Source organism: Chryseobacterium salivictor (assembly GCF_004359195.1).
Taxonomy (GTDB): domain Bacteria; phylum Bacteroidota; class Bacteroidia; order Flavobacteriales; family Weeksellaceae; genus Kaistella; species Kaistella salivictor.
Window position 1 is genome coordinate 2,941,243 of record NZ_CP037954.1, and the last position, 115,343, is coordinate 3,056,585.

General features: G+C 31.8%; 118 protein-coding genes, 1 tRNA gene and 2 pseudogenes (2 of these 121 only partly in view). 49 read left to right on the top strand and 72 right to left on the bottom strand.

Features of this window, described 5'->3' with window-relative positions; translation table 11 throughout:
- The 8 genes from NBC122_RS13350 to NBC122_RS13385 form a co-directional block, all read right to left on the bottom strand.
- Positions 1-1,142: the start of an RHS repeat-associated core domain-containing protein gene (locus NBC122_RS13350; protein WP_133440847.1), read on the bottom strand. It extends 5,563 nt beyond the left edge of the window; only the first 1,142 of its 6,705 coding nucleotides appear in the window; it begins with the start codon at positions 1,140-1,142; its stop codon lies beyond the left edge, outside the window.
- A 7-nt stretch (positions 1,143-1,149) separates the two neighbouring features.
- The gene (locus NBC122_RS13355) at positions 1,150-2,331 is read right to left on the bottom strand and encodes a lamin tail domain-containing protein (RefSeq protein ID WP_133440848.1); all 1,182 of its coding nucleotides are present in this window, start codon (positions 2,329-2,331) and stop codon (positions 1,150-1,152) included.
- On the bottom strand, positions 2,328-3,665 hold the full coding sequence (locus NBC122_RS13360) for a tetratricopeptide repeat protein (protein ID WP_133440849.1): 1,338 nt from the start codon (positions 3,663-3,665) through the stop codon (positions 2,328-2,330). Before NBC122_RS13360 ends, NBC122_RS13355 begins: the two co-directional genes overlap by 4 nt.
- Before the next feature lie 372 nt (positions 3,666-4,037).
- A complete protein-coding gene (locus tag NBC122_RS13365; protein ID WP_133440850.1) occupies positions 4,038-4,865 on the bottom strand; it encodes a GLPGLI family protein in 828 nt (275 codons plus the stop codon).
- A gap of 171 nt (positions 4,866-5,036) precedes the next feature.
- Positions 5,037-5,948, bottom strand: a complete 912-nt coding sequence (locus NBC122_RS13370) for an HTTM domain-containing protein (protein WP_133440851.1) — start codon at positions 5,946-5,948, stop codon at positions 5,037-5,039.
- Positions 5,914-6,501, bottom strand: a complete 588-nt coding sequence (locus tag NBC122_RS13375) for a hypothetical protein (RefSeq protein WP_133440852.1) — start codon at positions 6,499-6,501, stop codon at positions 5,914-5,916. The genes NBC122_RS13370 and NBC122_RS13375 overlap by 35 nt, the downstream gene beginning before the upstream one ends.
- A 168-nt stretch (positions 6,502-6,669) precedes the next feature.
- Positions 6,670-6,909 (bottom strand): hypothetical protein, encoded by a 240-nt coding sequence (locus NBC122_RS13380; RefSeq protein ID WP_133440853.1) that lies wholly within the window; start codon positions 6,907-6,909, stop codon positions 6,670-6,672.
- Positions 6,910-7,100: 191 nt separating this feature from the next.
- Positions 7,101-7,331: a hypothetical protein gene (locus NBC122_RS13385; RefSeq protein WP_133440854.1), complete on the bottom strand. Its 231-nt coding sequence runs from the start codon at positions 7,329-7,331 to the stop codon at positions 7,101-7,103.
- A 277-nt stretch (positions 7,332-7,608) separates the two neighbouring features.
- Here NBC122_RS13385 and NBC122_RS13390 point away from each other — a divergent pair, with 277 nt between their 5' ends.
- The gene (locus tag NBC122_RS13390) at positions 7,609-9,324 is read left to right on the top strand and encodes a helix-turn-helix domain-containing protein (protein ID WP_133440855.1); all 1,716 of its coding nucleotides are present in this window, start codon (positions 7,609-7,611) and stop codon (positions 9,322-9,324) included.
- Positions 9,325-9,468: 144 nt separating this feature from the next.
- Here the strand turns inward: NBC122_RS13390 and NBC122_RS13395 are convergent, their stop codons facing one another.
- The 23 genes from NBC122_RS13395 to NBC122_RS14460 all read right to left on the bottom strand — a co-directional run bounded on the left by NBC122_RS13395 (position 9,469) and on the right by NBC122_RS14460 (position 31,472).
- Positions 9,469-10,029 carry an integrase core domain-containing protein gene (locus tag NBC122_RS13395; RefSeq protein WP_133440856.1) on the bottom strand — a complete coding sequence of 187 codons (561 nt, stop codon included), beginning with the start codon at positions 10,027-10,029 and terminating at the stop codon, positions 9,469-9,471.
- 44 nt (positions 10,030-10,073) lie between these two features.
- Entirely contained in the window at positions 10,074-10,757 is a 684-nt protein-coding gene (locus NBC122_RS13400; protein WP_133440857.1) for a hypothetical protein, read from the bottom strand.
- A gap of 71 nt (positions 10,758-10,828) precedes the next feature.
- Positions 10,829-12,988, bottom strand: coding sequence for a JAB domain-containing protein (locus tag NBC122_RS13405; RefSeq protein WP_133440858.1), 2,160 nt, complete (start codon positions 12,986-12,988; stop codon positions 10,829-10,831).
- Between the two features lie 35 nt (positions 12,989-13,023).
- Complete coding sequence (locus NBC122_RS13410) at positions 13,024-13,749, bottom strand: hypothetical protein (protein WP_133440859.1); 726 nt, start codon at positions 13,747-13,749, stop codon at positions 13,024-13,026.
- Positions 13,750-13,789: 40 nt separating this feature from the next.
- Positions 13,790-14,638 carry a M23 family metallopeptidase gene (locus NBC122_RS13415; protein WP_133440860.1) on the bottom strand — a complete coding sequence of 283 codons (849 nt, stop codon included), beginning with the start codon at positions 14,636-14,638 and terminating at the stop codon, positions 13,790-13,792.
- A gap of 4 nt (positions 14,639-14,642) precedes the next feature.
- Positions 14,643-16,631 (bottom strand): type IV secretion system DNA-binding domain-containing protein, encoded by a 1,989-nt coding sequence (locus NBC122_RS13420; protein WP_133440861.1) that lies wholly within the window; start codon positions 16,629-16,631, stop codon positions 14,643-14,645.
- A gap of 53 nt (positions 16,632-16,684) precedes the next feature.
- A complete protein-coding gene (gene traN / locus NBC122_RS13425) occupies positions 16,685-17,539 on the bottom strand; it encodes a conjugative transposon protein TraN (RefSeq protein ID WP_246012386.1) in 855 nt (284 codons plus the stop codon).
- 49 nt (positions 17,540-17,588) lie between these two features.
- On the bottom strand, positions 17,589-18,797 hold the full coding sequence (locus tag NBC122_RS13430; RefSeq protein ID WP_317127511.1) for a conjugative transposon protein TraM: 1,209 nt from the start codon (positions 18,795-18,797) through the stop codon (positions 17,589-17,591).
- Positions 18,787-19,149, bottom strand: coding sequence for a hypothetical protein (locus NBC122_RS13435; protein ID WP_133440863.1), 363 nt, complete (start codon positions 19,147-19,149; stop codon positions 18,787-18,789). The genes NBC122_RS13430 and NBC122_RS13435 overlap by 11 nt, the downstream gene beginning before the upstream one ends.
- Before the next feature lie 2 nt (positions 19,150-19,151).
- Positions 19,152-19,763 (bottom strand): conjugative transposon protein TraK, encoded by a 612-nt coding sequence (gene traK / locus NBC122_RS13440; RefSeq protein ID WP_133440864.1) that lies wholly within the window; start codon positions 19,761-19,763, stop codon positions 19,152-19,154.
- Positions 19,764-19,781: 18 nt separating this feature from the next.
- Entirely contained in the window at positions 19,782-21,014 is a 1,233-nt protein-coding gene (locus NBC122_RS13445) for a hypothetical protein (RefSeq protein WP_133440865.1), read from the bottom strand.
- A gap of 3 nt (positions 21,015-21,017) precedes the next feature.
- Positions 21,018-21,839, bottom strand: a complete 822-nt coding sequence (locus tag NBC122_RS13450) for a hypothetical protein (protein WP_133440866.1) — start codon at positions 21,837-21,839, stop codon at positions 21,018-21,020.
- A 6-nt stretch (positions 21,840-21,845) separates the two neighbouring features.
- A complete protein-coding gene (locus NBC122_RS13455) occupies positions 21,846-22,514 on the bottom strand; it encodes a hypothetical protein (protein WP_133440867.1) in 669 nt (222 codons plus the stop codon).
- A gap of 10 nt (positions 22,515-22,524) precedes the next feature.
- The gene (locus NBC122_RS13460; protein ID WP_133440868.1) at positions 22,525-23,202 is read right to left on the bottom strand and encodes a hypothetical protein; all 678 of its coding nucleotides are present in this window, start codon (positions 23,200-23,202) and stop codon (positions 22,525-22,527) included.
- Between the two features lie 15 nt (positions 23,203-23,217).
- A complete protein-coding gene (locus NBC122_RS13465) occupies positions 23,218-23,877 on the bottom strand; it encodes a hypothetical protein (protein ID WP_133440869.1) in 660 nt (219 codons plus the stop codon).
- Positions 23,864-26,929, bottom strand: coding sequence for a TraG family conjugative transposon ATPase (locus NBC122_RS13470; protein WP_133440870.1), 3,066 nt, complete (start codon positions 26,927-26,929; stop codon positions 23,864-23,866). Before NBC122_RS13470 ends, NBC122_RS13465 begins: the two co-directional genes overlap by 14 nt.
- Positions 26,926-27,204: a DUF4133 domain-containing protein gene (locus NBC122_RS13475; protein ID WP_246012388.1), complete on the bottom strand. Its 279-nt coding sequence runs from the start codon at positions 27,202-27,204 to the stop codon at positions 26,926-26,928. Before NBC122_RS13475 ends, NBC122_RS13470 begins: the two co-directional genes overlap by 4 nt.
- Positions 27,205-27,227: 23 nt before the next feature.
- The gene (locus NBC122_RS13480) at positions 27,228-27,548 is read right to left on the bottom strand and encodes a DUF4134 domain-containing protein (protein ID WP_133440872.1); all 321 of its coding nucleotides are present in this window, start codon (positions 27,546-27,548) and stop codon (positions 27,228-27,230) included.
- 108 nt (positions 27,549-27,656) lie between these two features.
- Positions 27,657-28,136 carry a hypothetical protein gene (locus NBC122_RS13485; protein ID WP_133440873.1) on the bottom strand — a complete coding sequence of 160 codons (480 nt, stop codon included), beginning with the start codon at positions 28,134-28,136 and terminating at the stop codon, positions 27,657-27,659.
- A 41-nt stretch (positions 28,137-28,177) separates the two neighbouring features.
- Entirely contained in the window at positions 28,178-28,828 is a 651-nt protein-coding gene (locus NBC122_RS13490) for a ParA family protein (RefSeq protein WP_133440874.1), read from the bottom strand.
- An 11-nt stretch (positions 28,829-28,839) separates the two neighbouring features.
- On the bottom strand, positions 28,840-30,315 hold the full coding sequence (locus NBC122_RS13495) for a relaxase/mobilization nuclease domain-containing protein (protein WP_133440875.1): 1,476 nt from the start codon (positions 30,313-30,315) through the stop codon (positions 28,840-28,842).
- Positions 30,305-30,661: a hypothetical protein gene (locus tag NBC122_RS13500; protein WP_133440876.1), complete on the bottom strand. Its 357-nt coding sequence runs from the start codon at positions 30,659-30,661 to the stop codon at positions 30,305-30,307. The genes NBC122_RS13495 and NBC122_RS13500 overlap by 11 nt, the downstream gene beginning before the upstream one ends.
- 16 nt (positions 30,662-30,677) lie before the next feature.
- Positions 30,678-31,472 (bottom strand): hypothetical protein, encoded by a 795-nt coding sequence (locus tag NBC122_RS14460; RefSeq protein WP_185145767.1) that lies wholly within the window; start codon positions 31,470-31,472, stop codon positions 30,678-30,680.
- Between the two features lie 855 nt (positions 31,473-32,327).
- Between NBC122_RS14460 and NBC122_RS13510 the strand changes: the two genes are divergently transcribed.
- On the top strand, positions 32,328-34,184 hold the full coding sequence (locus NBC122_RS13510) for a caspase family protein (protein WP_133440877.1): 1,857 nt from the start codon (positions 32,328-32,330) through the stop codon (positions 34,182-34,184).
- Positions 34,181-35,056 carry a hypothetical protein gene (locus NBC122_RS13515; RefSeq protein WP_133440878.1) on the top strand — a complete coding sequence of 292 codons (876 nt, stop codon included), beginning with the start codon at positions 34,181-34,183 and terminating at the stop codon, positions 35,054-35,056. Before NBC122_RS13510 ends, NBC122_RS13515 begins: the two co-directional genes overlap by 4 nt.
- A gap of 114 nt (positions 35,057-35,170) precedes the next feature.
- Here NBC122_RS13515 and NBC122_RS13520 read toward each other — a convergent pair whose 3' ends face one another.
- The 3 genes from NBC122_RS13520 to NBC122_RS13530 form a co-directional block, all read right to left on the bottom strand.
- Complete coding sequence (locus NBC122_RS13520; RefSeq protein WP_133440879.1) at positions 35,171-36,457, bottom strand: helix-turn-helix domain-containing protein; 1,287 nt, start codon at positions 36,455-36,457, stop codon at positions 35,171-35,173.
- 217 nt (positions 36,458-36,674) lie between these two features.
- Entirely contained in the window at positions 36,675-39,014 is a 2,340-nt protein-coding gene (locus NBC122_RS13525) for an AAA family ATPase (RefSeq protein WP_133440880.1), read from the bottom strand.
- 21 nt (positions 39,015-39,035) lie between these two features.
- Entirely contained in the window at positions 39,036-39,404 is a 369-nt protein-coding gene (locus NBC122_RS13530; protein WP_133440881.1) for a hypothetical protein, read from the bottom strand.
- A gap of 307 nt (positions 39,405-39,711) precedes the next feature.
- On the opposite strand from NBC122_RS13530, the gene NBC122_RS13535 reads away from it, so the two are divergent.
- A complete protein-coding gene (locus tag NBC122_RS13535) occupies positions 39,712-39,954 on the top strand; it encodes a hypothetical protein (protein WP_165983167.1) in 243 nt (80 codons plus the stop codon).
- 4 nt (positions 39,955-39,958) lie between these two features.
- Here the strand turns inward: NBC122_RS13535 and NBC122_RS13540 are convergent, their stop codons facing one another.
- The 8 genes from NBC122_RS13540 to NBC122_RS13570 form a co-directional block, all read right to left on the bottom strand.
- The gene (locus NBC122_RS13540; RefSeq protein ID WP_133440883.1) at positions 39,959-42,253 is read right to left on the bottom strand and encodes a hypothetical protein; all 2,295 of its coding nucleotides are present in this window, start codon (positions 42,251-42,253) and stop codon (positions 39,959-39,961) included.
- Between the two features lie 1,198 nt (positions 42,254-43,451).
- Complete coding sequence (locus NBC122_RS13545; protein WP_133440884.1) at positions 43,452-43,676, bottom strand: cysteine peptidase family C39 domain-containing protein; 225 nt, start codon at positions 43,674-43,676, stop codon at positions 43,452-43,454.
- A complete protein-coding gene (locus tag NBC122_RS13550) occupies positions 43,673-44,071 on the bottom strand; it encodes a hypothetical protein (RefSeq protein ID WP_133440885.1) in 399 nt (132 codons plus the stop codon). The genes NBC122_RS13545 and NBC122_RS13550 overlap by 4 nt, the downstream gene beginning before the upstream one ends.
- 66 nt (positions 44,072-44,137) lie before the next feature.
- Positions 44,138-44,977 (bottom strand): thiopeptide-type bacteriocin biosynthesis protein, encoded by an 840-nt coding sequence (locus NBC122_RS13555; protein WP_133440886.1) that lies wholly within the window; start codon positions 44,975-44,977, stop codon positions 44,138-44,140.
- On the bottom strand, positions 44,977-47,175 hold the full coding sequence (locus NBC122_RS13560) for a lantibiotic dehydratase family protein (protein ID WP_133440887.1): 2,199 nt from the start codon (positions 47,173-47,175) through the stop codon (positions 44,977-44,979). The genes NBC122_RS13555 and NBC122_RS13560 overlap by 1 nt, the downstream gene beginning before the upstream one ends.
- Positions 47,176-49,431, bottom strand: coding sequence for a CocE/NonD family hydrolase (locus NBC122_RS13565; RefSeq protein ID WP_133440888.1), 2,256 nt, complete (start codon positions 49,429-49,431; stop codon positions 47,176-47,178).
- 81 nt (positions 49,432-49,512) lie between these two features.
- Positions 49,513-49,680, bottom strand: coding sequence for a hypothetical protein (locus tag NBC122_RS14420; protein ID WP_165983223.1), 168 nt, complete (start codon positions 49,678-49,680; stop codon positions 49,513-49,515).
- Positions 49,681-49,798: 118 nt separating this feature from the next.
- Complete coding sequence (locus NBC122_RS13570; RefSeq protein ID WP_133440889.1) at positions 49,799-51,529, bottom strand: helix-turn-helix domain-containing protein; 1,731 nt, start codon at positions 51,527-51,529, stop codon at positions 49,799-49,801.
- A gap of 263 nt (positions 51,530-51,792) precedes the next feature.
- On the opposite strand from NBC122_RS13570, the gene NBC122_RS13575 reads away from it, so the two are divergent.
- The 17 genes from NBC122_RS13575 (at position 51,793) to NBC122_RS14620 (ending at position 66,304) form a co-directional block, all read left to right on the top strand.
- Positions 51,793-52,008 carry a bacteriocin-like protein gene (locus NBC122_RS13575; RefSeq protein WP_133440890.1) on the top strand — a complete coding sequence of 72 codons (216 nt, stop codon included), beginning with the start codon at positions 51,793-51,795 and terminating at the stop codon, positions 52,006-52,008.
- A gap of 53 nt (positions 52,009-52,061) precedes the next feature.
- The gene (locus NBC122_RS13580; RefSeq protein WP_133440891.1) at positions 52,062-52,874 is read left to right on the top strand and encodes a GLPGLI family protein; all 813 of its coding nucleotides are present in this window, start codon (positions 52,062-52,064) and stop codon (positions 52,872-52,874) included.
- A 122-nt stretch (positions 52,875-52,996) separates the two neighbouring features.
- Positions 52,997-53,131 carry a hypothetical protein gene (locus NBC122_RS14675; protein ID WP_262709569.1) on the top strand — a complete coding sequence of 45 codons (135 nt, stop codon included), beginning with the start codon at positions 52,997-52,999 and terminating at the stop codon, positions 53,129-53,131.
- Positions 53,124-54,653, top strand: a complete 1,530-nt coding sequence (locus NBC122_RS13585; protein ID WP_246012390.1) for a vitamin K epoxide reductase family protein — start codon at positions 53,124-53,126, stop codon at positions 54,651-54,653. Before NBC122_RS14675 ends, NBC122_RS13585 begins: the two co-directional genes overlap by 8 nt.
- Positions 54,654-54,956: 303 nt before the next feature.
- Positions 54,957-55,142 (top strand): bacteriocin-like protein, encoded by a 186-nt coding sequence (locus NBC122_RS13590; protein WP_133440892.1) that lies wholly within the window; start codon positions 54,957-54,959, stop codon positions 55,140-55,142.
- A gap of 69 nt (positions 55,143-55,211) precedes the next feature.
- Positions 55,212-56,042 carry a GLPGLI family protein gene (locus tag NBC122_RS13595; protein WP_133440893.1) on the top strand — a complete coding sequence of 277 codons (831 nt, stop codon included), beginning with the start codon at positions 55,212-55,214 and terminating at the stop codon, positions 56,040-56,042.
- A gap of 52 nt (positions 56,043-56,094) precedes the next feature.
- Entirely contained in the window at positions 56,095-56,283 is a 189-nt protein-coding gene (locus tag NBC122_RS13600) for a bacteriocin-like protein (protein ID WP_133440894.1), read from the top strand.
- 94 nt (positions 56,284-56,377) lie between these two features.
- Positions 56,378-57,208, top strand: coding sequence for a GLPGLI family protein (locus NBC122_RS13605; protein WP_133440895.1), 831 nt, complete (start codon positions 56,378-56,380; stop codon positions 57,206-57,208).
- A gap of 337 nt (positions 57,209-57,545) precedes the next feature.
- The gene (locus tag NBC122_RS14425; protein ID WP_165983224.1) at positions 57,546-57,716 is read left to right on the top strand and encodes a bacteriocin-like protein; all 171 of its coding nucleotides are present in this window, start codon (positions 57,546-57,548) and stop codon (positions 57,714-57,716) included.
- Positions 57,717-57,794: 78 nt separating this feature from the next.
- Positions 57,795-58,628 (top strand): GLPGLI family protein, encoded by an 834-nt coding sequence (locus NBC122_RS13610; RefSeq protein WP_133440896.1) that lies wholly within the window; start codon positions 57,795-57,797, stop codon positions 58,626-58,628.
- 432 nt (positions 58,629-59,060) lie between these two features.
- On the top strand, positions 59,061-59,285 hold the full coding sequence (locus tag NBC122_RS13615; protein WP_133440897.1) for a TIGR04139 family peptide modification target: 225 nt from the start codon (positions 59,061-59,063) through the stop codon (positions 59,283-59,285).
- A gap of 89 nt (positions 59,286-59,374) precedes the next feature.
- On the top strand, positions 59,375-60,214 hold the full coding sequence (locus NBC122_RS13620) for a GLPGLI family protein (protein WP_133440898.1): 840 nt from the start codon (positions 59,375-59,377) through the stop codon (positions 60,212-60,214).
- A 23-nt stretch (positions 60,215-60,237) separates the two neighbouring features.
- Complete coding sequence (gwsG, locus tag NBC122_RS13625; protein WP_133440899.1) at positions 60,238-61,140, top strand: grasp-with-spasm system ATP-grasp peptide maturase; 903 nt, start codon at positions 60,238-60,240, stop codon at positions 61,138-61,140.
- Between the two features lie 172 nt (positions 61,141-61,312).
- Positions 61,313-62,398, top strand: a complete 1,086-nt coding sequence (gene gwsS / locus NBC122_RS13630) for a grasp-with-spasm system SPASM domain peptide maturase (protein ID WP_133440900.1) — start codon at positions 61,313-61,315, stop codon at positions 62,396-62,398.
- Between the two features lie 6 nt (positions 62,399-62,404).
- Positions 62,405-64,597: a peptidase domain-containing ABC transporter gene (locus tag NBC122_RS13635; protein ID WP_133441137.1), complete on the top strand. Its 2,193-nt coding sequence runs from the start codon at positions 62,405-62,407 to the stop codon at positions 64,595-64,597.
- A complete protein-coding gene (locus NBC122_RS13640) occupies positions 64,587-65,891 on the top strand; it encodes an HlyD family secretion protein (protein WP_133440901.1) in 1,305 nt (434 codons plus the stop codon). Before NBC122_RS13635 ends, NBC122_RS13640 begins: the two co-directional genes overlap by 11 nt.
- A gap of 152 nt (positions 65,892-66,043) precedes the next feature.
- Positions 66,044-66,304, top strand: coding sequence for a hypothetical protein (locus tag NBC122_RS14620; RefSeq protein ID WP_246012392.1), 261 nt, complete (start codon positions 66,044-66,046; stop codon positions 66,302-66,304).
- 474 nt (positions 66,305-66,778) lie between these two features.
- Here NBC122_RS14620 and NBC122_RS13650 read toward each other — a convergent pair whose 3' ends face one another.
- The 6 genes from NBC122_RS13650 to NBC122_RS13675 all read right to left on the bottom strand — a co-directional run bounded on the left by NBC122_RS13650 (position 66,779) and on the right by NBC122_RS13675 (position 70,879).
- The gene (locus NBC122_RS13650) at positions 66,779-67,585 is read right to left on the bottom strand and encodes a PRTRC system ThiF family protein (RefSeq protein WP_133441138.1); all 807 of its coding nucleotides are present in this window, start codon (positions 67,583-67,585) and stop codon (positions 66,779-66,781) included.
- Positions 67,585-68,328, bottom strand: coding sequence for a PRTRC system protein B (locus tag NBC122_RS13655; protein ID WP_185145768.1), 744 nt, complete (start codon positions 68,326-68,328; stop codon positions 67,585-67,587). The genes NBC122_RS13650 and NBC122_RS13655 overlap by 1 nt, the downstream gene beginning before the upstream one ends.
- A 58-nt stretch (positions 68,329-68,386) precedes the next feature.
- Complete coding sequence (locus NBC122_RS13660; protein WP_133440902.1) at positions 68,387-69,568, bottom strand: hypothetical protein; 1,182 nt, start codon at positions 69,566-69,568, stop codon at positions 68,387-68,389.
- 78 nt (positions 69,569-69,646) lie between these two features.
- On the bottom strand, positions 69,647-69,865 hold the full coding sequence (locus NBC122_RS13665) for a PRTRC system protein C (RefSeq protein WP_133440903.1): 219 nt from the start codon (positions 69,863-69,865) through the stop codon (positions 69,647-69,649).
- A 25-nt stretch (positions 69,866-69,890) separates the two neighbouring features.
- Entirely contained in the window at positions 69,891-70,418 is a 528-nt protein-coding gene (locus NBC122_RS13670) for a prtrc system protein e (RefSeq protein ID WP_133440904.1), read from the bottom strand.
- Between the two features lie 65 nt (positions 70,419-70,483).
- Positions 70,484-70,879 carry a single-stranded DNA-binding protein gene (locus tag NBC122_RS13675; protein ID WP_133440905.1) on the bottom strand — a complete coding sequence of 132 codons (396 nt, stop codon included), beginning with the start codon at positions 70,877-70,879 and terminating at the stop codon, positions 70,484-70,486.
- A 626-nt stretch (positions 70,880-71,505) separates the two neighbouring features.
- Here NBC122_RS13675 and NBC122_RS13680 point away from each other — a divergent pair.
- Positions 71,506-71,910 carry a hypothetical protein gene (locus tag NBC122_RS13680; RefSeq protein ID WP_133440906.1) on the top strand — a complete coding sequence of 135 codons (405 nt, stop codon included), beginning with the start codon at positions 71,506-71,508 and terminating at the stop codon, positions 71,908-71,910.
- Between the two features lie 32 nt (positions 71,911-71,942).
- The gene (locus NBC122_RS13685) at positions 71,943-72,560 is read left to right on the top strand and encodes a hypothetical protein (RefSeq protein WP_133440907.1); all 618 of its coding nucleotides are present in this window, start codon (positions 71,943-71,945) and stop codon (positions 72,558-72,560) included.
- Positions 72,561-72,566: 6 nt separating this feature from the next.
- Here NBC122_RS13685 and NBC122_RS13690 read toward each other — a convergent pair whose 3' ends face one another.
- The 4 genes from NBC122_RS13690 to NBC122_RS14430 form a co-directional block, all read right to left on the bottom strand.
- Entirely contained in the window at positions 72,567-73,019 is a 453-nt protein-coding gene (locus tag NBC122_RS13690; protein WP_133440908.1) for a hypothetical protein, read from the bottom strand.
- Positions 72,985-74,160 (bottom strand): nucleotidyltransferase domain-containing protein, encoded by a 1,176-nt coding sequence (locus tag NBC122_RS13695; protein WP_133440909.1) that lies wholly within the window; start codon positions 74,158-74,160, stop codon positions 72,985-72,987. The genes NBC122_RS13690 and NBC122_RS13695 overlap by 35 nt, the downstream gene beginning before the upstream one ends.
- A 1-nt stretch (position 74,161) precedes the next feature.
- Positions 74,162-74,926: an SMODS-associated NUDIX domain-containing protein gene (locus NBC122_RS13700; protein ID WP_133440910.1), complete on the bottom strand. Its 765-nt coding sequence runs from the start codon at positions 74,924-74,926 to the stop codon at positions 74,162-74,164.
- A 68-nt stretch (positions 74,927-74,994) separates the two neighbouring features.
- Entirely contained in the window at positions 74,995-75,171 is a 177-nt protein-coding gene (locus tag NBC122_RS14430) for a hypothetical protein (RefSeq protein ID WP_165983225.1), read from the bottom strand.
- A gap of 151 nt (positions 75,172-75,322) precedes the next feature.
- Here NBC122_RS14430 and NBC122_RS13705 point away from each other — a divergent pair, with 151 nt between their 5' ends.
- Genes NBC122_RS13705 through NBC122_RS13715 form a run of 3 tightly spaced genes read left to right on the top strand, consistent with a single transcriptional unit; the run spans position 75,323 to position 77,052 of the window.
- A complete protein-coding gene (locus tag NBC122_RS13705) occupies positions 75,323-75,967 on the top strand; it encodes a sigma-70 family RNA polymerase sigma factor (RefSeq protein ID WP_133440911.1) in 645 nt (214 codons plus the stop codon).
- A complete protein-coding gene (locus NBC122_RS13710; RefSeq protein WP_133440912.1) occupies positions 75,960-76,265 on the top strand; it encodes a hypothetical protein in 306 nt (101 codons plus the stop codon). Before NBC122_RS13705 ends, NBC122_RS13710 begins: the two co-directional genes overlap by 8 nt.
- Positions 76,255-77,052, top strand: coding sequence for an ImmA/IrrE family metallo-endopeptidase (locus tag NBC122_RS13715; RefSeq protein WP_133440913.1), 798 nt, complete (start codon positions 76,255-76,257; stop codon positions 77,050-77,052). The genes NBC122_RS13710 and NBC122_RS13715 overlap by 11 nt, the downstream gene beginning before the upstream one ends.
- Before the next feature lie 46 nt (positions 77,053-77,098).
- Here the strand turns inward: NBC122_RS13715 and NBC122_RS13720 are convergent, their stop codons facing one another.
- The 6 genes from NBC122_RS13720 to NBC122_RS13745 form a co-directional block, all read right to left on the bottom strand.
- Positions 77,099-77,941 (bottom strand): toprim domain-containing protein, encoded by an 843-nt coding sequence (locus NBC122_RS13720; RefSeq protein ID WP_133440914.1) that lies wholly within the window; start codon positions 77,939-77,941, stop codon positions 77,099-77,101.
- Between the two features lie 420 nt (positions 77,942-78,361).
- Positions 78,362-79,492 (bottom strand): hypothetical protein, encoded by a 1,131-nt coding sequence (locus NBC122_RS13725; RefSeq protein ID WP_133440915.1) that lies wholly within the window; start codon positions 79,490-79,492, stop codon positions 78,362-78,364.
- A 27-nt stretch (positions 79,493-79,519) separates the two neighbouring features.
- A complete protein-coding gene (locus NBC122_RS13730; protein WP_133440916.1) occupies positions 79,520-80,233 on the bottom strand; it encodes a hypothetical protein in 714 nt (237 codons plus the stop codon).
- The gene (locus NBC122_RS13735) at positions 80,223-80,471 is read right to left on the bottom strand and encodes a DUF3853 family protein (protein ID WP_133440917.1); all 249 of its coding nucleotides are present in this window, start codon (positions 80,469-80,471) and stop codon (positions 80,223-80,225) included. Before NBC122_RS13735 ends, NBC122_RS13730 begins: the two co-directional genes overlap by 11 nt.
- A gap of 41 nt (positions 80,472-80,512) precedes the next feature.
- A complete protein-coding gene (locus tag NBC122_RS13740) occupies positions 80,513-80,908 on the bottom strand; it encodes a hypothetical protein (protein WP_246012394.1) in 396 nt (131 codons plus the stop codon).
- 169 nt (positions 80,909-81,077) lie between these two features.
- A complete protein-coding gene (locus NBC122_RS13745) occupies positions 81,078-81,341 on the bottom strand; it encodes a helix-turn-helix domain-containing protein (protein ID WP_133440919.1) in 264 nt (87 codons plus the stop codon).
- Positions 81,342-81,413: 72 nt separating this feature from the next.
- Here NBC122_RS13745 and NBC122_RS13750 point away from each other — a divergent pair, with 72 nt between their 5' ends.
- Positions 81,414-81,608, top strand: coding sequence for a hypothetical protein (locus tag NBC122_RS13750; RefSeq protein WP_133440920.1), 195 nt, complete (start codon positions 81,414-81,416; stop codon positions 81,606-81,608).
- 15 nt (positions 81,609-81,623) lie between these two features.
- On the opposite strand, the gene NBC122_RS13755 is transcribed toward NBC122_RS13750, so the two are convergent.
- Positions 81,624-82,463: an RteC domain-containing protein gene (locus NBC122_RS13755; protein ID WP_133440921.1), complete on the bottom strand. Its 840-nt coding sequence runs from the start codon at positions 82,461-82,463 to the stop codon at positions 81,624-81,626.
- A gap of 129 nt (positions 82,464-82,592) precedes the next feature.
- Here NBC122_RS13755 and NBC122_RS13760 point away from each other — a divergent pair, with 129 nt between their 5' ends.
- The gene (locus tag NBC122_RS13760; protein ID WP_317127514.1) at positions 82,593-83,387 is read left to right on the top strand and encodes a ThiF family adenylyltransferase; all 795 of its coding nucleotides are present in this window, start codon (positions 82,593-82,595) and stop codon (positions 83,385-83,387) included.
- On the opposite strand, the gene NBC122_RS13765 is transcribed toward NBC122_RS13760, so the two are convergent.
- A complete protein-coding gene (locus NBC122_RS13765) occupies positions 83,379-84,134 on the bottom strand; it encodes a response regulator transcription factor (protein ID WP_133440922.1) in 756 nt (251 codons plus the stop codon). The two genes, NBC122_RS13760 and NBC122_RS13765, sit on opposite strands and share 9 nt — an antisense overlap.
- A gap of 128 nt (positions 84,135-84,262) precedes the next feature.
- Between NBC122_RS13765 and NBC122_RS13770 the strand changes: the two genes are divergently transcribed.
- From NBC122_RS13770 to NBC122_RS13785, 4 genes are all read left to right on the top strand, one after another.
- Positions 84,263-84,877 carry an N-acyl amino acid synthase FeeM domain-containing protein gene (locus tag NBC122_RS13770; RefSeq protein WP_133440923.1) on the top strand — a complete coding sequence of 205 codons (615 nt, stop codon included), beginning with the start codon at positions 84,263-84,265 and terminating at the stop codon, positions 84,875-84,877.
- 23 nt (positions 84,878-84,900) lie between these two features.
- On the top strand, positions 84,901-85,698 hold the full coding sequence (locus tag NBC122_RS13775; RefSeq protein ID WP_133440924.1) for a hypothetical protein: 798 nt from the start codon (positions 84,901-84,903) through the stop codon (positions 85,696-85,698).
- A gap of 176 nt (positions 85,699-85,874) precedes the next feature.
- A complete protein-coding gene (locus NBC122_RS13780) occupies positions 85,875-87,368 on the top strand; it encodes a MauE/DoxX family redox-associated membrane protein (protein ID WP_133440925.1) in 1,494 nt (497 codons plus the stop codon).
- A 46-nt stretch (positions 87,369-87,414) separates the two neighbouring features.
- Entirely contained in the window at positions 87,415-87,693 is a 279-nt protein-coding gene (locus NBC122_RS13785; RefSeq protein ID WP_133440926.1) for a DUF6520 family protein, read from the top strand.
- A gap of 34 nt (positions 87,694-87,727) precedes the next feature.
- On the opposite strand, the gene NBC122_RS13790 is transcribed toward NBC122_RS13785, so the two are convergent.
- The 3 genes from NBC122_RS13790 to NBC122_RS13800 all read right to left on the bottom strand — a co-directional run bounded on the left by NBC122_RS13790 (position 87,728) and on the right by NBC122_RS13800 (position 94,589).
- On the bottom strand, positions 87,728-90,121 hold the full coding sequence (locus NBC122_RS13790; RefSeq protein WP_165983226.1) for an alpha/beta hydrolase family protein: 2,394 nt from the start codon (positions 90,119-90,121) through the stop codon (positions 87,728-87,730).
- A gap of 61 nt (positions 90,122-90,182) precedes the next feature.
- Positions 90,183-91,565 carry a RagB/SusD family nutrient uptake outer membrane protein gene (locus NBC122_RS13795; protein ID WP_133440928.1) on the bottom strand — a complete coding sequence of 461 codons (1,383 nt, stop codon included), beginning with the start codon at positions 91,563-91,565 and terminating at the stop codon, positions 90,183-90,185.
- 12 nt (positions 91,566-91,577) lie between these two features.
- Positions 91,578-94,589 carry a SusC/RagA family TonB-linked outer membrane protein gene (locus tag NBC122_RS13800; RefSeq protein WP_133440929.1) on the bottom strand — a complete coding sequence of 1,004 codons (3,012 nt, stop codon included), beginning with the start codon at positions 94,587-94,589 and terminating at the stop codon, positions 91,578-91,580.
- Positions 94,590-95,260: 671 nt separating this feature from the next.
- On the opposite strand from NBC122_RS13800, the gene NBC122_RS13805 reads away from it, so the two are divergent.
- From NBC122_RS13805 to NBC122_RS13840, 8 genes are all read left to right on the top strand, one after another.
- Positions 95,261-95,641 carry a helix-turn-helix domain-containing protein gene (locus NBC122_RS13805; RefSeq protein WP_133440930.1) on the top strand — a complete coding sequence of 127 codons (381 nt, stop codon included), beginning with the start codon at positions 95,261-95,263 and terminating at the stop codon, positions 95,639-95,641.
- Positions 95,642-95,652: 11 nt separating this feature from the next.
- Positions 95,653-96,066 (top strand): helix-turn-helix domain-containing protein, encoded by a 414-nt coding sequence (locus tag NBC122_RS13810; RefSeq protein WP_133440931.1) that lies wholly within the window; start codon positions 95,653-95,655, stop codon positions 96,064-96,066.
- 284 nt (positions 96,067-96,350) lie between these two features.
- Positions 96,351-97,352 (top strand): DUF2971 domain-containing protein, encoded by a 1,002-nt coding sequence (locus tag NBC122_RS13815; protein WP_133440932.1) that lies wholly within the window; start codon positions 96,351-96,353, stop codon positions 97,350-97,352.
- A 218-nt stretch (positions 97,353-97,570) separates the two neighbouring features.
- Entirely contained in the window at positions 97,571-98,389 is an 819-nt protein-coding gene (locus tag NBC122_RS13820) for a hypothetical protein (RefSeq protein ID WP_133440933.1), read from the top strand.
- Positions 98,390-98,757: 368 nt separating this feature from the next.
- Positions 98,758-99,009, top strand: a complete 252-nt coding sequence (locus NBC122_RS13825) for a hypothetical protein (protein WP_133440934.1) — start codon at positions 98,758-98,760, stop codon at positions 99,007-99,009.
- Positions 99,010-99,088: 79 nt separating this feature from the next.
- Positions 99,089-99,478, top strand: coding sequence for a hypothetical protein (locus tag NBC122_RS13830; RefSeq protein WP_133440935.1), 390 nt, complete (start codon positions 99,089-99,091; stop codon positions 99,476-99,478).
- Positions 99,479-99,672: 194 nt separating this feature from the next.
- Positions 99,673-100,302 (top strand): hypothetical protein, encoded by a 630-nt coding sequence (locus NBC122_RS13835; protein ID WP_133440936.1) that lies wholly within the window; start codon positions 99,673-99,675, stop codon positions 100,300-100,302.
- Positions 100,289-101,110, top strand: coding sequence for a zinc chelation protein SecC (locus NBC122_RS13840; RefSeq protein ID WP_133440937.1), 822 nt, complete (start codon positions 100,289-100,291; stop codon positions 101,108-101,110). Before NBC122_RS13835 ends, NBC122_RS13840 begins: the two co-directional genes overlap by 14 nt.
- Positions 101,111-101,459: 349 nt before the next feature.
- Here NBC122_RS13840 and NBC122_RS14625 read toward each other — a convergent pair whose 3' ends face one another.
- Genes NBC122_RS14625 through NBC122_RS14635 form a run of 3 tightly spaced genes read right to left on the bottom strand, consistent with a single transcriptional unit; the run spans position 101,460 to position 102,998 of the window.
- Complete coding sequence (locus NBC122_RS14625) at positions 101,460-102,257, bottom strand: transposase (RefSeq protein ID WP_246012396.1); 798 nt, start codon at positions 102,255-102,257, stop codon at positions 101,460-101,462.
- Positions 102,191-102,805 carry a transposase gene (locus NBC122_RS14630; protein WP_246012500.1) on the bottom strand — a complete coding sequence of 205 codons (615 nt, stop codon included), beginning with the start codon at positions 102,803-102,805 and terminating at the stop codon, positions 102,191-102,193. Before NBC122_RS14630 ends, NBC122_RS14625 begins: the two co-directional genes overlap by 67 nt.
- On the bottom strand, positions 102,774-102,998 hold the full coding sequence (locus NBC122_RS14635; protein WP_246012397.1) for a hypothetical protein: 225 nt from the start codon (positions 102,996-102,998) through the stop codon (positions 102,774-102,776). The genes NBC122_RS14630 and NBC122_RS14635 overlap by 32 nt, the downstream gene beginning before the upstream one ends.
- 122 nt (positions 102,999-103,120) lie before the next feature.
- Here NBC122_RS14635 and NBC122_RS13850 point away from each other — a divergent pair, with 122 nt between their 5' ends.
- From NBC122_RS13850 to NBC122_RS13860, 3 genes are all read left to right on the top strand, one after another.
- Entirely contained in the window at positions 103,121-104,281 is a 1,161-nt protein-coding gene (locus tag NBC122_RS13850) for a hypothetical protein (protein ID WP_133440938.1), read from the top strand.
- Positions 104,282-104,569: 288 nt separating this feature from the next.
- Positions 104,570-105,640, top strand: a complete 1,071-nt coding sequence (locus NBC122_RS13855; protein WP_133440939.1) for an AAA family ATPase — start codon at positions 104,570-104,572, stop codon at positions 105,638-105,640.
- A 1-nt stretch (position 105,641) separates the two neighbouring features.
- Positions 105,642-106,298, top strand: a complete 657-nt coding sequence (locus tag NBC122_RS13860; protein ID WP_133440940.1) for a DUF4276 family protein — start codon at positions 105,642-105,644, stop codon at positions 106,296-106,298.
- A gap of 94 nt (positions 106,299-106,392) precedes the next feature.
- Here the strand turns inward: NBC122_RS13860 and NBC122_RS13865 are convergent, their stop codons facing one another.
- Positions 106,393-106,587 carry a hypothetical protein gene (locus tag NBC122_RS13865; protein WP_133440941.1) on the bottom strand — a complete coding sequence of 65 codons (195 nt, stop codon included), beginning with the start codon at positions 106,585-106,587 and terminating at the stop codon, positions 106,393-106,395.
- A 294-nt stretch (positions 106,588-106,881) separates the two neighbouring features.
- On the opposite strand from NBC122_RS13865, the gene NBC122_RS13870 reads away from it, so the two are divergent.
- The 4 genes from NBC122_RS13870 to NBC122_RS13885 all read left to right on the top strand — a co-directional run bounded on the left by NBC122_RS13870 (position 106,882) and on the right by NBC122_RS13885 (position 111,079).
- On the top strand, positions 106,882-107,973 hold the full coding sequence (locus NBC122_RS13870) for a hypothetical protein (RefSeq protein ID WP_133440942.1): 1,092 nt from the start codon (positions 106,882-106,884) through the stop codon (positions 107,971-107,973).
- Positions 107,970-109,703 (top strand): AAA family ATPase, encoded by a 1,734-nt coding sequence (locus tag NBC122_RS13875; RefSeq protein ID WP_133440943.1) that lies wholly within the window; start codon positions 107,970-107,972, stop codon positions 109,701-109,703. The genes NBC122_RS13870 and NBC122_RS13875 overlap by 4 nt, the downstream gene beginning before the upstream one ends.
- Positions 109,704-109,892: 189 nt before the next feature.
- On the top strand, positions 109,893-110,159 hold the full coding sequence (locus tag NBC122_RS13880) for a transposase (RefSeq protein WP_133439681.1): 267 nt from the start codon (positions 109,893-109,895) through the stop codon (positions 110,157-110,159).
- 23 nt (positions 110,160-110,182) lie between these two features.
- Positions 110,183-111,079: an IS3 family transposase gene (locus tag NBC122_RS13885; protein WP_246012384.1), complete on the top strand. Its 897-nt coding sequence runs from the start codon at positions 110,183-110,185 to the stop codon at positions 111,077-111,079.
- Between the two features lie 74 nt (positions 111,080-111,153).
- Here NBC122_RS13885 and NBC122_RS13890 read toward each other — a convergent pair whose 3' ends face one another.
- Complete coding sequence (locus NBC122_RS13890; protein WP_133440944.1) at positions 111,154-111,930, bottom strand: XRE family transcriptional regulator; 777 nt, start codon at positions 111,928-111,930, stop codon at positions 111,154-111,156.
- A gap of 61 nt (positions 111,931-111,991) precedes the next feature.
- Here NBC122_RS13890 and NBC122_RS13895 point away from each other — a divergent pair.
- Positions 111,992-112,281, top strand: a pseudogene (locus tag NBC122_RS13895) (Y-family DNA polymerase); the annotation flags it as partial.
- A pseudogene (locus NBC122_RS13900) lies at positions 112,272-112,623 on the top strand (DNA polymerase III subunit alpha); the annotation flags it as partial. The pseudogenes NBC122_RS13895 and NBC122_RS13900, both read left to right, overlap by 10 nt.
- A 106-nt stretch (positions 112,624-112,729) precedes the next feature.
- Here NBC122_RS13900 and NBC122_RS13905 read toward each other — a convergent pair.
- From NBC122_RS13905 to NBC122_RS13920, 4 genes are all read right to left on the bottom strand, one after another.
- Positions 112,730-113,980 carry a site-specific integrase gene (locus NBC122_RS13905; protein WP_133440945.1) on the bottom strand — a complete coding sequence of 417 codons (1,251 nt, stop codon included), beginning with the start codon at positions 113,978-113,980 and terminating at the stop codon, positions 112,730-112,732.
- A 247-nt stretch (positions 113,981-114,227) separates the two neighbouring features.
- A tRNA-Asp gene (locus NBC122_RS13910) sits at positions 114,228-114,301 on the bottom strand.
- Between the two features lie 223 nt (positions 114,302-114,524).
- Positions 114,525-114,842: a thioredoxin gene (gene trxA, locus NBC122_RS13915; RefSeq protein WP_133440946.1), complete on the bottom strand. Its 318-nt coding sequence runs from the start codon at positions 114,840-114,842 to the stop codon at positions 114,525-114,527.
- A 70-nt stretch (positions 114,843-114,912) separates the two neighbouring features.
- Positions 114,913-115,343, bottom strand: partial view of a cysteine desulfurase family protein gene (locus NBC122_RS13920; protein WP_133440947.1) — the end only. The gene runs 745 nt beyond the window's last position; 431 of the gene's 1,176 nt are visible here — the last part of the coding sequence; its start codon lies off the right edge, out of view; the stop codon is at positions 114,913-114,915.

The window sequence follows — 115,343 nt, forward strand, 5'->3', positions numbered from 1 at the left end:
TCATTTGTTGTTATAGAAACAGAACTACCATTATTAGTTAAATTATAACTACCGTCTGATTTTCTTGTTTGATAGATCGGTTGCATTTTTTCTGTCGAATTTGAAAACTTCCCCACCGTTACGCTTCCTAATCCTTTAATATAACCACCAAGGCCATTAAAAGCACTTGTAGAGACTTTAACAGTTCCTTGATTCAATACATTATAATTAAAGTTAAGTGGTTTTAAACTCTCGCCACTTTCATTTTTAACAGTTAGTGATATTAAACGCTCAATGCTATTGTCCTCAACAAAATCATAGGTTAAATTATATTTACGAAACAATGATAAATATGATGAACCTGAATTTATTTCCGATAAAACTTTTGAATTGGTATAAGCGACTCCATTTCTATAGATTTGAATATTTTTCTTGCGCGTTGTATATATAAAATCAATATAAAACTTATCATTTGCTACGCTCGTTCCACCATAAGATATTTTTGTAATGTTTGGCACATTGCTTTCAATTTCATAGGTATAATGAATTTCATTATTAAAAGAATCAATAAATATAGAAATATAGTTTTGTCCACTGATTAACTCTTTGTATTTAGCAATTCTACCATCTGTATATTGTACAATAAATGAAAACTCTCCAGATGCTGGCTTTGTAATTTTTATCTTCGAGAATTTTTCTGTTATAAAGTCAGATGCGTTATTTTTGATAAGTCTTTGGCCATCTAAATAAAATGGGTCTGTATCATCAAATTGAGAACCTATAGTAATGCCGTCAATATTTTTAGTTTTCCCTCCTCTTGTAATGGTTGAAAGACCTACAATATTCCAGCCCCATCCTGCTTGTCCATTACCGCTTTGACTATTATATGCCAATGATATATTTGGTTGAAAATTATTTATTCCTTTCAATATTTCAATCGGCAATGCATAGGTTAATGCTCCTGACTCGCTAACATTCATTTCTGCATTAACAGTTGGCACTAAGATATTATCGATAGGGGAATTTGCAATAGGACGTTTACTTGCAGGACTGTTTTCTGCATAACCTGAGGTGCTATAATTCAAAGGGATTTCTATCGTTTCTTGGGAAAGAAACAATGAAGAATTAACCAAAAAACAAAGAAATAGCAGCTTGTGTTTCATAAGAATATTACCATTTTAAAATGTTTTTAGAAACAACTTGCCCTGTATTCAATACAAAATTAGCTACGAATGTGCCAGGTAATTGTGATTGTAAATTAAAGGTAGTAGTATTAACTCCAGTAGTGGGATTATAATTATACACACTCATTCCTGCGGAACTATAAACCTGCAAATTGTATATTTTATTAAGTGCCACCCCTGACCAACTAATAGTCACATTATATTGATTAGATGCAGTGGTTGGATTGGGAAAAATAACAATATCGTTACTTATGATTGATAACTCATCTGGTGTATAGCCCGAAGCGGTATTTGTGCCCGTATTTGGAGCGCAATTATAAGCGGATGTTTCATTCCCAACACTGTCATAATTAAAACACTTACCAATATTAGTATAATTGCCCGCAGGTGTTTGTTCTACTTTCCCAATACTAATTGCACAAATTTTTTCTACTAATTCCTTAACATTCTCACTCCAATCTAAAAATGAATAGTATTGTTGGTAATCTTCTTTGACAATATTTTCATAATTTTCAATAGCAGGCTTATATGTAGCATCCAAAGGATTTGGATTATCTGTGTAATTATTGTAAAGATGGGGATTATCTTGGTATTGAGGATAATTGGGATGATATTGTATAGATTTAGTATCGTAAAAATTTGAAGGATACTTCCAAATATCACGTACGAAATTACTCCTTTCCGGCTGTGGAAAATGCCAACCTATACTACTCTTCTTGAGCATAATATTCTCCTGAATCTTGTATCCTAAAGTTATTATTTCCCTCTTATTCCTTAAAATAATTTTATTCTGGAGCATTATTTGATCTCCTTTACCGACGGTAGTGGCGAAATATTCTGTAAATGGAGTTGTATTATTTGGTAATGTACTATAAGCAACTACCATAAACTGTCCAGATTTAATTAATTTATCCGGAAACCAAAAAACACCTAGTAAATCTTTTAGATACCAATTTTTTAAACTGATATCTTTATCGCTATAATTATAAATTTCTACGAATTCTCCTCTATGATGTTTGTTCGCCTCTACAAAACCTTCATTAGCGTTACCAAAAAGTAATTTTTCATTATATGGAGTATCATAATAAACTTCTGTAATCACAATTTGGGCTGAAAATTTATTAAAAGTTGCAAAGACTACTACGAAAAAAATAAACTTCAGTCTCATAGGCTAGCTATTTTTTTTTGTAAATTTTGAATATGTATAGGATTCTCATATGATCGTTCCATATTCATTAATGCTAATGAATTTTTGATTTCATCATTATTCCCTATAAAAGATCTTGGATTTACTGCAATATTGATAACATTATTTTTATCATAATTATTTCCTGTCTTTTTATAATACTTTGCCACAATAATATTCATTCTATCTATATAATGACTTGCAGAAATCCCCATCATTTCTCCACATTGATTTATAATGTTTTCTTTCGCTTGTGATAAATTATTTTTTAATAATTCTATTTTTATTTTTCTAGTCGCAATTTCAAATTGTTGATTAGGATCATCAGCTTTTTCTGTCATGAATTGTAAAAGGATATCCATTACTGACGATGGGCTCTGATTTTGAACTTCTGCCTTCCTAAAATAAGCATCAAATAAAGATATTGCAGACCAAAAAGTGGTTTTTGAAGTATGATTTTTTATTTCAAATGTTAGTAATCTTTCATATTCATTGAGTTGTTTAGCTAAATCTCTAAACTGTTTGATAAAATAAGGGTCTATAGCATTATTTGTAGTTAAGAAAATTTCCGAAGCATTGAATGCTTCAGAATATCTTTTTTCAGACCTTAAAGCTTTTATGTTTACTCGTGCCATTTCCCTGATATGTTGCGCTCTATCATCTGAAACTGGTTTTGCTTCTAACTCAGTAAGCATTAAAGTTGTTTTTTGCGCACTTAATCCATCAAATCTTCGTTTATGTTTTTTTCTTTGCTCTTTACGGTAAAGTTTTAATGATATGTTATTATGTGGGTTTGTATTATCTACATTCAATTGAATATATTTTTCAAGTTTTTCAAGTTGTTTTTGTAAATTTTTTTTCTCAGGATAGGTTTCTATTATTTCTTCATACTTACCCTTTACATATGTTAACATCCTTCCGGAAATATTAATCTTGTTCAAAACTTTCCTATTACCTAGTGCTGCTTTAAAGTATTCATTGTAAAGACTTCGTTTTATTCTAAGATTATTGGGTAAATGAATTAAGGCTTGCTGATATAACTGGATAACTTCATATTCTTTATTTTTTTTGCTCAAAAGAATTTTACGTATACCATTATAAGCTCTTACTTCCGTTGGATCAATAACAAGTACTTCCTGATAGGTGGTTTGTGCTAATTTGAGTTTTCCTTGCTTACGATATTTCCTTGCATTTTTCAATAAAGTTAAGGTCTCAGGATTTGATTGTAAAGTTGTATTAGAAAAAAGAAAACAAGGAATAAGTGTAGATACAATACTTAATGATCCTAACAAAAGAAATCTTTTACGTGTAATCATACATTTGTTTTTAAATAAAAAGGGGAAGATCGGATTCAGCCGGTATCATTGCACTATAAAAGTTTTAAATATAATATTCAACTTCCCCTTACAGAACAAATATATAAATATTTTATGAAATACTAATAAAAAGTTAAAAAAAAATTAAATTATGTTAAATTTGGATGATGTTACGAAAGCATAGTCACTTTAATTGCTAAATTATTGATAATTTGAAATAATTCTTGAATATATGACTTAAATAATATATGAAATCTCTATGAATTAAAAAAGTACAAAGTTTATTTTATTATCGCACAAATCTTCCTTTTTGTAACAGTTTTTCAACAGTTCACAAAGTTCTATTTAGTCAGCACTTAACAAGATTATTTTTTATTTTTCTGGATAATGGATAGCTTTATCTATTTCGATAGGATTGTTATTTTCCCTAATATATCGTTGCCTTGATTCAGTCAATTCTTTAAATTGACTGATGTCTTTTACATCAACACCATTAATGCTAAAAGTCATATTAGGATTTTTCTTGAATTCATCACGAGTTTCGTGATATGGATCTTTATATTCGTTCATCAACAGCTTATCTATATTTTCCTGGGTTGTTTTTATTGGTTTTTGACCATAAAAACTTTCAATGAACGGAGTTTTATATGTAGAATTCAATTTAAGACTTTTCATTAAGGTGAAATCAAAATTATTTTTGTCATCATATATTTGAAAAATCATTCCGGGCAAACCACGAAATTTATATGGTCCTTCAGAAATATTTATTTCTTTACAAAACCAAGCTGTCCATTTTCTTCCGCCAAAAGTTGTTGTTGCTTTCTGCAAAGTATAGTTCTCAAATTTCTTGGTTTCTTTTTCGAGATTCCAATTTATTTTGTCTTCAGTGTTGTAAACAAATACATCATTGATTAAAGTGTAATTGCTATTTGTATTAGAATTTTTCACTCGAACAACAACAGGAGTAGAAGTATCCCAAAGTTGGCTATTTTGTCCTTTTGTAATATTAGTTGAGTCAATTGTAACGTAATGATAATTATAAAATTTGACATTTTCAGGATTTATATCCAGAGTCATATTTTCTTTTTTAAACTCAGTTTGCTTGGGGTTTTGCTTAAATTTAAATTCATAAATGAAGCGATGAGTCTGGGAATTGGCTAACCCAAAAATTACGGTAAAAATCAAAATAAATATTTTCATATTAAATTTATTAAATAGTAGTTGGTTGACATTATTGTAAAAAGTATATGTTAGGAGCAAAAAATTAAACCTTTCTATTAAATTTTAACGATGTGTTGAGGTTGAACTTTTTCGACATAATAAACTTACAAAAGATATATTAAAAATTAAAAAGGATAAAAAAATTATCTTTTATGCTATTTGATTCTGACGATTATTTTCTAATCTTTTCTCTTTTACCAAACTTAATTCTCCAAAAGCCGTAATATTCCAAACAATCATTATTATTGAAAATGCATATAACTGCATCGTCAATCCAATAAACAAGTGCATTAATATCATTGCTAATAAAATAATTTTTCTTGTTTTTTTTAAATTAACTAAAATTGGATAAGATAATTCAAATATTACAGTTAAAATACCACCAGCAATGTAGATAATAGGTATAGGATAAAAATTACTATCAAGTGATACTAAAGCATTCCAAACAGATTTACCATTCCACCAACCAGAATCTAATGCTTTTGCTAAGCCCGAAAAAAAATAAGCTATAGAAAGATGTATTTGTAATACAGACTGATAATTAAAAAATATCTCAACATTCTTCTTTTTAAAAATCGAATTATCACACGAATAGTATTTTCCAACGGGAAAAATAAAACAATAAAATAATGACATAGTCATAAATTGATCATAACCATAATTAAATTGAGCAAAACTCTTATAGATAATTAGTTGTAAGATTATTGCAAAAAATGCAGAAAAGCGAGTAAAAAATCCAATTACTAAAAATAATAAAGAAGCAAGATAAGCACATAAAATAAATTGATAAAAAAAATCAAATAAACCATTTTCTTTAAGAAATAAACTTATTGGATGCAGATATTTAAAAACACCCGTTTCCATATACATCAACTCTTGCGGAATCATAGTATTAGATGAGGAAAATAACAAAGTCAAATCGCCTTTCAATGACAATATTTCAATTATAGCTATTAAACCTATCATTATTCTAAAAAAAAGTAAAAAAGAAACTTCTGAATATTCTCGCTTAAAGTAACCAAATATTCTATTTTGCGTGGTATAAATTGCTTTGTAAAGCATATAATTTTAATTTTTTATTGACATCTTTATAATAATCTGGAACTATAGTTAGAAGTTCTACTCTATATGAGTTACAATTTGGAATTAAATAGGCCTTTTTCTTTCCCAACCATTTCATAGATTTTGTTATATATTGTCTCCTAAATTTAACTAAATCGGATAAACTATCTTCTTTTATTAATTTTTCTGTATCTGCTATGTAATTTGCCATATACGAAGAATACCCACCTAATCGTTGAATTCCATTTGTGCTATTTAGTCCAAAAAATCTATCAGTTAGAATAAGTTTATTATGATTATCATAATAACTAATTTTAAAATATTTCTTAGATGAAGTTTTTATGCCATAAAAACCATATCCAGTATTGATGCCAGTTAGAATATAGTACCATTCACTTTTTTTATTTTGTGTGAAAAATCTCGGTAAATTAGGTTTTGATTTATAATGATAACTCCAATAATTATCTATTGTAGTATTTGCTCCTTGAAAAAAAATTAATAACAAGTGTACTATAAAAAACAAGGTTAATAAAAACTGCTTTGATTTTTCCATATTATTTAACTTTTATTTTTATTAAAAAATTTCTATTTTATTTCTTTGCAAATAGCGATTGTATGTATTATTAAAAAGTTTTATTATATCTCAATTCATAAAATTCATAAATTAAAAATTGGGAATAAAAATGTCCTTCTTTCCAAAAGGACATTCTTTTTTTAATAACTACAAAGCTTTAAGAGCAGTATCTTGAGATTTTCCTGCTGTCGATGTCTCAGTCCATCTTGTATCACATTTACTAAATGTCTGATTTGTTTGAAACCTAGCATCACAAGCTCCTCCTTCTGGAATCTTCAATGTGGTAACTTCTGTCTTGTTAATAGTGTTATTCTTCTCAGCAGGAGCAAAAGAAAACACAACAAAAGTAGCTGCTATTGCTACTGTAGAAAAAATTGTTCTTTTCATAATAATTTATTTTATTGTTGCTCCATTTGGTCTTGAGCGTTAAAGCGACCTTATACTATGTTTTATTGTGTTCGCATAATCTCACTATTTTATTTTTTTTCTTTGAGTAATAAAAAAACTCGCAATTCGTAGCTACTGAATATTTTTGATTTATAAGTTTTGTTATGACAATATAAATTTTGAAGAATTTGTTATGGTTTAGTTTTCCAATGCTGTCCGGTTACAGGAGGGTCTTTTGTGTCATTTTCATCTGAGGATACAGTTGTAGAATCTTTTTTATTGGCGTTCTCTTTTGTTATTCTCGTTAACGTGTTTTTATTATCTACTGAGAGTGAAGTTTCTTCCATTTCATCACAAGTTCTACAAGAAGTTATACACAAGCCGGTAAGCACTGCAAGGGTGCAAATTATTTTTAGTTTCATTTTAATGTTTTTTTCTAAAAATTCCGGCCGGGAATTATCTGTTAATTTTGCTACTAAACTACATGGTAAAACGATATGCTGAAAAAGTAGTGGGTCCGATTTTTAAAATCATTACGTAACGATTTTAAAAATTGTTACATCATTTGGCTTCAACTACATTATTATCAGATATTTATATTTTTATTGTAAAATGGAAAAAAAGCTGTTTTGCATGTTTTTTGAAGTGAAAAAGATGTATTTTTAGACCTCAATTTTTTAATATTATCCACTAAATACAATGGCTAAAAGAATTTTACTATCATTATTTTTATTTGCTATCACTTTATTGAAATCTCAGGACATCTATTCTGAGTTTCGGAAGAAATATTGGGAGTATGAAGAGAATGATGAGAAGGCATTTGTCTATCTTAATCTATCTATTTCTTCTGCGAAGAAAGAAAAAAATTATGCGGAGCTTTCTCAGGCTTATAAAGATGCGGTACGGTTTTCTCAAAATAACAAATTGCAATATGCAGACAGTACGATCATCGCAGCAAAATTATCTAAAAGCAATAGCCTAATTGGCAATGCCTATACAGGAAAAGGGATTGTTTATTATTTTAATTACAGAAAATTCCAGCCCGCATTAAATGAATATCTTAAGGCTGATGAATATCTTGAAAATGCTGATGACCCATTTTTGAGGTATCAGAATCTTTACCATATAGGAGTGGTAAAAAGTTATTTAGGTTACCATAAAGAATCTTTGGAAATTTTTAAAGAATGTATTGCATATTTTGAGTCCAATACAAAAGCCAATATACATCCTAATCTTATAAAAAATAATCGAAAGGGTTATCTGAACTCTTTGCACCAAACCATTATTTGCTACCAGCATCTTGGGAATTATAAGGAAGCCGAAAAGCTTATAGATGAGGGATTTAAAAGGATACCGAAAGAGGCTTTTTTTGATTTAGAGAGAAGTTATTTTTACAAAAGTAAGGGAATAACTGAATTTAAAGATAAATCTTATCAAAAGGCAATAAATAACTTTGAATCGGCAATACCGGAATTGTTGAAAATTAACGATTTTACCTGGTCATCTGTTGTCTATTTTTATAGAGGAATGAGCTATGCAAAATTAGGAAACACTGAAAAAGCCCTTACAGATTACAAAAGAGTTGATTCTATTTTTAATAAGCATCATTTTATTTTACCAGAAATTCGTAAAAATTACGAAGAATTAATAGATTATTATAAAGACAATAAAAATGCTAAGAACGAATTATTCTATACGAAGCAACTTTTGAAAGCTGACAGCATTATCGCCAATGATTTTAAATATCTTTCAACCCGCATTCACAAAGATTATGACACAAAGACCTTATTAAAATCTAGAAATAATCTGGAAAAAACAAGTTCTGTAAGAAAATACCTGCTCATAGCGAGTTCTTTAATTATTATTCTTTTAGGAGGCGTTGTTTTATATTGGTTCCGTAGAAAAAAGGATCTTCAGAATAAGTATGATAAATTGCTTCTTAAAATGAAAAATACCGATTCGGAAAAAGAAAATGAATCTCTAGAAGAAGTTTTTGCGAAGAATTCTAAACTGGATGTAAAACTCATTCAGAATCTTAAAAAAGGTTTTTCAGAATTTGAGAAATCCAAAGGTTTTCTTGAAAAAAGCATCACTGCCGGGAAACTGGCAACCCAGCTTGATACTAATGCAACTTATCTTTCTCTTTTTGTTAAAGAATTTAAAGGAAATAATTTCAATACGTATATCAATAAATTGAGGGTTGAATATGCAATAGACAAAATTTATAATGAGAAAGACTGGCGAAAGTATTCTGTAGAAGATATAGCTAGTGCCTGCGGATTTAGCAACCGCCAGAATTTTTCAAATTTTTTCTTCGAACAGTACGGAATTCGCCCAACGGATTTTTTAAAGCAAAGAAAAAAAGAATTGGAAGACGGAAATATTTCAAGTGTTATATCTTCACTTGAATCTTAATCAATATTAACGTTTTAGCTAGGAAATATTTTTATCCAAGAACCAATTCGTGATAAATATTCTCCAATCTTTATTACTTCACGGGTTTTAAATAATTATAAATCGAACTTTTTTTATCAAAAACATCTTGTAGGCTCCCACTCTTTAGGCACAATCAAAAGTAGAGTTTTTTGTTAATATTTTATTGTTGTCGTTGTTAAAATTTTGTTGGAATGTGGGAAACTCATTTGCATTATTTTGATTGAGTTTTCCATATTTCAACAAAAAATCCCTTGGGGTGAGGTATTGCAAAGCACTGTGAGGTAGTTCGTTATTATACATCCACATCCATATTTCTGCATAATTTCTCATTTGTTTTACGTTTTCAAAGATATAAACATTTAAAAATTCCGTTCGGAATGTTCTGTTAAATCTTTCAATCAAAGAGTTTTGTGTGGGTTTTCCAGCTTGTATGAAACCCAGTTCAATATTGTTTTTATTGCAATAATCTTTCATCTTTTCTGCAATAAACTCTGGCCCGTTATCCACCCTTATTTTTTCTGGTTTTCCACGCCATTCAATTAATTGCGCCAATTGAGAAATCACTTTTGCTGAGGGCAAACTGGTGTCAATCGTGATATTCAAAATCTCTCTGTTAAAATCATCAATGATATTAAGGGTTCGAATTCTTTTACCATTTTCCAAACTGTCATGCATAAAATCCATGCTCCAAGTTCTATTTTCATTTTTTCAGAAAAAAATCTAATGTATTATTCACTTTTTCTGCTTTTCACGAAATGGTTAAACTCAAAAATTTCTTTCGCTTCATCGTCCCATTTTTTTCTCGGCATTAATTGAAGCGTAACAAAAACGTCATTCTTTTTATTGTAGGAATCAAGCCTTTCAAGCCTTCCACGATAATCTTTTTCTGTGTGTTTATAAAGAGAATACGGTAAAATGGTATCGGTTTCATAAATATAAAAGCGCGTGTAACTCCACGGTGAATTCACTTCAAATCTTTTGTATTTTTTGTCAAACAAAACCGTGTCGGTTAAGTTTCTTCGGTTTTTATAATTCGGAATCAAGTCTTTTGAAAAAAGTGCACCTTCTTTCTTTTTTTCTAACAAAAGAGGTTTTTGATTTTTAGAAATTTCTGAAAGAACGATTCCCTTACTATTTTCTACTCCAAGTTCGTAACATAAAGAATCCTTGATGTAATAAATGTTCTTGGTGATTTCAGGGAAAGTAAGGTTGGGAACTAATTCCACAAGCGTATCTCCAGAATAATTCAACTTTGATAAATGAAAATTCTTCATTTTGTCCAGACCCATAGATGCATCAAAATAAACGTTGGAGATGACGTCGATTCCTCCCTTTTCGGATTTGATTTCTTTGTTGCACGAACTGATTACAAAAAGGAAACACAGATTGGATAGTAATAATAATTTTTTCATAAAATTAGAGTTTAAAAAAGCGGAAAATCATCATTAGATTTACCGCTTATAGATGGAATTGGCAAATAAGCTTAACGTTTAATACTTTGCTCTTTTACGTTATTTTTTTCGTGTTTATTTTCATTCTCCAAGCTTTCTAATGGTTTGTTGGTATTGATTCGGTTCAAATCTTGATCATATAAATTCAGGTTTTTATATTGAGGGTTAAGAACAGCTTTTCCTTCTACGATGTTTTCCCCCATTTCAAATTTCACCTTTACGACATTTCCTTTTTCCAGAGATTTTATAGTGTTTTCCCGATATTCGGGTTTATCAAATATCAAGTTGGATTTTTCTACAATTTGAGCGGTATCAACTCCATAATTTTGATGAAAAGATTGAAAATTATAATTTCCCTTTTCAGTTTTAGGTTCTTCAAAATTAATCTTGACAAAAGCAGTTTCGCTTTGTTCTGTCTTAGGATTAAGAAATTCAGTTTTCACTGAACGACCTTCCAATAGATTTACTGCTTCTTTTGCGGTAAATGTATTTTCCCTGTTTACCTGAAAATTATGAGAGATTTCATCTTCTGTTCCCTTGCTCAGCGCTGCATTATAAGAATTGAGAAAAACTCCTCCATTTTCAGTTTTATTAAATTTCAAAATAAAATCAACTTTATTTCCGGGCAAAGTTTTGTCGGAAATTGTTTTAATTTCAAACTGTTTTTTGACTGATTTAATTCCTTTTTCTAAATCTTTGTGAAGTTTTTCATCCTCTCCAAAACCAAGGTATTTTAATTGGTTTTTTAAATAGTCTACTTGGTTAAATTCTTTTTGTGTTTCCATAATTTCTGATTTTTGATTTTGTTTATAATTATTAAGGTTTGAATCTTCGCTAACTTCACTGTTTATTTCTTTTTGATTTCTAAGTACTCCACTGTCCGCAAATGATTCATACAATTTCCTTCCATTTTCACTATTGAATAGAATAGCATCTAAAATTTCAATTCCCGAAAAATGAAGTTTTTTATTGTAGGTATTAATTTGCTCCGGAGTGATATTATTTCCATATAAAATACACTTTGACCCGCCGAACTTTGCAACCTTTCCAATGATAAAATCAAGTTGATTATCTGGCGGCATAATGAATTTCCCAACAATATTCAACTGATTATTCAGCACCAGTAATTCTGTCTTATCGGATATCCCGAATTTTTGTGACGTTAAAAATTTTGCAATATCTGTTGAACTTGTAATTTTAACTGGTTGATAATTTTCAACTAAAACCTGCTTACTGAAAGAGTACGGCTGTATTTCTTTAAAAGATTGTGGGTTTGATTTCATATCAATATTTTCAGTTTCATTCTCATCAAATACGACATACTTTCCACTTCGCAAATTGATAATGACCCCATTATTGACCTTTATATTTGAATCTTCCAATGCTTTTTTTAATTTTATGATACAATCCTTATCAGCTTTTGATACATTCAAATTTCCGCTCGGATGGTTATGAACAAGAGTTATTGATAATGGTTTAACCTCCAAAACATTACCAATTAAAAGCCTATTATCTACAAATGCTGCATCAAAAGTTCCGGTAGATATATGCTGAACAAAATATCCTTTATCCTCAAAATCATAGACTAAAAAAGCATGTTCTACGGCTTCATCTTCTAGTGCTTTAAATAACCATGCAACATCATCGATACTTCCTATTTTCTCATTTCCAAATAGTTGAAGTGATTTATTTTCAGCAAAACGCCGTTCTACTAACGCAAAATCGTTGGATTGCAAAGAATCTTTCGGTTCCCGTAGTAAATTGGATGCGGCACCAGTTTCGCTGGGGTTAAACAATTTAAAGGGTAATTTTTCGCCGGACGAAGTTGTTGCATACCTTGTTGTTTCATCTTCATCAAAAACAAAATTTGAGTTTGCAGATATTTTCGTTTTTGCTTCTGTTGCCATCGATTGGACTTCTTTTTCATTAGGAGTTAAATTTGGCTTATATTTTTCTTCGAGTTCTTTTCTGATTTCATGAATCGGAATAACTGTATCGTAATCAACGAGATGTTGTTTTTCCCCTTCTTCTAATCTCACGACCAAAGATTCTCCGGTTTTAAAATAATTGAATCCCATTTTCATAAATTCGAGATTAGCTATAGCTTCATCTATGTCGGAAAATTCTATTTTTTGAAAACCTGCGGTTTCAATTTGTTCGTTGTACTTCCCTATTTCTAATGTTACACTCATATTTAATTATTAAGAATGGTAGAATTTTTAATCAATTACCTTCTAAATCCTCTTGATTTCGGATTTTCCTTGTCCTCTTCTTGTTTTTCTTCTTCTCTCCTACGATTAGCATCTTCATATAAATCAGAATCATTTACATTGAGCTGAATATCATTTTTCCCTTCTTTATTGATTTGTTTAGAATCAGGAGAAATTGCATTTACTGTATTGATTTCTTTCGAAACAATATTTATATCGTTGGTGATTTCCTTTGCTATTTCGGGATATTTATCAATTTTTTCCTGCAGGAATTCTTTTAACTTGAACAACTCCGTTTTATAGCGACTTGATTCAATTATATCTTTTTTGTCAGCAATAATTGCAGTTAATTGGGTTGCATTTTTGATTAAATCAAACTCAACCACTTTATTAGTTTCTTTGTCGAAAACAAATGCTGATTTTATCCAATTTAATTGCGCACTGTTTTTTCCATCATTAACATCATATTTTGATTCTATATCAGAGTATTGAACTTGATCTTTACTACTATCAATAATTTCAGAAATCTTTTTGTCTCTTTCTAAAAAAATTACTTTAAGTCGGGTATTATCATCAACGAGTTGAAAAGTCGCCCGCTTCTTATCGTTATCAGCAACGATGGTATAACCTTTCATAAATTTTGTTACATCATCTGCAGTTAATTTTTTTGAGAAAGTATTATCCTCATTAATAATTCCGTATTTTTTCAGATCATCAGTTGGTAGTAAGGTTTCATTTTTCATAAGTAGATATTTTTTGGTTTTTTAAATTGGAATTAACTTATTAATAAGTTTCCATTAAGTTATTTGCTTTTACGAGGTCGTTTAAAAAATATATTGGATTGATAAAATTTCCGTATTCTTTCACTCCGAAATGTAAATGTGGACCGGTTGAGTTTCCAGAGTTTCCACTTTTTGCTATAATAAATCCAGCTTTTACATATTCCCCCACTTTATAATAAATTTGAGATAAATGCAGATATGATGTTTCAAATCTGTTGAAATGCTTTATTTTAATATAATTTCCACCGCCTTTGGAATCCCAACCAGATTCTGTCACAATTCCGTCTAATACAGAATATACATTCTCATAATTTGCTTTGAAATCTGCTCCGTTATGCATCTTTCTATTTCCGAAAATGGGGTGAGTCCGTCTTCCGAAAGAAGATGAAATACTAATCTGTTTTTTTACAGGCATGAAAATTTTATAGTTTCTTCCTGGTTCTTCTTCAATGAAATCCAATTTCTGAAATGTATTTGATGAACGGTTTTGGGTTGTATTCACCATATTTTCTTTAGTTATTTGTAACAATGAATCTTCAAATTTTTTAAAATTTATTTTCAATTTTTCATTTTTAGATAAACCGAAACGGATCATCATATTTTTAAGTGAATCAATTTCATTTTTTAAGTCAGCTTTAGTAGTGGTATTTCTAAAATTTTTTTTAGTTTGTTTTCTTTCTGCATTTTCTTCTTTTTCATTTTTACCAATTTTTAATTCTTCGTTTTTAGTAAGAATTTCTTTTGTTTTTATGGAAGAATGGGCAAGCGTATTGAATTGTGCTAAAACTGGTGAGCTGAATCCTATTATTGCTACAAAGAATATTTTTTTTAGAGTAAATTTTACTTTCATATTGTTAAGCTTTTATCATTTCATTTACGATGAGTTCCACTTCTTTGTTGATTTTCCGGTAATTGGTCATCAGAACTTCCTCCTTGCGATCATCTCCTTTTTTATCAACAAAAGAATAGTAGATGGGCATTTTCACATAATTTTGTTCTTCTTCTTTGATTTTTGCCATATCAAGATTAATTTTTCCATTGATCGACGAAGTTTTAAATTCTTCAGTATCGTTTTCTTCACCTTGAGCAATAATCCCTACCATTTCCCCAGTTCTTAGAGCTGCTATTTTTCCTGCGGGAATCATAAAATCCATCTTTTCATTGATACTGGTTGTAGTTCCTTGTTGTGAAATGGATTGAGAGAATGTTTTTTGTTTGATTTTTCCAAACATTTTTTCTAACCAATCCAAAGTGTTTTTATCTCTCGCAGAACCGGAAAAAATATTCCCGACAATGGCAGAAATGGTATCTGCAATTTCTTTTTTATAAAATTGTCTCAGCTGTGGCAATTCTTGCAAACCAAGCATTACCGCAACTCTGTTACTTCGAGCGGTTGCTACTACATTATCAATTTTATGAATGTAGATGGTCGGAAATTCGTCCGCAATAATTGCTCCTGGTAAATTGTGTTTGGAATTAACCAAACGTAATGTCCTGTTCAAAACAGCTGAATACAAAGCAGAATTAATATCTTGAGTTCCCGGATCAGAAGCCAAAATCATGATGGATGGATTTTCTTTGTCTGTAATTTTCATTTCAACTTCATCACCAGAGAAAACCCAAAAACTTTCTTTAGTCGCCAATCGGGAAAGAAAAATCTTCAACGTTCCAATTTGTCCTTCTAATTGGTCAAATGCTTTGTTGTCATAAGCTGTTTTAAAAGGAGATAACAAAGATTCCAATTCCTCATGCGTAAAAAGGGTATCGAAAATTTCTTTGTAGCTTTTATTCATAAAAGCCAAAATATGCGGTAAATCAGAATATTTTCCGTTTTCAAATGTTGCAAAGAAATAAATGCAAGACGAAAGGAAGTTGATTGCAGATTGGGTAAAGAATGCTTCGGATCCGCCACCGCCACTTGAACCTCCTTTTTGCAATGACGAAACCATTGCTTCTGCCATTTCCTGTGCTTCCGCTAAGGTTTTAACATATTCCTTTTTAAAAGGGTTTACTCTTTTCGATTTTTCAACATCATTAAGGTTGATAACATGAAAATCATGCGTGTATTCAGAATCATTTTTCTTTTTTATAAGATGATGATAGTAAGCAATTTGCCCTAAGTCGGGAAATTTAAAATCATAAATACAAAGGCAAAATCCTTTAGCAATCATTTGGCGGATTGCCGGATTAATCACCCCAAATGATTTTCCGGAACCAGGAGTTCCAATAATCATTGTTCCGCGAAACGGATTAATATTTATCCAACCTTTATTGATTCTTTTATTGAATCTGAATAAATAAGGAATGTTAATCGAGGTATCGGTTTCCACCAATTCTTGATTTTGCGCAAAACTTTCTTCTTCAATATTCCAACGGTCTTTACCCATCTTTTGCTGCATTAGTTTTGAAATACTATCCGCACCTACTTGTGCTATTAATGCTCCTATAAATGACAAAAGAGTATATAGAACTTGATATAAATTCAAATGAGGGAGAATGTTTGGAAGAGTATTATTTCCAGCTTTAGAAGTTAAAAGCAAAGAGCCAAACATCATTGCAAGTCCAACAAGAATTGGCAAAATGATATTTTCTGCAATATTCAAATCTATTTTTTTCTTCGCTTTAGTTCCTACCGCAACCAGTGCAATCAAAATCACTGTTGCAAACTTTGCATTTAGTGGTGGGTAGAAAATTCCCATTTTTGAGAAATTTCCCAAAAGTTCTGATACCACAGGAATTTTTGCAGAAAGAAAAAATAAAGTAGCACAATCCAAAGCGACGATGAAATAAACCATCTTTTGGAAAAAGCTATAGATTTTGATTTGGTTTTGTTGTTCTTGCATTAGAAAGATGTTAGATTTTATATTTAATCAATTCTTCAGAAAACTGGATGATATTAAAAAGTATCAGCATTTAAAATATCCGAATACTTGACGGTCATTTCAATTGTTCTTCCAGATAATTGTTCCTCTATTAAGCGAATTTTCAAAACTTTACTATTAGGATAAGTGAATTTTTTGAAAACGTAAATATTTCGGTAATTTTTCTTAAACTGTTTTTGATTAAATAATTGAAAAACTGGTTTAATTTCAATGCTTTGATTGTTGGTTGCTTTATAGATTTTTTTATCCTCCACTGAAAAATTAAGACCATCAATGTCATAACCTAAATTGGAAGAATTTGAAAAAGTCATATCCAAAAAGATGTAATCATTCACCACATATACATTATTGATCTGCATGGTTAATTTTAAATCCTTCGCTTCCCTAATAGGTTTATTTATTTTTTTATTCCTAATAATATCCAAAGAAAATTTGTGGAGTTCTATTTTTGAAAAAGCCATTTTTGGAAATTCAAGTGGCTGCATATCTTCTGGCTGAATTTGGATATTGGCAACTGCATCTTTTTTGTAATTCAAATAATTTACTTTGTATTGTACCATAAAAGATTGGCAAACAATCGTAATGATTCCCAAATTATTTTTATCAATTACTTTATTATTTGCTTCTGACCCTTTTTCAGGTTCATCTGTAATTTTGACTCTTGCAATGTTTTCTGCAGGTAAATCTCCGGTAAGATTAGCGGTTGATAAATCCACAAACTGGATAGGTTCTGGGGAAATAATATGGAGACTTACACCTTCTGTAATATCAATTTGTGGAAGATCATTTAAACGTTTTTCGGGAGTTTCTGTTTGTGCAAAAACTGTTGTTGCAGAAAAAAGGAATAATCCAAAGAGTAAATTTTTCATATGTTTAATCGTTTTTCTCATTTTAGTTATATTTTTTATTTGGTAATCGTTAATCTTCGATTTCATTTTTTTTAAGTTCTTTTTCGTTAATAAGGAAGATGTAAGAATTGTATTTTAGCTTTGCTTTGTTTTTTCTGATGATATTTGAAATAGTTTGTGAAGTAGAACTAAACAACCCAGACATCATGCTTGTGAAAAAACCTTCGCCACCGCTATCGAGTTGGGTTCCTTGTACAGAATTGCTTCCCATTTCCCGAAGCATTTCCCGGAAGTCGCTTTGTGGAACATATAATCCCTGCATTCCATCATTATCAAATATTGTGAGATTTATTGGGAGGATTTCTCCATTATTTAAAATTGAAATAACATTCAGGTTTACTCGCTGTAAGGTAAATCCGGATATTTGACCGAATAAAATTGTTCCTTTCGGGATGCTGTGTTTTCCTACAACAATATCTTCTAATAATCGGAACCGGATTCTGCTTCCGAGAAAACCTTTTAAATTTTCATCAATCACCGCTTTGATAAAATTATTTTCTTGTTTTTTTGAGATTGAATTAAAACTTGGATTCAATGATGATTTATTTACCCGAAGCGTAGAATTTAAAAAAGCTTCCATTTTTTCTTTGTTCTTTTTTAATTTCTGCTCTGCTGCTAACGCTGTTTGATATTCGGGATCTCTTGCTTTTTCCAAAGAATCCATCATCAACATCTGCTTTTTCAACATTTTCACAGGATCATTTTCTTTTTCCTGTCTTCCGGAATTGGAACTACTTTGAGGGTTTTCATAAGCATTTCCTTTACCACCGCTTCCCTCATTGAGCATTCGCACCATATCAGCAGAACGTTGAAAATCTCGATCATCATTTTTTCCATCATAATAAGATTTTCTACCTAAGTCTCCGGAGCTATTAGAGTTGAGACTTCTTACCATTTTGATGGAATCGATGTATCGTTTTTGGCGGTTATCGAGATTATCAGAATAATTCTGAAGACTGTCATCTTCTTTATCAATTCCATCAAGCATTGTTCTGCCGTCTCCCTTTGAAAAAAATTCGTCATAAGCAGCATTTTTTGAAAGAATTGAATCTTGAGTTTCGCCTAATGAGAGCGATAATTCTTGATTTTTAGATACTTCATTATCTTTGTTTTTATCATTAAATTTCGTCCCTACAAATCCAAAAACCATAATCACAGGAAATAGAATCAATGGAAAAATATATTTTGCTTGTTTAAAATTGAGTTTTTTAATGTCCATTTTTTAAATTTTGGTATTGCTTAAAAAGATATTCTATTCTAAGGCTATCGGTTTTTGTTAAAGGTGCGTTCTCGCGTTTAATTTTATATTCTTCAAGTTCTTTTATAATAATTTCAGTTTTTTGGTCTTTTTGATCGAGGTCAGCTTTTATTTTATCGCTTTTAGAATACATTTCGGGAATCACGAGGCTTTTAGCTATTTTCGGAGTAAAAAAGAAATATTGAATGAATGAAAAAGCAAATGATACGAGCAATAATATCATCACGTATTTGTAAGATTCTTTCGGATGTTTCATCACCCAGTCTTTCATCAGATGAAATTGATCTTTTGTTTGTTTGTATATTTTTATCATCACTAATAATTTTTTGATTTATTAAACAGTTCTGTATTGTCTAAAATTCTCCAGTTGGTTAATAATACTCCATGAGGATTATTTGGACTTCTTATCATATCCTCAAAATTTCCTTCAGTAATCAATTTCCGAATGATAAGAGTGGTTTTCCTATTAATTGACTGCGTTCCGTAATAAGTAAATTTTTTATTGGGAAGATCTAACTTTATTGAATCAGCACGAACGGTTACAATAGAATTTCCGGATATGATTTGATTGTAAAATCCCTTTTCCTTTAAATTGGTGTATTCTTTTTTTCCACTATCATCAATTAAATACAATGATTTTTGAACATTTTCTTTGATGTACTGATCATCAGGTGCGAGTGTGAAAAATAGACGGTGAAAAAGTTCAATTTGAGATTTATACTCTACTGGTCTATTCAAAAGTTCATCGGTTTGTTTAACCAAAACCGGAACACCATTATCAATTACATACAATGATTTTCTGGAATCTTCTACCATTTTATAAGCCATTACAAAACCAGCAATTACAATTATTACCGCAAACAGAATTGCTACAATTGAAACCGCTTTGTTGATTTTTATTTTTTGTTCTATATTTTTAACGAGCATTTTGATTTGTTTTGAGTGTTATTTTTTAGCTTTTGCAATTGCTTTTCCTATTTCTTTTGCTGCTGTAACTGCTCCTGCAACACCTCCGGTAGCAGCAGCTGCGGCTGTTCTTCCTACCGCTTTTCCGGCGCTTGCAACGGTGCCACCTCCTGCTTTAGATTTACTCATCATTCCTGCACCTCCTGCAGAAACAATTGTATCAGCAATAGTAGGAGTCATCAAAATTCCAATCCCAGTAATTATATAAGCTACCGCTGGAAATAAAGCGGTGTACATCATTCCACTGTTTTGAACATAAACACGAAGGGTATTCATATCTGCTACTCCGCCTTCACTAATGATAAGTGCATATCTGTCCAATTCCATTTGATAAGCGCTCATAATAATTTGCTGACCGATGTTTATTATGGTATAAGAGATAAAGGTGTATAGATTGATATTGATAAATTTTGCTAACCAGTTACCAAAAGAATTTTCAAACCCGGGAACTAAAGACATTCCTACTGCAATGGGTCCAAGAATAATTAAAATATAAAGCCATATTTTTTGAATGAAGAAGATTAAATAGGTACACACGCGAAGAATGGTGAGAGAAACTCCTTCTATAATTTCGGATAATGTTTTCTGAATCTTAAACTCCATTCTCATATACCACTCTTTTGCCGGAGCAAGAAGTTTATCCGTGTCAATGTCAAACCATTTGTCATCTGATTTGCTCTCCAGTTTATCCAAGGCTTCTTGCTTTGCTTCTTCTTCAGCTTGTGTTTTTATTAGAATATCTAAAATTTCATTTTGTTTTTGAAACCTTTTCACCCGAAGATCATTTGCATCTTGTTCTATATCTTGGAAAAGAGCCATTCCTGGAGCTGCAAGTGCTTGAAGGGGATATTGAATCATTCCGGTAAATGGTGTCCAAAACATTAAGATGAAAGCGATAATTGTTGGTCTTATTAGTGGTGTTACTTCCCAAGGTCTCGCACCTTCCTGCATTTGCCACCCTAAATAACCCATATAACATAATGCTCCAAAACCACCAATAGACTGACCAAGCATTTTCGCTCCTGCTGATTGCGCTGCCATTGTAGTGTCTAATTTTGTGAAAACTTCCATGAACCACTTTTCAAATGCGCCATCACCTTTTAAAAACTGCAACAATTTGCTATAGTTTTCAGTTTCTCCACTTTGTCCAAAAACCACGACTGGTAATAAGAAAATGAGAAAACAAATCGTAAGAGTAAATATTTTTTTCATATTTTAAAAACTATTTTTATATTTTGTCATGATGCTTTCAACGATCTCTTTATCGCTTTTTGGAGGTATTGGTGTCACCGCTGATTTTACAGAAGTTAAGAGGTTTTTATAATCGAGATATAATGTGTTTTTTTGATTGCCTGACCGTATTCTTTTTACAAATTTTCTCCAACCGATTAAAGTTTCATGATACATGAGAAATCTTTTTCCTCGAGGCATATCTAATGTTCTTGAATTATCGTACTGATCTTTTAAAAGATCGAGTTGTTCTTTGAGATAATCAATCTCTCCAAATGCCAACATATTTTGATAGGTTTTATCATCCTTTAATTGCCATTGCATAAAATTCTGAGGATTAGCAGGGAACTCTTTCAAGGGTTTTAGCATTTTTTTGTAATAAAGCAACCAAAGGGGATCTGCTTCCGAGGTTATTGAAGTCCAATGCGCAAAATCTTGAAGATTTCTTTTGTAAAGGGTATCGATTTCAACTTTAATTTTTTCTGCTTCATTTCTTTGGTATTCTAATTCTGCAAACCTTTGAACCTCCAATCCTGTTGGTTTTAGAGGACGGATATCGGGACCGTTTTTGTAATCTTGATTTCTTGACGGAGACAACCACCCCCAAACTGTTGCGTAAGCGAAATTCGTCTGAATTCCAAATACATAATTAGGATAAGGTCTGAAGTCACCCCATTTTTCAAAAACCTGTCTTTTATGTTGTGCTACAATGGATGGATCATTCAGTTTTTTAACCGTCTGAGCAATTCCAAATGCTGAAAAGCAGAAGAACTGAATGATGAAAATGCGTTTTGTGAAAAATTTCATATTGTATTATTTAAAAATCAAATTAAATTTTAACATAATGTCTCCGATAATCATCTTATCAAGATTAACATAGTTACTAATGGTAGGAATCTGATAGATATATGGAATTGATTTTGCGTTTTTCAGTCTTATTTTGATTGCGATTAGATAGCCATTAATAAGCTGCGCTCTTGTAGAAATATTTCTGATGAGTAATTCTCTATCATAAGGATCCATTAAAAAATCGGCATCTTCTCTTAAAATATCCCGGGTGAGTTCGGTTTTTAATTGCAAGAGTTCTTGTGTTGCTCCGATGTAATATCTGTTCAAAAGAATTGCATATTCGGGATGTTGTGTAGAAAGTGACAAAACATCTTGAGCATTTTGACCAATTTGTACAAAAGTTTTAGACAAATAATACATTCTTTTTCCCTGTTTGATGACAGAATTCACATTGACCAGATTAGAATAGATGAACTCTTGAATCGCTACTACTTGTGCAATTTTTTGATTTACATCATCGTATAATTTCTTTTGTTTTTCATAAGAATTTAAGAACGACTCATTACTTGCAAGACGAACCGCTTGATTTTTGGTAACCTGTGTGAGCAGTTTATCATTGATAACAATGGTTTGTGTATTCGCAAAAGCAAAACTTCCAAATAATGCAATAGTGGCAAAAATTTCTTTTTTCATGTTTTACATTTTAAAAATTGTTCATTATATCTTCGATAATCTTTTTATCCTTATTGATGTAATGAGAAACCAAAAATTTTCTCCACTCCACTTTCTGTTTAAGATCTCTTATCTTCATGAGCATTACATAGGAATCTGTTCGAAGTTGCCGGACTTCATCTAATGCATAATCCAACAAAATTTTACGCTCTGCTTTTTCCATTTGATTGATGGCTCCATAAGAGATCACAATCCCTGTTAATAATCTCACGATCATTTGCATGTCGTCTACAAATTTTACTTCAGCCGGTAAAATGGCAATGATGGAATAGGGTGCAGTTTGAATTTCTGCAATAATTTTCAATTGTGTATCCTGTATTCTTTCACTCTCAATAAAAATGGCATAACCTGTAGGAATTGCCTGCATTGCGAAATCAACAATTCTCAATCGATCTTGAATTTTGTTAGTTGTCTCTTTAAATTTCATCCACTGCTTTTTGTTGACCGTTTCAGTAGCAACATTGGTATCCTGGTAATTTTTCATACTTTTCTGCCTATCATTTTCCTGCATCGAATGGCGAATTTCTTGGTTCATCATAGGAAATGAAACATTTTCTTTTTGCCACGGAGGAGTCGTATTTCCACCGAAGGAGGTTAGAAATAAATAAACAATTGGAAGTGAAACGGGAAGAATATATTTTTTACGCATGATGATTTTTTATAATTAAAACCTATTTTTATACGTCCACATAATATTTTCTACAATACTTTTATCGGTATTGATATAACCTTGAAAAGGATTAATAGATTGAAACCAACCCAATCTTATGGCTCTTTCAATATTCAATTTCGTAGCGAGCAACCAAATTTTAAGCATAATCACATTTTGTGAAACAGAGAAAAGAAGTTTGTAACGATCACCTGCAGTGGCAAGATTTAATTCTCCCGGTTTCAGTGAGTCCGTAACATCAGTTGTTAATTTAATTGCCTGTTCATAAGTCTTTTGGGATGTTCTTATACCAAACACTGCAAATTGAGGATGGTCTTTCGTGAGGGTGAGTATATCACCGGAATATTGCAGACAGCGGTCTATCTCATTATAAATATCAATGACCTGTATCCCGTTTTTTAAAGTTCCGGAAACTTCACTAAGTCCTTTGAGAACTTTGTTTTGAATATTGTTGGCAACCACCATTTGAGTTCCAACCCAAGCTTGTGCCTGCTGTAATTTTGTTTGTTGCTCAATTGTTTTTTCCTGCTCTTTTTCAAGATTGTCAGAATAAAGTTTTAGTGCAAGTGTGGTGGTAGGATCGATATAGGTATTTTGTGCGGAAGCTAAATTTCCCAATATCATCGCTAATAAAATGATGCTATATTTTTTCATGTTCGTAGTTTTTGGCGTTAATTAATTCACTAAAACTTAAATTTCGATCCTGCATTTCATTTCCTATGATTTTCAAAACATTTTGGTCTTTATACTTATGTCTCATGGATTGATAATAATTAACTGCTATTTTATCCAATGGTTTTTGATAGAGATTAATCAGGGAAACCATGTTTTCCATTTTATCATTGAGTTTTTTGAAGTCTTTTACAAAAAGCTGCAAAGCATCATCGTAGTTTTCAGATTCTTTCACATAATATTCAATCGCTGTTTTCTCCGGCTTTTCTGTGGTATAGGTTAAATATTGCTCTAACGAAACTTCATTACCATAGACTTCACCTTTGGAACCTCGCTTCAGATAAAATTCTTTGAATCGGCTTCTCCCATATTTATTGTCGAGATTATTGATGGTGAAAATTTTATTTTGCTCTACTTTATTGAGAGAAAGTAAGGAGGAAATTTCTTCGAAATTATCTTTGAACTTAGTCTGATCCAACAAAATGAAAGTGTCGGAGTTATTGATGATAGAATCTTTTACAACTGTATTTCCGATAATGTCTCCGAGTTCCTGCGTTACTACAATCGCTTCACCCCAAAATTTTCTTACCGTTTTGTAGAGATACAGAATATAACCTCCCATTAGTTTTGAAGCAATTGCTTTCCAAGCCTCTTCAATAATTAAGGCTTTCCTACGATCTTTTCGCAAACGCATTTTTTGGATGAACGTGTCCATAATAATGAGTGTTACAATCGGAAAGAGTTTCGGGTTGTCCTTTACATTATCAATTTCAAATACGATAAATGGTTCATAGAATAAGGTATTATCTGCACTTTCGTTGAGCGTTGTACCGTATCTTCCACCTTTGTAAAAATCTTTTAAAACGAAAAGAAATGTTCTAAGTTTGAATTCTTTTTCATCAATCGGGTGTTTTTTATTATTGAGATAAATGGGCAAAAACTGGTCACAGAAATCGTAAAATGTATTGAATGAAAGTTCCGGAACCGAAAGCTTTTCTTCGAGATCAACAATTCTTTTTACAATAGCGGTTCGCAAAGATTCATTCCACTCATCTTTAGTTTCCGGTCGTTTTATAATGTTTTTCGCTTTAGCAATGATTAGCTGGGTCTCATTGTAAACCTTGCGATTGTTTTCATCACTTAAAGTTTCATAAGCCTCAAATACTTGAAAGAATTTGTTGGCATCATAATTTGGGTTGTTCGTGTTTTTATCGGGATGATAAATGCTTATCAATTTTCTTCCTTTCTCTCTGATTTCTTCTGCTGTTGCATCAAATGGAATTTCCAAAATATCATAAAAATTTTGCGCATCCTTTATTTCATTTTCATAATCAGCATAAATATCCTCTTCGTGAATGTTGTATTTTTTAAGAAAATGGAATAATTCATCTGAATCCTTTCCATCATGCCAATTGGTACCACCATTGAAAAATTGATGATAATAAGACATCAACGCATTGTCAAGAATTGATTTTTGAGTAGAACTTATTGTGCCATCTGCACCTTGCCAAATTAAAAATATGAGATTGGCTAAAAACTCGATTTTTTCAATATTAAATTCTTCTTTACTCATTAAAAAAGGATTCATGGTAATTGGTTTCTCTTCTGTATATTGAATATATCTTCCACCTTTATAAGCACAGGTTCCGGAATAAGAATCTCCGGTATCTACAATCACTACATCATAATTATAAGTCAGGTATTGTTCGATAATATTATTCATCAAGAAAGATTTACCGGAACCTGATGGTCCGAGAACAAATTTATTTCTGTTATTTATTCTTCCTGTTTTCATTGGTAAATCAGAGGGGTCAACTTTTAAAGGAACACCCTGTCTATCGGTAAATCGTAAGTAAAAATTAGAATCTTCGTTTACCGGGTAACTCTCTTTAAAAAAAAAACACAAGGCAGCTTCGCTTGTTGTTGTAAATAAATCATAGTCTTTTAGTTCGACTGCATTTCCGGGAAGGCAACATCGAAAAAGTTCGAGTTGGTTATAGGAATTTTGCGAAACAATGATTCCTTTCATAAAAAGTTTGTTTTCAATTAACGATTGGGTTTCTTCCATTTGTGCTAAGGAATCTGCCGAATATGCGATTGAAAAATGAGCATCTACAATCAATTGACCATCCATTGCCACATTATGTAACAATTCATCAATTTCATTTGCTACGATGGCATTTGACGGAGAATTATTTGCTACCCCTTCGTGTTTCTTTTTCTTTTTTTCTAATTCCCGGTGTTTAGCCGATTGATGAGGAATAGAAATAATTTGATTATAAACTATTGTTCTATATTCTTCCAGTTCATTGATAAATGAGAAATTATCAACGGCGGTATCTGAAGCAGTTCCATTTCCGCCTAAAGTTGAATACGTTTCAATTTCTGAAGGAAGTTCTATTTTTTCAATATCTACAAAACTGATTGTTTTTACATATTGATTACCAATTTGTAAATACTCATTCGTGGATTTAATATTGTTAAATGTTGGAGTTTCAGAAAATTTCATTGATAAAATTCCATTCATGTAATAATCAAAGTCTTTTTCTTTAAGAAACTTTGGCTCACAATTGTTTTGGTCAAGTAACATGAAAATTTTTTGGCACTTATCTCTTAATATTTTGTAGGATTTTTCTGAAAAGGTGTATGCTTTTTTCTTTTTACTATGATCTACATGTTCTGAAAATAAGAGAATGGTATCAATTGTTTTGTAAATTCTTCCATCGAAATGTTCGGAATATTTTTGTTGTAAAAATTCTTTTTCTTGGTCAGCAACATATTTTTGTTTACTGAAAATATCAATTTTCTGAACCACATGATTTTCACCTATTATGGCAACAACCTGGTTAAGGATGGTGTGAAAATGTTCATAAGAGTAAGGATCAGCAGAATATTGCTCAACGATATTATTAATTTGAATTCCAATAATAGGATTTCCATATTGACCGATCAATACATCGAAAGTCCAGTTATTATCTTGACCATAATCATAACCAATAAAGGGAATATCAAATATTTTTTTCTTTAAACTCATGATTTATTTTTTTGTAAAAATTTTGCATTTTTAATTTGTACAGAAATGATATGCAGTTCTTCATCGTTCTTTGTTTTATTGTGAAGTCCTTTTGTATCCTGAGTTTTATAACTCATCCAAATTCCTATTCCGCCGACTGCTGCTCCTACAAGCAATCCCCAACCTCCAATTAAAGAAGACATAATAGCTACTGTCATAAAACCTCCGACTGCAAAACCCATAGCGTAATAGATGTATTTGTCTTTTAATCCGAAAAAAACAAGGGGTTTTTTCAATCCCTTGTACAGTAAGTAGCCCATTAGAACATTGCAGCAATAAATGTTGGAACGATCAATAGGAAAACACAAGCTCCACCCCAACCAACAATTTCCTTGTTGATGTCTTGGTCGCCGTTTGTCCACTTGTTGTAAATCCTGATTCCTCCAACGGTTCCTACAATAGCTGCAATAGCATAAATAAGAAGTTTAAGATCTGCCATGTAGCCAGATAATGTTGATGCGGCATTTGATAATGCGGCACTTCCACCCGATTGTGCAAATACCGGAGTTAACGCTGAAAGCACGATCAATGCAGTGAACGCCTTTTTCATTAAATTGTGTTTTTTGCTTTTTTGATTCATAATAATTAAATGTTAGATGTTAGAAATTAGATTTTGACCTTCGGTTTTGAGTACCTATTCAATGGTTTATGGGTGAAAATTCACATTAAATATTTTTAATTTTCCAGATTACATCATGGATTGATAAATCTTGTACCCATCATTATTTGAAATAAGTTGTACACTTGTTTCTGCAAGATTGAGCAGTTGGTGCCATTTATCTTTGCTTGTTTTATTTGGTATCGAATGCGTTTCTTCGTTGCTTGAACTCGGGATGACTTCATTATTCTGATGAAAAGAATCGATGTTTTGTTCAGATTCAAACTTCTCCCTCCAATAATCTATATCTTCTCTTTCTTCTGATTCTTCAATAGGAGAAGGCGATAATTCTCTTTTCGTAAATGAGTTTGGCATATTAAGATTTTCAACATCTTCAATCCCAATGTCTTTTACATCATCCTCATATTTTTCTGAAAATTCCATTAAAGAAAACTCTTCTGTTTCTTCATTTTTTACGGTAATTTCTTTTTTCAGGAAAAGATCGTAGATCATGTTTCCTGCATAGTATAGAAAGTATAGCGCGATAACTATGGCGGCAAATTTTGTCATTTTACTATTTATTTTTATCTGTTACTTTATTGAAACTACCTTTAAATGGTAATCTGCAGTGTTTCATTGATGTAAGCAATGAATTCATTAAATGAATTCTTCACCGCGTATTTTTGTTCATAAGTGAGTTTTCTTGTATCAATACTTTGTAAGCAATTTCTCTTGAAAACAGGACTTTTAAGAAGCATTCCGTATTTTGTAATTTCTTCATCCATTCCTTGTTGATTTAGGTATTTGTAGCCTTTGTCATATTTTGATCGAATGAATACTCTTTCTGCCTGACTTTCCAGAAGTCCTAAAAAATTCACAAAAACTAAAGTTGATTTTGCTGACACATCAGAATATTCAAATGGTATGACGATGAAATCACTATAAATCAACAAATCGCTGTATTTCGCATCAAGAGCTCCTGCCAAATCAAACAAGTTAATTTCTTCACTTTCTTTTAAATTGATTAGAGTTTCAAAATCTGAAAATGGTTGTTCTTCCTCCTCTCCTATTATCTGCACATCGTACAACTTCGGAATATCCAACAATTCATCTTCTTTCCATTTATGATAAAATGATTTCTGATAATCAAAATCGAAAACCTTGATTTTCCTTTGAGATAATCCCGAAATATAATTGGCAAAGGAGATTGCAAGCGTTGTTTTACCAGTTCCTCCTTTCTGTGTTCCAAATGTGATAATCATTTCTTCTGATTTTATTTTTTCTTTTTTCGCTTCTTCCTCAGTTCGTTTTCAGCAGGATCTTTTGCTGCAGTTGAACTTTTCATGAATTCAAATAACATTTCATCAATGGCTTTATTTATTTCTGTTTTTTCTTTACTTTGTACTCTGATTTCATTTGCTTGAATCGGATTCATAAATTTTTGAAATTCCTTCTCTCCAATTAATGATTGAAGTTCTCCGATATAATGGTATCGTGTATGAATAGCATATATTTTTTCGTCTTCGCCTCTGGTTATTGAAATATTCTTATCATAATTTTGCTTTGAATTTTTGATAAAATCTTTGACTTCAAACTGAACTTTTCGGTACATTTCCAAGTCTTTCTTTTTTCGATTTTCGAAAAGCATAAAATCTTTGATTTCAATTTTTGGATTGTTTTTGGAAATAAATTCCAACACTATTTTTTTCGATTCCTGATTTTGAATATTGTAATCTTTCAAGATTTCAAAAAGCTTTTTGTCTATTTTGTTCGGAGTGAAATCAAACAATTCATTCATCTTCACAATATCACTTCCTTTATATACTTTTTGGGTTTTGTGATCGATCACCGTATATCCGAATGGATTTTTATCCTCTTTGCTATGAAAAACCATATCAATCCCGAAAACATCTCGAAGCTTTTTTTGAAGTTCACTTTCAAACTCAATTTTCATTTTCAAATGATTTTCTATTTCTGATAATTTCTCTTCTGGAAGCATTGATCGCTTTCGTCTGTTATCTTCAACTTTGAAAACTTTGTTAGAATAAATCTCTTTGTATTTGCTCAAAATGGCTTTGATTTGTTTTCTTCTGTTATCATTTTTACCATTATCAAAAACAATTTGATTTCCTGAAATCGTTTTAAGTTTTACTCCGTTTTTTAAAATGTTAAAAGATTTTTCATCATTTGTGTTTTTGCTTAGCTTATATCCATTTCTTTTGAGTAAAGTTTCCAATTGATTAAGAGAACTTATTTTGTAATTCAGTAGTTTATCGAGTTCTTCTCCCGATTTTAATCCATATAATTTTTCCAAAGTATTGCTTAAAGCTTTCTGGGCTTTAAGCCTTTCATAACTATCATTAATCTTTTTTCCGCTCTGTTTATCTACTCTGGTAGAAATTAGATGTACATGATTATTGTCCGTATCATTATGAAAAACTACGATAAAAGGTTGGTTTCCGTAACCCATTTCTTCCATGAAGTTTTCCGCTACCTTTGTCAATTCTTCTTTGCTGTGCTGCTGAAACTTTGTAGAGATCACCACGTGAAATTGTGGCTTCTTTACTTTTTCACTTTTCGAAATTGATTTGAAATAATCTCTAACTTCCTGCTGATTGCTGTTTTCATTAATGAACGATGGAAAATTTTTCATCAGCATTAATTCTCCTGTTCCTTTCTCTACTTTTTTATCATTGTATTTTACCCCATTGAAATCTGAACCTGATGAACCTAAAATCTTAATGATCATTTGCGATTAATGAATAGATTTTCTTAAAAATTTCGTTTTGTTTTTCTTTCAGTTCAATGACTGTTTTTAATTGTTCACCGAAATTTTTCAAATCTCCGCTACTAATAAATTTTTGACCATTTGCAATTTTTGCTACCTGATTGATATTAGTTTCAATCTTTGCAAAAACATTATCTTGTTTTTCAATAAACGCCAATACTTTTCTTCTCTCATCATTTAAAATTCTGTTCTCAACGGAATCAATGATTAAACTACTCAGAGAAATGTTCTTTTTTTGACAAAGTCTTTTCCAGCTTTCTTTACGATATTTTTGTATTCTTAAGAAAATGCGTACTTCCTTTTCCATTGTTCTCCATAAAAACTTATGGTAAATAAGGTTTTAACCAATTGGAATATCCTTGAACTTCTCCATATGTGTAATACGTTGTGGACATTGCGGTTAAGGAAGTTTGAGGGATTTGAATGGAGAAATTTTCCAATAATGCGGGAAAAAATTGGGTTGAATTTTCGGTATGCAGTAATACTACCTGATTAGAAATATATCCTATATCACTATAGATGCTTTGAATGTTTATAAAAGCATGATCGGTTATGGGATCTGAATCAGTCGACCTGTATATGTGAAACTTCACATTGACAATCCCATGAACCTTTCTAAAAAGCACAGATCCTTTCAGGACTCCAAAATTTTTGGTTCCAATCATATAGTGTTTAGAAGCTGTTAAATAAGCATTGGTATTTCCCCAATGATTTACCGGAATCGACCAATTGGAAGTGCATGAAATTCCTGCAGTACTATTGTGGTCAAATGATAAGAAAATCACATATTCAACAGGTTGCTTTTCTTTTGAAAATGATTGCCATAAAGAACCATCAAAGTGATATAAACCAGGCTCTGTCACATGAATTACTTGTCCTGATAAATTGGAAGGTAGAGATGTCGAAAATACTACAGCTCCCTTTTTTGCAGAAGAATATGTTTTTACTACAAGTTGATCTCCCGTAATTCGTGGGGAAATGATACCATCATAATGATTAATATCGTCCGGCTTTCCTACTACTTCTAAAGTGGTTTCGGGAGTTTGGGTATTGATTCCGACTTGTCCTTTGATTGTTATTATAGTCGACATAAACAACAAATAACTCAATTTTCTCATGAATTTTGGATTAAAATTTCTGAGACAAAATTGAGCGTTAAATAAATATAAAACAATAGTAATCAAACCATTAACACTAAAAAAGAACAATCTGGAATGATGTGAAATTGCAAAAGATTAAAAAAGAATGATATGGATTAATTTGATTTTTTTGAAAATAGAAAAGAATGGTTAGGTCAACACATCGTCTTGAAGATAATCTTTTGAAAAATTAAAAATGGCTCATGATTTTGAAGTGAGGTTAGACCTTTCAAAAGATTCTAAAATAATAATTAGAGGAAATACATCTGAATCTGTAAAATGAATTTCACAGGAAAAGATATCTTTTCTACTTTATCGTAAGGAGTCCATTTATTTTTACCATATTGAAAATCATGAAGCTCGTAGTGTTATTCACCAGAACTTTTTCAATAATTTTCCTATATAAAATCTCCGGTTTGTGAGGGTAGAAGTTTTATTTCATTAGAAGTCTGTTTTGCAAAAAAGAAACCTTCCATTGCAATTTGGTCTTTATTTTTATATACCATCACAGCTGCATCTATAAATTCTTTTGCAGCAGATTTGCTTCGGGAAAAGATTTCTGCTCCCTTAAAGAAAATGGTAACACTCTTCTGGCTGTCAATAACCTTTTCTACATAAAATAATAACTTTCGCCCGCTTTGTATTGCATATAATGCAGGAATAGTATAGATAATAAATCAAATGTATAAACTCCTGTTCTCTATTAAGGATATGGAGGGAATGTTTCAAAAGGCAACCGTACGACTATTAAGACAAAGAAAAATTATGTATTTTAATTTTAATAACAATTATTTTACTATTTTTAGTTAAGGAAACTTCCAAAAACTATTAACCATGTCTAGAATCGCAATATGTATTGGAGTGAATAATGTCCAAAATTTCACACCTCTGAAAGGTGCTTCAAAAGGTGCTGTCGAATTCTCCAAATGGGCTACAGCGCAAGGCTACGATATAAAACTATTTACGGACGAAAATAAAAATATTGTTCGTGTAAGGGACATATACGATTGTATCAATCAGTGTTTGGAGGAAATGAAATATAACCAAATTATAGTTTATTTTTCGGGACATGGCATCTCCCGCGGACCAAATCAGGAATTCTGGTTTCTTTCTGAGGGCGGTAACAACGGAAATGAAATAGTTGATCTGACCAGATCTGCTGATAATGCCGTAAGATGCCCGATCCCCTACGTACTATTTATTTCTGATGCCTGCCGATCCTTGCCAACGGATGAAATCCATACAACCGGCGGACAGACTATATTTCCAAACCAAAAAATTGATTCGGGCAATACCATAGACATATTTTACGCAACAAGACCAGGTGCCCCAGCCTTTGAAATTGCTGGTGACAGTTTAAAAGAGGCACATGGAATATTTACGGAATCCCTAATCGCTTATTTGTCAGGTGAATTTCTGGAGACCATTGTTAACAATACTATAGAGGACGGTGCTAAAATCCAGAGATATCTAGACAAATATTACGACGTAAAGCAACTTACTGCGGACTTCAATTATAAAAGTTTACTTCAGCAAAATCAAAAATGGATTATTTCTGGGCCTGAAGTGGATATAAAACTAAAGGAATTTGTTGAGAGTAGATCCTTTGGAATTACAAAAGGGCAGTCGCCAGAAATTAGGGTCAACAATCATAAACAGGAACATCCATTATCAATATTCACAGATGAACAAGGAAAAAATCTAATCCTTAACCGTGTAAAGCCACCCAAACCGATAATTCACCCAATAGATCCTCTTCCTTATAAAATCAATAAAATGGAACAACTAAGAGAGTTTTCAGTAAGTTTATGGAAGGAAAGGTCTGATGTCGATCATATTAGGAATAAAGTAGCACATTTAGCGGAAGAAAAAATATTCGCTTCGGAGCAACTTTTTGATGATCCTATTTACAATAAGTATACAGGCATAGAGGTCATTGGCGAAGAAATTATTGATCTTATTACTCCATATAATTCTCTTAATGCACCCTGGAAACATAGAAATAAAAATTCAATCTCCTTTCATCCGGATGATCCGTACCGACCAACTTCATGGAGTCTTTTAAGACTAAAAGGTGATAGATCTGTACCAATAGCCATAATTGAGGGTTTTATTGCACAGCTTGTCTTCAAAGACGGATATCTTTTTACAGTTAATTATTCACCGGCAAAAACGAATCATTATACGTATGATGATTATCAGTCCAAGAAAGACGAAGTGACAAAAAAACGTAGTCTAATTGCTATTTCTGCCAACAATGGATTTAATTATAAAGAAGCATTCCAAAAGGTAGACTTCAGTAATTTCTATGGATCATATAATGATGCTGGCAGTTTCCTAAGAATGGGTAAATCCTTAGATCCAGCACTTGGAATGTATGCAGCATATGCTTTTAGGGAGTCCGGTGATTTTTACAAAATCAGATCTGTGTACAAGTACATGGCTATGGATAACCCCTATGTACCCTTTGATGTTGCTATGCTTGCAGGAAAACTGAACGCTGATAGACCGACAGCCGCATTTTGTCCTTTAATGTCCATCGGGTGGTCTTATAAACATTTATATGAAGATTTCATTAATCCGAAAATTATTGATGCCACAAAATATCTGGAACCGGGATTATGGACAACTTTTACAAGCAAAGGAACCGAATTACTTATTACCGAAATTCTAAATAACCAACATATATGAAACTAGTATTAATACATGGGCGTTCACAACAGAAATTTGATGAAAAGACCCTAAAAGAAGAATGGATAGCCGCACTCAATGAGGGCCTACAAAAAAATGAACTTTCTCTGAACATTTCCGAAGAGGACATCATCTTTCCTTACTACGGCAAAATGCTGATGAAGTTGATAGATGACAGAAATAGTTATCAGAAGGATGTCATCGAAAAGGGATCTAATGGTGTCGACCCTGAATTTGCACTATTCTGTTCGGAGTTTCTGGGCCAGATAGCTGTCAATGCAAACATCTCAGATGATAAAATAGCTGCAATCGGGGATATAGCAGTTACCGAAAAGGGTCCGCTAAACTGGCCTTGGGTGCTGGCAATTTTAAGGGCAATTGATTCTGAATCCGATTTTGGGCAGGACACCCTCTGGGCAATTACAAATGATGTTTATCATTACCTCAGAAATCCTTTTATAAGAAAGACAATAAATGAGTTTGTCACTTCTTTTATACCTGACGAAAAATGTGTCTGGGTAGGACATTCCCTCGGAACTGTCATTAGCTATGATATTCTCAGCAAGTATAATATTCCGAATATCAATGAAATAATTTCAGTTGGCTCGCCACTGGGAATGAACGTAATAAAAAGAAATATGGAAAGCCCATTATTGATGCCACCCTGCTCAATTAATGGTTGGTACAATGCTTTTGATAAGAACGATACTGTTTCACTTTTTCCATTATCAAAACCCCATTTCACAACCGATCCAATAATTACAAACTTCGACGGGGTAAAGAATGACACAAAGAACAAGCATGGAATAACAGGATATTTAAAAGATAAAGAAGTCGCTTTAAGAATTTATAACGCTCTTGCCAATAAGTAGATTTACATCTACCGACAGCTAATGCAAAGAAAGTAAAAAGGCGGTCAATAATAGAGACTGCCTTTTTACTTTTCCACTTTCTGAAAATATGTATCTTTAATTTTATCAAGAAACTTACAGCTTAATAAAATCATCCAGGATATCTAACAGAATAAGGTTTCCGAGATATTCATCGCTGTCTTCCTCGTCTCCTTCCATCATATCCTTGTAAGCGCGGTAATAATCACAGATAAACTGAGGCACACTTTCTCGCGGATATTCCTGAATCACTTTCGAAATCAAGGTTTTATCCATACTAAAAGAATAATCTTCGAATTCAACAAATTCCATATTAGGATATTCCGCCAAACTCAGCAGTAAATCAAGTTTTTCCGGAAGTAGATCACCTATTCCGCATAGAACTTCCAGCGTTGATTTGATCATATGCTCATCTTCTTTTTCCACCGCCCGAAGATACTTGGAAAGTTCTGCTTCGCGCAGGCACATCCCTTGTAGAAGATTTTCATACTCGGCCTTAAATTCTGTGGTAATGCTGTCATAGAGCCGTTGACTTTCTTCAAAGATGCCAGCATCTCTGTTAATCTTAGGCCTTATATTTTTATTATAAGTTTGTTGCTTATATTCTAGAAATTCTAAACGATCTTGTTCTGCTGCCATCTCTTCCCAATTCGAAATACATTCCAATAATTTCTTTTTTAAAGCTGCATCTTGCTTGATCGCAACATTATAGATCAGGTTTAAATAGGCATCTTTATCATTTGGAACAAAGCAGTAATCTTCTTCACCAACCCGGGTAAATACCGCAAAAAGGTCTAAACGTTCATAATTGTTGCGGTCGAAAAACAACCTAAAAATAACCTCCTTTTCAAAAGCAAACATTGGCAGCCTAAAACAAGTGTTCTCCATCTCATATTTTATCGTTTTACACAATGGATCATCATTCGTGATTGTATATGCTCCTGTCAGCAGAACCATCCTAAAAACAATCTCTTCCAGATCATTCCTATCCCGTGAAAACATAAATTCATGCTCATGGAAAATTTCTTCCTCTTGATTGTGCCATTTCGGAATATTCCTCATATCGATAGGTTTCCCGCCAAATGTCATTCCATAATGTACTTTGAATTGTTCAGCAAATTGTCGCTCTGTTAAATCCCAACCAATCTTTAATACGGCCTCTTTTATAGTCAAAGTAGGATCTTCCAGTTTATAATGACGTGCCAATTCAATTTTCATTCTAATCAGGTAGTCTCGCGGAGTAAACTCCGTGTTCCGTTTAAAGTCCCTTTTGAATTTTGAAATTGAAATTTTGTAGGGTTTCCGCAGTACATCGACCTCTCCAATAGAAATATTACCGACGTTTTGCACCATGCGTTCTATAATCTCCTCTATATAAGCCATAATAATTTTTTAATGCGTTGTATTGATTTTCAAAATTATCACTTTGTTTATTACCAGAAAAGGAAGTTCAAGGGCAATTTAGGAAGTCTGGAGTCAAATACCTGCTCCTTATATTGAACAAAGCTTTCTTACAGCATTATTTCTTTTTTTTTGTGGGGCTAATTATCAAATCAAAATACAGGAACACGTACAAAAAAACACTCCAAATATCTACGACTTATAGCATATTGTCTGACCATGGTGAAAGAAACTGGTTCATTATTTCTATATACTGCTCAGCATCCTCTTTCTGCATAATCAATCCGGGATGGGCAACATCATTTCTTTTTTCTCTAAGTTCGTTTATTAGGTCAATTTGTAAAGTTAATGGATCTTGAAAGATAGTGGTTAATATTGTACTCAATAAGTTATATTCTGTTGCACTGCAACAAGCTGATATCCTGTTTATTCCAAATTTAAATTTTTCTAATGATCCTTGCATCACACCAATAGTCCACTTCCTTGTAGCATGAACAGATCCGAATAATTTCTTTAATTCATTCTCCATTGCTCTTCCATACTGGAGAATCACTGGAGAAAAATCAGTGCCCTCTTTGATATTATGCAAGAGATATTGTCCAGATGCCAAATAATCTACCGTTATATGATTCAGTTTTGAAGTATTAAATATTAACGCGACATGCTGCAGATAGCGTTCTAAGTCAGTCCTATTACCATACTCATCAATTTTTTCTTCCAGTAACGAAATCTTGTCATCATTTTCTTCAAGATTCTTTTTCAGCTCTTCAAATTCGACCATAAAACTGTCTCTTCTGATGTTAAGAAGACTCAGCTGTAAATTGTTGGATTCATCAAAGAATCCACTATCAAACGCTTCATAATTAATACCGCCATCCTCTTCAATCACAATTGTCTCCACTTGCGTCCTGCCTGCCTCAATAGCTCCTAAGTTTCTTAAATAAAATATCTTGATCAAACTTTCTGATTGCTTTTCACTAGCAACCAGATTTTGGAATTTACGTATCAGATACTCGCTATGTGTTTCTATGACCAATTGTATATTGAACTTTTTATTCGCTTCAAAAAACATTTCAGCAAGCAATGACTGCCATTTGGGGTGTAAATTTGTCTCAGGTTCCTCAATGAGAAGTAAGCATGGATCAAAATAGTCCATATAGTACTCTCCTTCTTCACCGTAGTCATGAATGAGCCTTTTATTTTTTTCTGACAATACGCTGATTTGAATCAATAATAAAATAAGCTGTTTAATTCCATAACCATAGTCAACAAGTTCTCTCTTTTCGTCATTGAAATCAATAACCGAAACAAAAATTAACTGATAGTCGAGCCTGAATTCTATCTCTAATCTTTTTCCGATTTCGAAGGCCTTTAAATAGGTATTTAAAAATGACCATGGGTCATGCTGCAAAGGGATGTACGCCTTTAACAGATTTATAAAAGGAGAATTTAAAGTAGCATTGTAAATTCTTACATTCTGCTCCCTTACTGTAGAAAGGTAGTTTATCGACTGCACACGCTGCTTTAAAACTTCCCAGCTTTTTTTGAAAGTGTTCTCTAGCACATTATATTTAGTATAATCTTCATCTGTGGTCTCAATATCGCGCCAGATTAGGTTATCTCTTATTATCTCCAAAGAACTTTCAAAAAAGACTCTCTCTATTGATCGGTGCGGAAAAAACACTTCATCTGGTTCAAATTCCCTTTCTCCGATCTTTAATTTACCTTCTTTAATATCAGTTTCTTTAAGCTTATCAACAAATTTCTCCCATTTGTCAATATTAGCGTCCGATCTGAAAGATTTAATTATAACAGAGGGTATAAAAGAATAGTCCTTTTCCTCTGCAACTCCATCTACCCATTCGAGCCATTTTGCATTCCTTTTTTCTTCCAGATAAAACTTATAAAATACTAATGTTTCAGACAAAAAGCTGTGCAGCTTCTCAGAATTAACCCTCCATTCCACAAAACCCTCCAAAGGGTTCTCGTCGGGTCTACCAAATATTCCGTACATTTCCCAAAAATCCTTTTTATTAAGAGATGGATCGTCTTTTTGCACTTCGTATTCCTGCATCTGCTTTTGATATTTCTCCATATCATCCGTTTTGTCAAGATCGTCTGCATCCCTGTATTCGAAAAATAATAGACTGTCATTATTCCGACGGTCGCAAACTTCCATTTTTCTGAGTTTTCCCTTATAAGAATCACTAGATAAAACAGCATATGAAAGTTTTATATATGTGTATCTGTGTCCAAAGAAATTGAATGGTAAGGAAATCATAAGCTGCTTGCTTTTTTTATTGAATAACAAGTTTTCTAGATTTCCCAATAAATGCTCTTGGTCCGTTAGATCTAATTCATTTGGAAAAACATTTGCATTTACACTGTTCTTTAACAGTTGCATTCCTTTAATGATCGAACTTTTACCCGAATTATTGGTCCCTGTCAACAGGTTAATTGCTGAGAAGGTTTCCAGGAATCCCTGCTGATCATTAAAAATTCTGAAATTGTTAAAACCTACTATATCAATTGGGTGCATATTCTGTTCTTTAATATCTAATTAATTTTCACTTACCATAGTAGTTTTCCAAGCAGTAACTTCCAGCAGAACTGCAGCGTCACCAGCATTATTCCATACAGAATTGCCTAATTTCCAATACATTGTATATCTTTTATTTATACCATTATTAATGTCTTCAATTTTGGTTTTTCCGGTTTTTGTGTAAAGAACAACCTCATCCCCTTTTTTGACTTTTTGGGAATTGAACCAGTGCGTATGTCTTATTTTATTAGAGATAGTATCCTCACCTGAATAGGTTGTGTCTATGAGTATGTAATGGTTGAGATTGCAGTCTTCAACAACAGTCAGGTTTACTCTTTCACTTTCGAGCGTACCATAGTCTACGACACTATTAATTTTTAATTTCATAATTGGTTATTTAGCTTTCAAAGCAATTTAGTAATATTTATAATCTTAACAAAAGAAATTTAAATAGTTGAATAAGAATTGCTAAATTTATTAGAACACATCGCTTTTTTACAATAATGGATACCCTTTTTGAAAATAATAAATTTGAGATTGAAGTTCGAGATTAGCCATTAACTTCATTGACATTTTAATGCTTATTCAGCCAAGCTGTTCTTTAGCCGAATCACTTTCAAAACAGGATCTTTTCATCAATAGTATCATTGCGCAGTTGGGAGCTTCCCTCCTATTGAATCTACTTAAAACTGGAATGACAAAAAACAAGGGATCCTTCCTGAACCTTCAAAATTTCAAATCTCAGCCCTTTACCATCGACAGTTTTTTCAACTGCCGCGGCCAAAAGCCGTTGGCTTTTGGTGAAAAATCGGCTGCAACGGCTGCCCCTTTCACCTCTCCCCCGATAGCCGTTGTGGGTTATTTGTGGGATACAAGGTATCCCAATACGTTTTGCAGAGAAATTATAATAGGAATAAAAATTCAAGATATCAACTAACATCTTATTTATCAGCACTTTTTTCAAATGGCATAATATCATTTAGAACATTAGGAATACCTTGCTCGCGATATTCTGTATTTACGCTGATTTGTACGACCTCTCTTGAATCCTTCCAGTGAATTACACTCAAAAATGCCAATGCTAACTGAACCTTTAAATCTTGATTATTCGGATCATTCTCTAAATTCCATCGATCTTTTGTCTCCCTGTTCTCCTCTTTATTGATATCTATTACCGATCCGTAGATTTTTAATTCGTCATTTATAAGTACAAGTCTTAATTCATCAATCTCCTCTTGCTGTAAAGCTCTATGCTCTATAGCTGGTAAATCATCTTTTCGGACGACGAATATTAGATCTTGAGTACCATATTCTGTGGCAGGTATCTCCAATACTCGGCTTTTAAAACTACTTTTATCAATAATTTCTTTAGCTTGATAGTGAAGTCCTATCCCAATGAGTACGATTCCAGTATGTTCGCCTATCAATCTTGTTAATCCGGGTATCAAATCTTCAGCTCTTAATAAATATCTTTTTGTTCTGGCTATCGCAAAAGAGTTTGGTATGTATCTATTAATGCCTTCTCTAGCTAAAGCCGCAGCAAAAACTGTATCATAATTTATATGAGGTGTATCGCCTTCCGTAAATGCAGCTTTGGACATCAAGATCGTACTTCCGGTCACAGATACTTTAGTTCTCCCTTCCTTGTGCTGCTCATCCAACGGTATAAAAATAGAGTCGTATTCACGGAAAGCGTCTCCTAGTATAGAATTTGAGCCTTCGTAGAAGTTCTGGATCATCCTCTCCGAAAGTTCGGCGTTAAGTTTTTGATTCCCAATTTTATCAGTTATGGATTGTTTTAAATGCTCAACAAATTGTTCTAATTCGGCTTTCTTAGTATCATCCTCTTCATAATTTAAAGTGTGAAGCAACTCTGTATTTTCACGAACATCTTTTAGACACTTCTCAAAAAAAGATATATTATTAAGCCAATTACCTAACTCTCCTACCTCATCCGGTAGGTTCGGAAGATCGGTAAAATTCTGATAACTATAATATTGTACCTGGAAAAATTGCCTAATGAACAATATGGTTAAATAACAACATATCCAATAGGTGACCTGTCTTCTATTGCCCAGATTATCCAGCTCAGGAAAATAATACTTAAAGTCGATTGGTGCTCCTATATTTTTGTATTCATTACTGAAGTGTTCAAACCAATGAAATATCTCGGCCATAGATTTCGGTAACAGAACATATTTAGGAGGTTGAGATTGCGTGAATTCAAAAAAGTATTTTAATATATCATACTGACCTCGATAATACATCAAACCACCTAATGCATAATGGAATTCTAGAAAACGCTGGCGTTCCAAATCTCTTCTTTCAACTTCAATTTCATTGCTTATATTACCACCCGATTCGTAGTTTGGAATAAGCAATCTAAGTCTGTAATCATAATACTGACTTGAATGAGCCCAAAACATTTTCACCAGTCTCGGGTAATCACAAATTGTATAAATATTACGCCAAAGAGAATGGTATGTTTCATTAGATATGATAATCTCTTCGAAATCTTCTCCTAATAGCCAAATACCGCTTACGGCTCGATGTTCAATTGCCCTTAACTTTCTGTTTTGGACGACTGTGGATTCTTCATTAAGTTTGTTGACCATAAAATACAGGTCGACCGGATATACTAACAGTGCATCTTTGGGATTGTTTCTTCGGATATTTGCAAAAGTTTTGTAGTAAAATTCAAGTAACGTCTCTTGTAGATGCTCATCCTGTTTTTCTATGGCGTAATAAGTCATTTCATTAATCGCTTTCAGATAGTACTGTCTCTTTTCATCTTTTTCAGATAAAGCATCATTTTCCCTGATTATATGGCTTAATAAAGAGCTTGACTTCCCATTAAATAAACTAACTTTCTCTAACCATTTGAAGAACAATACGGTCAATAAAATTGTAAAAGCAAAAACTAAAAAATTGGCTGAATTATTAATAAACCAGTTATCCCATCCAAAGAAAGGCTGTGATTTAAAAATTACAAATAGAAATGAAATAAGCGTTGCAAACAGAATTAACTTAAATAGGGAAATATTGTACTCTTTTTCCCCGATTTTAAACTTCAGAGCTTTTTGCGGATATTCATAGTTAAATAAAACGGATAGATATTCAGACTGGTATTTATCACCTATATTCGAAGTCTTATCTACAATTATGGGATATGCAATGCCTAATATCGCAATATCTATTGCTACACAAATTTCTACTATATTTTCAATACTTATCATACAATAATCTTAGGTTTAAATTTGGCTAGGCCAAATAATATTTTTCTTTTAATTAGGAAGGCAGCGGGTTCACTGACATTGTCGATCATAATTATAATAAAAAATCAGGAGAGTTTGCCTCTGACATAATCTCACTGAATTATTTTTTTGTTCTAAAAGGTACATCTAATTTATTTACGAGATCTGTTTTTAACTAACTTTTCGATCTGATAGACATTACGTCAGGCTCTGTGACAATACGCCCCTTCGATTTGATAGTATATTACTGTTCCATAAGCGGTTAAAAACAACTATGATAATTTAATAATAATTAAGGAAAACCGTAGAAAACTCTTAAAAGTTGTTTTATGATCTATATAATTTCACTTTCCAGCCCATTGTTATATTTGTTGACAAATTCAGTAAATGATATACCATTTATTTCTGAAAATAGAGACGAAAAGTTTGTCCTTGACTCGATACCGCACTCTTTCACAAGAGTTTTGCTGCTATAACTTCGGTATTTTTTGTCTTTGCTAAGCCTCTCCGTAGCTCACTGAGATATCGGTTAAAACTTGCCCTTTTATGCTCATTGACCAATGAACTTAATCCTATTTTCCACCACTTCGACGCTTTATTGCAGTAAGGGCTATTAATTACTGATTTTGGATTATTAGTAAATATTTGTATTTCAATGATCTTCAAAAAATAATTCACAAATAAAATATTTAAATATTAGGAAAAAAAACTAAGTCCCGAAGTTTTTCTCCCTTTTTGAAAAAAAGGCAAGATCGTCTTTGTAGATAAAACTTGAAAAGTTTGTACGTACAAAGACACATCTTGCTATCAAAACCTCCAAAGTTTAAGGGGCTTCTGAAAATAAACTATCGCAAAATTCGAGAGATTGATTATGGGAGAATTAAATAATTATTGCTCATAAAAAAAAAGGATAATTGCTGTAATCATTTTACGCATATAGAGTCTAAACCTATGTCCAATTTACACAGGTGTTGTATCTATTTTATGCAGGTGCAAGAAAAACACCTGTAATTATTATATGCGGACTCGTTGCATTATATTTACATTTATATATGCTTGTGAATTTTAAAAATTGACAATCTTTTGATTTGTCAATCAAAGTTGCATTAACTCTTATTTGACAAAATAAACATTTAAATTTCAAGCTTTTAATAACTTAATATTGTTGCTTAACCTCTGCTCATTCTAAGGTTCTGACGTCGATTTGCACTCCCAAACTTCGGAAACCCAAATTTTCTGCGGTGTCGCTTAACCCCAGTAAAGAACTTCCTTCTCTTGTGGTTTCTGATAAGCTGCGGATTTGTTGTAAAGGAATGGTTTTGCCGTAGTATTTACTGACGATTCTAAGGCAAGTTGATCCGCAATCTTTGGCGTCGGGTTGGTTGAAGAAAGGAAAAAATTTCAATATTGAGCTTTAAAATTGTCTGTTCCAAAAATCGCCAATATTTTACAATCTAATAGATACCGAAGTCGTTTTATTATTAAAGTTTCAAAATCTTGTAAATCGCTTACAGCAAAATCATCATCTAAATAATTAGACATTGCTGTGAAAAAACGACTTTTCAAAATTGGTGTTTTTAATTCATCAATAATAATTGCATTAATTTCATCAAAATCGTAGGAAATAAAAAGATCATTACATTCTCTTACTTTTAACTTTTGATTTTCTTCTTGTTCATTATTTTGTTCAGTTTCTATTTCAAAACAATTTTTTAAAAACACAATACAGAAATCAGTATTATTATATATTAAAAAATCAAATTTTTCAGCAAGTTGAATTAAAAAGAAATCTCTTGCCAATAAATCTTTTGTATTGAATTTTATATCTTTTGAAACATTCTGGATATTCTTTTAATTCCGAGAAATTTAATTTTGTAAATTCCTATAAAACATGAGTTTATAGTATCTGTTCATATAATCATAAATAATCATCTCAAATAACCGTTGATCAAAAACAAATGTTCTGTTAATGTGTAAATGAAAAATACTTTGGAAAAAATCAGATAATAATGGAATTAAAATTATATTTTCTATCAAGATTCCACTTTTTTCAATATTTAAAATAATTAGATTTCTTATTTCTGCAAATTCATCAGATTTAACAAAATTTATATAATCCGATTTAAATTTTCTGAATTTTTCATCTAATTGAGTATTCAGATTTTTATCCGCATTAAATTCTTTTTTATACGAATTATTGAATTTTTTTATCCATTCCCATTTTTCATTTTCTGAAAGTCTTAATGCGGAAAGTATTTTGTCAATATAGAACATAGAAACGATAATTTTTTCTTCATCATCATATTCTAAAAATTTTAAAATTAATTCACTGCTTTTGTAAAATAACTCTTCAGCAAATTCGATTGTATTTTCACCGTATCTTTCTAGTTCTCGTGTATAGGAATCTATAATGATATTTTCAATTTCTCTTGAATCTATAAAATCTTTTAACTGATGGTTTACTTTTTCCAGAACACTTTTATAGTCAATAATGGTGGTATCTGTAAGTTGAAAACGGATTCTCAAATGAGGTTTAGGGTCGTTGTAGCGAATGAAAAACCATTTGATAATAAGTTGTTCTTCTTTCAATAGAGAATTTACTAAAGGAATTATTGCTTCTTGCAAAATAATATCCGAGGTTTTTACACCTGTATAAATTTTAAAGTACAACCATTCACTTCCAGGGAGAAATTTTCTGGTCATCATTAATTGAGCTGTTTTTTATGAATTGGAAATATAAACTGATGAATAAAATTGTCTTTTTCATTGTGTAAAAATTCTTCTATTAAAATCATTTTCTCATTTTTAACAGAAGATAAGAACATAGATAATAAATCTTGATTTTCCAGATTTATCACCAATGTATTATCAGATTTTACCCATTGAACCCATTGCGGGATTTGTTTTTTATTTCTCCAGCTTTTTATTTCATTTCTTAGTTGATCTGTATTATTTAATAATGATACGAGTAAATGAATTTCCTCTGAACTTATCTTCCATTGCGCTTTTGAGAGAATAATGTTTCCATATTCTACGCGTGGTAAAAAATTATAAATATGAGTTAATCCGCCCCAGTCGAAACGCAATCCAAATCTTGTATTTTGGGAATTTAGATCACTCAAAAAATGATAAACGGGCAAACTATTGGCAGAGTAATTGTGTGCATTTGTTAGAGACGGTTTTATTTCCTTATCCAATCTTTTAGAACGCAATACAATTCTGTCATTTTTCATCGAAATATATAAATCATCCACTGTAATCTGATTTTCGAATGGTAGAAGTGATTTCGCTAAATAAGGAATTTCGTAATTTCTTATTTTCGGCCGCCTAAGAATGTTTCCAATTCTGGATTCCGAAAGATGTATAATTTCGGCTAAAATTTTATTAGAATTAAGTTCTTCTTCTTTTTGGGTAATATCTTGTACTAATTCTTTAATATTTGATTTTTCAGAGCAAAACCTTGCTAACAATCGTCCTGCGTTGCCACTTCCATTATTCAAATACAATTTTTCATGGTTATTTTCTGAAATGATTTCGGTCATAAAAAACATCGTATCGGGTAAATCATTCCAATTTTCTTCGAAAGTTTTGAGGTCTTCATCCGAAAGATTTATTATATATTCTCTTTCGACGTAAGCATTTTGCAATTTTTGATTGAGAATAACTTGAAAAGGATTTAGTTTTATATTTAATTCCTGTTTTTCTTTAGAAACAGGTAAGATTACATCATTAATATAGGGATGAATTCCCTTTGTTTGGATATCTTGTCGATAGCCGATACCAACTTCTGTATCTAAAACAAATGACAAGGGAACTTCTTCGTTTTCAAATCTTTCATAAAATGCTTTTTTAAATTTTTCAAGATGAGTATCTTTATTATTAAGATGAGTAATTTTATTTAGAATAGAAATTCCTTTTTTTAATTCTTTTTTCCACAAATACGAAAGCTGGTTTTTTTGATCAAAATAAAGATCTGTCTGAAAAAGGTAACTTCGATCATAACTTACATTTAACTTTTTTATAAGTTCTTCAATTTCAAGATAAACTAAATTAGAATTTCCAAAATGTAAATCCAGCGCTATCATTTTATTCTTAATAGAAATTAGAATTTCTTTTTCATTAGTTGCTTCTATTCTTTCTAAGATTGGTATGAGAATATCTAAAAAATCATCACCTGCAACATTGGGTTCAAGTTCGCTAATTAAGATCTGGTTATCAATTAATTCTTCTATATATGCCTGCACATCATTCTGTGAGAATTCTTTATTAATAAGTGTAGAAACTAGTTGGCTAATAGTTTTTCCATTTTTAGAAAAAGCGACTATAGTTTTAAGTTCTTCTGAAAATGGAGCTGATGAAATAATATAATCTCTTTTTCCATTTCTACTTTCATACTCTATATATCTGATTTTTTCACCTATTTTGTAAATACTGTTATTTGGAAAAAATAGAATATTTTTTTTTATTTTAGGGATTGTGAGTAAATGCTGAGATAAAGCACCTAAAAAATGCATATCAAGTTTTGTATCCCTCAATTTTTGAGATGTATTGACGCACATTGTCGAATTTTCATTTCCAAATTTTCCCAAACCAACACCAGAAAATAATCCAAATGGAGTACATCTTGAACTCATCCTACTGAGGTATTTTAAAAATGTATTTATTAATCTTTTTTGTTCTTTTTTAGAAAATTGTTTTTCTTGCGAAATCCATTTAAAAAGTTCTTTATAAAGATTTGGAGAAGCTAAATAAATAGCTTCCTGAAGAAGAGAGTTGCTGAATGTGTCTTTTATTTTATTTTCATCAAATTCTTCTTGCGAAAATAGTTTTTGAAAATGTCTATAGGATAAAACAGGAGATCTGGTAACAAAATTATTGAAAAATTGATATGGAAATTGAGCCATTTAGTTTTGTGAAATTGGGATTCTTATATAACTATCATTATAAAACTTGATTTCCAAAGGTTCTTTTGCATCTTCGATTGATTCTTTGCTTACCTCTTTTCCTGACCCGTAATTTATCTCGAAGAAAGGATTTTTGTTAACACCAATTACTGCAACTAATCTGCTGCCTTTTTCTATTTTTTTGCTTACAAATTCATTATTTTTTATTGAAATATTAGCTTTTTTATTTGGAATGAGTAATTTTCTTTTTCCAGGATTTTGGGAATAACTGGCTCTTCCTACATAGCTGGAAAGTAGAAAATATTTTCCGTCTGGTAAAAGCTCATATAGTTTTATATTAAGGTCAACATCTTTTTTATTGACTGAAATTTTAAAATTCCCAGAAAAATTTCCAGAAAACTCAAGTGGCTTTTCAAAAGTATTTGTTGAAAATGTTAAACTATTTTTATTATAAATTGTACTACCTAAAACTTTTAATTCTTGTTTTATTAATTCACTGGCGTCACTTCTATTTTCGAAATTAATATTCAGTTTTGAAAAACCGTTCTTTTTTGAGTTCGATTGAGATAAGACAAATTGATTATTCTGGGTTTGAAGATAAAACTTTAATTGATGTTCATCGAAATTTTCAATTGATGAATTATGTTTCCATTGATTGGTTCCCATCACTTGATAATTAATTTTATCCTTCAAAAAAGTTGGTTTATTTTTTTCTTTCAACACATAATCAAACCATTCCATACAGATTTTATTCAAGTCAATTTCGGCAATAGGGTCAATTTTATATCCTAATAATTCATCTTTGATGTAACCTTGCGCTCCAGAATGATCATAGGGACCAATTATTAAATAATGATTGGCGTTTCTGTTATATTTATAGTGATTTCTAAAATAATATAGTGCTCCTAACTGATCTGAGTCATAATATCCAGTTATTGTTAAAATTGGGATATTAATTTTCGAAAACTCCTCTTTGTCGGGAACCATATTTTTCCAAAATTGATCATGGTTAGGGTGTTGTAGCCAACGTTGAAAAATTTCGTTTCTGTTTCCGCTTATAGAATCTAATTTATTGAAAGGAAGACCACTTACATACCATTTTTTATAAACTGAATTCCATTTTTCTTCATTCCTGAAATTTTCAGTATCCGTGGTCTTATTGTTTGTTACATAATTTAGCCATCTTAAAGAATATGAACCAAAGACATTGTTATTCATAGGGAAATCCATAGAACCAATTCCCACGGAGGCTTGAGGAATAATGGTTTTAAGAGCTGGATGTAATTTTTTAGCTGCTGACCATTGACTGAAACCTAAATAACTTCCTCCAATCATTCCAACTTTGCCATTGCTCCAGGGTTGCTTTACGATCCAGTCAATAACCTCATTAATATCTTCTTGCTCATGCTCAAAAGGTTCAATTTTATCCTTGCTTAAATGTTTTCCACGTGTGTAAATGTATACACAGTTATAGCCATAACTTGCCTTCATTTTAGCATCATTGATATCATCTTCATCGGCATAAATTGTATTGATGATAATTGTAGATTCTGCTTTTTTAATTTTATTATTTACTACTACTCTGATCGATATATTGCCATTGGATTTGTTTTTTATCAAGATACTATCTTTGACCATAAAGTTTTCTGCGTCAAATTCTTTTAAATATTGATTTGCTAGATGAAAAGATTTTTTTACTACAATATAACCGTTGTAATCTCTGCAAAGTTTCAAAGCAGTCTTTACATCAACACTATCTTTTCCGATAAACTCTTTTTGCAGTAAATCTACAAGTCCTTTCCTTATTTTATCGCTATCACCTTTAAAATATAGAGGTAGAATAATTTGTGATTTAGCAGGTAATGTTTCATACTTTTTTTTGAATTCAGTTCTATATATATATTCAAAATTATTTTTGGCATCTGGATTAACAATGGTTTTAATATAAATCTCATGTTGTGTCCCCATTGCATTTGCAATCATAGAATTGCTGTCTATGAAAATACTTCTAACCGAATCCAATTCCTTAAGTGCTAAATCATATTTACCAGCAACCATGCGGACCCTATAAATATTATCATAATAGGTTGACTTATCTTTTTCATCATATTTTTTGGGAATTTCAGAAGTGAGATGTTGTACCAAGCTCTCAATTTGATTAAAATCGATTTTCTCAGAAAATTGTTTTATAGCGATTTTTTGAGAAAATGACAACCCATAAAATAGAATTAAAAAAAAAGAAAATAATTGCTTCATTATTTGATGATATAAAAAGATCAGTAAAATTATCTTTCAAAATTACTGATCTTTTAATTGACAATTTGCTTGAAAAAAAATTTATGGACCTACCGTTACCTCAATTGTATTCTTTGTTTTATCAAGAACGGTATCATTACCCGTATTTATACCATCTCCCCCTTTTATGGAATTCAAGCCAGTAGTAATTTTAGCAATTTGTAATTTGTTTAATGATAATTTTTTTTCTGCTTTTTTCTGCTTTTTCATTTTGAATTGAATTTATTTTTTATAAAAGTAGGGCGTATTTTTAAAAAATTGAATAAATCATTCTCGAAATTTATCAATATCGTATAGATTGAATTCTATAATCCTGTTAATCAAACACTTATGTGTTATTTTCTTTTTCCAGTAATTTAATGTAAAAGGAAGGTAAAGTCCCAGTAGCTCGTCTAAAAGCATTTGAAAATGATTCTGAATTACTAAATCCAACTTCACTTGCAATAGCACTAATTGTGTATTTTCTTAATTTCTTGTCATTTTTCAGTTCTAAAAGAATGTAATTAATTCTCAACTCATTTAAATATTGAGAGAAATTTTTTCCTTTTTCCTCATTTATAAATTTGGATAGATAGTCGCGGTTTGTATCTAAATCTTCAGCAAGTTTACCTAACGTTAGATTGTTTTGTATAAAACCTTTACTACTTTCAAAATGAATGATTTTAGTCTTTATATCGTGGTAATTCTCTTCAGATAAAGAGCTTTTGTTTTTTTGATTATTATTTAATCTATTCTCACTTTCTTCGGTGCGTACTTTACTACTGTTCTCAATTTCTATATTCTCCAGAAGAATAACCGCTTGCTTTTGATACCGTCGTAATCTCTTTCGGGTACGGAAAAATATAACTAATAAGACAAGAACTAATAATGAACTTAAGATAAGAAACAATTGTAGCGAATTGTTTTTATTTGCTAGTTTATTTATTAGCAACTCTTTATCCTGTAATAATATTGGGGTGTCATATTTCTTGTAAATGTCTTTCGCAATATATTTGTTGTTATGAGCCATTACACTATCTGCATAAAACAAGTGATTAATATATTTCAATTGTTCAACCTGCTTATCTTCTTTTTTATAATAATCTATTAATCTTTCATATCCATCACGTGTTACAGGTAGAAATTTATTTAATGCAAAAGACAAGGAGTCAGTCTTTAAAAAGTAATTGATCGCTTCTTTTTCTCTTTGAGTTTGATCGTAAGTCTTGCCAAGGAAATAATAAGAAATTGCTAAATTGTCATAATCCTTATTCTTTAAAAACTCCTTTTCTACGGATAAAAAACTTTTAATCGCTTCTTTATAATTTTTTAAGTAGAAGTTTGAAATGCCATCGGACAGTGTAAAGTAATTGTAATACGTATAATCATTATATTTTTGACATTCTTTTAAACCTATACTAGAGTAAAATTTACTTTTATTATAGTTTTCATTTTTACTGTAGCTGTTTGATAGAGAAAAGATAGATCCTATGTAGTTTTTTGTATTTCCATTATTATTGTTTATTTTGTTTTTTTCATATTGATAATATTCTATAAAGAGAGGAAGCGCTTCCTCATTTTCGCCTGTTGCAGTTTTTAGAATACCAATAAGTTTTTTTACGTAAAAAAATTGATCTTTATTTTTATCTTTCGCCAGTTTTTGTGCTGAAATGAAATAATCGAGTGCATCCGAATACTTAAAGTCATAATATAATAGGGTTCCTTTTATGATATGTGCTTTTGCAGGATATTCATTTGAAATAAAATTTTTCGTCATTTGCAAGAGTGAATCTGCAAAAGGATGTCCATTTTCAGAAGCAAGACCTTTCACATGCGCTAGTTTATAATAACCTTCATAAATTAGATTAGAATTTTTCATCATTTTGCCTTTACGAAGAATTGCATTTGCATATACTTCTGATTTTACATTATCAATTCGAAATACCTTATCATAGGCGTCATTAAGTTCCTTTCCACTTCTATTTTTAAGGGATTCTGGAATCGTAAAACCAACTACACTTTGGCAGAGAATAAGATTGTAACATAGTATAAGGAGAATCGTTAACTGGTTTTTCCACATTTTACAAATTTTTTACAATAGTACAGATTTTAACTACAAATTGTTTGTCAAATATTAAAGTATTTTTTAATTAATTATAAATCAGTGAAGTAAATTCTTGTTTTAACTCTATTTTTATCAATTACCGATTGCATTATACTGAATTTATCAATTTCGACATCTACTTCTTGGAAAAAATATTTAGTAATAGCATTTTTGTCAAATATTAATCAAGCGGTATCCGAAAAGCTTAAAGAGTAGGAAAAAGATAAAATGTTTTTATTATGAAAAAGTTTAAAAAACTTACGAGAATCGAGTTAAAGACTTTAGTTGGAGGGGCTGGTCCATTTGAAGAAAGTATTTTGCTCGATCCAGTTACTTGTCATGTTCATTATAATGGTAATGGGGACATGGCTTATTACGGAGCAGGAGATTGTCATAACCGAGGTGATGGTACCACGTGTAAAACTTATGTCGCCATGGGAGGGAGTTGTTACTAAAAAAATTAAATTAAATTTAGGAGATATTAATCTCCTAAATTTTACCTATTAAAATGAAATTAAAATTATTTTTATTATTTTTATTTATGTGTAAGTTTTCTTATGCTCAAGATATTAGAGTTTTTTATAAAATGAGTTATAAAAGTGACTCCACTACAAGTAAATTGTACGATAAAATTATGATTTTAGATAGCAACAAGGATTATGACTTGTTCCACTCATATCAGATGTACAAAAGTGATTCTATTACGGAAGCAAGTAATAAAAAATCATTTGAAAGTGGTGAAAAATTCATGGATTACGATTTTACTGTTAAAATAGATCGCAACAAAAAGGTAATTGATAAGTTTTATAGAATTCTTTTTGGGAACGTTTTTAAAACAAGTGAGAATATAACAATGCTGAATTGGAAAGTAGAATCTGCAATAAAACAAATTGGTAATTTTAACTGCCAAAAAGCTACATTGAGCTATAAGGGACGTGAATGGATCGCTTGGTTTACTGCCGATATTTCATTGCAAAAGGGACCGTATGTATTTCATGGATTGCCTGGATTAATTATTTATATGGCAGACACCAAGCATAATTTTGAATTTATGTTTGAAAAATTACAAAACAATAAAACAATTTTATTCAATGAAAAAACGGCAACTTTAATTAGCAAATCTCAACTTAAAAAACTTTATCTCGATTTTTATTATGACCCATTTAAAGAAGCTAAATTAAGTCATGATGGAATTAGAATTGAAACAGATACGGGTGAAGTAAAGAATCCAAACTTTCGTAATATGACAGACAGGGTACAGTCAGATATAAAGCGATACAATAATCCCATTGAATTATCTGAAATTATAAAGTTTCCATAAGGATTAATCCTACCAAAGATAGTCTTACAAAAAATATTATTTAGGTGTTTTGGATAATCAATCTGTATTTAGACTGAACAAGCAAAACTATTAGATTCATTTTCTGAAATTAAGAGTAGAGTATGAAGTTCAAAGCAGGAGATGAGAATGCTAATGCTGTTGGCATGATGTTAAAGCAGTTAACGCGAAATATTCAAAAACAGATGAGAGAAATCAACAATCCGATTGAATTAAATCATAAAGTAGGATATGAATAATACAATGAATCTCGAAAAATTGCTTGATCGTTTTAAATTAGATAAACAAGAGTTTTTTTTCCAATTACAATCTCACCCTAATTATCCATCAGTATTAGCTTTTTCAGATACTCTTAATTTTTTAAATGTTAAAAATGACGTATATGAAATAGAAAAAGAATATTGGCGGGAGTTACCTGACGAATTTATTACTATTTATAAAAGCCACTTTTCTTTGATTAAAAAAGAGAAAAAAAGTTACAATGTATATTCGGATGAAGTGGTTAATATTTTAGAAAAGGATCTTTTAGAGCACTCTCAAAACCTTGTCATACTTTTTGAGCAAAATAAAACACCTAATTACTTGCCAAAAAAATCTATAAAATATACCTTCTTTTTTTTTATTTTATTGGTTTTGTATGTCATCTATAATTTTTTGCAAAAAAATTGGGTTGGTTTTACCTTCAATATAGTTTCAGTTATTGGACTTTATATTTCCTCTGAAATTTTTTCTGAAAAATTTGGTAAAATTTCAACAACTCTAAATTCAATTTGTGGACATACAGCGAACAAAACAAATTCTTCCTGCAATAAAATCATAAATTCTGATTCGATTAATATTTTTGGTTTAAAACTTTCAGATTTCAGTTTAATCTATTTTGTAACAATTGTTATTTTAGGATTGCTTTTACCAAATACCAGTGTACTCTTGCAGATTACATCTTGGGTTACTGTTGTGGCCATTTTTTATTCACTCTATATTCAGATTTTAGTCGAGAGATCTATTTGTAAAATTTGTCTATTCATTATATCTCTTTTAATTTTTCAAATTATTTTAAGCAGGTTTTTCGTTGCAGTTCCTATTTCTTCACTTGCAATTTTAGCTAGTCTTCTCATTTTTACGGTTGTGTTTATTGGAACAATTTACATTAATGAATTATTGAAAAAAAATGATTCATTAGGAAAATCTAATCTAAAAAATCTTAAATTTAAAAGGAATTATGATGTTTTCAAAAGGGAACTTACAGAACAAAAAAGAATTCCTTTTAAGAATAGTACGGGCGGTTTTTTCGTGGGTAACCCAGATGCTAAATTGCATATTTCTATTGTTTCCAATCCTTACTGTGGGTTTTGTAAAGAAGCACACATAATATTGGAAAAACTCTTAGCGAATTACCCGGACGATATTTCAGCTCAAATTAGATTTAATTATTTCCCCGAAAATGAATCAGAAAAATCTCAAAGATTAATGGAAACTCTTTATTCTAGCTACTCAAATAAAGGAGCAGAAGAGTTTTTAAATGCATTGCATTATTGGTTCAAAAATAAAAATGAGGAAGCATTTTTTGAAAAATATAAAAATCTGGACACTTTAAATATGAAAGATATTATAAATTCATCACTAGAAAATAAAAAATTCGGATTAAACTTTACTCCAAACATCATATTGAATGGTTACCCATTTTCGGATAAATATGATCGAGAGGATTTATTCTATTTTATTGATGAACTGCTTGACGATGAGCAGGTGGTAAACGGATAATAAACTTTAATAATATTGAGCCACTGCTTTATTTACAAACTATATTTTTATTTTCTTAAAATAAAAAAAACACAAACAATTTCTTTACAATACACCAGAAAATTTATTATATTTTTGATTCGGATTTTCACTATTTCAATTTATAAATCTTTTAAAATCGTGTTTTAAAAAACGATAAATATCAGATATATAAATGATTTATATCCCAATATTTATCAATTTCGATATACTCTTTATTTTTTCATCAAATATTAATTTTATGTTTGAACTGTCAATAAAGACAAATAATTAAACATTTTTATTATGAAAAATTTAAAAAAACTTACGAGAAATGAGTTGAAGACTGTTTTAGGAGGTTTTGAACAACCAACAGGAGACTACAAATGTTGTTGGAAAGGCACTGATAATTGTAGTTCAACAGTGAGTCATGATCATGGGACTAACGGTGAGTTGAGCTGTGTAAAAGGTGCCGTATTAACTCCAGCCTAACCTATTCGATTGCTTTCATAGAATTATGAAAGCAATCTTTATTTTCTAAAATTTAAAAATAAATGCTTGATGATTAATAATCTTAAAAAAAAATTATTTCTATTTCTGATGTTTCAATTTGTATCCTATTTCGGGCAATCAAATAGGTTTATTTATGAATATAAATTTATAACTGATTCTACGCAATCAAATATTATATCTCAGGAGGTAATGTTTTTGGACATCACAAAAAATGAATCCTCGTTTTATAGTTATCAAAAGTATCACAGTGATTCAATCCTTCTAGAAGACAATAAGAGAAGGGTTTTTAGTATGCCACCAAATGTAAATTTTATTAATTTTAGAGTCCTTAAAAAGGATAATAATAATTTAATTCAAACAGTTACAAATGTCGGAGGAAATACATTTATAGTTTCGGATAATCATCATTTAAATTGGAAAATTTTAAATGAAACTGATTCAATTTTGAATTACAATGTAAATAAGGCTGAAGTTCTTTTCGGGGGAAGACGATGGATCGCTTGGTTTACGAGTGATATCCCTTTTTCTGACGGGCCTTATAAATTTCACGGATTGCCAGGATTAATTCTTCAGATAGAAGATGTTACAAAAAGCCATTGTTTCAGAATTGTTGGAATAAAAAATATAGACAAAATAATAGAATATCCTAAAATTCCTAATGCTAAATCGCCTATTAGTATTAATCAAAAGGATTACTATAAATTATACAGAAATCATCGGGAAGACCCGCTAAAAAATTTACGAGGTAAGTATCCTGACCAAGTGGATGAAGAAGGGGGTTTTAAGACAGGCGATCAAGTTTTCAGAGAAAGTGAAAAGCTTTTCAAAGACAGAATAAAAAAAGATAACAATGTAATTGAAATATATTTACTTAAATGAGGATATTAAGTTTGAACTGTCAATAATGGCAAATAATTAAGAAGATTTTATTATGAAAAATTTAAAAAAACTTACAAGAAAGGAATTGCAAAGCTTAAAGGCAGGACATAATTTAGAAGAGTCCTTTGATGGTGGTGAATTAGAGAAGTGCGGTCCAACTTGGTGTGCAGAAGGGAGAAGATGTTGTTATCATAGTGGCGGTGGACTCTACTACTGCGGACAAAATGGTACTTGTGATTAATGAAATCTTCCATGTTATCATTAACATCAAAAGACTGTACACAACTAGTGTTCAGTCTTTAATTTTTTTTTAAAACTAATTATTAATTAGACTCATGAAAACAATTGTAATTTTTATTTTTATTTCTATTTTTTTATTTAATCAAGCTTTTGGTCAATGTCAAATTTTTACTTATCAATACCAATTTATACCAGATTCTACATCAACAGAAAATAAGGTTTCTCAACTAATGATTTTAAACATTAATAAAAATCAATCGGAGTTTTATGGTTTAGAAAAAATGAAAATTGATTCCACACTTTTAGATAGAAGAATTAGGGGAAACAATGATCCCCGATATACTCAAAGTGAATATATTACGACGTACAGAATTCTTAAATATCGAAATGATAAAACAATTGATCATAAGCTTACTTTAGGAGTGTCGCCATATGTATTAAAAGATGATAGAGAAATTAAATGGAAATTAGAATCAAAATTTGCTGAAATACTAGGGTATAAAGTTCAGAAGGCAACAACCACTTTTGGAGGTAGGAAATGGATCGCTTATTTTACAAGAGATATTCCTTTTACCGATGGCCCCTACAAGTTTCGTGGATTACCTGGACTTATTTTAAAAGTTGAAGATGAAAACTACCAACATGAATTTGAATTAATAGGAGTGAAAAATTCAACTGAAAACTTTGTCTATCCAACCTCAGTGAGTTTAAAAGACTTACCGACGATAGACTATAAAATGTTTAAAAGGAAGTTTAAAGAATACCGCGATAATCCAGCAGCAGATTTGTTGGGAAGCATTCCAGATCAAGTTGATCGTAATGGGAATATGAAAACAGGAACTGAACTTTGGTTAGAAATTTCTAAGAAAGAAAAAGATAAATTAAAAAAAGATAATAATATTTTAGAAATTGATTTATTAAAATGATTTTTTTATAAACTGTACATTATTGAAAACAAGGGAAGATTACACTACCTCCTTTAAATATAACCTTAGATTCCTTTATTGAGAAAATAAATTTAACAATAATATAAATGCACATATAAAACCAGACGATAGCAGAGTGTTTTTTTCTGATCGCCTAGGAATAAATTATTTTACAAAACATTGTTCATTAGCAATTTATAAAAATAGAAAAGCCCAAATTTATCAATTTCGATATGCTTTGTTTGCATAATGCCTAGGAAATATTCACATTTGGGAAGTTAAAATAGCGGTATCCGAAAAGCTTTTTTAGAGTAGGAAAAAATAAAATATTTTTATTATGAAAAATTTAAAGAAAATGAAAAGAGAGGATTTGAAAAAAATTATTGGAGGGAAAGAATATCCAGACATGTGTCATGGAGACTCAGATTGTGCTGCGTATGGTTTGTCTTGTGGTTTATTTGAAGGTCATGACACTAACGGTTACTGGGTGGCGCAAAGATGTATCTAAATTAATGTAAGAACTTATTATCTCCCCATTTTTTATTATATTGTATTAAATATGGGGAGCTTTTTTTATATTTAAAAAATGAAACGGAAACGAAATTACTTCCATTTAATATTATGGTTGATGTTTTTTTGCTACAGTGTTAATGGGGCTGCGCAAAATTCCAGCATTTCCTATGAACTTATTTATAAACCCAATCCGGTTCAAAAAGACAAAATAAAAAAGCAGCAATACAAGCTCGATATTTTACATGGGAAATCAATTTTCCGAACGGAAACGCGCAGAGAATCTGACTCGCTAATAAAAAAAATAGGATTTGGAACGGGCTACAATACAAATCCTAATTACGAAATGTATTTTGTAAAAGAGCTGAATAATAATGTTTTTAAAAAGCATTTTGTTTCACCAATGAGCCGTGACAAATTTTTCATTAAAATAGATGATCAGTTAAAATGGAAAATTCTACCTGAAACTATGGTAATAGCAAATTTTAATTGTCAGAAAGCAGAAGTAGAATATGGAGGTAGAAATTGGTCGGCGTGGTTTACGAAAGAGATACCAGTTTCAGAAGGTCCATATTGTTTTCACGGCCTACCGGGTCTTATTTTGCAGATTCAAGATGACCAAGAAGATTACGTTTTCAAAGCCACTGAAATAAAAAAATTAGCGAATAATTTTTTGTATGAAATAGACCTTGGCAAACAAATAACTTGGATCCAATTTAATAAGATATTACAAGATTACTTTGATAGTCCATACAATTTTGCAAAAGCGAAAGGGATGAAAGTTGTTAAAGATAACGGAAGCGGTGGAACTATGGAAATTGATTACCGAGCAAGGACAAAGGAAACCCAAGAAATGCTGCTAGAAAACAACAATCCGATTGAGTTGAATCATAAGTTAGAATATAAATAACAAGAGAATTACTCTTAATTTATTCGCTCTTTTCTTTCCACTTTTCATCAACTTGTTTGCGTATTATAGGCAAATATTATCGCAGAGGCATCCCTTTACAAGAAATACGAGATCGATCCGAAACAACAAGAAAAGGAAGCATCCTTTTTAGGTATAAACGACACTGCAAAAAATTTAGGATTTAGAAATTTGATTACAATACAAGAATTTAAAACTTAAATACAAGAAAATTAATAAATTTTCTGAGCTTGGTTTTCACTATTTCAATTTATAAATCTTTCAACACCGTATTTTACAAAACATTAAATATCAGATATATAAATAATTTATATCCCAAGATTTATCAATTTCGATATACTTTTTTATCTTTCTTCAAGTATTAATTTTAAGTTTGAAATGTCAATAATGACGAATAATTAAAACATTTCTATTATGAAAAAATTAGCAGGCATGAAGAAAGGATTTTCTTCATTGGAAAACAAAAAATTGAGAGATTTACGTACTATTAGAGGCGGAGAAGATTCAGTTAGAACAGCTCCATCTAATGCAGTGGGTGAAGGGTGTGCAGATGAAGATGTTTATACCGATGCAGGAGGCACCAGAGATAATTGGCAATATAAAGCTAGGCTAACAGCTTGTGATCATCCTTTTTATTAAACAAAAGAAAGGGTGGAAGTTCTACCCTTTCTTATTTTTTAGTTTATTCAGTGCTAAATTTTAATGTAATTTTCTTCTATTTTTATAAAATGGGTAAATTTATTTCTTTATGTGTTTTTATGAAAAAGTGTTTAATTGTAACTTCTCTATTTCTAATAACATTTTTGTTTGGACAAAAAATGAGTTTTGTTTATGAAATGAAATATAGATTAAATAAAAAAAATCCTGACAAGTTTATTACTAATACAATGATTTTAGATTTTTCAGATAATAAATCCATATTTAGAAGTAAAGTCGATAGAATTTCAGATTCTTTAAAAATGAATAATGGATCATCAAAAATATATTCTTCAAATTTTGAAAATCAATTTTATATAAAAAAAAATTTAATAAATAGTGATATCGCAAATATAATCACAAATAGCGAATTCATATATCGTATTGAAATACAAGAGGTTTTAAAATGGGAAATTTTATCTGAAAAGAAAAAAATAGGGAATAATAACTGTCAGAAAGCTTCAGTCAATTATGGTGGAAGAGAATGGACAGCTTGGTTCACAAATGATATTTCAATTAATGATGGTCCGTATATTTTTAATGGCTTACCTGGGCTAATAGTTTCAATAGTTGATAAAGATAAAGATTATGAGTTTAATTTGATTGAAATTAAAAAATCCTCAAACTTATTTGACGTTAAAAAGAACACTATAAATATTGATTGGAATAAATTTGAACAATTAGCAAAAACATATTATGAAAATCCTAATTCTTCTTTGCAACAAAAAATTAAAAGTTATAAATATTATAGATATCAAGATGCAAAAGGAAATGATATTGAGCTAAATTTAAAAGAAATGAACAAGGGACAACAGGATTATATAAAAAGCACAAACAACCCGATAGAACTCAATCATAGAATTGATTACTAAAGATAATTTTTTAATTATTATTTATGATATTAATTATTTCCGATACAAAAGAAAACACAACAAATGAAGTTATAAAATGGTTGGTTCTAATGGATAAAGATTTCATTAGAGTTAATGAGAGTGAATATTTTGAAATAATAATGAAAGATGATAAGCTAGCTCTGCAAAGTGATAAAAATTATTTTTTTTTAGATGATATAGTAAGCGTCTGGTACAGAAGAGGTGGAATTAAATTTAAACGTTTACGTTATAATAATGAGGCCGTAGATTTACACATGAATGAAGTTCAACATTGGCTCGAAGATTATGTTCTAAATATAATTGAATCTAAACCTCACATAAATAAACAATCTAAAGTATATTTTAATAAACTTTTAGTTTTAGAAAAAGCAAAAAATGTTGGTTTGGATATACCTAAATATTTTTTATCAAATAAAATAAATAAATTATTGATAGGAAAAACGATAGTAAAACCTCTTGCTGGAAACCCAATGTTACAATCAATTACTGAAGATAAAGATGCAATGATGTATACTAATGTCGTTGATAAATTGATTGATAATGATGTGTTTATTTCTTTTTTTCAAGAGAAGATTGATAAAGATTTCGAAATACGAATATTCTATTTAAATGGAATTTGTTGGTCTACGGCAATATTTTCTCAAAATGACAACCAGACAAAAGTTGATTTTAGAAAATACAACGACGATAAACCAAATAGAAATGTACCCTATTTAATCCCAAAAGAGATTGAGAGGAAATGCCAAAAACTTATGAAAATACTCGATTTAAATAGTGGTTCATTAGACTTTATTAAGACAGGCAATCAATATTTTTTCTTAGAAGTTAATCCAATCGGTCAATTTTTAGCACATTCGGACAATTGTAATTATAACTTGGATAAAATTATAGCAAGTAATTTATGAAAAACATAATTCAAGAAAAAAATTTACTTCCACTTACCTTTCAATATTTAGAGGTTTTTGAAAAGGAAAAATTTAAAGTAAGTAATAATATTGTTTTCTACGTAAAATGTGAAATGTGTTCGACAGATTTTTACAAAAGAACAAAACCTAATAAAAATCTAACAAGATTAATATGACATTTTTTAATTTTTTTAGTAATATTCTAATAACAAAAGGAGCCACTAGAATTCTGATTTCTGATTTGCAAAGAAATATTTCAGAATTACATTCACTAGAGTTCAACGATATCCTTGAAGAATTAAAATATAATTCAATCGAAGATATAAGTATGAATTTTGATCTAAAATCCAAAAAAGAATTTCAAAAATATTTAGATTTTTTATTAAATAAAGAGTATGGTTTTATTACAGAAAATGATTGGGATAAAAATTTCCCTCCGCTTTCTTACGAATATATAAATTCTAGTTCAATTTCTAATTTATTTGCTAAAATTAGTGATATTTCATTTCTTCAAAAGATAAAACAATCCATTGAAAAACTTCAAGTACAACATCTTATTATCCATTTTGACAAAAAATTAAGTTTAGCAGAGATAGTTGGCATAGATAGAATATTTGAAAAATCTATTCTCCAAGGCATAGAAATCTATTCTCATTATCATAAAGCTATTAACTCCACATTTATTAATGATTTGAATCTCAAAACTGCTAGAATTTATAATTTAGTTTTTTATAATTGTAATGAAGCTCCATTTCAAGTCGAAGATAAGTATAGGTTCGATTTAACATTTACTAATCAAAGCATTAAAATGAATTCTTGTGGTAAAGTAGATTTAAAATATTTTAATACCAATCTACCAAAGGTTTTAGAAGCCATTAACCACAACTCTTGTCTCCACAAAAAAATTTCAATTGATTCTGAAGGAAATATCAGAAATTGCCCGTCAATGCCTCAAAGCTTTGGTAATATAAAAGACACATCCCTCGAAGAAGCTTTAAACCACAAAGATTTTAAAAAATACTGGAACATAGCCAAAGACGAAATAGAAGTATGCAAAAATTGCGAGTTCCGTTACATTTGTACAGATTGTCGTGCTTATACCGAACAAACACATAAAAATAAAAATGGTTTAGATATTTCCAAACCACTTAAATGCGGTTATGATCCCTATATTGGAGAATGGGAAGAATGGAGCACCAATCCATTAAAAGAAAAAGCAATCAAGTTCTACGGTATGCAAAATTTGGTAAAAAAATAAATGAAAATTAAAACCTTCCCTTTCTACAAACAACCCGACACCAAAGACTGTGGACCAACATGTCTTAGAATCGTCAGTAAATACTATGGTAAAACCATTCCCTTACAACAAATCCGTAACCTTTCAGAAACCACAAGAGAAGGAAGTTCTTTACTTGGTTTAAGCGACGCAGCGGAAAATCTAGGTTTTAGAAGTTTAGGAGTTCAGGTAGATTTCAACACGTTGGTAGAGGAAGTTCCCCTTCCGTGTATCGTACATTGGAACAAGCAACATTTTGTAGTTGTTTATAAAATTGATAAAACAGGAAAAGTTTATATTTCAGATCCAAGTTATGGTTTAATCACCTATGAAAAAGAAGAATTTATCAAATTTTGGATTGGGGAAAATGCCACCGAAAATACAGAAGAAGGAATTGCCCTTTTATTAGAAACAACCCCCGCTTTTTTCAAAAATGAATTTGACGAACAGGAAAGCAAAGCCAGCTTTTCTTTTCTTTCAAGGTATCTTTTCAAATACAAATCCCTTGTTTTTCAGTTGGCAATGGGTTTATTGGCAGGAAGTTTAATGTCGCTGATACTTCCGTTCCTTACCCAAAGTATCGTAGATGTGGGAATTCAAAACCAAGATTTGAATTTTATTTATTTGGTTTTGCTCGCACAAGTAATGCTTTTTCTCGGAAGAATGGGCATCGAAGTCATCCGAAGCTGGATCCTACTCCATCTCTCTACAAGAATCAATATTTCCATTATCTCCGATTTCTTTATCAAGCTGATGAAACTTCCCATCAGTTTCTTCGATACCAGAATGACGGGAGATATTATGCAGCGTATTAACGACCATCACAGGATTGAACAACTCTTAACCAATTCTTCACTCAATACTTTATTTTCGCTAGTCAATTTGATTATTTTCAGTATTGTATTGCTGTTTTATGATTACAGATTATTTTTAGTTTACTTAATCGGTGCGGTTTTATATGTTGTTTGGATTACTTTTTTTCTCAAAAAAAGAAAAGAACTCGACTACAAAAGGTTTTCCCAAGTTTCCCAAGAACAAAGTAAAGTCATTGAATTGATTAATGGAATGCAGGAAATAAAAATGCACAATGCCGAAAAACAGAAACGTTGGGGTTGGGAGTTTTTGCAGGTTAAATTATTTAAAATTCAAATAAAATCCCTTTCATTAGAGCAATGGCAATCTGTTGGTGGAAATTTCATCAACCAAATTAAAGATATTTTGGTGAGTTTTCTTTCCGCAAAATTGGTTTTGGAAGGAAATCTTACTTTGGGAATGATGCTTTCCGTACAATACATTATTGGGCAGTTGAACAGTCCTTTAATGCAGCTGATTGATTTTATTAAGCAAACACAGGATGCCAAAATTTCTTTGGAAAGATTAGGTGAAATACATGATAAAGAAGATGAAGAAAATGCTGATGAACAATATACTTCCGAAATTCCGCAACAAGATATTGAAGTACAAAATCTCTCCTTTCGATACGTTGGTTCAGATGCTTTTGTTTTTGAAAATCTGAATCTGAGTATTCCTTATCAAAAAACTACAGCCATTGTCGGAGCAAGCGGAAGCGGAAAAACAACCTTACTAAAATTATTAATGAAATTTTACGAACCAAACGAAGGTGAAATAAAATTAGGAAATACCAAACTCAAAAATATTTCTCCAAGAACTTGGCGGGATCATTGCGGAGTTGTTATGCAGGAAGGTTATGTTTTTAATGATACCATTGCCCAAAACATTGCTGTTGGCGAAGATTATATTGATAAAAATAAATTGCGAAAAGCCGTTGAAATTGCCAACATTAAAGATTTTGTAGAAGGTTTGCCGTTAAGTTACAATACAAAAATTGGCAATGAAGGAGTTGGAGTAAGCGGCGGACAAAGACAAAGATTATTTATTGCAAGAGCAGTTTATAAATCTCCAGAATATATTTTCTTCGATGAAGCGACGAGCGCTTTAGATGCCAATAACGAAAAAGTAATCATGGAAAATCTTGAAAATTTCTTCAAAGGAAAAACGGCTATTGTGATTGCTCATCGATTATCAACCGTAAAACACGCCGATAAAATCGTAGTGTTGGATAGAGGAAAAGTTGTGGAAGAAGGCAATCACTCAGAATTAGTGGCAAAAAAAGGAGAATATTACCGACTTGTTAAAAATCAATTGGAACTTGGAAACTAAAAAAGACCTATTAGATAATTTAGAACTGCGGTCAGAAAACGTGCAGGACATTCTCACGCAACCGCCACATTGGATGATCCGATGGGGAAATTCACTTATTTTGGTGATTTTGGGAATGATCATTTTAATGAGTTATTTCATCAAATACCCCGAATTTATTCCTGCTTCAATTATTGTTACCTCTCAGAATCCACCAGAAAAATTAGAAGCAAGAATTAATTCTAAAATCGAAAAAATATTTATTAAAAATCAACAAGAAGTAAAAAAGAATGAGATTTTGATGGTTTTGCAATCCACTTCAAATTATCAGGATGTTTTAAAACTCAAAAAGTTGGTAGATTCTATTTCTCCCAATCAAATTTTCTCATTTCCTATTAATGAAACTTCAAGATTCAAATTAGGAGAATTACAAAGTGATTACAATACTTTTGCAAAAGCTTTTCGGGACGAAAAATTATTTACACGACTTCAACCTTATGCGCCAGAAAATTTAGCCGCTAATCAAGGAATTTCTGAATATAGAGGAAGAATTTCTACGTTAAGACAACAAAAAAATCTAGAGCTTGCAAAATATGAATTGAGTAAAAAAAATTATCAGCGTTCGCAGGAATTGTTTAATCAAGGAGTCATTGCTGCGATGGAATTGGAAAACGAAAAAATAAAATTCCTTCAAGCACAACAGAATTTAGAAAACATCAATATTTCTTTATCTCAAATGGAAGAAGGAATTTCTAACCTGAATAAGACCAAAAGCGGAGCTTCCATCAATACTGAAAAAGATAAAATCACTTATTCTTCGCAAACTTTGCAATTATTTGAGCAGTTGAGAAAATCACTGAAAGATTGGGAACAAAATTATTTGCTCATTTCTTCTACAGACGGTATTGCAAGTTTTCAACAATTTTGGGGAGAAAACCAGTTTATAAAATCCGGCGATGCCGTTTTGTCTATTTTGCCGAAAGATAAAGCGGCTGTTGTAGGGAGAATGTTGGTTCCATCAGCAAATTCCGGAAAAATTGCCCAAGGACAAAAAGTTTTAATAAAATTAGATAATTTCCGTTATCAGGAATTTGGCATCGTAGAAGGAAAGGTTCAAAATATTTCCTTGACTCCCGATAAAGATGGTAATTATTACGTGGATGTTGTTCTTCCGAAAGGGTTGAAAACTTCGTACAACAAGCAACTACCATTCGACAAAGAACTCAAAGGTAACGCCGAAATTGTAACTCAGGATTTAAGATTGATTGAAAGATTCTTTTATCAGATTAGAAAATTGTTGGGGTATCAAGTTTAAATAAGTACATCAATATTAGCTTTTTGATTGTATTTTTCATGCGCAACCGCAAAAATTGTACTTTTACAATTCAAAAGATATTTGCTTGTTTGCAAATTCAAAATCATTTTCAAAGGTATATTTGAACAATCGATAAATTCTAAAAAAACAAAATGAGAAAATTATTATTTTTTTTGGCAATATCATTTACATCGTTTGTATTCGGTCAAACCAATTGTGAATCTCTCAAGAAAGAAAACGAAACGTTGCAATCGACAAACAAAACTTTATCATCAGAAAATGAATATTTTAGAAAAGCACTTGATATTAACAAGCCTATTCTTGATATTGAAAAAGAAAATTCGTCATTCAAAATAACAAAAGTCGTTGGGAATAAAGCCGAAAAAAGCATAGCAATTACATTTCTTGTTTAAGCAAAAGATGAGAACAAGAAAATGTCGATTACCGATGTCACTATTATCGATATTGAAGGAAATGATTACAAAATAGATTTTTATAAATCCAGCTCACCTCATCCGGATTTAGTATTGAATGTACCGATTAAATTAACGTTTTCATTCAAAGATGTAAAAAATGAACCATTATTTCTCAAACTTTTCAGGTTCAAAACAAATTCGAATTCTGAGAAAAGTCCTCTCGGAGGAATAAGATCTAATATTGAACTACGTGATATAAAAGTTCTTTGGAATTAATAATACATTGAATACTAAAATTCAAGGTATTAAAATATAGACTCGCAACCTCTTTTCAAAAACATCATCAGCCAAAGCCCGGAATGTTTTAGAAATGTGGTTGCTCCAATTTTCGCAAAAATGCGTTTTCGACCAAAGGGAGAAATTGCATTTTTGCCGCCCGCCTCAATAGCTATCGGGGTTTTACGGTTTGTTTTACAACTTTATAGGTTGAGATTGAAAGCTTTTCAGATTAAGGAAGAAACCTCTGTTTTCAGTCATTCCGTTGCGGAAAAGATTCCATAACAAAGAACTTCCCATTTGTGCCAATGTTGAGTTGATATACAAATCCTGCTTTTCCAATGCTTCCGCCAAACTACAACTTGGTGTATCATCTTCTAATTCAGAAATCTTTAAAAGTTCGCCAAATTCTTCCGTTACAAAAGGTAAATTGACAACCGCTTCATATTTATCGGAACTGGGTTGTTTGATATTTCCGATTGTGGAAAGCAAAACCTGCCCCGAATATTGGCTATTCCCAAAATCCATCCAATATTTGCATTGATTTCTGTATAATCTCCTACCCTCTTTTAATTCATTTAGAATTTCAGCAATTTCAAAACGAGATTTTACATTATCCACACACGAAATATAAATTGCAGACTGCATATTATTCTGTACTCTTCCCAAATCATTTTTTTCAAATTTGTGGGTTTCTGCTTTCCAATTCGTTCCGAAAAAACGATTAATTCTATTGATTAGCGCAACGGATTTATGCAATCCCAACTCACTTTCTGCAAATAATTGTCTTCCCAAATTCGCGTCAGTAATCACATCATCATCCCATAATCTTACCGATAACCCAGCATGATTCAGTTCGGTTAAAGCATGGTTCATTCTTGCCAAAGCCGTTAAAACCTGCGAACCTGTTCCGCCTGCTCCGATTAAATTTACCGTTACAGGATTGGTAGGATTGAGCAAATCGTTATCGGTAAAATGGACTTTTATTTTTTCTGAATTTATCATTGCAATAATTCTTTTAATGTTCTGTTATTTTTTACTAAAATTTCTTTCGGGAAAATTTCTTTTGTTTCAATCTGATTTTTCCAAAGATTCACGCAATTTTCTTTTATCGGATTATGATTATGCATCAAATGGCTGAAATATGAATTGAAAAAATAATGCTCCCAACTTTCGGTAAATTCTTCCAAAGAAGCGGAGTTTTTAATTTTCACATCCACCGTTCCCATGCAAACATTTCCGTTTTCATACACATTGAAAAATGGAGCGTGGAAAAGTGGTGTATTTTCTTCGGGGCGTTCATCAGTTTCTAAAGCGAAAATTTTTAAATTCTGTTTATTAGCAATCCAGAGAAGTGACGGAACATTTGATTTTCCGTTGGGAATATTCAGATTTTTCACAAAAAACAAATCTCTATCCTGCGCTTGGGTAAACCAAACTACTTTTCCGTTTTCGGATGAATTGATGTGAAGGATATTTTGAGAAATAATTCCTTTCGGTTTTAGAAAATCTTTATCCTTTTTATTCTGAATATTGAGAGTTTTAGAAAGTCTTTGTGCTTCTCTCACAGTCAAAGGATGCGCGTTGACTGGATTTCCGCATTTATCCATATCGAAAAACTCCACATAAGTTTCTGAATTTGGACTTTCAGTTTGATAAAAAACCAATGCCGATTTTGGGTGATAGAGTGTCCCAAAATTGTTAGTAATATCAATGATTTCGTTTTCAGTTTTATCATTTTTCATATCGTTAATTTTTATTCTTTTGATTTTATTTAATGAAATACATTCATTTTTCTTGAAATTAACTTCCTAATACTGTTGAAAGTTGAATTAAAATCTCAAACAGACGGTTTTCAAAATCAAGACTATTTTTACTAATATCACTTCCGTTAAAAGCTTTAAAAATCATTGGTTCTTGCAATTCTGAATATTCGTTGAACTCATTATTTATACAGCCGATAAGATTTTGATAAACCCATCCTTTATCATCAGCAAAAAAAGAAACATATTTATCCATTGAAACAACCGTTTCTTCATTGTAATATTCCTCTCCTTCCCTATTTTCTTGTTTCGGAACATTATTAAAATGAGCATTTCTGAAATAACGTTCTTCGGGATAATCGTTATAAAGCTGAAATACCTTTTTTGAAAGTTGAAAGCACTCTTCATCAAAATCGTCTTTGGGTTTAAATTTTTCAAGCCGTTTCCCAAATATTTCTAAATTTTTTCGGTGCGAAATTTTCTGCTCCATCAAATCCCCAATCATTTCTGATTGTTGAAGTTCTTTTTTATAGAGATGATTTTCGTCTATTTCTTCGTCCTGGTCAAGCCAATCCGCCAGCATTTCATAATTCCAATACAGATAAGAATTTTCTTGTCGGTAATATGGAATATCAGCATTTCGGTATAAATAAAAACAAACAGACAAAAGTAATTGAGCTGATTTTTTTCTTTTTTTATCTTTTAGCATATTATAAAGCGGAATGACTGGAATGTAAAAAAGGGTTGAGGCTGTACTGCATCTTTCTTCACTGATGAAATAGGTTTTGTTCTCTTTCTGAATTAATCGAATATTATCCCAATTTTTGATTTTGCTTTTCAATTGTTTTTCAGTATCAAACAGTGAAAGCGCAATATTATAAGGATATTCAAACTCTTTTGTTGGCATTGGGTTTATTCCATAGTGATTTGCCAATCGGGAAAGAGATTGGTAAAAATCCCTTTCCGTTTTGGTAATTTTTCTGCCATTTTGTTGAGTTGTTGCAGTTTCATCTTCTTTCAGTTTTGGCAGAAAAGTAGTTTTCAGAAAACCATTGGAAGTTTCTTTATCGGAACTGATTTCCTTTGGTCTTTTTGGATTTCTGAAGTGTCTTTTTCCTGTTTCATCCAATCTGCAAATTCTCCCAATTGTCGGTGAAGTTGCTTCTGTTTTTTTTCTTCGGGTGGTTTTATTACTCCCGATATGGTTTTGGGTTGCATTCATTTTTATTTTGCTGTTAATTATTTGCAAATGGCGATTGACTTTAAAGTTATTTGCTAAAAGCCAATCGCAAGAAGCATTTTAGCCTTTTGTTCCCATCACGCTTTCAAATTTGTACTGAATCGTATCATCTTTAATTTGCGGTACAGAAACTTTGGCATTAGTTAGAATTGGGTACGAATTGGCATAAAAATTCATCACGGATTCTACACTCCATTTCGGTTCGGGATCGGTCAATCGGATTTCTTGCCCGTTGTCTTTGATAATAAAAACTCTTTCTAATTGGGTTGCTAATAACATAACTTTTTGATTTTTAAATTAAATTTTAGGACTGGTTTTCAGTAAAAAGACTTGGCGCAAAATGTCTTTCACATTCATCCTGTTTTTTACGGATAATTTCAGCGTAATCGGGAAATTCCGAAACTTTGGGAAGTGCAGACCAAGCTTCTTTGTACTTTTCTTCTTTTTCAAGTTCTTCGGCTTTCAGCAAAGCATCTTTAAACTTTTTCTCTTTGGCTTCCTTATCTTTTTGCTCCTTATCGGATTTTCCCTTTTCCATTGCCGAGTTCTTTTTGGTTTCTTCGAGTTGCTTCATAAAACTTTCCATATCCACCATTAATCCCGAAGCAGTTTGTAGCGGTGTAGTTATACTTTCAAAAAAACCGTTGTCCAATTCTTCCGCTGTTCCTCGTAAATTCAAGGGTGGAATAGTTTTCCTCGCTTCGTCCCCGCATTGCTCGTTTTTGAGCAATACGGAAACAACATAATTGTTTTCTGTGGTTTGGGTAAATGTGATTTGTAAATCACCTGTAAGGTTGATATTGGCTATTTGTCTGAAAAAATTAGTTTGCATTTTCGTTAAATTTTAGATTATAAATTTTGAATTTTAAATGATTGTTTGTGTTCAATTAATGAAAACTAAAACGGTAAATCATCCTCTGTTTCATCAATCAAAGCGGTTGCATTTTGAGGTTTTGCCGTTGGTTGTTCTTCCATATCAATTTTTTTTCCACCTCCGTGTAATTTGATGTTTGAAGTGTGGAAATTCAATCCCGAGCGGATTTCTCCGTCTTTTCCAATCCACGCACTCGAACTTACTCTACCCGAAAGCTCCACCAAAGCACCTTTGGTAAGGATTTTTGCTACGTTTGCGCTAATCCAATAGGAGCAATTATAATAACTCGTTTGTTCTATGCGTTCGCCTTGTTTGTTTTTGTAGCTGTCATTGATGGCTACTGAGAAATTCACGACTTTTTTGTCATTTTTCAAAGTGTTGATTTCTGCATTTTTGGTAATTCTTCCAATGATGTTCATAATGTTAATTTTTGATTGTTAATACTTAATTTTTGATAGTTAAATTTTTCGATTGAATTGATTTGGTTTCGAGGACACTCGGCTTTTTTCTTTTTTATACTTTTTTCCAAATTGGAAAAGCAATATTTATCGTTGTTTTGTTTGATTATTTTCATTGATGTAAAAGAGCGACTATGATTGAATTGATTCGTATAACTGAGGTTCCGGCTTTTTCTTTGCCGATGATTATAGGAAAGTATCAGGCACACAAAACCCGATTCAGTTCCCGTAATTGAATACAAGTTTTGAATCGGGCTTGAAATCTTTTTGTCCGAAGGATTTAGGAGTGTCTGAAAAAATTATTGAAGCTTGTGGAAAGAATTTTTATAGAAACCCAAAAAGATTTTTTTGAATGAATGATGCTTTCCTACATTTGCAAAAGTAAAAAGCCAAGACATCAGTTAGAAGTGATTTAATAGACGGTATTGACTGTAAAAAAATTGTATCATAAAAAAAGAAGAATGCTTTTCTATAAATGTATATTTGTTTTAGAATTAATCATTTACACTTAATGGTTATTATTTTTCAAATGATGATAAAAAATGGAACAATCAAAAATTTATTTAAACAATATTATTTAATAATATATGAGAATTATAATTTTACAAGGAATGCCTAATAGAGGAAAAACATCGACTTTAGGTTTAGTTTGGAGTGTACTAACTATTAATGGTGGAATTTCAACTAACAGACAACCTTTAGGTGGGGATCCAAATGATTTTTCAGATATCGTAATTATAAACAATCAGCGAGTTGCCTTTTACACAATGGGAGATTATTCAAATTATTTAGCTAATGCTATTCATGATTATGCAAATCAAGGATGTGATGTATTAGTTTGTGCGTTAAGTATTGACAATGCTAAAGTAAGAGCAAACAATGCTATTAATCAATTTAATAATACTAGAAGAGATAAAACAATTGAATCTGTTCATCTTACTGAACAACAAGCAAACGATATTGATGCACAATGGATATTAAATTTGGTTTAAAGAGATTATATAGATAAAAAACATTTAAAACAATGCATTTCAGACTAGCAGAAGAAATAATTAATCTAAGTGAATCCAAAGAATGGGATTTTGCTAAATTGGAATGGAGTTTTGAGTTTGCTTATTATGCTGATGAATTACAAAAATGTCTATGTGGGCATTATCCTATTAAAAACATTTGCGTTATTAAAAATCAAAAAAATTCATTTGTTACAGAAGTAGGTAATTGCTGTATCAACAAATTTTTAGGAATAGAAGATGGTAATAAAATATTTTCTTCAATAAAAAAATTAAAGGAGAATATTGCAGCAAGTATGAGTGCAGAAGTTATAGAATACATATACCGTAAAAAAGGAATATCAGATTTTGATTATAAATTCTATAAATCTATTTATCGACGCAGGATAATGTCAACGAAACAATGCGAAATAAAAAAAAGAATAAATCAACAATTTTTAAATTTTACTAGTTATGAAACAAATTCTCATTTTAATAAAATCAATCTTGTACTGAAATGGGCCGAAACCAATACTTCTTTTAATACAGATTTTATTCTATCAATTAAAAAAACCTGTCGACAAAAAGGAAGATTAACAGAAAAGCAATTAGAATCTTTGAATAAAATAATCAGAGATTTCAAAATTAAATAACATCGTTTATTGTATTCTTCTATGTTTAATTTCTTTGCCAAACCAAACACCATATTTTTTCCATTGTTCATAAAAAACAATCCACTCAATAATCCACGGAATTATCTCGTACAAAGCTATTTTTCTTAAAACCGGTTGATCTATTATTGGATGATACAAACACAAAGATAAATCTGAATACAAATGGATATCGTCATTGTATCTTATAGGTTTATTATTAATAAATATTCTATCATATCTAAATAAATGAAAAGGGGAAAACGAAAGTTTAATAGAATAATATTTATTTCCAATATTCAGAAATCCATTTGCATTCAAAGATCTGCTTTTAGTATCAATATCAAGTATTAACCATTCAAAATGTTTTTCAACTAAGGCTTTCTGAACAAGAAGAAAAGAAAACCAATTCTTTTGGTTATTCTTTCTAATATTCCCCTCCAAAATTGTGATGAGATCCATTTTTAATTCCTTCATTAACATTAATATTTCCTCTTGAGTTTGTAAATGCCGAACCACTTACAATTAACCCACTTGCTTTTGAAAGTGCATCACTTGAAGACTTAGAAAATGCTACAACTTGTTCATTAAGAGCTTTTTTATAAATTCCTTCTCCAAACAATTGTATGTAATCTTCCTTACTTGTTTCAAAAGAAAACTTTAGGTTCTGCCATTTGATATGAAAGTCAGAGATAAAACTAAAAAATGCTTTGTAATGTTCATCAGTCCAGGAATCAGTAAAATCTTCTTCAGGGTTCACTGGATTAAAAATCTTAAATTTATGGCCTCCACTGATTGCATCATTATAATTTCTTATTATACGGCTTACAATATTATCAATTGTTTCAAATATTGAACTTTCTGACTGGTATAATTGAGCCAAAAGTGTAGTAATAACAATACTTGACACTCTATATTCTTTTTCTTGAAAATAAATATCTCTGTATCTCTTCAATAATTGAACGGCTCTTTGCAAAGGTGTTTTTAAATATATTTCTTGAGGTAGTTGCTCAGTTTCTACCTGAGCCTTCATTAACGCCTCAAAATTCTTTTTTAGCATTGATTCCTTTGCTGAGTTTGCAGCAATCAAAAACCAACTTGTAAATTCTTTAGGATTAGCTGTTGACCAACTTTTCAATGCTTTTTCTGGAATTTTTATAATGTTTTTTTCAAAAGAGTTCGGCATACAAGCGGGTAAAATATCCATATGGAAATCACTTTTGTAATTAAGTCTCACACATCTTTTCTTTTTTTCCATAATAGATTTATAATAAGAATCTTTTTCGAGTGCTTTAACTAATGCATTGTATATTTCTTCAGGATTATGATTATAATACGGATCATAGATATGAAGAACTATATCTAAATCAAAATCTTCATCATTAATAGGTTTTACGGTAGTTCCAATACGTTTTGAGCCTTGAGCATAAATTTCAATTACTAAGTGGTCAAAAAAATCATTATCTTTTTTCAAAACTTCAGCAACAGCATTATAAGCCGTCTCCATACGTTCTAATCTGGTTTTATCTAATTGCAGTTCTTGTGCAATTCTTGCTAGAAGCTCTTCACGTTGAAGAACATAATCTTGAAAAATGTCAATCATATTAAAATTCTTTATTAATTAATAATTTGGTATGTTTCCCGATACGGGCAATTTGTTTTTTATTGTCGACTAATCTTAGTTGTTCGATATCATCACAATTAACTATCGCAAAACCATTAGAAAGATTATTCTTTTGTTTTGATAATTCAATCAATGCTTGTTTTTGCTTTTCATTTGGAAGTAATTCAAAAACATCAAAAATCAAAATTTCATAACAGCTAAAAAAGTCGCTCCACAAAAGATTTTTTGAAAACCTTCGTATTTGTTTATATTGGATATTATAAAAAATGGAAGAATCAAGAATACCCGTATCAATAAGCTCCTCTCTAAATTCTCGTTCTGGGTTTAACTCTCTTTCATTTCCAGATTCGAACCAATCTAAGACATCTATACAGTGTTTACCTTGCACCATAAATCTTAAATCAGAGGAACTCTTTTCATCAACATCTAGCCCATTTTTAGAATTGTCAGGCTTATAGCCCCATTTATTGAACAAACTATCATCTCCAAAGCGTTTATAAGCACCACCTACAGGTTGAAGCTGATTTTCTATCCTTCTATTTAGGACTAATAAATACTGGTTCGTATCAGGTATTTTAATTTTATATAATCCACTGATAGAAAACCGAATATCCATATTTTTATACTTCCAATGCTTAGTTTTAAAGTATAACTGCAAGTAATTCCTATTTTCCCAGATTATAGTTGCCCCTTTGGACAAAAGAGGCTTTGCCGCAGCTATTAAAGTTGGTATTATTCCTGCCATATATTTTTTTTTAATTGGTTAAACTACAAGCATCCTTATTACCAGATGCTTGTAATTAATTCAAAGGATTATCTTTCTTTTTTAATTCCTTTGAAAGGAGTGTTGCTAGAGGTTTTAACATCCATAAACCTACCCGTATTTGCATCACGTTTTACCCAAGAATCGATTTTGGGATTGTAGGTTTGTGAACGGTCTCTAACCGCACCGTTTCTGTGACCATCGCCACTTGGTGGATTTGTTGCCATTGTTGAAACAATTTAATTAATTCCTCTAATTTTTATCGGTGTAAAGGATTTACCTCCAGACACAAACTGTATCTAAAGTATAAAGTCAAAAGCGTGACATTGTAATTTATTTTTGTAATTTGTCACGGATTTTTATTTAACACTTAAGTAAATGACAATAGACGAAATTGAAGACACATTATTAGTCATTTCTGAAAAACTGAATGATGAACAACCTGCTATAAATGCTTTTACGAAGCTGTATAAGAGCTATAGTAAATTTTTATGTTCGGTTATTTCGAGAGGATTAAAAAACAGTGGTATTTATGACGAACAAATTTTGAACACGGTTATCAATAATACATTTTATAAAATTTATGATAATCCCCTAATTTTTTCGTTTCCTGCGAATGCAACAGGTGATAGGTTTTTCAAAGCTTGGCTTGCAACTGTTGCTAAGAATGAGTTAAAAAGATTACTTGAGGAATATTATGGTAAATCTATTTATCTTGAAAACGTAAAGGAGGAACCAATCATAGAAAGTGAAGAGATTTCGGACGACATTTTTAAAAGCGTGAATCTGAAAACAATGGATGAAGCATTAAATTTGCTATCTGAAAGGGATAGACATATACTTTTAACATTATATATGTATTATGATGAAGGAAAGAAAACGCCATCTGACGTTTTAAAAACTTTATCTGAAATGTATAATACTACAAATGTTAATATTAGAAAGATCAAGGAAAGAAGTGAGAAGAAAATAAAAGATTATTTCACAAAAAACACTCAGTTAAAACCTTTAAAAAATGACTAGCAAAAAAAGAATAATTGATATATTTCAATCTAAGGGTTTGCTTTTTCCAGAAAAAGAAAAAGAAATTGAGCAATTTGAACTACTCAATCCAATAGATGACGAATGTCCTTCTGATTGGGACACACCAGAAGAAATCATTAAAAGAGGTATTCAAAAATTGAATAATATCAATTTAGAACATACTGAAGATTTAGATTCTGAAGCTGAAAAACTAAAAATGGTTGCAAGAAAAGGAAGTGTTCTTCCTCAGCATATTATTGATCGTATGAAAGGAAATCATAAAAAAGATGATAAATAATACTCCGTTAAATGAGATTAAAGAACTTGCCGAATATATAGCGTTACAATATACTGAAGCAGTAACTCCGATTAATATAATTGCCGAAAATGAACGACTAATATTAATCTATGATAAATATGAAAAAGGAACATTTGATGGCATGACCGTATATTCAAACAAAAAATTTTATGTTCATTTAAATACTGATTGTGGAAATTTTAAAGACAAAGCTAGAGGGCGATTTACATTGGCTCACGAACTTGGTCATTATTTTATAGATGCACACCGAGTAGGATTAATAAAGGGAATATTAGTGCCCCATCCATCAATTACTAACAAGAAACAATTTGACTCGATTGAAAGAGAAGCTGACTACTTTGCGTCTTGTATTCTTATGCCAGAATCTAGATTTAAAAATGATGTTTTAAGAAAAAAATTTAGTTTCAATATTATTAAAGATTTAGCCGATAAATATGAAGTTAGTCTAACAGCTTGTGCAATTAGGTTTGCACAGATTGGCAATCATCCCATTCTGATTATTTATGCTGAAGATGGAATTATTAAGTGGAAAATTGAAAGCGATGATTTTCCTTTTAAATGGTTGTTGAATGATAGAAAAGTACCCGAGAATACGGTTATCGGCGAGTATTTTTCCAAATCCAATGTACGGGACATTTATAAAACAGAAAAAGTTTGGGCGATGGATTGGTTTATTTATGTGAAAGATTATGATATTAACAGGTCTTTTTATGAACATTGTATTCCACATAAAAATAAAGCTTTAAGTATAATTTGGGAAGATTAGAGTTCATAAATTCTGGTAAAAATAAATAAATTGAAAATTTCATATTTCACGTTTTTGCACAAAACCACTCATTCAAATCCTTAAAATCCCAATACAACAAAGAACAATCTTCCACATTTTTGTACTTTTTTTGAATAATTTCTTTGGTTGAATTTCCATTGGCATCATTATCCAAGAAAAGTGAGATTTTACCATAATTTTTCAAAGTTTCTTCAACTTTAAAAAGCATTGCCGTGGAATTTAGAATCAAATAATCTGAAATTGATTTTTCTTTCTTCTCCAAATTTTTAAAAGTCAAATAATCAAAAAAACCTTCAAAAATGATAATTTCTTTATTTTCGCTTAATTCATTTTTAGCTAAAGTAACATCCTTTTTACCCAAACAAATTTTTGAATATTTATTTCGGATTTCCACTCCTCCAGAATTATTGAAAAATCCGATTCCGAAATACTTTTTACTATTCAATTCATAATAAATTTCTTTTACCAAATCTTTTTGTTCATAGACTTTTCGGGATTTTAAATATTGAATTAATGCAGGATGCCGAATTTCACTCACTTTAATTATTGAATAATTTTTGCCTTGAGAAGCTTCTGCAATCTCATCATTTTTTTGAACAGAAAAATCGAATTTCTCAAAATACTTCAAGGCTTCAGAAACAGAACATTGATTTATTTGTTGAACGATTGAAATAATATCATAGTTTTTCCCAGTTCCGAAGTCAAAAGCTTTGTTTTTAACAAAATCAACTGAAAAACTCGGAATTTTTTCCTCTCGGTCTAATGCAAAATAAAACGCAGTTTTCCGGTTTTCTTTCACAGGAAACAAGTTGAATGATTCCAAAACTGTTCTGATGTTTATTTTTTCTTTTATTTTTTCGCAATTCATTTTTTTTCTTTTTTAAAGCAATTTTTTTTATCCACATTTTCCTTTTAAATAAAAAAAAACTTTTCAATTACTTTTATAATACTTTTAGTGATTCGCTGTATCGACTTACAACAAGAGTTTTAGCTCACTTTTGGAATGAGCGCAATTCCGAATTAAAGATGAGTGCAAATCCGAAATATAAATGAGCGCAATTCCGAAAAACCACCTATTTTGGAATGAGTGCAATTCCGAATTGAATTTTTTATTTTCAGTCAATATTCGCATTTATCCACATTTTCTCATGTTTATCCATGTTTTTCTTAGCTTCAAAATTTTCGAGTGAGCGCAATTCCGAAAACTCAATCAAAATTTTTTGTGTTTTAACATTTCATTAACTCCAGCGAGCGCAATTCCGAAAGTAGGATGAGTGCAATTTCGAATTCAAATAATTATCGGATAACCATTCGGCAATAATTCTCCCATTTTCGTATTCCGATAAATATCTATGATGAGTTTCTGGATTTCATTTAGAAATAGTTTTCCTTGAAATTGCGTTGATTTTATTCCTTTTAATCGGTTTATTTTGACAAATTCTTTGAAAGCTTTTTCTATCAATTCTCTGGTTTGAGGAATATTTTTGTACTGATGAACCAAGTGAATCATTTCATTTTCCTTTAAACCATATCTTTTTCTGAAGTAATTTAATCTTCGAGTAATTTTTCCCCCTTGGTCAAGATAAGCTTCGCTTGATTCTAATTGTTCTCTTTTATTTTCGGAAAAGTTGTCGTTCGAAATAGCTTTGGTCTTATAAGGAATAATAAAAATTGAATCCTTTTTGTATTTATAATTGAATGAAAGCGTATTGAATTTGTTCAAGTTGGCTCTTGCCGGTTTTAGAAATTTAAAACAAAAATCATTGGCGGATTTATAGTTTAATCCGAACTTTTTATTGAGTGTTGAAAGTTTTAAAACCGTTCCATTTTCAGGAATTTTTGAAAGCCAAATCGCGAAAATAATATGTTTGTTGTTTCGAATATTATAGACCAAATTGTAGAGGATATAATTATATTCTGGGATGACCATTAATTTTTTCAACCAAAAACTGCTGATTAAAAACGTAGTGTAACCTCTTTGGTCATAACTTGGTGTAGAAATTAATCCTCCAAAAGTTTTAATTTCTTTTCCTTTTGAATTCATCGATTTATACCAAGTCATTTTAAATTTAGCCAAAAACTCATAAGCATCGATGACTTGTTTTGTTGAACCACTTGGAGAAATTTTGTTATTTTTAATTTTTATTGAGGCAAATACATTGTTCTCCGTTTCAAATTCTTCATCAAATAAAGAAAGTTGTTTTGGTCGATCTTCCGGACGAAATTGTTCGTTGCTGATAATCGAAATAATATTAAAAATTACCCTAAGTGCATTGATGGGAATATCTGCAGCTTCATGATCTTCGAAAATAAAATCATCCACGAATTGATTTCCAATGCGAATTCTCTCCGGAATTTTTTCGGTTTTACTTTCAAATTTCTTTCGGATTAACCTTAAATCCTTCTCTTGAATAGCCATATTTCACTTTATGTTTATTTAGGGTTTTTATTTTTTGCTTAATGATTTTGGTCGATTTATATTTGGAATTGATTTTAATGACAGCATACTACCTTCGGTTGTTTTCTTCATAAAAGGTAAAGCACTTTTTAGCGCAGATTTCCAATTGGTAATGGGTCGATCCGCATGGTTTTTCCATCCGTTATTTTTCCAACTCTCATATTTTGTTTGTATTTCAAAATCTAACTGCTGATTGTAGATTTCTAATGTTTGGGCGAATTCAATAAATTCTTCCCAACTTGGAGTGTTTTTATTATTTGATTTTTCTCTTGATGATTGTACTTCATCTTCTTGATTTAAATTTTCTGAAAGGATTTGAATTGGTGAAACTGTCGGCGAAGGAAATACTAATCCCTCCTCTTTTTGAATGATTTCTTCTTTCTTTACATTTGTTTGCTCAGAAACCGACAATGGATAATCTAATAATAACCTGTAATTACACGGAAGTCCGTTTTTTGTTTGAAATTGAATTAATCCTAAACTTTTAAGCTTTTCTTTCGTTGACTTTACCGTTTTTGTGGTTAATCCCAATTCTTTGCTTATTGCAACATCAGAAATTTGAAAATCATATCGATCATTGTCATAAGCAATTTTCAACAGGTATAAATACATTGAAATTCCAGTTGAACCAATCGATATTTTTTGGTTAAAACCCCAAAACCGATGTATCAATTCAAGATAATACATCTTATTATTTTCCAAAAAGTTCTAATGCTTTTTCTTTATCAATGATGATAATATTTCCGTTTTGTATAATGGCTTTATTCAATATTCCTGAGGATTTTACTTCTGAAGCTTTCGAAACGGAACATCCAAGAATCTTTGCCAAACCTTTCAAACCATATTCATACTTCTTTTCAGAATTTAGATTTTTCGAAACTTCAACAAATTCCTCAACTGTCAGTTGCCAAATCGGCGTTTTGGGATCTATATTTTTCATTTGTTTATTTTTTATTGAACTACTCATCATTTGATTATTAGTCATATTATTGTTTGATATTTTTTCACTTTAGAAATCCAATTTCTAGCAGCGGATTGCCAACATTTCATTGGTTTTTTATTACACAATTTCCAATTGATCGATTGATAAAAAGAATAGAACTGATCGGCTTCAACGGGTAATAAATTCCTTTCAGTAAAATATAGTTCAACTTCATCAATCATCGGTACATAAAAACAGGTCTCTTCTTTTGGCAATAGATTCTGATTTTGAAATAATTTATTTTTGTCTTTTACTTCACTTTCAAAATCAATAATTTCAATTAAACTTCCTATGTACGAATTGTAATTGGGCGAATAAATTATAAATCCGGCGCAATGCAGTTCTCTGATACATTTATGGTAAGTAGCCAGAGATTTGATTTTACTTAAATTCATCACCTCTTTCCGGCAAATACGAAAAGGATTTTGAAACCGATTCAAACTCCAAAATTGGAAAAGTGAAACGTACATGCTGATATGAGAGGGATACAATCGATCATCCTCAATGACCCGTTCAAAAAAGCTGATAATATTTTTAGTCTGCTTCATAATTACTGACTTACAATTAATGTTTACAATCCATCAGCAGAGTTTGGATGTCTTTATAATTGTAATACAGCGTCCCTCCTATCTTACTGTAAGGTAAGGTTCCGTTGATCCTCAGGTTTTGTAAGGTTCCGGAAGATATATTTAAGAGTTTTCTGACCTCAGAGGTTCTAAGCCATAACTTTTCTTCTGTCTTCTTTCCTTGAAGTAAGTTTTCAATACTTTCGAGCAGTTCAATTTTAAACTGCTGGAGATCTTCTTTGGTTAATACTTCTAATGACATAATTTTTGAGTTAAGTTTGAGGGCCTTAGCTGTGCTCAGAATGACAGTGACCCTTATTACTTTTATTTTGTTATGACAAATTTTGGTATTATTGATGGATTAAACCCACAAGGTGTACCCAAGTTGGGTATTGATATTTTAAAGAAAGCTGAGTTAAAGGAATTTTCTCCGAATTTTCTCTTTAAACTTCAGAAAACTCCAACAAAAATCAATAAAAAACTTTCCAAAAATATTGAGTTTATTGAATTGCTACAAGGTGGGTGTTAAAGTCAGAAAAATTTCTTATTCATCCTGCGAATCCATTTTGTTGTTCAACAAATTTTGGAGATTATTTAAGAATTTTGTACGAGATGTTCTGTTTTTTATTTCCAGGTATGTCCGATAAACATCACCGAGTTCTATATTGAAAACCGCCTCAAAATAAGCGCTGACTTCCTTGATATCGGCATTACCATTATTGAATGATCCCTTGCACTGCAAGGCATAAATTAATTCAATCAGTGAAGTTTTATTATCTGTCCAGGCCAGTTTTGTTTTGGGCGTGGATATTCGGTACTGCTCCTGCCCTTGCCTATTTAATTTCAGCAATTCATCATTAAGGTAGACTTCAAGAAGGTCATTTGCCATGATTTTTGCGACTTTATAATCATGAGATGTACTAAATCTTGCATCAGATTCAAAAACAAAAGAGTCTAAACTCAACTTAACGTCGAGTTTTCTACGAATAAAATATTTATGATCAAGGTAGGTACTGTGGGTTCTATAATATCCATAAAAATCGACATTTTCCTCAAAAAATTCTTTCAGTTTAATAAGTTCTGTCTGATAGTATTTTCGAATCATCTTTTCACCTCCACTTGGCTTGCGGGTTTCGATTCTATAGACTTCATTATGATATATTAACTTTGATAATATTAAGGGTTTACGGTTTTTGAAAAAATCTATTTCTTCACTATCTGAGGCAAACTTAGTACGTAAAACAAAAGATTTTAGTTTTTTTAATGCGTTATTAATTTCCAACATTGATTCTTCTGCTCTTTGTAGAGGCTTATCAGATTCTAAACTTAGAAACAGTAGTCTGCTTTCCAATTCACTTTCGAGATTTGCAATGAACTTAACCATAGATATTTCATTTATATTCAAATGTATTGCCCATCATTAATTAATTTGCTACACTGTAGATTAAGAAATGCAGAATACCCAAAGAACTACACCAAAGTGTAGGTAGGTAAACATCCAAATAAAGTAGATTTGACAAAACTTTTTACCATGGACCGTTATTTAAGAAACCGCATTTACCTCAGCAACTGCGAGCAACAAAAATTAAAAAATTTCTCGATCGTTATTGCCGGGAGTGGAATCGGAAGCAATATTGCGGAATGTGCACTGCGTACCGGATTTGAAAAAATATGCGTGATTGATGGTGACCTCATCGAAGACTCTAATCTCAACAGACAAAATTACACTGAAGATCAGATTGGAACTTCAAAAGCTACCGCACTTTACGAAAGACTAAAAAGCATCAATGCGAATGCGGAAATCAGCTTTATAAATGAGTTTATAAGCATCGACAATATGCCAGAAACAGGGAGATACAATGCCGGAATCAATGCATTGGATTATACCGATAAAGCACCTCAAATATTTGATAAATCATGTTTTAACAGTGGCATTCCTGTCTTACATCCATATAATGTCGGTTGGGGAGGATTAGTTACTGTTCTTCCACCGGACGGACCACCTCTTGAATCAATTGAAAAATCCAGCAATTTTAATGAAGTGGACGTAGTAGAATATGCTGCAAGTTACCAACGCTATTGGCAGAAACCACAGATATGGCTTGAAGAGGTAATTAATCAATACAAACATGAAGAACTTACGCTACCACCACCCCAGCTGGCTATCGGATCGTGGTATGTCGCCGCTATGTGTACCCATCTTTTGGTGAAAATAGCTACAGGGAGGTTTTATAAAAAATTTCCGGATTTCTATTTGAGTTCTTTATTTCAGGAAGAAGATCATGGAAAGGATTCTATATTAAAGTAGCTTGTTATTTTTGACATAAGCTAATGCCTCTCCCATATTTTTAACGTGCAATTTGTCGAAAAGCTTTCTTCGATGAAACTTAACGGTATCGACAGCGATACACATTCGATCTGCTATTTGGCCTATTGTTAATCCTTGTGCATGCAAGCGAACAGTCTGCAGCTCCCGTTCTGTTAATCTACTTTTATCCATTTTATTCCATACTCCGTCGGCTAGGTCGAGTTCCCAAAATGAATCTTCACCTGTCTTTGAAAGTAAAATATTTCCTGAAGAAGCGTTTGAAGAAAGAGAAACTACACATAATGCTTTCCATATTTTACCTTCGGAAGTAATAAATATGGGGGTTAATTTGTGATTAATCAAAATTTTGTCTTTTCCAGTCTGCAAATTAAAATCGTAGGAAATACTATAATTTTTCCGATCCTGCAGTGGTGTTCTGTTAAAAAACTCAAACCCTATCTCGTTTATTCTGATCAGCATTTCCAAGTCTTCCTTAGATACATATTTAAAGTAAAAAGCATATCCCATCGCCATGACTTCCGACGGAGTATGATTACACAGAAAAAGTGGATTGTCCGACACATATTCGAACTCCCTTCTCTGATAATCGATTACATACATGCTCATATATGATAGCCTGGAGACGGCCCGCAGGGTTTCGAGATAGTTACCACTTTGAGCGTGCTCCTCTTCCGATAAATAATCTACCGTATTCTTTCCTGAAAAGAACTTGTGTATTTCATCCATAACTAAGAGGGAATATTGTTGAACTTGGCTACACTACCGTGTAGTTTTTATGTTTATTTATCAAATCTACACAAAAGTGTAGAAATTATATGAAAACATCATAATACTTTTAGTCAAATAATATAAATATGATATACGATATAGAATATTACACCATGTGCCATGAAAAGATTGATGAATTAATTCATTTTGTAATTAATGAAAATCATCTTCATCATCGTGAAGTTTTAAAAGCTGAAGATATAAATTCTGTAAGACAAATATTATGTGCTGAAGAAAAGCAATATTTTAATTCCCATATTTTCGTTGCAACGTCCAATAATATCATTTGTGGGAGCATCAGAATATTCCAAAAAACAGCTACCCAAATTTTACCTATAGAAAAAAATTTTAATATTAATGTTGAAGATTTAGCTGGTGCGGGAATACCCATTTACCATATTGGCAGATTCGCAGTATCCAAAGGAGCAGACAAGAGAGGCTTCCGTATCTTCAAAACGCTTATGGTACTGGCTCTGAATGTTGCGACGCGGGAAAAAGGCGGAACTGTTTTCGCAGAATGTGACGTGAAATTATTGCGGACCATCCGGCTTCTGGGGATAGAAGCTGAAGCCATCGGCGCTCCCATTCACTATCTGGGATCAGAGACGATACCGATCCGATTACCCTGGACGGGCTATCAAAGTTTTCTGAACAGAAACAGGGATCTGCTGCGTAACGAATTGGGAATATTCTGGCAATAGTTTCCTAATATGAACCTACAGCCATGAAGACTTATCATCTTGATATTTTACAAAAGCATCTGAAAAAAGCATTAGAACGTTATTGTGTACTTTGTGATTCATCACCGGAACGCCAGTATTTGTCGAGTGAGACTGTTTTTTCGCAAACTAAAGAAATTATCAGGCAGTATATCAGGCTGTTTCAGGCTATTCATTTTCTGGATCAGCACACCGAATATTATCATAAGGGATTTGTCTTTACCTATCAGGAGGCAGAAGAAGAACTTACCTCCAATGGGGAGTACGCTGAGATTGTGAAACTGCTCACTGAAGCTTATCAACGCATGGCCGGCTCGGTTTCCAAAGACCGTTTTTTTCTGCCCATTCATGTGCAACAGATCAGTTCAGAGGAAATTCAGATTTTTATAGGGGTGGTCACCAAAGAGCAGTACCACTACACCATTTCTGTTGTGACCCATCAAACGGTTTACCCCAGGCCTCCCGCATCGATAGGAAATAGCAGGTACCGGTACCTGCTGAAACTGCTGGAAACGTATGAGCCTGATGAGCATGGGACCTTAAAGGCTTTTGTGAACAGCAAAGGTCTTTCTTACCGCCAGTTTAGAAAAGACAGCTCTTCGTTTTTTGAAAGTTCATTTTACCATCATTATCTTAAAATCAAAATGATTCCTGTACTCGAAGACCTCCTGTTGAGTACTTTGAGCTATAAGGAAATTGCCTATGAAAACGGCTTTGCAAATTACTATCAACTCTATATTCTATTCCACAGAACCTACCATTTTCCATTCCACCGCATTCTCCGGATCGCGCTACAACAGTGACTTTACCGTACCGACTTTATTATTCTGTTGACCCTATTATACATATAAACGACTTTATTATACATAAGAACGTCATTATTGTACATAAAAATGTTTTTATTATACATACTTCTGCCTCTAATGTACATGTATTTAAAAAAGGGATGTCGCAATTTTACTCTATCAAAAATGCAGACATGAAAACCTTAATTAACAAATTGGCTATATACGCATCGTACGCTTTTATTTTACTTTTTACGTATGCAGCGGGAAGTAAAATGTTGGATTTTGAAAATTTCCAGGTTCAGTTGGCGCAGTCGCCTCTGCTGAGTGCGTATGCAGGATTTATTTCCTATGCGGTCATCATTATCGAAGTGATGATTGCAGGAGTACTCGCTGATCCAAAAGTAAGACGGATAGGACTGTACGCTTCATTTGGACTCATGGTAGCCTTTACGGTTTATATATTTCTGATTTTGAAGTACAGTGATTTTGTACCGTGTTCCTGCGGAGGAATATTGGAGAAAATGGGCTGGACAGAGCATTTGATTTTCAATGCAGTGTGCGTTGTTTTGGCATTAATAACAAGTGTTTTCATGGGGAAAGAACGGGCGCACGGCTGGAGCCGTATCGCTGCAGCGGCACTCATCGCAGTGTTTTCAGCGGGCAGCATGGTCGCCCTGTTTCTTTCTTCTGAGTATATCATGAAAAAGGAGAATAATTTTACGAGGAGATTTCCGCATCATCCCATTTTGGAGGAGCAGTCTTTCGATCTGGGTGTAAACTCGTTTTATTTTGTGGGAAACCATAAGGGTGATCTTTATCTGGGAAATCCAAGCAATCCGTTCAGAATTTTTAAGTTAGATTCTCTTATGCAAAAAATGGATACGATTAATCTTAATCCAGGCTCTAATTTTAGGTTCAAAAATTTAAGGTATTGCATTGTACAAGGGAATCTCTATGGTTTTGACGGAACAGTTCCAGTTATTTACAGCCAGTCACTCGATTCTCTTTCTATGCCACTTGTTGTAAGGAGTAGTAATCAAGTTTACTTTGATCAACTGGTCGCTGTTTCCCCTTCGCAATATCTGTTGCGTGTGGAAGATTATGCTTCGAAGAGATTGGGAATTGCGTCACTGTCACTACTTGAAAAACCACAGGTTGCCATTAATCAGACCCTTCTGAGCAATAAAGCCGACGGTGGATTTGAGGGAGACGGTAAGCTTTTATATGATACTGCCTTAGGCGATATCTATTATATGTTCTACTATAAAAACACGATCCTTAAACTGAATGCAAGCGCGAAAATTGTTCGGAAGATGAAGACCATTGATCCTTATGATAAGCCAGCACTGAAAGTTAAAAAATTAAAAGACGGGCGGTCGAAGATGAATCAACCCTCGCTTTTAATCAATAGAAATATGATGGCTTATAAAGGGTTACTTTTCAATCATGCGAATTTGATAGGAAAGTATGAATCTAAAGATTTATGGAAAAAAAATAGTGTCATCGATGTATATATGACATCGTCTGGAGGCTATTGGGGAAGTTTTTATGTTCAGCATCGTAAAAAGAATAAAATGTCTCAAATGCTTATGACTGATCATTATTTTTACATTATTTCTGGAAATGAAATTGTACGGTACCGTTGTGCGCAGACGCTGACCAGCAGTTTCATTCAGAGGGAGTAGCCGAAAACCCTTACAAGAGTAGGCACCATTTTAAATATTTTTTATTATGAAAAATTTAAAGGCGCTCTTATTGCCAGCTGTAATGGTATTGGCAGGAGCAGGAAGCGCATATGCGTCTCATGTTACAAAAGATGATGCAAAATCGGTACAACCAGGTTATGCTTATCATTTTGGCGAAGAGGAAGAATGTATTAACGTTGGTAAAACATGTGATACCACTGGAACTATAATCTGTACAGCAGATGTAGGTATGGGTAGTGAACCCCTTTATCAACTGAACGGAACCAGCTGTCCGGATAAACTATTTGAAAGAGTACAACAATAAGCTGAAATGGGGATGCCAATTGGCATCCCTTTTTTTATTGATACATTTCAGAAATCCAAGGGGTTTTAATTCCTTTTAAATGAAAGTCAAACCACTCTTTTATTCTCACAAAAAGATCTTCTCTGTTGCGCCGCTCTGAAAAACTGTGTCCCTCTTTCTCGTAAAACAGAGCAATGACTTTCTTATCATTTCTTCTTAAGCCAAGATAAAATTCCATACTTTGATCCCATGCAATATTTCGATCTTCTTTTCCAGCCCAAAGCAAAATAGGCTGGCTTACTTGTTCTGCATGATATATGGGACTGTTTTCTAGATATAAATTTTTATCCGCTGCAAACGGTTTATATATTCGGTATTGCTGTTCTTCAAACTGCCAATAAAAAGGACTTAAAAAATTGTAGTTGAATGAATGGAAAGAGCGTACTAAATCGCTATTACCTGCACCACTCACATAGGCAGCAAAACGTTTGCTCTGTGTGGCAATAAAATTGGTTTCGTACCCACCATGAGAATGCCCTATTAATCCCACTTTTGAAAAATCAATCTCTCCAATATTTGCTAAGGCGTCCAACGAAGACTCTACCGCATCTACGGCAGATTTACCGGGACCTCTGCCGTCATAGGTTATATCTGGTAAATAGATAAAATAACCACGATCCAAAAAGTTTCTCATATTAAATCCTTCGACACTCCCAATAAATCCATCTCTTAAATATTTATTGCTTTGATTTCTCATTAATTCATAGATCCCTACTACCATAGGATATTTTTTGCCCTTTTTATAATGCGCAGGATAATACAGCAATCCAGTTAATGGAATGCCCATCGAATTGCGATAATAGGTCCGAGTTTTTTTATAGTTAAAAACTGCATCGTCTTCTTTATTTGAATGAAAAATAGCTGCTTCTCTGCTGTTTGTGTTTCTGATTAAAACGGGTGGTTTGTTGTAATTGCTTTTAAGGTATAAGATGCTATTGGCGTCCTTCATTAAAGGAATTGATACCAAATCATCAGAAGAGTGGTATAGTGCTTGAAATGATTGATTACGGTAGATTCCCAAAGTCTGGTCAGAAGTGTCGGGATTTAATATTTTAATAAGGGTTGTTTTGCTATCATCATAGGAATTTTTTGTAAACCGGCTGTCAATACCTAGTTGTTCACTGGAACCACTTATTATTTCTGCATTAAATCCTTCGGGTATTCTGGTCGTTTTTAACTCTGAAGCAGAGATATTATATTCTACTATTTTTTGATGTCCCCCAAAAATAATCTTTTCGCCACTTAAGCTAAAATAAGGGATGAGGTCAGCTTCAAGGGTCAGAACTCTCTTTTCCATGGTAGCAATCGTGTATAATGCCCAATTTTTATTGTCGTGAGAGAGAACGTATTTCCCTTTATCATCCATATAGCAGTTTACGCCTGTTAGTCCTAAAAACTCGTATTTATTAGTATTTATGTCATATCGATAAAGCTCAGATTCTATTTTATCATAGATGTAATGCTGATTTGCAGTGGGGTCTAATGCAAGCACGTAACCACCGTGTCCGATAGGAATATGTTTCGGAAAACGATCATTATTCAATAGTACATATTCCGTTTTTTCCGGATTCCAAATTACATTCTCCAGTCCGACGTTGTTCTGGAATTTCTCCGCCAAATTACGGTCATTGGCATACCATATGTCAACCGTAGATTTTTCATTTTTTGGGAGGGTGGTTGTGTAGGTCATAAGAAATTTGCTTGTACCAATTTTTGACACTTGAACCACATTTTTTAAAAGGTGAGAAGAAGGTGGCTGAAAAATTATTTCTTTGCGGGTGGTGATGTTAATATACTTAACCCTATTTTTTGTGGTTGCTGAATCTCGTTCTGCGATGAAAAAAATGGGATTCTCATTACCAACAATATTCATTCTCTTATGTATGGAAGAGTTGAGTGTAGTTTTTAGATTTGCAGTCCATTTTATCAGCTCGTACAGATTTTTGTTTCGACCTGTGAAAAACAAAATATCCTTATTCTTTTTGATAGCATTCACTCCATGAATTTCATCAATTAACTCTGCATCTTCATTATAAATCCGTAGGATGTCTTTTTGCAATATTGCAATTTTTTCCTCTTTTTCCAGATAAAAAGCATCGGTGATATTTTCCCATATTACGGGTTTTACGCAGGGTAATTTCAGTAGTTGAGCCTTGTTAGCTCCGCGCATAAAAAGATGACCTTTTTTGGAGTAATGCAGAAAATTAGGATATATTCCTGCCGACTGAAATATGATTTTTTCAGGATGTTTTACATTTATTAGAGACAGCGTATCACTGGAATATTCGTAGCTTTTCTGAAAAGAAACATATTTTTTATCCGGAGACCACGTAAGCCAGGAGAGGTTGTACGTGTGACCTGCAAACTCATTTGCTTTAAAATCTTTCATTTGAGCAAAACTGAAATTTGCAACCATCAGAAAAATAACCATCAGAAAAATTGTTTTCTTTTTAATAACCATCATTTTGGGGATTTAAATGGGGATTTAATAACAGTTCAGAATTGGGTAGCGGCCAGTTTTGATGATACGTTTTCCAGTTGGGTTTGGTGCTCAACAATCCATTCAGTTTTCCTGCTCTTTTTAGAGATAGGAAACGAATACCCTTTTCTGTAAAAAATTCTTTCCTGTTTTCATTGATTATTTCGGACAATATTTGCTCTTTGGTCGCCGAAACAGGAGTTGCAGTAATACCTGCTTTTGCTTTTACTGCATTGAGATAAGTTAAGGCTTCTGTTTTTTTATCCTGTTGTGCCAAGGATTCTGCTAAAAGTAAATAGGTTTCTTCCAAACGAAATACAATCGAATATTCATCCGTATTCGCTGAGATATTGCGATACTTATCTGTGCGATAGTAATTTTTCTGGTTAATGGTCAGCGTTTTTATCCATTGCTGCTTTCGGAGGTCGTTGGTGTCAAAAGAAGCAAACAAGTTATCAGAAAGGGTGTATGTATTTGGTAAAGCCGTTGTGAAATAGTAGAGGAGTGCTTCACTGGTTGCATTATTTGCCTGCAAAGGCTTTAATTGCCACAAAATATGTTTCCCATTCATTTTAAAAGTTTTAGACAAATCGGGTTGCCAGGTATAAAGGGCATTTTGAATAATTCCTTTCAACAAGATTTCAGCATCCTGCCAGTGATTTTGGGTCATCAAAACGGAAGCAAGCAGTAAGTCTGCGGTTTTTTTGTTGGGATATATTCTGTCAGGATTTCTATAAATGTCGTTTAAAAGAGAGGAAGATTCGGACAGGTCGTTCTGAATTTTAACTAAAAGTTCTGTTTCATTGGTTTTTGCGAGCGATTGATTTACGGTGTAATCGGTGGTTGTTACATAAGGAATGGCTCCAAAAATCTGGCTGATATAATAATAAATAAGTGCGCGAACAAAGAGCGCTTCTCCTTTTATCCGTTTTTTATCCAGATCTGCAATCGCTGTGCTTTTATTAACCCCTTCAATGATGGCATTTGCCATATAGATTTCTTTGTACGCATTTGCCCAGACCGATTTTATTTTGGTGTTCGTTGAAACCATGCTATTGTTGAAGATATCAAAATCAGCATTGGAGGCTGTGCTGTAGTTCACTAATTCATCGGTATACGAGCCGAGAAGCGCTCCTGCGCCCGACGATGAGCCACTCAAAAGTGAATAAGCCTGTAGTTCTGCATAAAGGCTGCTTAATGCAGCATCTGCGGTACTCGTCGATTCGAATACCTGATTTGCATTGATCTGGTTGATTGGCGGGTTCACTTCCAGTGCTTCTTCACAAGAGTGTATCATGCAAAGAAAAAGTGCAAGTACCACTGTATTTCTGGTGATTATTTTTTTGGTAATCATGTTGATTTTGTTTTAAAAAGTTAATTGAAATCCTAAGGACAACGTTTTAAGGGGAGGGAGATATCCAGACGTCACCATTTCAGGATCCAGACCGAAATAATTGGTCCAGGTCAAAAGATTTTGACCTTGCACATACAAAGTTGCTTCGCGAACAAATATGCTTTGAAGTGGAATACCGTAATTCAGCTGAAGGTTTTTTAATCTGATGTAAGAAGCATCCCCAACCGCCCCTGTGCTGTTTTTAAAATTTGCTGTAAGGGCATTCGTTGCTGCATCAGTCCCTGGAGTATAGGGCATTATAATTCCAGAAGGATTGGCTGCAGACCAGACATTTAGAAATTCGACAGGTTGGTTTACAATCACACCAGGAGTGCTCATGGTTCTGATATAATTATAGGCCTCCTGTTTTACGAACTGAAACAGAAATGAGAGCTTTACCTTTTTATAGGAGATTTCATTTTGGAATCCACCAAAATATTTTGGTCCTAAATTTTTAATTGCTCGGGCGTCATCTGGAGCCGTAATTTTACCATCCCCATTATAATCTGTAAAAACATATTTGCCAGTTGCAGGGTCGATGCCCTGGTAGTCAAACAATTTTACCGCATAGATCGATTCGCCGACTGTATAAGAATTGGCATACGTAGAACCTTCCAATCCAGGGAAAGAAAGCAGTTTATTTTTGGGAACACTGATGTTAAAAGAAGCATTCCATTGGAAGTTTTCTGATTTCAAAGGAATGATGGAGGTCTCCGCTTCAAAGCCACTGTTTTCTACCGTTGCATTGAGATTAGAAAGGATAGTGCTAAAGCCAGTGGTAGCAGGTAAAGGAATCCCGACCAATTGATTAGAAGATCTGTTTCTGTACCAAGCGGCTGTTAAAGAGATGCGATTTTTTAAGAAAGCAATTTCCAGTGCGGTTTCCAGTTTGTTCGTTTTTTCCCAAGAAAAATCAGGATTGTATAAACGGGAAGGATAGAGCCCCGGAATATTATTATAAGAAGAGGAGGATAAGGTGTAGGTATCAGTAAACTGGTAATCTCCGATTGCATCACTACCTGACTGACCAAAGCTTGCCCTTAGTTTTGCAAAAGATAACCAGGAACTGTTTTTCAAAAACTGCTCTTCAGAAAGTATCCAGGCAGCACCCACCGCACCAAAATTTGCGAAACGATTATTAGCACCAAAGCGGCTTGAGCCATCTCTTCTTGCAGTTAAATTAAGTATATAACGATTTGCAAACTGGTAATTTAATCGCGAAAAAACTGCGGCATATCGGTATTGTATGGTTCTGAAATCGGAGAACGAAATGGTATTTGCTGCAGCAATATTATAGATTAATGAGTTGCTTGAAAAGCCGGTACCCCGAATGGCGGAAATTTTGGACTGACTTTCCTGGAAAGTAGATCCAAGCAGTATATTCCATTGATGGCGGCTGTATTTTTTGGTCCACGAGATTTGAGGTTCTGCTATGTAGGAAAAAACAGATCCCGTACCGCGTGAAGCAGAGGAGGTAGAGGCATTTGCCCCAGAAGGAGAGGCTGGATTAAAAACGGTGTTGGGGGTAAGAGAAAATTCTTCTATATCCTGAAAAGTGATCCCTGCATTCATTTTAAAGGCAAAATCAATCCAAGGTTGGTAGGTTACATTGAGATTTTGATTCAGGTATTTGGTTTTGTTTGAATAACTTGCATTCAATTGAGAAAGGGGATTGTTAAAGGTGTTTTTCTGCCAGTTTAAATTACCCAGGTCATCATAAAGGGATGGTGCATCCGGAGACAGACTCAATGCTTTGTTGGTATAGTCGGTATCCAGATTGTTATTGCTTGTTTCCGAAAAAGCATTCGCTAATCCCAGTGAAAACTTACGGTCTGCAGATTGATGGTTAAAATGGGTAGAAACGGTATTGGTCTTAAAATGATGATCACCGGGAAATACCGAAGTTTGATCACTATGGGAAGCGCTTACTAAAAAGCTGTTTTTTTCGGAACCACCAGATATGGAAAGTTGCACGGTAGCATTCCCGGCGGTTCTGCCAATGAGTTCTTTCTGCCAATCTGTATATCGAGTTTGATCCCATGCACCATTGATATCGTATGCATTGGCAGGGAAGGTTGTTATGCCTACATTGGCAAAAGCCTTTTTGCGCATGGCAATATATTCAGCAGTATTCATCATTTTGAGTGTAGAGGCGACTTTGCTGAAGCTTGTACTCGTGTTCAGGTTCAATCGAGCAGGTGATGATTTTCCCTTTTTCGTGGTAATTAAAATTACCCCATTTCCCCCTCTGGAACCATAAATGGCTGTTGCATCTGCATCCTTTAGAACTTCTATACTTTCAATGTCATTGGGATTGATGCTGTTGAGCGGGCTGATATTTTTTAAAGGCAGCACTCCTACAGAATAGGTAGAAGAAAGTTCACCGGAAAACGGTACGCCATCAACAACGTAAAGTGGCTGATTTCCATCGGTAGCACTGTTCAGTGGATTGCGTAAACTATTTCTGCCCCGAATCTGTACGTCATAGCCACCACCTGCGTTGCCGCTGTTCTGGGTAATGTTTACCCCAGCCATTCTCCCCTGTACTGCTGAAAGGACATTGTTTACCGGTTGATTCTGAATGTCTTTTGCGGTGATTTTCGCAATGCTGCCCGTACTTTCCTTGGCTTTCACATTGTAATATCCCGCATTGAGTACTACCTCTTCAATAGACTTTACTTTTTCTGAAAGAGATATAGTAAAAGTAGATTTCCCATCGGTACTGATTCTTCTTTCACCATATTCCGGATGTCGGAAAATAAGTACAGGATTTTCACCGGTAATCTGGAGGCTGAACGTTCCGGAGGAGGATGTGGTAGTCACTTGATTGGTTCCTTCCTGCGTGACGGTCACGCCGCTAATGGGTTTTTCACCGTTGTTGACCGTGCCCGTAGCAGTACGGGTTTGCGCCTGGACCTGCGAATGGATCGCAGAAAATACCAGACAACCGGAAACAACTCCTATGGTTGATAGGATTTTTTTCATAGTTTTGTATTGGTTTTTAATTAAGTTTAAATACTATTCATGCTCTTTCCCTAGGTCGGCAAAACTCGTGGGGAAGGGCTTTTTTGTTGGGTGTGGGATGCTCGATGCTGGGTGCCATTGGATTGTCACATCAGCACATTACCACATCAACCCATTGATTTTTCGGATCGCCTTAGGGGAAAGTGAAACACAAATGATGAAAAAGAAACTTTCCCACTAAAGACAGATCCATAAAGAGCATTGATATGAATGTGAGGAGCTCTTATGAGGTATTGTTAAAAGAGATGAGGTATGGATTCATGATAAAAGCATGAAAATTATTGTAGTAGGGGTTTTTGAAAACCCGATTTCCCGCGTAGCAATTAAGCTGCAATGGTTGTGCACACCATTGTACCGTGCATATCAAACGTCCATACTAAAAAGTTTATCTTTTGTACGGAGATTCTTGTTCATATCATAAATTTCTCATTGTTCTGCCAAATCTAGAAGAATAATGAAATAAATACAGTTGCTACTTGGAAATGCTCATTATGAATCAGAATTCTAAGCATCATTCTGTACTAATACAAAGAAAAGAATTAATATTCTTGCGAAAAAATAAAATAGGTTGACTTTTATTTGTATTAGGTTGACTTTTATTAATATATTTGCTGTAATAAAAATTATCAATTATGGAAAAAGCTGTTAGAATTGGTCCCAATATTAAATTTCTCAGAAATCTAAAGGGTCTTAAGCAAGAGGCGGTAGCTATTGAGCTTGGAATAAGCCAGGCGGAATATTCGTTAATAGAAAATTCTGATCTTATTGATGATGAAATTATTTTTCAGATTGCTAAAATACTTAATGTTACAGCTGAAGTGATAAAGGAATTCAACGAGAGTCAGGCCTTTTACAGTATTGAAAATAAAGTGGATAATACTACAATAAATGAACATGCACATGGGATCCATCAAATCTTTAGTCCGATTGAAAAAGTAGTAGAATTGTATGAACGGCTGTTAGCAAGTGAAAAAGAAAAGATAGAAATACTTAAAAGTAAAAATAACAATTAAACAACTCCGACATGACTGAAATTTTCACGAATAAAGCTAGCCTAAAAAGAGGACGAAAAATTGAACGCGTTAGGAAACTAAGAGGGTTTACGCAATCTGACTTAGCAGAAAAGCTTGGTGTTTCTAAACAAGCTGTTTCCAAGCTCGAACAATCAGAAAATATTGGCGATGAGAAATTAAATGAAGTGGCAATTGCACTGGGTGTTACTTTTGAAGGTTTACGCGATTTTACAGAAGATAAAGTACTATACAATACCAATAATTTTTATGACAATTGTGGTGTAACCGCATCAAACATAGTGGCGAATGTAGAGACCTTAAACAACCCCTTAAAGGAAACTATTGAAATGTTTGAAAGACAGTTGCAGGCAGCAAGAAAGGATTTACTAGAAATTGTTAAGAACAATATTAGCCGAAATGAATGAAGTATTCTCTCGACTAAAAAATCCGAGAGAATTTGATTTTGATATTACGAAATATAGAATTGAAGAAATCCTGACGGGAGTTGGGATTTTTTGTTTTTACGGGAAACCGTAATTGGGATTGAAAAGTTGTTTGTATTTTAGACTCTAAGAAAATGCAAATACTTTTTATAAATTTGATTTAATAATAAAGTATCACCATAGTCATACAAATACACCCTGATTTGGGTGGCTTTATATGATTTTGTCATACACATAAACGAGTTATAGCCAATTTTCAGATACGAATGGATAATAAAAAAATATCATTTTATAAATATTTCTCAATAAGCCAGAATTTATTCAATTCACTTATCAATAATGAACTATTCTTTTCTAATCCGAGAAATTTCAATGACCCTTTTGATTCTTTGCCAAGATATAAATTGTGTTCTGACGAAACAAAACTCGAAAACTTCTATTTATTCATTCAAAACCATATTAATGATAAAATAGAGGTAATCAGAAGTTTAAAAGACTTTGAGAAGAAGAAATTAGATTTTGAAAAGTTACTCGAAGTATTTTTAAAAGTGCTAAACAAATTTGATGAAAGTTACTACAGTGAAATTGGAAATTATGAATATAAATTAATAGAAATATTTACATTTTACAATAATATCGGGTACTTTCAAGAGGCTTATAAAATCAACAACATTGAACTACAAAACAAAATGTATGCTGATTATACCTTTCTTTTTATAGATATAAATAAATACGGAGTGGCATGTGGTTCTATGACGGAAACTTGTCCAGTCATGTGGGGTCATTATGGAAATAATCATTCTGGAGTCTGTTTAAAATTTGACTTTTACAATGAAAAAGAAGAACAAAACATTTGTTTTTCAAAAGAAGATAAATTAGAAATTATTGAAGTAGAATACACTAATCAACCATTAGATATCTTCAATTATAATAATGAGGAATTGAATAGCTTAATATTTACCATATTTAAAACAAAATGTGAAAAATGGGCTTATGAAAAAGAAATTAGATTGGTAAACAATTCTCAAGGCTTACTAAAAATCAATAACAAATGTATAAAGCAAATTATATTTGGTTGTAAAACAACAGCAAAAGATAGATATTCTATTCTCAAACTTATAGCTTGTTTAGGTTATAAAGTTGAAGAATTAATGATTGCCAAAATACAGCCTGATTCTTACGAATTGAAAATTGAAACAATGACAATGGAACATATAGCAGGAAGTGGAGTGTATTTGGATGAATTAAACGTAAAAAAACCATTTTAAAAACTAGCTATAACATGGGTAACCGTTGCACAACCCTTTAGTTTTCCAGTTATTCCAAAAAAACAAGATAAAACCATCTGATTGCGTGCGATTCTCGTGATATTCTGCATCATTAAATATAAGTATTTCAATTCCTTTTATTAAAATAATTTAGCTATTTTTGAAAGTAATAAAGGGAGGTTTCTTCACAGACTCTCTACATAACACCTATTGTAAATATGAGAGATGATTTTTCAAATAAAACTAAAGAAATTTTAGCTAAAAGAGTTGGGTACCTTTGCTCTAATCCGAATTGCAGAAAACATACAAGCGGACCTAACTCTGATCAGAATAAAGCTATTAATATCGGAATTGCAGCTCATATTACAGCGGCTTCAGCAGGAGGAGCACGATATGATGAAACTCTTTCATCATCTGAAAGACAAAGTATTGAAAATGGAATTTGGCTTTGTTCGAATTGTGCAAGTTTGATAGATAGAGATGAAACAGGTTTTACTGTCGACTTGATAAACAATTGGAAAGATTCTACAGAAAAGCATTTGTTTGATGCGATTATGGGAAAAACAATAAAAGGAAAATTACCTTTCCTCGAAGCAGATATGCTTTGGGATTCTATTAGTCGTAATCCAATTGGTTATAGTGAAAAAAATATTGAAGTATTTGAACAACCAATTCCTGTAGGAACGGATTTATATCAATATTGGACTTTAGAATGGAAATTAAAGTTGGTAATTTATAATAATTCAGAAGTCCCTGCGTATAATTTAGAACTTATTGAAGAAAAAGGTTCAGAATTTAGATATCTAGAAAAACTTGGAAAAATTAATAATATTAAACCATTCGATAATATTGAGCTGGAAGCAATTTATGAGAGAGAATTTCACGGCACCTCAAGTGAGGCTGATGAAGAGCTTACATCAATTCCTAAAGATTTTACGGATAAAGTTCTTTTACTAAAGTATTTTAACGACGATAGAGATGAACTAATAACTCAAGTAAATTTTGATACAGATCGACTGATTAACAAAAAAATATAAAGAACGTCGCATAACATTGGTAACCGTTGCACAACCCCTGATTTTCGATGTATTCCAAAGAAAATTGATAAAATAAACCTCTTTAAAACGATTTAACGGAGGTTTTTGTTTTTGCCGGCTAAAGTTTGCGGATTTTCGGGTTGCTTAGAAGCATGCGAATTAACCCTAATTGAAAAGGCTATTAATAAGAGACCGGATGAACTTTTCGAAGAGCTTTACTGAAAACTGGAAGACAATAATAAATAATGAACTTATATTTGAAAAAAACTAGTTAATAACCGGAATGTATTCGATACAAGGTATTGGATATATTTGAGAGTTAGTGGCAATTTCATAGAACCCGACAAATCATAACAAAAATAAAATAAATGACAGAAAAAATAAATTTTGATTTTATAGAATTTATAGAATCAAAAGGTTTTAAACAAATAAATAATAACAACTTCGAATATATTTTAGAGAATTCCTTCCCTCTTCAATTAATTTTCGAAAATAATGAGTATGTCATTCCATTTACACCAGAAATACAATTTATAACTAAAATACCGACCGATAAAGAAACTGCTGAAAAATCTTTTAAGAATATTCAGGAAATTTTAGAGATTAAATTCAAAAAATAAATTCTATCGCAAAAAATATACTTTTAATTCTAACTATAACCTTATTAGTATGTAACAAACCACCAACAAAGATATTCTAATGGAAAATAAAGAATTTAAAAAAAATGAACTGCAAGATTTCATTATACAGGAAGGAGATGAATTAAGAAAAAGTTTAATCGATAAACTTTTTAATTTGAATACTCTATTAAGCGCTACTTTTTTAGTTTTATTTCAATTAGATATAAAATCTTTTAACGTTATTAAAATATTAAATATTCTTCCTTTCTGTACAGTTATATTAATTCTACTTTATCAACTTTATGGTTTAAGAATATTGGGTTCAGCATATTATAAATTAGAAAAATGGAAAAAAGGAGATATGAATTCGTTGAAAAAAATGAATGAAAATAATCTATATATAATTTTAATCGCTATAATATTAACATTAATCGAAATTGGCTATTTATTTTTTATATTCCTGAATTAATTTGAGAAAAAACGTCGCACAATAACTAAGCTTTCGTTTTGTCTGCAAGGCAAGAAATGAAAGCTAGGTTTAATAAAAAGGATTCAAAAACAAAATACTAAATTTGATTTGACTAATGAAGATCTTAATTTTATAACTAATTGATTTTCAATAACAAAAAGAAACGTTAGTCAGAATACTAAAACCGAAAAAAAATGACACATCGATTTAGAGATGACGAAGATAAATTTATAGTAGAAGAATCAAAAGAGAATTTTGAAACTTGGACTTCAAAAGATTTTATTTCTTCAGAAATTAGAGAATCTATAAAATCAGCATCAATCCTTATAGTTCCAACAATAGGATTTAGAGAACCAAATGAACTTACATTTCCAATTGGCACAGAAGATTTTTTTCAATACATAAAAGAAAATCTGCCAGAAAATTTCACAATCGATTTTTGTATAAATGATGATGATTATCAAGAATTAGCTTTATATAGCAATTACAGAAGACTTGGTAATTTTTTAGTAACTACAGTGGCTTTAAGTGTCTTTTTAAATTTATTATCATCTTATATCTATGATAAAGCTATAAAAGAGGATGAAAGTAAACCGCCTATCCAAATAATTAATATCGATAACTCAAAACATCAAACAATAATAAACTCTACAGAAGAAACCAAGCTTCCGAAAAAATTTTTAGAAGCACCAAAAGTAAAGTTTAGCATTACCGTAGTCGATAGAAATGGAACTTCAAAAGATTTCCATTATGAAGGTCCAGCAAAAGATGTAAAGAATATAACGGAAGAAATAAAAAAATTATGGGATAATGAATCTAAATGATGTCAAACAAAAACTTTTAGAATTAGGTTCGGTAACTTTTGATTATGAAAAATTTCTAAATGAAGTTATAAACTTAAAAAAACAAGTTGTATCAGTCGGAAATGAAGATGAAGGTAAGCAACTTTGGGTTATTGAACAGATAATTGAAATTCATTTAGAATTTAACAATGTCTTCAAACTACTAAAAAGAAAGCAATATAATGACGCTTGGTGCAAACTTGAACGTATAGAAATTACATTCCATTCTTTGAAAAGACATTTTTCATTTAACAAAACTGAATATAAACTTTACTTTATTGAAAAGTCTGTTAGAAATTTACAAGTGATTTTTCCTTACAAGCTTTTCTCAAGTATGGAAATTCTTGAGAAAGAAAAGAAATGTAGCATTTGCGATGAAATTCTTAAATTTCGTTCTCCTTGTGGACATAAAATTGGAGAAATTTATGGAGGAGAAATATGTTGCAGAGTAATCACAAAGTTTGACCTTTTAGGTATTGCATTAGTAGAAAATCCAGTAAATAAATATTCTGTACTTTTTGATAAAGACGGAGACCAATATAATTATGATGTTATTATAACTCTAATAAATTCATTACCAAATGCTTATCATCCTTGGGAATTAATAATACAAAATAAATATCATCCACACATTAATTTTAATAATATCAAAAATGAAGATGCTTGTCCTTGCGGTTCTGGAATTGATTATATTGAGTGCTGTAAAAAAGAAAAAGGTGTAAAACATTTACATTATAGATTTATAGTTAAAGACCAAAAAAGCAGAAAACAAACCAATATAAGTAAATAGAAAAAAAAGAGATAAGTACTACTGCTAACAAGGCAGAGGACTGATATGTTAGTGAAGACTATTAATCTTTAAAGGTATTTCTAGTTCACCTCTGTCTTGTTTATTTAAAGGTATTAATTTTATGATTGTAAAGTAAAGAAGGGTTTTGCGTCAGGCGGGCTGAAGTGCAAAATTCAAGTGTAGTTTTTCAATTGAACTTTAATAATAAATTGAACTTTTGTGCTTCGATTTTCCGCCCGAACGCAAAGCCCAGAAACGTCAGGCTGTGAAAAAACCCAGCTTTCCAATAATTCTCAAAGAAAATTGTCCTTTCACAGCTCAATAAACTCGTTTTAAGAAGGACTATTTTTTAGGCGGCAACTGTTAATCTATTTTCCAAAGGGGCTAAAATAAACGCAAAACACGTCACTCTAAAAACAAAACAAGCTTTCGCTTTGTAAGGTGACTTCCAGTTTTTCAATTTTGCAATTAATTCCGGAACTCCCAGAATATTTATCGTGCGTTTGATGTTGTACACCAACATGATTAAACTGTGTTCGCCATTTACTTTTTCTAATCCCGTTAAATTCGTGTGATTATAACCCCATTGTCTTTTGATGGTGCCGAAGATATGTTCATTGATTTCTTGTCGCTTTCGATATAATTGACCATTTTCTCGATAACGCTGATTGTTTTCTTCCACCGCACCCGCATATTGACTTCTCTCAATCTCCCTTCCATCCTTTCTACTCGTACAAAGCGATTTTACCGGACATTCTTTGCAGGATGGAGTTCGATATTTTTTGAAGTCGTAACTGTCGCGTTCTCGTGTCTTTTTGTGCCATTTTCCAGTAGTTCTTAACATTTCTCCTTGTGGACATTGGTACGTGTCGGCCTCTTCATTGTAAGTAAAATTGGCCACTAAATAATCTTTCGTGGTCCCGTTTTCATTTGAGTTGACCAAAGTTGGATATGCAACAATAGTTCTGATGTTTTCTTCTTTGCATTTCGTGATCTCCCGACCATTGTGATAACCTTTGTCCACCAAAGCAGTGAAGGTTTCAACGCCCAAATTCTTCTTAGTTTCAATTGCAATTCTACTCAAAGCATTACGGTCATTGCGATTGATGGTGTGGGTAGCAACAACCAGATTATATTGAGCATCCACAGCTGCCTGATATTATAACTTACTTCTACCACCTGTCCCTGAACCAATAGTGCTCTGGAATCTTCATCAGTAGTACTAATTTGAGGTTCACCGCTCGCTTTTAATTTTTCATCTAAGACTTCATAGCGAACTTTATTCTTCTTCAAACGCTCTATTTTTTCCTGAATATTGGTAATCTTCTCGCTGTTTTCCGCATCATCATTCTGAGCCAGTTCATCCAGATACTGTTGTGTTTTTTCTTCAATGTAAGCCAAGTGTTTATCTATTTTTCTTTGATTAAAATTGGCTTTCTTGCTATTGTGGGCTCTGCTTTTAGTACCATCAAAGGCAATCGTTTCTCCTGCAATCAAATCGGTATCTTTCAGAAAAGCAACGAAAACTTTAAACAGCTTTTTTAAGCCGGAAGGATTATTTTTTCTAAAATCAGAAATGCTGTGGTAATTAGGTACCAGTCCAAACAAAAGCCATTGCAGTTCAATATTGCGAACACATTCTTTTTCGAGCGTGCGTGAGCTTCTAAGTCCATTGAGATAACCATATAAATATATTTTGAGAAATGTTTGCGTATTTGAAACTTGGTCGACCCTCCATTTTTAGCGTTTGCAGTTCAAAACCTAATGCTTTTAAATTGATATTCTCCACAAAAGCATCGATAAAGCGAACCGAATTATCTTCAGAAATCCTTTCTTCAAAACTCGTGAAAATCATTTGATTGCGGGCTATCCCAGTGATGTGTTGCATTATTAAATATACGAATTTTCTCCCGTATTATTAAAATAATTTAGCTATTTTTGAAAGTAATAAACGGAGGTTTTTTCACAGACTGACGTTAGCGGAAATAATTTCACAACACATCTACCATAATGACTAACTATTTAAATATAATATTTAATCCACAAATTAGATATGAAAAAATATTCGAAGTAATGAGAGACCGAAGAAAAGGTGGGTTATCTCATGAAATTTATGAGGAATTTATAGATTCAATAAAATCATTACCTCCACTTCATTTAATTCAACAATCAGATTTTTTAATTTTTGAAAAATTTAAATTATCTGATATTTCTGAAACGGATCATCAGAATTTGATAAAAGAAGTGATGCGTCGTGGAATTTTAGACAGTAAAAAATGTTGGCATCCAGACGCAAATACAGATACATGTAATCTTGATGAAAATGGAAATATTGTAATTAGTGCAGCTCATTCTCTTCAAAATAATGGTATATTAAGTACGATTGCTGAACATGGACATGTAATGAGCTATGCTTTTGACAAAAGTGAAATTGAAGGTAGTAGATTAGGCAGAAATTTAGCTTCAATTTTCTGGGGATTTTGCAATAAACATGACGCAATATTTTATCCAATCGAAACTAATCCATATAATAATACAGCTGAACAAAATTTTTTGTTTGCATACAGGGCTTTTGTAGTATCTTCACATAAAAAATTGGAAGTATCAACTTGGATTAACTACGGTGAACAATCAGAAAATGATATTCTTCAAAATAAAAAAATATTTGATGATGCCATTTTAAATAAAAATTATTCTGTAATAAAAACTGAAGTTATAGAATTAGAGTTATTCTATCCAATAGCGGTATCATCGTCATTTTATTTAGATTATGATTTTAATGGTAATTTAATTCCACATTCAGATGATAGAATGGAAGATATTTATATAACACTTTTCCCTACTGCAAATAATAAAACACTATTTTTGGTTAGTTATTTCGAGCAAGATTCACACTTATACAAAAATTTAGTTACTCAATTAAAAGAACGAGATAATTTAAAGTCAGATATTTCTATACTAATTGCAGCACATACTGAAAACGTTTATTTCAATCCAATATATTATAAAACATTTATTGACCAGCATAGTGAAGATATTCTAAAACTGATACACGAAACTCAATTTGATTTCGCTAGAATCGATGAAAATGGAAATGTTACAAACAATATATCGCTAACACCAAATAATTACTTAAACAATATTTATAATGTCAATTTTTTTGGATATTAATTATTACTTCCGCTAATAACTAAGCTTTAGTTTTGTCTGAAAGACAAGAAATGAAAGCCCGCTGTGGCACTATTAGAATTCGGCAATCTCTCCAGTGTATTTTGAATGTGCGATGTTTAAGGATGCAATGGGTGGGAATACCTATTATTTTAATGCCAGTAAGTAATGATAGTCGGATAATATTGGCAAATGATACAAAAATAACTTAGTATTCGTTTCTTGCAATTTTTGTATCTTCGAATATTATTGTATTAGTAACCATTGCGATAAATTTGTAATTGAAAATAGATGAATAGAATTGATATTAAAGGATATAAATCAATTAAAGATTTAAGTTTAAATTTAGAACCTATTAATATTTTAATAGGTTCTAATGGTAGTGGTAAAAGTAATTTTCTATCTTTTTTTGACTTTATAAAGCAGATTTATAATCAAAATCTTCAAGAATTTGTTGCTTTGAAAGGAATTGATACATTTTTACATAAGGGAGATAAAATTACTGAAGAGATATCAACTAAATTATACTTTCCAAATACAAATGCTTATTCATTTACAATTAAAAAAGGAGAATCTTCATTTATTTTCATCAAAGAAGGAATGTGGTATGGTTATAATCCTTATATAAATAATCCAATTGATATTGCTTCATTTTCAAATGAATCTAGACTTCGTTTTCAGACAAAGCCGAGATCCAATTATATAAGAAATTATATTAATGAATTAATGCATTATCATTTTCATGATACTGGAGAAAATTCCCCTTTTAATAAAGAGTCTAATATTGAGAATGATATTTTTATTCTCTACGAAAAGGGTGGAAATTTGGCTGCATTCCTATATAACATCAAAAAAACTACTCCAATTGTATATAATTTAATAGTTAAAACGGTACAAAGCATTGCACCCTATTTTTTAGATTTTTTTTTATTACCAGACCCGAATGGAAATATAAAATTAAGATGGCAAAGTAAACATAGCTCAACAATATACGGTGTTAACAACTTATCTGATGGTACGATACGTTTTATTGCACTATCAACTTTATTTTTACAACCGGATTTACCGGATACTATTATAATTGATGAGCCGGAGTTAGGTTTGCATCCAACTGCTATTGCAAAATTAGCTGGTCTAATTAAATCAATTTCTTCAAAAAACACACAGGTAATTATCGCAACGCAGTCAACTGATTTAATTAGTCACTTTGAAGCAGAAGATATCATTACTGTTGATCAAGTTAATGGAGAAAGTAGATTTGAAAGACTTGATTCTGAAACCTTGAAATTTTGGTTAGAGGATTATACTATTGATGATCTATGGAAAAGGAATATAATATCAACAGGACAGCCCAATTTTTAATATGAAAAGAATTATTATTATTTGTGAGGGACCGACTGAACAATCCTTTGTGAAAACGAATTTGGTTGTTCCTTTTATTCATAAGGATATTTTTCTACAAAGTCCTCTGATAAAAGCGTCGCGAGGAGGTATTGTAAAATGGGGTCGTTTAAAAGAACAAATTGAAATGCATCTTAAATCTGATACGGAAGCATACGTAACAACTTTCATTGATTATTACGGATTATATTCTAAATATGAATTTCCAGGATGGGAAGATGCTCAAAAAATTCCAGATCAAAATTTAAGAATGGATGAGTTAGAAAAACATATGCTATTAAGTATAAATCCTGATTTACAAAACAGATTTATTCCATATATGCAATTACATGAATTTGAAGGCTTATTATTTTATAATATTGATATTTTCAAAGAACAAATTCCTGAAAATGATTTGGTAGGTATTGAAGAATTAAGAAAAATATTCAGAGATTATACAAATCCTGAAATGATAAACAATGCAAGGGAAACTTCGCCCTCACATCGATTACGAAGAATAATATCTGGTTATAATAAAATCGTTTATGGCGATATATTATCAGAAGCAATTGGAATAGAAAGAATTAGAACTAAAGCTCCTCGTTTTAATAAATGGATTTCTATATTAGAATCTATATAATAAAATATTCAATATTCTCCTTGATCTCCGAAGTCTCTGACTTTGGAGTATTTTTAGAAAATCTTGACGAGAGTCGGAATTTTCGCTTTTTCTTTTACTTCCCAATTTCTTCATAATACCGATCAGCGCATTGCTCTAATACTTCTTTTGTTTGGGTTAATTCATTTCGCAGTTCAGCTACCAAAATAACGAGTAATAGGATGATTATTGTGGCGATGATGTTGTAGATTTTAGGGTTTTGATTGATAATGCTGGTAATGTATTTAAGAAAGAATAAAAATGTAAACATTTTACTTTCTAGAAAATGCCGATATAGGTGACGAAAAACGAGAAGTTAGACTTATAATTAGTAACCTAAAAAAAGAGAAATCTAAAAAATTGAGATAAAACTGTAGATAATTTGTAATTTTATGACAATTAATAATTTTCAAAACTCCAAAAACAGCTCTAAAAAAACATTTTTTTAGAGCGATTTAAAAGAGGTTTGGGAAAATTTTTAATCCTGACTAAAGTAATTGCCTATATTTGAAAGCTAACTGTATTAAAATCGAACTATGACAATAACAAATGAGATTTCAAAAAAATGGCAAAAGGAAAAATAGACACTAATTCAGGAGTACAAGCTAGTGTTGGTTTTGACTTTCAAAGAAACACTTGCATTTACGTGTTTCTAGACAACTACATTGGTTGGAAAAACCAAGAATACTTTATTATGCTTGAACATTATGATGATATTGTATTTGGCTTTTTAAATACAAATGGAGAACTCTCTCAAGTTACTACATACCAAGCAAAAAAATCATCTACAGTTTGGACAACAAACAAGGTTTATGAAATAATTCAAAAAATAAGCAATTCAGGAATCGAAATGTTTAAAGACAATATTAGTAAATCGGGTAATTACAAGCAATCACAACATTTTATTTCTAATAATACAATTGCACTTGATTACAAATGTTCAACTGAAAAAAAGACTAAAAAAGTTTATGTCAATGAAACCAACGAATCTGTTACTTATACTTCATTAGATGTTGACTGTCAAAATTCATTAAAGAAAGGCAATTCAGATATAAAATTTGATAGCGAACAAATAGAGCATTTTAAGAATTTAAATTTCACTTACATTGACCTAGGAAGAAATACAAAATCTCAATTAGAGCTTTTAAGGGGTAAATTTGAAACAGTTTTTGGCAAGTCAATTATCGACCATACCGCTGCAAGAGATACACTTATTTTTCATCTAAAAGAAATAGAAAGCACCTATAATCAAGGCGATATTCCAAAATTCAGCGACAAACACAAAAGACTTGAATCTGCAAAAATTGACATCATTTTAAATATTTTAACCACAAAAAACTTAGCGTTAGATTTTTGCAGAAAAAAGGCTGAAAAAATTTGTGAGGAACTATCAATTAATGTCTTTGATGCAATGTCCTTTGAACTTGACTTTGAAAACAGTTTAGACGAATTTAAAGATTTGAAGCAAGGAGAACACCAAAAAATCATCCGATTTATTGAAAGCAAAAAGAGTATATTCTGGAATTTCACTAATGATGTTCTTTGTATTAAAGAATTATACGGCTTATTTCTAAAGGAACAAAACTCAACTTTAAATTCATTACAATTAAAAGCATCAATGGCAGCGGCTTACTTTTTAATACTTAATCAGAAATGAAAACATACTTAACCATAAACAAAATATTTGTGCATAGTGAAGCAAACAGCAAGAGTTTTTTTACAGACTTTGGCAAAAAACTTAATGTTATTTACGGAGCAAACACGTCTGGTAAAAGCACACTTATACAGTTAATTTTATTCACTTTTGGTATTAATGACAATAAGACAAAGCTTACAAAAATTCTATCTGAAAAGATTCTAACAAGACTTGACATCACAATTAAGAAAGGTGGCGAAAACACTGAATATACCTTTGTCAGAAAAGACGAAACTATTTATATCAAAGATTCCGAAACAAATAAAGTAACAACCTTTAACGGAATAAGTGGCAATAATTCAGTAGAACATTACAAGCTAAAAGCATTCTTCAATGATTTATTAAACTTTGATTTATTACTCGAAACTAAAATAGGAATATCAAAAGCACCAATTGAGACTATATTTTTGCCATATTATGTTTCTCAAGATGTAGGCTGGGTTTATCTAAGAAAATCATTTAGTAATTTAGACTTTTATAAAAATTTTAAAGAGGATTTTTTAGATTATTATTTAGGTATTACAAGACTTGAAGACAAAGAAAAGAGAAAAGCAATCGAGAACGAACTAAATGAAAAAATTCAGAGATATAATTTCTATATGAACTTTGAAAAAAACGATTCAATAATCGAAACCTCTAAGTTAATTGATGATTCATTCAAAGGTAAAGGGCAAGAATTTATTAATGAAATTACGGAACGTAAGAAAAATTTATTACAATTTGAAAATCAATTTGTGAAAAAATCCAATTCACTTACTTATAATAATCAAAGAATTTCCGTAATTTCTAAAGTAGGCAGAAACCACGCTCATCAATTTCCTGGTAAAGACAACTGTCCTATTTGTCAACAAACTCTTCCAATTGACACTAAACAAATCTACGAGTATTATCAAGAGGAAAATGACACAATAAAAATTAAAGAACAAATTCAATCCGAAAACAAAAAAATACAATCAGAATTAAATTCATTAGAAAATAAAATACAACAATTAAGAGGACAATTAGCAAACGACTACCATAAACACATTATATATTCCAACAACAATGTAACACTTGATGAATGGATAAAAACTCAAGCAAACATTAAATTGGAAAGTTCGATTAATGAAAATATCGGTAAGTTAGCAAAAGAAATTTCCGACCTAAAAGAAAAATTAAAAGCGTTCAAAGACGATGATGATATTCAAAGCGAAAGAATGACTAAGAATAAAAAGTTTAAGGAATATTATAATTTAAACAATATAAAACTTGATGTGCCAAGATTAGACGATAATCGATTTAATTATATTTATGATTTATCAAGTTTCCCCTTTCAAGGTGTCGAACTTCATTTAGCTGTTTTAAGTTATCATTTTTCATTTAATAAAATAATCAACGAGACAGACAGTATCCATAGGCTACCATTAATTTTGGACAGTATATTTAAAGAAGATTTGGACGGTAACAGCAAAGAAAAAATATTAGATTTTATTTGCAATAATCAACCCAATGATACTCAAACAATAATATCTGTAGCAGACAATAAATCAAAAGACCCTAAGATTGACTACTATAATGAAAAGTTTTTCAATACAGAAACCAAGTTAATTTGTATTGGAAATTCAATAGATAAAGAATCAATATTAAAGCAACACGACAAACAGTTGGACGAAATATTAAATAACACTTTTGAAATAATGGAGTATGTATAAATGTATTATATTCATAATTAAATTTCCATTTTTGCAGTGACCTATGATAAAAAACGTACATCTTACTTTCCAAGTCATAAATCGTTTTATTTAAATCCCCTATTATCTCTTTTAAATGAGCATAATCCGGCTGTAATCTTCCCCAAAAATAGGATCATTTAAAAATATAGTTTTTAAATTTGAAAGACTATGAAAAACAGTAAATTTTCAGAAGTTCAGATCATCAAGATATTATCTGAACAAAATCAGGGAAAAACGGTAAATGAGATTTGCCGGGAGCATGGAATTAGCCAGCCAACCTTTTACAAGTGGAAGAGCAAATATGGTGGATTGGATGTTCAGCAACTTTCAAAAATGAAAGAGATGGAAAAGCAACTTTCGCAATATAAAAAGATCGTAGCTGAGCAAACTTTGGAGATTGTCGTCTTAAAAGATGTGATCGAAAAAAAGCTCTAACGCCTTGTGAGAAGCGTGAGTTGGTGGATTATTCGAAAGAAATCCATAACATGAGTTTGCGCAAGGCGTGCAAAGTGTTCAGTTTAAGAAGTTCAGTTTATTATTATCGTCAGGTATTTAAAAGTTCAGATGATGAAATCCGTGCAGAACTTATTTTACTTGCAGATTCTAATCAAACGTGGGGCTTTTGGATGATGCACAATCGGTTGAAAAACTTAGGCTTTGGATGGAATCACAAAAGGGTTTATCGGATTTATAAGTCGATGAGATTAAATTTGCGAAGTAAAAGGAAAAAGCGGCTTCCAGCACGGATAAAACAACCACTGGTTCGCCCCATCTATCCGAACGTTACTTGGAGCATGGATTTTATGCACGACAGTTTGGAAAATGGCAAAAGCGTGAGAACCCTTAATATCATTGACGATTTTAACAGAGAGATTTTAAACATCACTATTGACAGCAGCTTGCCCTCTGCAAAAGTAATCTCGCAATTGGAACAATTAATTGAATGGCGGGGAAAACCTGAAAAAATAAGAGTGGACAACGGACCGGAATTTATTGCAGAAAAAATGAAAGATTATTGCAACAAAGAGAATATCGAACTAGCCTTCATTCAACCAGGGAAACCTACACAAAACTCATTGATTGAGAGATTTAACAGAACATTCCGGACAGAGTTTTTAAGTGTTTACCTCTTTGAGAACATCAAACAAATGAGAAATTATGCAGAAATATGGATGTGGATGTACAATAATGAGAGACCGCATAGTGCGTTACAATACCTTACACCACGGGATTTTTTATTGAAATATGGAAAACTCAATCAAAATAGCGCAAATGAGTTTCCCACATTCCAACAAAATTTCAACAACGACAACAATAAAATATTAACAAAAAACTCTACTTTTGAGTGTGCCTAAACAAGGGAAGATTACACGGCATCAAAAGTTTATAATCTTTGGGTAAAGCCCCGATCGTATAACGATATTAAATCTTAATCTTGTCTTGAAAGTTTATGATCAATCTTCTTAATTTCTTGTTTTAATTCTAAAAATAGACCTCGAACATTTTGCCCAGAAAATTCATCAGCATCAAACTCTTCAGTATTGATACTGCAGGCAAATTCCCAAATTTCTTTAATTTCAATCAAAGGTATTTTTAGGGGTTCATAAAAGTTATTATCCGACTTTACACAGATGAAATTGCCTTCATGAAATTGAAACCTTTTATAAATAATTCCATCATTTATCGTGATAAAAACATAGGTTTTATCGGTTTTTAGGTCAGCTAAATTTTCAACATATTTCCCAACAATATAAGTTCCTTCTTTATACGGCGGCATTGAATCACCACTTGCCGGAAACGCGCGATATTTTCCGTTTCTAAGAAATGGTAAAGAAATGGTTTGCAAACTTTCGATATAATCAGGATCACTGTAACCGTTCAGGTAACCCATCGAAGCTTTTTGCGGAATAATTTCAATTTGATTATTGCCCGAAGTGTCCACCGTTATCGGTACTAAAATACGATTATCAGGAAGATTAAGCATTTCTTCTAAAGGATATTTTCTAATATCTACCCCAACCAAAAGATCAATACTTACACTGAAATACTTTGAAATTCTCATTAAAATTTCTATCGGTGGTTCGGAGCTTCCGTCCTCATATTTTGCATAACGACCTCGTGTAATAAAAAGAGTGTCCGCAATTTTTTGTTGGGAGAATTTTTGCTTCGATCTCAAAAAGCGCATGTTATCGGATAAAATTGACATTGTTACAATTTGTAGCAACAAATATAATAAAAATTGATACAAATAGTGGTAATTTTGTAAAATGAATCGTGCAATTGTACATATGGATTTAGATACCTTCTTTGTTTCTTGTGAAAGACTGAAAAATGCTGAGTTGGAGAAATTACCCGTGATTATCGGAGGCGGAGACCTTGGTGTAGTGGCATCCTGCTCTTATGAAGCAAGGTATTTTGGCGTTCGAAGTGCGATGCCGATTAAATTGGCATTAAGATTATGCCCGACGCAAAAGTGATCAAAGGCGATATGGAACATTCCAATATGTCCCATTTAGTCACTGAGGTTATTCAGGAAAAAGCACCGGTAAGCGACAAGTGAAAATACTTGCCTATCTGATTTCCAGAAAACATGTTCCCACAAAAGAGGAACGATGTTCTTTGGAACATGTATCGATGCCGAAGGTGAATATTTTGACACGGCTCATTTTCCGAATTGTCTGGAGCAATATCCTTTTCAAGGTGGTGGATGTTATCTGTTGTTGGGTAGCGTAGAAGTAGATTTTCATTTTCCGACCATTACCATTCATAAAATGGCAAAAATGCCTTTTATACCCGATCACAATATTCGATGGACAAAGAAAAATCTTTAGAAACCGCAAGAAATTTACATGAAGATTTAAGTATGACCCATAGAAAACCTTATCCCCAAGAGAACTAAATTGGATTGCCTAGAAATAAATTTTATGCATAAAATTAACAGTATATAATTCTCCATATTCTACGCAATTTTTGAATACTTTCTTTTTATAAAAAAAACCTCAATATCAACCAATTACCTGAGAGTTTGCTGTCGCATTCTTTCTATCAACAAATTTTTGTTTCAATAACATCATGTCTTCGCTTACTTTTTTGTCTAAGATTTTTGCATAATGCTGGGTAGTCTTAATACTTTTGTGACCCAGCATTTTACTTACACTTTCAATAGAAACTCCATTGGACAAAGTAATAGTCGTTGCAAAAGTATGACGAGCGATATGGTAAGTCAATTCTTTATTTACACCACAAATATCAGCGATTTCTTTTAAGTAAGCATTCATTTTCTGATTGCTCAATACTGGCAGCAATCTACCTTTATTAATGCAAATTGGGTTCATTTTATATTTTTCAATAATCTTTTCCGCCTGAAAGAGCAAAGGAATATTAGAGGTCGTTTTGGTCTTTTGGCGTTTGGTAAAAATCCATTTATTGTTGTCTAATCCTATCGTGATATTATGCTCTGTAAGTTGTTGGGTATCTATATAGGCTAGACCCGTAAAGCAACTAAATAAAAAAATATCACGAACCAAAGATAATCTCTCGTTTTTAAAATCTTTGGCAAAAAGCATCTCTATTTCGTCTTCATTGAGAAATTCTCTTGTTACTTCATCAAACTTCGAATGATAGTTCAAAAAAGGGTCTCTCTCCATCCAACCGTTAGCAAGACAGATGCGAATGATTTTTCCGAAATTCTTGATATATTTTACCGCAGAATTATTATTGCAGGATTTTTCAGTTCGAAGAAAGAATTCAAAGTCGTTAAGAAAACCATAATCAATTTTTTTCATGTCAATGTCAGAAATATTGTACTTCCATTTCAAAAACTCTTTGGTATGCTTTATAGTGGTTTTATAACGAACTAATGTCCCTTGGGCAAATTCCTTCCCTACTAGCTTCTCCATTCGATCATTATGATCTTGAAAAACAGGAATAAGTGTTCTGTTGAGTTCTCCCCTACCCAATAGCTTATTTTTAAGAGCTTCACAAGTCACTATTTCTTTATCTCTCATCAACTCATGATAAGTCTCGTAAACTTTCTGCTCAAATGTTTTTAGATAAAAATTAAGCAATCTGTTTTCTTCTGAGGTACCACTGACCTTCTGCATCGCAGAATTCCATTTCAAAGGTTTTGAGGTACGTTTCGTACTGATCTCAGAGATTTTACCGTCAATGGTAATTCGCAAATAAATAGGAACTTCTCCTGCAGAATTGACTTTGGTTTTTTTTACATAGAAAAGTAAATTAAAGGTCTTGTTCATTTTGTGTGGTTTTAAGATTTAAAATTAACCTTAGCAAAACCTCAGCACAAGATGTTCAGTTGCTGAACTAGCTCCTGAACACGGTTTATCTGAATTTCCAGTGACCTATTTTAACCTGTTTCAACAGGTCACTGAATAGGTCACTTTCAGATTGTGCTTTTTTAACTCTTTTTGAACATCCATAAAACGAAAAAAGCTTTAAAACGTATGTTTTAAAGCTTTTTGTACTACTTTGATATTGTAGTTGCGATCCGGACGGGATTCGAACCCGCGACCTCCGCCGTGACAGGGCGGCATTCTAACCAGCTGAACTACCGGATCTTTTTTATGCACTGATCAATCAGTTGTGATTTGAATGCGTCCTGCCAACCTTATCGGGATGACTGGCGTTTCTACCACTTGAATGACCGTATTATCTTTGTTTGTAAGAACTCCTTTCTTTTTGATGACTGCAAAAGTACAACTTTTATTACAGCCTGCAAATGTTTTTTAAAAAAAATGCTCTCCTGATCAGGAAAGCACTCATTTTCAAGCAATTTATTTTTTATAAATGTGCTGATAATTTTTCAGAGATTACTTCTTTTGAAGCTACTCCTACAATTTTATCAACCACTTCTCCATTTTTGAAAATCAAAACGGTAGGAATATTTCTGATTCCGTAGTCTACAGAAACCTGTTGGTTGTTATCTACATCTACTTTTCCTACCACTGCTTTTCCTTCGAAATCAGCCGCTACTTCTTCGATAATCGGGCCCAGTGTTCTACACGGTCCACACCATACTGCCCAAAAATCTACCAATACCGGTTTATCTGAATTCAAAACCATTTCCTGAAATGATTGATCTGTAATTTCTAATGCCATTTTTTTATCTATTTTAAATTAATTTATCAATGTACAAATTTACGATATTCCTGTTAATTCAAGTCTTCGTTTATCTATGTTCAATATTTGCTTTTTCTATGTGAAAACTTTTTGCGATTTCTACTAAAGCATCAACCAAAGCGTCGATCTCTTCTTTGGTGGTAAGATGGCTGAAAGAAACCCTTAAAGGCGTTGTATGATCCATCTCTTCTTCATCTACCACCATCATCATCACCATAGAAGGTTTTGCCGCTCCCGAAGAACATGCGCTCCCCTGAGAAATTGCAATTCCCTTCATATCCAATTTTAACCCGATCATCGGATCTTTGAAAGGCAGCAGTACACTGAGCACCGTATATAAACTGTTGTCCATTTCTGCGCTTCTGCCGTTGAATTTTACGCCTTCGATTTTCTGAGAAAGCTGATCGATGGTATATTGTTTAATTTCTTTGATATGATTGGCGTAACTGTCCATATTTTTCAGGTAAATCTCCAGCGCTT

What these genes read in the sequence shown, in the direction of transcription:
- NBC122_RS13355 (WP_133440848.1), bottom strand. Translation starts at nt 2,331, where the DNA reads ATGAGACTGAAGTTTATTTTTTTCGTAGTAGTCTTTGCAACTTTTAAT.
- NBC122_RS13360 (WP_133440849.1), bottom strand. Translation starts at nt 3,665, where the DNA reads ATGATTACACGTAAAAGATTTCTTTTGTTAGGATCATTAAGTATTGTA.
- NBC122_RS13365 (WP_133440850.1), bottom strand. Translation starts at nt 4,865, where the DNA reads ATGAAAATATTTATTTTGATTTTTACCGTAATTTTTGGGTTAGCCAAT.
- NBC122_RS13370 (WP_133440851.1), bottom strand. Translation starts at nt 5,948, where the DNA reads ATGCTTTACAAAGCAATTTATACCACGCAAAATAGAATATTTGGTTAC.
- NBC122_RS13375 (WP_133440852.1), bottom strand. Translation starts at nt 6,501, where the DNA reads ATGGAAAAATCAAAGCAGTTTTTATTAACCTTGTTTTTTATAGTACAC.
- NBC122_RS13380 (WP_133440853.1), bottom strand. Translation starts at nt 6,909, where the DNA reads ATGAAAAGAACAATTTTTTCTACAGTAGCAATAGCAGCTACTTTTGTT.
- NBC122_RS13385 (WP_133440854.1), bottom strand. Translation starts at nt 7,331, where the DNA reads ATGAAACTAAAAATAATTTGCACCCTTGCAGTGCTTACCGGCTTGTGT.
- NBC122_RS13390 (WP_133440855.1), top strand. Translation starts at nt 7,609, where the DNA reads ATGGCTAAAAGAATTTTACTATCATTATTTTTATTTGCTATCACTTTA.
- NBC122_RS13395 (WP_133440856.1), bottom strand. Translation starts at nt 10,029, where the DNA reads ATGGATTTTATGCATGACAGTTTGGAAAATGGTAAAAGAATTCGAACC.
- NBC122_RS13400 (WP_133440857.1), bottom strand. Translation starts at nt 10,757, where the DNA reads ATGAAAAAATTATTATTACTATCCAATCTGTGTTTCCTTTTTGTAATC.
- NBC122_RS13405 (WP_133440858.1), bottom strand. Translation starts at nt 12,988, where the DNA reads ATGAGTGTAACATTAGAAATAGGGAAGTACAACGAACAAATTGAAACC.
- NBC122_RS13410 (WP_133440859.1), bottom strand. Translation starts at nt 13,749, where the DNA reads ATGAAAAATGAAACCTTACTACCAACTGATGATCTGAAAAAATACGGA.
- NBC122_RS13415 (WP_133440860.1), bottom strand. Translation starts at nt 14,638, where the DNA reads ATGAAAGTAAAATTTACTCTAAAAAAAATATTCTTTGTAGCAATAATA.
- NBC122_RS13420 (WP_133440861.1), bottom strand. Translation starts at nt 16,631, where the DNA reads ATGCAAGAACAACAAAACCAAATCAAAATCTATAGCTTTTTCCAAAAG.
- traN (WP_246012386.1), bottom strand. Translation starts at nt 17,539, where the DNA reads ATGAAAAATTTACTCTTTGGATTATTCCTTTTTTCTGCAACAACAGTT.
- NBC122_RS13430 (WP_317127511.1), bottom strand. Translation starts at nt 18,797, where the DNA reads ATGGACATTAAAAAACTCAATTTTAAACAAGCAAAATATATTTTTCCA.
- NBC122_RS13435 (WP_133440863.1), bottom strand. Translation starts at nt 19,149, where the DNA reads ATGATAAAAATATACAAACAAACAAAAGATCAATTTCATCTGATGAAA.
- traK (WP_133440864.1), bottom strand. Translation starts at nt 19,763, where the DNA reads ATGCTCGTTAAAAATATAGAACAAAAAATAAAAATCAACAAAGCGGTT.
- NBC122_RS13445 (WP_133440865.1), bottom strand. Translation starts at nt 21,014, where the DNA reads ATGAAAAAAATATTTACTCTTACGATTTGTTTTCTCATTTTCTTATTA.
- NBC122_RS13450 (WP_133440866.1), bottom strand. Translation starts at nt 21,839, where the DNA reads ATGAAATTTTTCACAAAACGCATTTTCATCATTCAGTTCTTCTGCTTT.
- NBC122_RS13455 (WP_133440867.1), bottom strand. Translation starts at nt 22,514, where the DNA reads ATGAAAAAAGAAATTTTTGCCACTATTGCATTATTTGGAAGTTTTGCT.
- NBC122_RS13460 (WP_133440868.1), bottom strand. Translation starts at nt 23,202, where the DNA reads ATGCGTAAAAAATATATTCTTCCCGTTTCACTTCCAATTGTTTATTTA.
- NBC122_RS13465 (WP_133440869.1), bottom strand. Translation starts at nt 23,877, where the DNA reads ATGAAAAAATATAGCATCATTTTATTAGCGATGATATTGGGAAATTTA.
- NBC122_RS13470 (WP_133440870.1), bottom strand. Translation starts at nt 26,929, where the DNA reads ATGAGTTTAAAGAAAAAAATATTTGATATTCCCTTTATTGGTTATGAT.
- NBC122_RS13480 (WP_133440872.1), bottom strand. Translation starts at nt 27,548, where the DNA reads ATGAATCAAAAAAGCAAAAAACACAATTTAATGAAAAAGGCGTTCACT.
- NBC122_RS13485 (WP_133440873.1), bottom strand. Translation starts at nt 28,136, where the DNA reads ATGACAAAATTTGCCGCCATAGTTATCGCGCTATACTTTCTATACTAT.
- NBC122_RS13490 (WP_133440874.1), bottom strand. Translation starts at nt 28,828, where the DNA reads ATGATTATCACATTTGGAACACAGAAAGGAGGAACTGGTAAAACAACG.
- NBC122_RS13495 (WP_133440875.1), bottom strand. Translation starts at nt 30,315, where the DNA reads ATGATCATTAAGATTTTAGGTTCATCAGGTTCAGATTTCAATGGGGTA.
- NBC122_RS13500 (WP_133440876.1), bottom strand. Translation starts at nt 30,661, where the DNA reads ATGGAAAAGGAAGTACGCATTTTCTTAAGAATACAAAAATATCGTAAA.
- NBC122_RS14460 (WP_185145767.1), bottom strand. Translation starts at nt 31,472, where the DNA reads ATGAGAAAATTGAGTTATTTGTTGTTTATGTCGACTATAATAACAATC.
- NBC122_RS13510 (WP_133440877.1), top strand. Translation starts at nt 32,328, where the DNA reads ATGTCTAGAATCGCAATATGTATTGGAGTGAATAATGTCCAAAATTTC.
- NBC122_RS13515 (WP_133440878.1), top strand. Translation starts at nt 34,181, where the DNA reads ATGAAACTAGTATTAATACATGGGCGTTCACAACAGAAATTTGATGAA.
- NBC122_RS13520 (WP_133440879.1), bottom strand. Translation starts at nt 36,457, where the DNA reads ATGGCTTATATAGAGGAGATTATAGAACGCATGGTGCAAAACGTCGGT.
- NBC122_RS13525 (WP_133440880.1), bottom strand. Translation starts at nt 39,014, where the DNA reads ATGCACCCAATTGATATAGTAGGTTTTAACAATTTCAGAATTTTTAAT.
- NBC122_RS13530 (WP_133440881.1), bottom strand. Translation starts at nt 39,404, where the DNA reads ATGAAATTAAAAATTAATAGTGTCGTAGACTATGGTACGCTCGAAAGT.
- NBC122_RS13535 (WP_165983167.1), top strand. Translation starts at nt 39,712, where the DNA reads ATGACAAAAAACAAGGGATCCTTCCTGAACCTTCAAAATTTCAAATCT.
- NBC122_RS13540 (WP_133440883.1), bottom strand. Translation starts at nt 42,253, where the DNA reads ATGATAAGTATTGAAAATATAGTAGAAATTTGTGTAGCAATAGATATT.
- NBC122_RS13555 (WP_133440886.1), bottom strand. Translation starts at nt 44,977, where the DNA reads ATGATGACCAGAAAATTTCTCCCTGGAAGTGAATGGTTGTACTTTAAA.
- NBC122_RS13560 (WP_133440887.1), bottom strand. Translation starts at nt 47,175, where the DNA reads ATGGCTCAATTTCCATATCAATTTTTCAATAATTTTGTTACCAGATCT.
- NBC122_RS13565 (WP_133440888.1), bottom strand. Translation starts at nt 49,431, where the DNA reads ATGAAGCAATTATTTTCTTTTTTTTTAATTCTATTTTATGGGTTGTCA.
- NBC122_RS14420 (WP_165983223.1), bottom strand. Translation starts at nt 49,680, where the DNA reads ATGAAAAAGCAGAAAAAAGCAGAAAAAAAATTATCATTAAACAAATTA.
- NBC122_RS13570 (WP_133440889.1), bottom strand. Translation starts at nt 51,529, where the DNA reads ATGTGGAAAAACCAGTTAACGATTCTCCTTATACTATGTTACAATCTT.
- NBC122_RS13575 (WP_133440890.1), top strand. Translation starts at nt 51,793, where the DNA reads ATGAAAAAGTTTAAAAAACTTACGAGAATCGAGTTAAAGACTTTAGTT.
- NBC122_RS13580 (WP_133440891.1), top strand. Translation starts at nt 52,062, where the DNA reads ATGAAATTAAAATTATTTTTATTATTTTTATTTATGTGTAAGTTTTCT.
- NBC122_RS14675 (WP_262709569.1), top strand. Translation starts at nt 52,997, where the DNA reads ATGAAGTTCAAAGCAGGAGATGAGAATGCTAATGCTGTTGGCATGATG.
- NBC122_RS13585 (WP_246012390.1), top strand. Translation starts at nt 53,124, where the DNA reads ATGAATAATACAATGAATCTCGAAAAATTGCTTGATCGTTTTAAATTA.
- NBC122_RS13590 (WP_133440892.1), top strand. Translation starts at nt 54,957, where the DNA reads ATGAAAAATTTAAAAAAACTTACGAGAAATGAGTTGAAGACTGTTTTA.
- NBC122_RS13595 (WP_133440893.1), top strand. Translation starts at nt 55,212, where the DNA reads ATGATTAATAATCTTAAAAAAAAATTATTTCTATTTCTGATGTTTCAA.
- NBC122_RS13600 (WP_133440894.1), top strand. Translation starts at nt 56,095, where the DNA reads ATGAAAAATTTAAAAAAACTTACAAGAAAGGAATTGCAAAGCTTAAAG.
- NBC122_RS13605 (WP_133440895.1), top strand. Translation starts at nt 56,378, where the DNA reads ATGAAAACAATTGTAATTTTTATTTTTATTTCTATTTTTTTATTTAAT.
- NBC122_RS14425 (WP_165983224.1), top strand. Translation starts at nt 57,546, where the DNA reads ATGAAAAATTTAAAGAAAATGAAAAGAGAGGATTTGAAAAAAATTATT.
- NBC122_RS13610 (WP_133440896.1), top strand. Translation starts at nt 57,795, where the DNA reads ATGAAACGGAAACGAAATTACTTCCATTTAATATTATGGTTGATGTTT.
- NBC122_RS13615 (WP_133440897.1), top strand. Translation starts at nt 59,061, where the DNA reads ATGAAAAAATTAGCAGGCATGAAGAAAGGATTTTCTTCATTGGAAAAC.
- NBC122_RS13620 (WP_133440898.1), top strand. Translation starts at nt 59,375, where the DNA reads ATGGGTAAATTTATTTCTTTATGTGTTTTTATGAAAAAGTGTTTAATT.
- gwsG (WP_133440899.1), top strand. Translation starts at nt 60,238, where the DNA reads ATGATATTAATTATTTCCGATACAAAAGAAAACACAACAAATGAAGTT.
- gwsS (WP_133440900.1), top strand. Translation starts at nt 61,313, where the DNA reads ATGACATTTTTTAATTTTTTTAGTAATATTCTAATAACAAAAGGAGCC.
- NBC122_RS14620 (WP_246012392.1), top strand. Translation starts at nt 66,044, where the DNA reads ATGAGAAAATTATTATTTTTTTTGGCAATATCATTTACATCGTTTGTA.
- NBC122_RS13655 (WP_185145768.1), bottom strand. Translation starts at nt 68,328, where the DNA reads ATGAAAAATGATAAAACTGAAAACGAAATCATTGATATTACTAACAAT.
- NBC122_RS13660 (WP_133440902.1), bottom strand. Translation starts at nt 69,568, where the DNA reads ATGAATGCAACCCAAAACCATATCGGGAGTAATAAAACCACCCGAAGA.
- NBC122_RS13665 (WP_133440903.1), bottom strand. Translation starts at nt 69,865, where the DNA reads ATGTTATTAGCAACCCAATTAGAAAGAGTTTTTATTATCAAAGACAAC.
- NBC122_RS13670 (WP_133440904.1), bottom strand. Translation starts at nt 70,418, where the DNA reads ATGCAAACTAATTTTTTCAGACAAATAGCCAATATCAACCTTACAGGT.
- NBC122_RS13675 (WP_133440905.1), bottom strand. Translation starts at nt 70,879, where the DNA reads ATGAACATCATTGGAAGAATTACCAAAAATGCAGAAATCAACACTTTG.
- NBC122_RS13680 (WP_133440906.1), top strand. Translation starts at nt 71,506, where the DNA reads ATGAGAATTATAATTTTACAAGGAATGCCTAATAGAGGAAAAACATCG.
- NBC122_RS13685 (WP_133440907.1), top strand. Translation starts at nt 71,943, where the DNA reads ATGCATTTCAGACTAGCAGAAGAAATAATTAATCTAAGTGAATCCAAA.
- NBC122_RS13690 (WP_133440908.1), bottom strand. Translation starts at nt 73,019, where the DNA reads ATGGATCTCATCACAATTTTGGAGGGGAATATTAGAAAGAATAACCAA.
- NBC122_RS13695 (WP_133440909.1), bottom strand. Translation starts at nt 74,160, where the DNA reads ATGATTGACATTTTTCAAGATTATGTTCTTCAACGTGAAGAGCTTCTA.
- NBC122_RS13700 (WP_133440910.1), bottom strand. Translation starts at nt 74,926, where the DNA reads ATGGCAGGAATAATACCAACTTTAATAGCTGCGGCAAAGCCTCTTTTG.
- NBC122_RS14430 (WP_165983225.1), bottom strand. Translation starts at nt 75,171, where the DNA reads ATGGCAACAAATCCACCAAGTGGCGATGGTCACAGAAACGGTGCGGTT.
- NBC122_RS13705 (WP_133440911.1), top strand. Translation starts at nt 75,323, where the DNA reads ATGACAATAGACGAAATTGAAGACACATTATTAGTCATTTCTGAAAAA.
- NBC122_RS13710 (WP_133440912.1), top strand. Translation starts at nt 75,960, where the DNA reads ATGACTAGCAAAAAAAGAATAATTGATATATTTCAATCTAAGGGTTTG.
- NBC122_RS13715 (WP_133440913.1), top strand. Translation starts at nt 76,255, where the DNA reads ATGATAAATAATACTCCGTTAAATGAGATTAAAGAACTTGCCGAATAT.
- NBC122_RS13720 (WP_133440914.1), bottom strand. Translation starts at nt 77,941, where the DNA reads ATGAATTGCGAAAAAATAAAAGAAAAAATAAACATCAGAACAGTTTTG.
- NBC122_RS13725 (WP_133440915.1), bottom strand. Translation starts at nt 79,492, where the DNA reads ATGGCTATTCAAGAGAAGGATTTAAGGTTAATCCGAAAGAAATTTGAA.
- NBC122_RS13735 (WP_133440917.1), bottom strand. Translation starts at nt 80,471, where the DNA reads ATGAAAAATATAGATCCCAAAACGCCGATTTGGCAACTGACAGTTGAG.
- NBC122_RS13740 (WP_246012394.1), bottom strand. Translation starts at nt 80,908, where the DNA reads ATGAATTTAAGTAAAATCAAATCTCTGGCTACTTACCATAAATGTATC.
- NBC122_RS13745 (WP_133440919.1), bottom strand. Translation starts at nt 81,341, where the DNA reads ATGTCATTAGAAGTATTAACCAAAGAAGATCTCCAGCAGTTTAAAATT.
- NBC122_RS13750 (WP_133440920.1), top strand. Translation starts at nt 81,414, where the DNA reads ATGACAAATTTTGGTATTATTGATGGATTAAACCCACAAGGTGTACCC.
- NBC122_RS13755 (WP_133440921.1), bottom strand. Translation starts at nt 82,463, where the DNA reads ATGGTTAAGTTCATTGCAAATCTCGAAAGTGAATTGGAAAGCAGACTA.
- NBC122_RS13765 (WP_133440922.1), bottom strand. Translation starts at nt 84,134, where the DNA reads ATGGATGAAATACACAAGTTCTTTTCAGGAAAGAATACGGTAGATTAT.
- NBC122_RS13770 (WP_133440923.1), top strand. Translation starts at nt 84,263, where the DNA reads ATGATATACGATATAGAATATTACACCATGTGCCATGAAAAGATTGAT.
- NBC122_RS13775 (WP_133440924.1), top strand. Translation starts at nt 84,901, where the DNA reads ATGAAGACTTATCATCTTGATATTTTACAAAAGCATCTGAAAAAAGCA.
- NBC122_RS13780 (WP_133440925.1), top strand. Translation starts at nt 85,875, where the DNA reads ATGAAAACCTTAATTAACAAATTGGCTATATACGCATCGTACGCTTTT.
- NBC122_RS13785 (WP_133440926.1), top strand. Translation starts at nt 87,415, where the DNA reads ATGAAAAATTTAAAGGCGCTCTTATTGCCAGCTGTAATGGTATTGGCA.
- NBC122_RS13790 (WP_165983226.1), bottom strand. Translation starts at nt 90,121, where the DNA reads ATGAAAGATTTTAAAGCAAATGAGTTTGCAGGTCACACGTACAACCTC.
- NBC122_RS13795 (WP_133440928.1), bottom strand. Translation starts at nt 91,565, where the DNA reads ATGATTACCAAAAAAATAATCACCAGAAATACAGTGGTACTTGCACTT.
- NBC122_RS13800 (WP_133440929.1), bottom strand. Translation starts at nt 94,589, where the DNA reads ATGAAAAAAATCCTATCAACCATAGGAGTTGTTTCCGGTTGTCTGGTA.
- NBC122_RS13805 (WP_133440930.1), top strand. Translation starts at nt 95,261, where the DNA reads ATGGAAAAAGCTGTTAGAATTGGTCCCAATATTAAATTTCTCAGAAAT.
- NBC122_RS13810 (WP_133440931.1), top strand. Translation starts at nt 95,653, where the DNA reads ATGACTGAAATTTTCACGAATAAAGCTAGCCTAAAAAGAGGACGAAAA.
- NBC122_RS13815 (WP_133440932.1), top strand. Translation starts at nt 96,351, where the DNA reads ATGGATAATAAAAAAATATCATTTTATAAATATTTCTCAATAAGCCAG.
- NBC122_RS13820 (WP_133440933.1), top strand. Translation starts at nt 97,571, where the DNA reads ATGAGAGATGATTTTTCAAATAAAACTAAAGAAATTTTAGCTAAAAGA.
- NBC122_RS13825 (WP_133440934.1), top strand. Translation starts at nt 98,758, where the DNA reads ATGACAGAAAAAATAAATTTTGATTTTATAGAATTTATAGAATCAAAA.
- NBC122_RS13830 (WP_133440935.1), top strand. Translation starts at nt 99,089, where the DNA reads ATGGAAAATAAAGAATTTAAAAAAAATGAACTGCAAGATTTCATTATA.
- NBC122_RS13835 (WP_133440936.1), top strand. Translation starts at nt 99,673, where the DNA reads ATGACACATCGATTTAGAGATGACGAAGATAAATTTATAGTAGAAGAA.
- NBC122_RS13840 (WP_133440937.1), top strand. Translation starts at nt 100,289, where the DNA reads ATGAATCTAAATGATGTCAAACAAAAACTTTTAGAATTAGGTTCGGTA.
- NBC122_RS14635 (WP_246012397.1), bottom strand. Translation starts at nt 102,998, where the DNA reads ATGCAACACATCACTGGGATAGCCCGCAATCAAATGATTTTCACGAGT.
- NBC122_RS13850 (WP_133440938.1), top strand. Translation starts at nt 103,121, where the DNA reads ATGACTAACTATTTAAATATAATATTTAATCCACAAATTAGATATGAA.
- NBC122_RS13855 (WP_133440939.1), top strand. Translation starts at nt 104,570, where the DNA reads ATGAATAGAATTGATATTAAAGGATATAAATCAATTAAAGATTTAAGT.
- NBC122_RS13860 (WP_133440940.1), top strand. Translation starts at nt 105,642, where the DNA reads ATGAAAAGAATTATTATTATTTGTGAGGGACCGACTGAACAATCCTTT.
- NBC122_RS13865 (WP_133440941.1), bottom strand. Translation starts at nt 106,587, where the DNA reads ATGTTTACATTTTTATTCTTTCTTAAATACATTACCAGCATTATCAAT.
- NBC122_RS13870 (WP_133440942.1), top strand. Translation starts at nt 106,882, where the DNA reads ATGGCAAAAGGAAAAATAGACACTAATTCAGGAGTACAAGCTAGTGTT.
- NBC122_RS13875 (WP_133440943.1), top strand. Translation starts at nt 107,970, where the DNA reads ATGAAAACATACTTAACCATAAACAAAATATTTGTGCATAGTGAAGCA.
- NBC122_RS13880 (WP_133439681.1), top strand. Translation starts at nt 109,893, where the DNA reads ATGAAAAACAGTAAATTTTCAGAAGTTCAGATCATCAAGATATTATCT.
- NBC122_RS13890 (WP_133440944.1), bottom strand. Translation starts at nt 111,930, where the DNA reads ATGTCAATTTTATCCGATAACATGCGCTTTTTGAGATCGAAGCAAAAA.
- NBC122_RS13905 (WP_133440945.1), bottom strand. Translation starts at nt 113,980, where the DNA reads ATGAACAAGACCTTTAATTTACTTTTCTATGTAAAAAAAACCAAAGTC.
- trxA (WP_133440946.1), bottom strand. Translation starts at nt 114,842, where the DNA reads ATGGCATTAGAAATTACAGATCAATCATTTCAGGAAATGGTTTTGAAT.